An 84,507-nucleotide genomic window follows, 5' to 3' on the forward strand; every position below is an offset into this window, starting at 1 on the left:
GTTGAAATGTTGTGGTTGCCAGACCAACTTCATTTTACCACTAGGAGGTTCTTTCCTTTTCTCTAAGAATTTTTTACCGACCCCCAGTTTAACTGGGGGTTTAGTCATGCCTATTCGGCGTACAAAAAGAATGGCACCAACCATACATATGATTGGTGCCAAAGAAGGCTCGTAGGGTGAACACCCCAACATTTGACAGAGAGCCATTATTTAATTTAACATGTAGCATATCGCAACGACCCTGAACTTCATCAAAAATAGATTCCGTCCCCATCAGGGGATTATTTAATTTAACTTACCAGAGTTTTTACAACACTTAAAATGTTTCGATGGCTGAAAGATTCCGTCCCCATCAGGGGATTATTTAATTTAACAGTTCCCTGAACGATTTCGATTCGTATTTAGGGGTTGCCCAGAGATTCCGTCCCCATCAGGAGATTATTTAATTTAACAATATGGATTTGAGCGAAGACTACAGCTCCTGCCGTTGTGCAATTCCGTCCCCATCAGGAGATTATTTAATTTAACAACCATTTCAAAAGATTATAGATATTATTGAGTATTAGTATTTCCGTCCCCATCAGGGGATTATTTAATTTAACAGTAGTTAAAAAAGATTATGAAGAGATTTTCCATGTTCCACAATTTCCGTCCCCATCAGGGGATTATTTAATTTAACCACAAGAAGAGTGAAATAGTAACCTAAACTGAGCAAGCTTGGGATTTCCGTCCCCATCAGGGGATTATTTAATTTAACTAGGCGAAAAAAACCCCCGCTTAGTATTCGCATCTGTATATTTCCGTCCCCATCAGGGGATTATTTAATTTAACACCACAAGCCGTTTTATTTTCTTTGTTTCTTATGAAACATTTAATTTCCGTCCCCATCAGGGGATTATTTAATTTAACATTCTTCATCATACAAACATTTATAAATACTGTCAATATCTTATTTCCGTCCCCATCAGGGGATTATTTAATTTAACATTGTTGTATGATGACTACGATATATGTTTATTTGTATTAAACTTATTTCCGTCCCCATCAGGGGATTATTTAATTTAACTTATTTTAGTATTGGTATTTAGGAGATAATATGAAAAATCTATTTCCGTCCCCATCAGGGGATTATTTAATTTAACTGTAAGCGGTCTAAAGAATTAAACGAAAGGAACATAAAAAATAATTTCCGTCCCCATCAGGGGATTATTTAATTTAACTACACGAGGGAACAAAATAGCTAACCAATTCAAACTATATTATATTTCCGTCCCCATCAGGGGATTATTTAATTTAACAAACCGCCAAAATGTCAGATGTTGCACTAGCCATTGATGAAATATTTCCGTCCCCATCAGGGGATTATTTAATTTAACGCTCTGATGAAATTGAAATGATGATAAGTCTACTTGATATATCATTTCCGTCCCCATCAGGGGATTATTTAATTTAACCATACGGCGTATCTGTTGACAAACAAACAGGCGATATTACGCCATTTCCGTCCCCATCAGGGGATTATTTAATTTAACGGAATAGCACCAGCTTGTTGTTGCTGTTGTTGATACCAAGCAATTTCCGTCCCCATCAGGGGATTATTTAATTTAACCTGTTTGTTCCTATGTGGCATTGGATCGCTCTGGTGGCACCAATTTCCGTCCCCATCAGGGGATTATTTAATTTAACAAAACATCAGCCAAAAGAATAGCTGTTCAATATCACAGCTAATTTCCGTCCCCATCAGGGGATTATTTAATTTAACAGGCTCTAATTTTGTAATTCCTATTGCAAATGCTACATCTGTAATTTCCGTCCCCATCAGGGGATTATTTAATTTAACTATTGAATTGGGGAACGATTTTATAAAGGTATCTGACAATGAATTTCCGTCCCCATCAGGGGATTATTTAATTTAACTAGAGATGAATACGGAACAAACGAACAAAAAGAAAAACAAAGATTTCCGTCCCCATCAGGGGATTATTTAATTTAACTTAATTATGGATGTTCTACATATACCTTGACTGACATTTTCATTTCCGTCCCCATCAGGGGATTATTTAATTTAACAAAACAGGCAAAACAAGATATGTATAGACAGCAAGATTTAGAATTTCCGTCCCCATCAGGGGATTATTTAATTTAACTCTATAAAAGCCTAAATCATGATAGATTGGCAAAATATGTATGGATTTCCGTCCCCATCAGGGGATTATTTAATTTAACACTATGGAACAGATAGACATAGTTATTTGAAAGGGGCAATAAATTTCCGTCCCCATCAGGGGATTATTTAATTTAACATTTTTAATCATGTTTAAAATATCAGGGATGACATAAGATATAAATTTCCGTCCCCATCAGGGGATTATTTAATTTAACGAATAAAAACAATGATTTTTATGATGTTAACAAACAAAATAAATTTCCGTCCCCATCAGGGGATTATTTAATTTAACCCTGTATCTGAAACAACCGATGTTATCTAGCCATAAATCACCATTAACGGCGGAGATCATAAATCGACCTCAAACAGTACTTTAGCACACTAAAATAACACCTATAAACCGCACCATTATCACAACGGCGGAGATTTTATTTCACAAGGTTATAATCTAGATATATTATAGCATAAAAAAACAAAGAAATTGCAATAGTAGAATCATCAAGGATATCAAATTAAAGATAGATAACTAATAAAAACAGATGATTCTACCATTGCTCAGTAAATAACAGCGCTAATAAATACATTAATTTTCATTACAATATAATACAATCTTGCTCTTTTCGTTCTCCAATTCCCCATGTATAGATATTAATTATATCGTCAAGTATATATACACGTAGAGAATCTTCTACGGGATTGATAATTCGACTGGCATGACGCATCATAGCATCATATTGCTTTCTATTTAGTAGTGCCTCAAATGCTGATTTTTGAACACGCACGCCATAACGTTCTAAGCATTTTACTAGATGGTTACGTGTTTTATTATCTACTACATCATAGATGACTAATACTATAAACTTTTTCATATCAGTGAATCTCCAAAGGTGTATACAAATCTACGTCTTCGTGCATAATGGCACTAGCAAATTGCTTACACTGCTTATAGATTGATTCCCTATAGCTTTTACGATCCTCAATATATTGATTTTCAGAACGAATTTTCTTATTATACGCGGTCAAAAGTCCTTTTCTACCTTCTGGAGTCATATAACAACCTTTATCTGAGTTATCAAAATCAGATAGGCCCACCATGTTACGACTCACCATAGAAAGAACTAAAGAATCTATAATGGGAGCTCTCCATTCCTCGATCAAATCTGATGCAAGTGCAGGGTGCCCCTTGCCAAGGCTATGCATAACACCAACAAAAGGATGTAAGCCCGCATTAATTAAACCTGCTAGAATTTCATTAAATAACATGCTATATCCTAAGCCTAGCATGGCGTTAAATTCATCTCGCGGAGGTTGTTTAGATCGCTTAGTAAAAGAAAATGTAGACGGAACAATTTTTCCGAGAGCCTCAAAGTATAGTCGACTAATTATACCTTCATAACCCATGAGTTCAGAAATACGAACACACTCACCAATATGACTACGAACGGATTTAATATTATCAATCTGTGTATCTATATTTATGTCTACATCTAAATTGCGAGCATACCGACGCAATATAGTTAGCTGATTACGAACCTTTGCACGAATAATTTTACGTGACATTGCCAGTCTAAACTCATGATTATCTAATAAATCAAATTGTTTCTTGTGTTTATTAATATCAATAGTATTGGTATTAATTAAGGTACCAAAATACTTACCATATCCAGATAACCAAGTTATAGGTACACCACGTTCAATAAAATCAGTAATGAGTGAACTAGATATAGATACTGTATCAAAAACTGTAATATCTTCAATACGTTCTAATGGAACTTCAAATAGAATTTCATTATTACGGCCTACTATAACATGACCGCCTTGTCGTTTAATAAATGAACCTGCTTCTGTAACATATAAGGATGACATAATGTCGCCTCCTTTACGCTAGTATATCTATTGTATTTGTTCTAACACATATTGATTAATAACATCATATATAAGTTTATTCTGTTTTGCTTGTCCAGTAATAATAAAGAATACTCCTTTAATCTGATGTAAGAAAGATTGTAATGATTGAATTTCTGCAGCCTTACAGATATCTTGTTCAGTAAAGACAACAACCTCATGAGCCATTTTATTACGAATTTTTTGCTCAATTCTACGTATCTCTTTTAACTGCTTCAGCAATAAGCTATCAACTATATCCTGCTCTTCTAGCATATGTAACATGTGATAAAAGGATAGCTGAAGTTCTTGTAGAAAAGGAGTATGAGTGTTAGCCTTCCATGATTTATATAGTTTAGGATATTGCTTTTCAAATGCTACCATATCAAGGCGTATTCCCTTGGATGTTTTTTTCTCAATTTGACGCCAGTTTACATGGAGCTCTTTAGTAAAATAATAACGCATTAACTCATACATAAATGGAGTGGTTTTTAAAATAAAGTCCTCAATTTGCCCTTGTTTTAACCGCACTTCCATAAGCATTAAAAACTCATGTAATTTGCGCACTTCCTTATCAGCAAATAAAGAGGACAAGGATATAGATCCCACTTTACGAGACTTTTGTAAAGCACCATCATAGTCTAAGCCCAAACGTAATTGAGCATGTTCTAATAATGGTAATACATCATTAGCAACACCATCTTCAAAGCTTCTTTTATAACTATGATAAGCGCTTATAGCCTCTTTATATTTATAGCTAGCGATAAGAGTATGAAGGGATTGCTTAATATTATTCCGTTTAATATATCCCATTTGAGGCTCATGGCATCGGTTTTCACTGTCGTCTTGATCATCAAAGTTATTTTCAATAACAATTTCAATATTTTCGTCATCGTTTACGGCAGGCTCAGAGCGATTAGAGCCACGTTGAGGACTATCAACTTGAATGCCTCGCACCGCATCATGTTCTACACTAAGATAAGACATAATCAACTTCATTTGAGGTGTTCCAGAGCTTAAGTTAATTAATATCTCTGCATCAGGGTAGTTTGAAAGCATTTCATAGAAATGGTCAACAAACGGTTGTAAAGTGTCGATACGGTGTACGTCTTCAAGGCCTGTATGTATGAGCGTAATATCTAAGTCAGCTTTCACATGTTTTAAAGCTTTGGTAAATCTATGATTAGCAGCTTCCTTTTTCTCCATATCCTTACTTAATACTAGAATTGCTATATCAGGATTGTAATGCCTCACAATATGAAGCATGCCCCCATCATAGCACCCGCGAATAGGATCTGTATCCCCTACAGGGGTATAAAGAATTCTCATTGTACTACCTCACTTTGTACGCCACCCATACCTAATGCAGTCTTAATACCGAGCCCTGTGAATTGGCTATAGTAGGTTAATAAAGATAGGATACGTTGCATCACTAGGTTCCGCTTAAATTGCATAACAATCTCTCCACGGAAACCACGAATTTTAACCCCTTCTAATCCATACATGCTCATACGCAAATTATAGTCGCGAATAAAAGTTGCTGATTCAAGAGCAGCTAATAAATCATCAGAGTCCATCATTTCAAACGTTGTAAATTGGTTCCATTGACGTAGCAAGTATCGATAAATACGGAACGCTTCAGGGAAAATCGTATACTGTTGATCTACCTTAAAGCTTGTTGTTGTCACACACCGCAATTTAGCCTGCGTGTATTCCGCTTCACCACTCCAGAACTTAGCCATTAAATCTTCATAGGAGGTTTCCTGCAAAATAGTTCTATCTTTGATATAAATATGTCCTCGCTTTTGTTTCAAAAAAATCTTTTCGGGCATATCTAATGCAGGTCGTAATATACGCTCAACAGCCTCTGCGGTTACAGCAGAAAGACGCCAAATATATTGATCTTTTTCTTTATCAAAATAGATATATTGGCTATAAGGGCGCAGGCCTGTTTCATGCAACTGACCTGCGTATTCTGTCCCTACTAACTCCATTAGCACACCATGCAATAAGCTGCCTATAGACTGCACAATTTTAATCGATGGATCTGCTTTTATTTCTAACTCTATGGCCATAATTTCTACATTATCTGCCAATATGAATGCCCCCCATCTCATAATAATGACCATTCCACTTTACTAATTTGATTGCACGAGGTGCCATAAAATGATCCTTGCTAGCATGCTTAGCCTTTTGGAAATTAACATCTAAAATAGCTCTAATAATATCAATTCCTGTTTCTTCATTATCCGTGAAAGCAGCCATAATAATAGTCTTCTGAACAAATCCAGTATTACTGCCAATATAGGCATTAGCTGGTTCTAAAACTTTAAAGATAGACGGACTAACTTTCTTAAATTTAGAAGATAATAACTCATGAGTAGCATCAAAATCCTCTTGTAAGATTTCTAATACTTGATTAACACTAGTAATCCCGATTTCCTTTGTTATTGCCGTATCAAGAGTTAATGTAAAGAAGAACTTCTGATTTGGTAAAATGCACTCACGATGTACTGAAATTTCATGCGTTCCATCTTCATCCACACAAGAATCTTCTTTCTTTAATACCTCTGTTTGAATCGCACTCACAGGCAAAGCATCAGAAACAGAAATACCTCGAAAAGTACTTGCTAAAATACCTTTTAATGGTTTGCCTTCATTGTTCGTAAGGACATGAATATGCTTAATAATAGCTTGATTAACCATCTTAAATATATCTTTAAAAAGGCTTCTAGCATTCTTTCTTTTATATACATCTAAAACTTTTCTTAACTCTCTTTGGACATTACTTCTAAATGCTTTATTATTACGAAGCATATGTGAAATAATAGCACTGTCAATAACACCTTTAATAGAGCTACCAGGAATATAAACTTCTCCATTTGCCCCACGAATCTGAGGTGTAATATCATTTAATGAGTTTTTACGTCCTTCATTATATATCGATGATTTCATAATTGAGCCAATAGCAGGGCCTAATACATCTTTTGTTAGCTGAGATGCTCCAATAGTATTTTTAGCCCAATCATACATAGTTCGACCATTTGGTCTTACCATCTCATTCTGCATATATATTTCAAACTCTGCTAATTTATTATGACGAGCTAAAAAGCGAAACCATTCATAGTTATTAAGGAGATATACTTCACCGGCATCATAATTGTACATATAGTCTTTAGTTGTTAGTTTCTCAGGGCCACCAATATTGGTAGGACTCACAATAGTGAGTGATAATTGTGCATGATCAATACGATTACTCATAATCCACCCCAATCCATAAGCCCATACCATTACGATATACAGGGTGAGGCAAAGTATCCCCGGTAATGGTAAGCATTTGTCCTTCTAACGCTTTTGGACAAACAGAGCCTTCTTTAACAACATAATAGGAATTACGCTTTACTTGAGTCTCACTTCCAGTAGAGCCTACAAAGCCACCACGCTTTTGCAATTTATAAGAACCTTGTTTTAAAGTAGCAACTTCCTCACTAGTCGGAACACAAGCACTAATACACATCATCTTTCCGTGCTTATTATGAAGCAATGCATATAAAGCAGAATCATCTTCATAAACACCTTCAGATTCCAATTCAATTGGATCATCGGCTAATTCAAATTTCCCATAGCCACCACTACGCTTACCACCAATCCCAGAAAGACCTAACAGTTCAAGAATGGATTCAAATAAATCACGACTAGAATCATCACTAAAACCAGCAATAATATATAGCCCTGTATGTGACATGAATTGATAGTTTCCCACATAATATGGTCGACTCTTCTCTCCACGCATATTTACTTGTGTCACAGCTTGCTTAGTTCCAAATATAGGCATATGCTTCTGTGAAACATCAGATTGAATATATTGTTTATAGTTCTGTAACTGAGATGTACGAATATATTCGATTTTTTTAATTTTCTTTTGTTCCGTAGCCACCCGTTTTGTTTCCTCAAAACTTGTAATTGGCATCTCTTTTGAATCGATTTGCATAATAGGTGAAGGTACATATAATTGATACTCACCATTATCTATGCAGTACGGGAACAAACTAGATAATACAATATGCTGTTCTTTTACAGAGTCGATAAAAGATTGTAATAAACCTGTATCATGACTGATTTCATGACAGCATGCGCCAAATAATGCATCAGAGCCGAGTGTAAGGGAAATAGTTTCTAAATTACCGCCTTCTGAGGTATCTCCAAAGTGCACCGGTGTAAGAAAACGCAGTGGATATAGATAGTAGTTCATAGTAACAACCTACTTTCTTAATATATCTAATAAATCCTGCGTATTAATAGCACTATTACCTACTGACTTTACCTCATCAATAGAAATGTTCACACGACCATAGCCGCGAGAACCATGACCTCCAAGATAATCTATACCTAATAAATCAAGACCATCTTTTAATATATTCATATCCTCAGCCACTTCAGCTTCGCTTTCAATATTATAGGCTACTTTAAATGTAAATACGGTACCTGCTGGAACACGTTCAATTTGACGAGGATTAGCACTGCCATCAACACGATTAATAGTGTTTTCAAACTTGATTTCACCCATATACGTATCAGTCTCTATATTAGCAAACAATTGACGAGTTTCATCTGTGATAAATAAATCATAAAACTGTAACCGAGCTGGCTTTACAGGATTTACGGAACCAAATAAACGTTTAATTTCTTCTTTATCATCTTTAATATCACTCATTATATAAGCGTCACAATGACTTTTAGCTAGTAAGGTACGCAATTTACCTTTAATAGAACTACCTGGGATAATCGGCTCTTGAGTAACTACATCGCGAATGAATGGTGTATCAACGGATCCAATAGGAGCAAAATCATTACTAGCACCAATATGCATACCAGTTTCTAGTTTAATAGTACCTGTAATTAGTAATTTACCACGTAAGGATTTTAATTTATCATTGTTCTCCATCTTGTGCCCCTCCTATCGACGGTTTCCATTTACTTGATTGTAATTTTGATAACTAGACTGTTTATTTTTGTTCCACGCTTCATTAGATGCGGCTATAACACTAACCGCTCTATATTTATAAAAAGCTACTAATGCTTCTACATATTTACAGAACATTTCAAATTTATTAACATCAGTACCAATGCAATCAACCATCTCTACCAATTGACTATCTTCAATAAAGTTTTTTACTGGATATTTATTATCTTTATCTCGACCAGCTTGATATAAGAATGTAGTTTTTAAAAAACGAACCTCTAACGCTATATTTTCAGGTAGCTTATCAAAGGATTTGCTTTTACGTTGTTCTACACCCAATTTATTTTTAATAGCCACTACGCTAGATAAAATTTTACGTACTTGTGCATACTTTACGTCAAATACTTCATCTGTTTTTCTGCATTTTGGATTATATCTTAAACGACCGATAGTTTCTTCTGCCTTAGTGACAATATCTATATCCCAATTAAATTTACCTTGTGTCATATACTATTCCTCACTTTGTATCACGCATATAGTAAACAATGAGGTTGCAAGCTGTTAACAAAGCTTTGCAATCTTCTTCTGATTGAATCCATCTATGAATAGCTGTAACAAAGTTTTTATATGATTCATAGGTAGGATTATTTTTCTTAGGTTCTAATCTGGCTAATAAATAGAGTATACGAGCCACATTAATATGTTTACCTAAAGCTCTATCATTTAATATACCTTGTAACAATTCTATCAACTTATAAATTAGGCCTTTACCTAATTTCATTTTTGAGTCTTGCACCTCATTAATGCCTGGAATAACAAATAATTGATCCAGTGTATAGAGCTTATCTTCAATAATATTATTAATGAGGTCATCCCATTTATATACATGTCGGCATATACGCTCTTCACCGTTTGAGTTTGTTTCAAATCCAAATAAAGCGATACTATCTTTGCCGTCATTATCTTTAGCTACACTTTCAAGTAAGCCTGTAATCGTTGCCATTTGACTAATTGGATAGGATGGAGAGAATAAAGCTAAGCCAGCAGACATAGTGATTTTATTATCTGTAACCTCAGCTAATTTCTCACGAATATCGATGGCTAATTCTAATAATTCATCCCATGCACCAACAAGGAATACATCATCACCACCAGAATAAATAACGTGTATTTTTCTAGTTGTAACTTGTTTATTGGCCCAAATAGTAAATGGCATAACAGATGTACCAAAACCTTGTACATCACCTTGAGCCATCTTATTAACAGCAACCTTAAAGAACATAGCTAAATCACGAGATAGATCAGCATAACGTGATAGAGTGCCGTATTTAAATCGATCTGATCCTTCAGAAATAAAACCCCCAATAAATGCTGCCCCAAGGTTATCCACGTCAGCGCGTAATACACCAAGACGTTTAATCCCCTTGTTCTCACCTAAACCACTTGATGTAGCTAGCTCTTCAAACTCATAGACTTGACCATTGTCCTTACGTGCTACATAATCTGCTAACCAGATACGATTGAATACATTATGTCCCGTTTTAGCTGTATTCTTAGAATAAATTCTTAGAATCTCATGATTAGCTTCAAACTTTTGTAGTGATGCTTCAGTAACTACATAGAGATAGAGTCTCAAATTATCTACATCATCATTCCAGTTGTTAACATATACTTCAACCTTTGGAATACTTTCACAAGTATCACTATTATTTGGTCGAGCTAATACAAAAACAGTATCTCGACTATCAACAATCTGTTCCCCTAGTCGATACAAGCCATTACATATAGGACATGCCTCCGCCTCTGTATCCTTACCATAAGGAGACAGTGTTGCTGTTGATGTGTGGCAAATGGAACATTCACGTTCACCATGAAGAACCGTATTATACAAACTATTTGGATTAAATAAAGCTGTTAAGTGCTGTTTAGAATATCGTTTAGACTTAGCCTCACCAACAGATTGGCTTACCTTGCGGAATAATGTACGTTGCGATTGAATTAACTCATCGGCTGTTGCTGTTGCGGAGCCAAGAGCTAAATACAATTTAGTACCAAATACGGTTAAGAACCATTCATTTATAGATTTCTCCATGGAGTCAATAGCAGTACTAGTTTTAGTGGTATTAGGCGCCAATACATAAAAATGACCGCCACCATTGTAAATAAGATTTGCCCGAGTTAACTGCAATGCATCTAACAACTCATCTACAATTTGTTCCATCAAAATTTCTAAATAGAATGAACGACCACGCAATGATTTCAATGCACCTTTAGACGGAATCGTATAAATAAAATTCTGGATACCAGAAATATCTCCAGATATGAGTCTAAAAGCTGGCATGTTACGGAACTTTTTGGAATTCTGATAACAGTATTCTTTATAATCAGCAATTCCCTGCTCCTCAAAATAATGCACCATACTATGTGCCACCGCAGCTGTTATCTTTGAGTGCATGTACAAAGAAATATCATTAGTCTGATCTGTTGCCGTACTAGATGGCATATAAGAAACAGTATCTTCATAAACTCTCAACAACTCATTAACGGACATCTTATCTATTGGTTGTTGCTGAAAGTTTTGCACTAATACATCATATAGTGCCTTATATTTATCACTTGATGCACATATCGTTTTATCACTTTCAGGATAATTAAAGTGGTCAGATACATCAATGCCACGCAAATAATACTGTAAGGGTTGAGTGCTAGTTTTACCACCAAATACACGGAAGATTGATTGGAGTGGTAACTCTTTATCAAATTTCTGTGTAGGAGATATATCACCTTCATCAAGATTTCGACGGTCTACAGCAGCCGCAATATTATCTGCTTCATACACAATGTATGCATAATCATCATTTTTTAGTTGAGCTGCACTAAGCTCTTTCCCATGATGATACTTCAAACAATGCGTAATACTTTGCTTCAATTCCTTATCAAAAAAATAAGGATCAATGAAATCAGCGCCACGCTTAGAATGTGCATCGGTTCCCTGATTAGCCCGATACACAACTTTGCCGATATCATGCAGCAATGCACCCTTTACCAGTGCATCCCATTTACCCATCACATCGCCTCCAAACTCTAATTAAGGAATGTAAATTCGATTAACTTCATTATATATTCATTTGTGATTAAAACCAATAAAAAATCCTTGGTATTTATACAAAAAGGCCAGTACATTCACAAAAAGAATATACTGGCTATATTTTTGTCCTTATATGAGTTTTTGAGATAGATAACCGCCCCCATCAGGGGATTATTTAATTTAACCGTTACGCCCTAAGAATACGCCAAACGCAAAGCACAGAATGTTTCCGTCCCCATCAGGGGATTATTTAATTTAACACTATGAAACAAATTAAAATGTATGAAGAAATTATTGAAGTAAATGTTTCCGTCCCCATTAGGGGATTATTTAATTTAACAGACCTAATGAACGTATCATGTTAGGCTTTGGTGCTACTTTGGGGTTTCAGTCCCCATTAGGGGATTATTTAATTTAACATACGAGATTGTTGAGGTCAATGGTGAGCTTAAAGCTCTTAGGTTTCCGTCCCCATCTGGGGATTATTTAATTTAACCCCTTTATTTTTAGTTAATTAAGGAGGAGCAAATGGCTCAATTGTTTCCGTCCCCATCAGGGGATTATTTAATTTAACTTGAAGAAATTGATCGTATTGTTAAAGGTGTTGCTCGTAAATACGTTTCCGTCCCCATCAGGGGATTATTTAATTTAACAGGTATATCATGGAATTACAAGTATGGAATAATGTTTTAGTAAGTTTCCGTCCCCATTAGGGGATTATTTAATTTAACTGGTACAGGAACTCAAGTAAATCGGATACAAGAGAGCTTAGAGTTTCCGTCCCCATCAGAGGATTATTTAATTTAACAATGGTAAATGTATTTAAACCAACTGAAGAAGAATGGAATATGGGGTTTCCGTCCCCATCAGGGGATTATTTAATTTAACGTATATTATCATGTTACAAAAACAATTTATGTCTTGGCTGTTTCCGTCCCCATCTGGGGATTATTTAATTTAACTATTCACCACCTTGTATTATATAGGTGAAGAGTAGTCTAGTTATTTCCGTCCCCATCAGGGGATTATTTAATTTAACATTTCAGTGAGTTAATATGTATGTATATTATAACACAAATTATATAAAAGAAATGTCACTATTTATCTAACAGAAATATAGATACTATAAAAATAGATGCCACAGCATTAATTAAAAGATGTGGCATCATTTAAAATGTCTAATAAACTAATTTTATTTATGTACCTTCAACCACTGTACAGCATATTCTGCATACACCGCTGATGCAGCAGATAGTACGCTATCGTCCATGGTGAATCGATTGTTATGGTGATCAAAGGTAGCGCCTACCTCTGAATTTTGGATACCTATAAAGGCGAAGCATCCTGGCTTTTCTTGCAAATACCACGCAAAGTCTTCGCCCGGCATTACTTGACGCATCTTGGATAGCTTCTCTTTACCAAGGGTATCAATCACAACCCGTTCTGCTAATTCACTAGCTGCTGCATCATTAATCGTAGCTGGCACTTTTCGTTCGTAAATTAATTCAGCAGTAGCACCATAGGCCAAGGCCGTATGTTCCACCACACGACGTATAGATTCTACATAGTATTCTTCTTGTTCAGGATTAAAAAAGCGAATGGTACCACCCATTTGGGCTTCTCCAGGAATAACATTCCACTCGGACCCAGAGTGGATATTACCAATGGTAATCACAAGAGAATCAAGAGCACTAATATTGCGAGAGACTACGGTTTGCAGGTTCATCACGATGGCACTGGCTACTACAATGGCATCAACCGCTTGATGCGGTTGTGCACCGTGGCCTTGTTTACCTTTCACATTGATCGTAATTTTACTACTAGCCGCCATGCGAGGACCAGCCTCAACGGAAACGAGACCTGCTGGTAAATCAATCCACACATGACCTCCAAAGATAGCATCCACCTTTTCAAACCAATCACCAAACTTCATAAATGCAGGTGCACCTGCGCCTGTTTCTTCGGCCGGTTGAAATGCAAGATATACATCGCCTTCAATGCGGTCTTTCATAGAGGTAAGCATCTTAGCTGCACCCAGCAAAATAGCCATGTGACCATCATGTCCGCACGCATGCATCTTGCCATCTACATCAGATTTAAAATCGAATGTATTGTGTTCCTGTACAGGTAATGCATCAATATCCGCACGAAGTGCAATGGCTTTGCCGGTTTTCTCGCCATGGATAATGCCGATGAGACCAGTTCCACGTTCTTCGTCTACATGAACCTCTACGCCCATGGACTCTAATTCTTTGGCTAGTGTTTTTGTTGTTTCAAATTCTTCATTACTGAGTTCTGGATGTTTATGAAAATACCTACGCCAATCTTGTACATAGGTTTTATATTGTTCTATTAAATCGCGGCTATGCATTGTGTCGCCTCCTTAGCTGTAAACACAGGGTAATCAAACAAATGGAAATCCCCATATTTTAGGGAATAACAGGGTAAATGTAAAAGAAAACGACAGGCAACGCCATGTCGTTTTCTTTATGTTTCTTATCGATTGCGCAAGAATGCTTGTACCCCTAAGGATACAACAGCTGTTACTACTGCTACAGCTGCTGTAATTTTTGCAGTTGTGCAGAGTTCATCTTTTGTCGGTTTAGCCTTTGCTGCAATGTCTAATGTTTTAGCAACTGCTGGCACCAATACATCATTACGTAAGGATTCTGTATTCATAATTACTCCTCCAATATAGACTATTTATTCTAGGTTATCACGAATAAAGTATAAAGTCTATATATTCATCGGACTTTTTCTATATATTTACAAATTTTCATGGTTGACTAAATTGATTTTATATATTGTAAAATCGATAGCTACTAACCGCTTTATTCACTAGCTAATTCCCCAATCACATCCGCCAAGATGGTAATTGCTTTTTCTAGTTGTTCTTGTGGAATATTAAGGGCTGGCAATAAACGAACCTTGTTTTTAGCAGATAAGCATACTACGCCTTTTTCTAAACATTTAGCGATAACCTCTTTTGGATCAACTGTCGTTTCAATACCAATCATGAGGCCCATACCGCTCACACTAACTACGCCTGTTTTACCTTCTAAGGCATGTTTTACATAATCACCTTTAGCTTTCACAGTCGCCAAGAATTCTGGTGTCAACCGTTCGATGATAGTACATCCTGCAGCAGCACAGATTGGGTTCCCACCGAATGTGGTCGCATGAGCACCAGCAGTTAGAACGTATTGTGTTTTTTCATTGAACAAGGTTGCCCCCATAGGTAAACCACCAGCTAAGCCCTTAGCGGTAGATACGATATCTGGTTCGATACCAAATTGTTCGTATGCATACAGGCTACCAGTCCGGCCATTACCTGTTTGTACTTCGTCAATAAGCACGAGTTGATCGTGTTCATGTGCATATTTGGTAACGGCTTGAACGAATTCCTTATCTAGAGGCATAACGCCACCTTCACCTTGGATGGGTTCCATCATGATAGCGCATACCGCAGGATTAGCAAGGACTTTCAAAGCCGCATCAATATCATTAGCAGGCGTGTGAATAAAGCCTTCTGTGAACGGGAAGAAATGTTGATGGAATACGTCCTGCCCCGTAGCGGACAAGGTTGTTACCGTACGGCCATGAAAGCTGTTAACAAGGGTCACGATGACATTACGGCCCTCGCCATATTTGTCATGGCTATACTTCCGCGCTGCCTTGATAGAGCATTCGTTAGATTCTGCACCAGAATTACAGAAAAACACCTTTTTCATGCCTGTTTTTTTACATAATAATTCTGCCAATTTAATTTGTGGTACCGAATAATAGAGATTAGAAATATGGTTCAACGCATGGGTTTGTTCGATAACCGCTTTGGACCATTCATCGTCATCTACACCAAAGGCAGTAACGCCAATACCAGAACCAAGGTCAATATATTCCTTGCCCTCTACATCCCACAATAAGGAGCCTTTACCTTTTTCAAAGCAAACATTAAAACGGCCATACGTATTGGCTATATATTCTTTATCTTGTTTTTCAAAATCTTGTGTCTTACTCATCATATCCTCCAAACGTACGGCCTATTGCCGTATATATATCTACAATATAACGATAGGAATTGATGATTACATCATTATATTCACTATATTACTTTACAAACATTGTGCCCAGGCCTTCATCGGTTAATAATTCGATAAGGATTGCATGAGGTATTTCACCATTGATGATAAATACCTTTTGAGCCCCTGCGTTGATTGCCTCTAAACAACAATCTACCTTTGGTATCATACCACCGGCGATGATACCCTCAGCCTTTAATTGCTCTGCTTCAGCCATGGTGATTTTAGGAATCAGAGAATTTGGATCATGTACATCTCGCAATACGCCATCTATATTAGTCATAGTTACCATCGTTTCAGCCTGGAGAGCACCCGCAATTTTAGCGGCTGCCGTATCGGCATTGACATTATATACATTGCCCTCCGCATCACAACCGATGGATGAAATAACCGGAATATAGCCTTTGCTGATGACATCATCAATTACCTTTGGATCGATTGTATCCACTTCACCAACATAGCCAAGTTCCTCATTTTTCTTGTGTACTTGAATCATTTCACCGTCAACGCCACATAGGCCAACGGCACGGCCACCAAAGCCGATGAGGTCTGCCACAAGGCCTTTATTGACCTTACCAGCTAGCACCATTTGTACTACATTCATCGTTTCTTTATCAGTAACGCGCAATCCATTGTTGAATTTCGATTCAATGTTCATGGCCGCCAAGGTGCTATTAATATCTGGGCCGCCACCGTGGACAAGGACTACTTTCACCCCTACTAATTGTAATAGAAGCAAATCGTTCATAACGGATTTTTTGAGTTCCGGATCCGTCATAGCATTACCGCCATATTTTACGACTACATATTTATCTGTATATTGTTTGATATACGGTACGGCCGCCGTTAAAATATGCGCCCGCATCGCATTTGTTACAGTATTCATAGTGAAAGCCCCGTTTCTTCTGGCAATCCAAGTGCAATATTCATACATTGTACAGCTGCACCAGAAGCGCCTTTACCTAAATTATCAAAAATGGCGTGAACCACCATGCGTTCATTATTGCCAGTAACAGATATGACCATGCCATCCGTATTGCTAAGTTTGTTAGCATTTAAAAATGCTGCATTATCTTCTTTTACATTAAGAGGTGCTACCGTAACGACAGTGCTATCCTTGTAAAACTCTACTAAGGCCGCATGTACATCTTCGATGGTAACTGGTTTAGATAATAAACGTGTATGTAATCCAACGCTCACCTCCATGCCGCTATAGTAATCATCTACGATAGGCATGAATATTGGCGCTTCTGTAAGGCCACATACATGGGTTACTTCTGGCAAATGTTTATGCTGTTGACTAAGGCCATATTGACGTGGTGCGTAAAGGAAATAATCCTTTGGCTCCGATTCGTATTGACCGATCATCTTTTTACCACCTCCGCTATAACCGGTAAGGGATGTAATGGTAAAAGGATAATCTACTGGAGTAATGCCAGCTTTCACAAGAGGGGCAATACAAGCAATCATACCGCTTGCATGACAGCCAGGATTTGCGATATGTTGTTTCGTTTTAATATCGTTTTTATAGCTTTCACCAAGCTCAGGAAATCCATAAGCCCAATCATCAGCCGTTCTAAATGCTGTGGATGTATCGATGATTTTGCAAGGATAATTACCGATGGCAGCAACCACCTCTTTGGATGCCGCATCAGGCAAGCACAAGAACACGATATCCGCGTCCTTTGCGATGCTAGCGATAACATCTATATTCTTACGGTCCTCATCGGAAATGGATAATAATGTAATATCCTTCCTATCCAACAGCCGTTCGTGAATTCTAAGCCCCGTAGTGCCCTCATGGCCTACGATAAATACTTTATAGGGATTCATATTATACCTTCTTTACTTCTAACTGATGCAACCATTCATCGTGCATCATGATTTATCATTTTAGTCTCATCTGTTAGCAAATATGGTTCACTATAGATTACAGCCTATTACTCCATTGGATAGTCGCCAAAGGTAGCAACCATAACTGCTTTTATAGTATGCAAACGATTTTCTGCTTCCTCAAATGCTAAGGAATTAGGACCTTCAAATACGTCCTCTGTTACTTCGATACCATTCATGCCAAACCGTTCAAAAATATCTTTACCAACTTGTGTTTCTGTATTGTGGAATGCTGGTAAGCAGTGGCAGAATTTAGTATTCGGATTGCCTGTTAAAGCTATCATGTCCGCATTCACTTGGAAAGGTTTAAATGTATTAATCCGTTCCTCCCACATATCGTAGGTATCACCCATCGTTACCCATACGCCGGTGTAAATTACATCAAGACCTTTCACACCGTCTGCTACATTATCTGTGCATGCAATGGTAGCGCCTGTTTCCTTCGCTACCTTTAAACATTCTTCGTAGAATGGACCTGCTGGCCAGTATTGTTTAGGACCAATGAGACGGAAATCCATGCCCATTTTTACGGCACCACTCATTAAGGCATTACACATATTGGATTGACCATGGCCTACATAGGCATAGGAAATTTCGTTCAATGGTTTGTCGATATTTTCTTGTAATGTAAGGAAGTTTGCCAATGTTTGTGTAGGATGATCCATATCTGTTAGGCCGTTCCATACAGGCACGCCGGAATATTGTTCCAATGTGTCCACATCTTCTTGGTCAAAGCCACGGAATTCGATGGCATCATACATGGAACCAAGAACACGAGCTGTGTCCTTTAAGGATTCTTTTTTATTCATTTGAGAACCTGTAGGACCAAGGTATGTTGTATGAGCCCCTTGGTCGGCCGCACCGACTTCAAAGGCACAACGCGTTCTCGTAGAATCCTTTTCAAAGATAAGCACAAAATTTTTGCCTAACATGGTCTTAATTTCTTTACCAGCTTTCTTATCCGCTTTTAATTTGGCTGCTAACTCTAAGTAGTATTTAATTTCTTCTGGTGTATAATCTAGCATGGTTTTAAATGATTTATTATGTAAACTTTTCATGATAACTCCTTCAATCTATACGGTGTATACGTAGGTATTTCTAATTTTAGTGATAATTTCTATATGTATTGCTATTTCAAATTTTATTATTCTCTGTGAAAGTTATTATTTCGGTTGTAAATATTCGGCAGCAATGGCAGCCATCATGGTAATACCTGATTCTAAGATACTTTCATCGATGGTAAAGCATGCATTATGAAGTGCAGGATTCCCCTCAAAGCCAGTGCCCAACCAAAGGAATGCACCTTTTATATGTTGTAGGTATGCAGAAAAATCTTCTGCCGCCATAGACGGATGTTCTGGATGTACTACTGCGTCTTTACCGAGATATTTTTCTACAATAGATGTGGCATAATCGATAGCCTCTGGATTATTTGTAGTTGCCCCATGACCACGTTTATAGTCTAAGGAACTCTTTGTTTTAAACATTAGGTCTAAGGCTTGTAAGCTTTCACCTAAACGGCGTTCAATATAATCCCGTTTTTCTGGTTCATAGGTACGGCAAGTCCCCTCTAGGTACACGTCGCCACAGCCCACATTGTATCGGTCGCCACCGTTGATAACACCGATGGTGCACACGAGGTTTTCCATCGGATTCGTTTCACGAGCCACCATAGATTCTACATTTACAATCCAATTAGCAGCTGCCACGATGGCATCGATACCATTGTGAGGCTCTGCGCCATGGGTAGATTTGCCTTGAATATGAACAAGAAAATGATCTGATGCCGCCATGAGATGACCTTTTTTGAGTCCTACCGTTCCTACAGGTAGTTGTGGCCATACATGGAGTCCATAGATTTCATCAACATCATTGAGGATACCACTATCTACAATGCCTTGAGCACCGGGAAATAAAGCCTCCTCTTCAGAGGGTTGAAATACGAGCTTTACTGTGCCGTGCAATTGGTCCTTTATTGATTGCAAAATAGCAGCAGTACCAAGTAAAATCGCTATATGACTATCATGACCACAGGCGTGCATAACACCTTCATTTTGAGAGGCGAATGGTAAGCCCGTAGCTTCATGGATTGGCAATGCATCAATATCGGCCCGTAACGCAATAACAGGGCCTGTATGAGCGCCCTGTATTTCACCGATAACTGCATAATCTGAAACATCATTCACATAGGGAATTCCCAATTCTCCAAGAATCTTTTGAATGTATAAAGATGTTTCTTGTTCCTCTCCTGATAATTCTGGATGACTATGAATATGTCGACGCCATGCCACAACTTGTTCTAAATATTGTGAAGCATATTGTTTTATTAAGCTTTCTAATGTGTGCATGGCCATATCTCCTTTATGCTTTATGCATTTTATATGCATGTTTTGTGTATATTTATAATCTATGTGCGTATTATAATACTATCTACCATTATATTCAAGTATTTATACATATTATTTGTATTTTTATTTATCATGTTAAGCATTATTTTTTATCATACAAAAAAGACACCTCTAAATTATCTCTATCCAAGAAATTCTTGGCAGATTAATCAAAGGTGTCTTTTCTTTATTTTTCTAACACAGACTCATCTAATTGTGTACCATCCGATTGCCACATAATGGTACGACTCGTACTGTTATCTTGTGCTACAATTTATCGTATATAGCGGCTTTATATACATAGCCCCCTGTAACTAATGCAGCCAAAGCTACAATAGCTACAGTTGTTTTTAATAGTTTACTTTTATTCATATAGTTCCTTTATGTAAATATGTATTAAGTACTAATATGAATATATTATAAAACTTAAACTTAACTTTAAGTCAAATCAGAGTTTTCTATACTTCTTGAATATCTACTTTTCTATATCTAGCAGAAATACATCCCAACATATTTAATTGCGGTATGTTCCATTCATTAGGTAAATAGATATCACAAGTAATCTCATCACCTATAGAATTATTTGCTATAAATCGATAGCGCCCTAATTCCTCATTGCTATATACTCTTTCAAGCTGATTTAAAGTAGTAGCACCCCAGAATCGACTAAATTCCGTCCAAATAGTTTCTGCATCAACTTGAGATAGCTCAACCTGTAGTCTATATGCTACCCCAACTTTGCAGCGTTTCTTCAAACCCTTTTCATCAGCACTACAAACCTTAGTAGAACCTTTATCAAAAGACCATTCTAGACCATCTAAGGATTGAACTTGGGTGGAAATGAGATTTTTAAAATTTGAAAAGTCTCCGAGAAAATGCTTACATGCTACTTCAAACGTATCTAATTTATCTATATGGCTCAATTCACAATACCTCTATTAAAGAATTTACCTACTATTTTTCGTAATATTGTTTCATTTGTGTATAGCCGTTAACGATGACTTCGATTTCACCTGTTCTAGGGTGGAAAATAAGGCCATGAACAGGCACGTCTTTTGGAATCAACGGATTCATACGCAATTCGTCCACGGTTTCCTCTACATTTTCAGCAGGATGTGTAAAACCATCTGCCCAGCGTTCCATTTCTTTTCTCACCATGTGAATCGCTTCTGGTGCAATACCACGAGCTAACATTTTTTCTGTTAAATTTTTAGCCGTTGTTTTCGCCATGCCACATTCGTGGTGACCAATGATAAAGATTTCATTAACCCCTAGTTCATAAATACATACGAGCAAACTACGTACGATACCATCAAAAGGACCTGTAATACAGTTACCTGCAGTCTTAACAATTTTCGCCTCACCGCGGCCAATATCCATAGAGTCTTCTAAGAAATTAACAAGACGCGTATCCATACATGTAACGATAGCCATCTCACGACTCGGCATCTTACTGCATTTAGTATCCGTCTCTACATAACCCGTATTCTGATCCTCTACATACTCACGATTGTGGGCTAAAATGTCATCTAATAAACTCATAGTTCCTCCTATTAGCTATTTTCTACGTTGCCAAAAGAGAGTACATACTTGCTCGCTCCAGCTAGCTTAACGGTCTTCGGCCTAGGTCCTCGACCTACTAAAGTCGCTGTGCTAGTATGTACTCTCTTTTTACATCTACTAAAACTATCTATCCGGAGTCGCCAATGCCTCAATTGCGACACTGCCACCACGGACAACTTCGATGCGATTAACGAACATATCTTTAAATAAAGCAATCATGTCATTGTTCTTAGATACTGTTTTTACGCATTGCACGAGTACGGATTTACGATTGTAATCAATCACTTCAAGATTAAAGGTTTCCGCAATGCGAAAGATTTCTTGTTTATCTGCTTCTTTGCAGCTATTAATCTTGATGAATAGTAATTCTTTTTTTTGTAATGGGCATATCTGTAAAGTCGATAACCTTAATGACCTCAACACTACGGTTAAGTTGCTTGATGATTTGCTCGTATGTTAAATCATCGCAGGTAAGTTCAATGGTCATACGCGACATGGTAGGGTCTTCTGTTTCCCCTACAGTTAAGGTGTCAAGGTTATAGTTTTTACCAGCGAAGAGGCCGGAAATCTTTGCCAATACGCCGATTTGGTTTTCTACATATGCTGAAATACAACGTTTTTCTAAATGTAATTCCATAGCCCCTCCTATTTTTTATCCTTTAATAACATATCGCTCAATGATTTGCCTGTCGGTACCATCGGCAAAACATTTACCTCAGTTGGAATGATACATTCAATGAGTGTAGGGCCTTTTTTGAAAGCATCTGCTTTTGTAAAGGCAGCTCTTAATTCTTCGTCCTTTGTAACACGAACACCTTGTGCACCATAAGCTTCTGCTAATTTTACAAAATCTGGTACATATTCAAATTCGCCCTTGTCAATCAAATCACGTGTGACGATGGCGCTTTCATCCATCAACAGATTCGTACATGCATAGCGTTTGTCATAAAAGAGTTGTTGCCACTGACGGACATTGCCAAGATAGCCATTATTAATGACAACCAAGGTCACCGGCAAGTGATAGTGCATAGCTGTTGCAAATTCTTGAATATTCATTTGCACCCCACCATCGCCACAGATAGCAAAAACAGGCGTATGAGGATTGCCAAATTTAGCACCAATAGCGGCTGGGAATCCATAGCCCATCGTACCCAATCCTCCAGAGGTCAACAATTGATGGTTACCTTCAATTTCTAAGAATTGTGTGGTCCACAATTGGTTTTGCCCCACATCGGTTGTCACGATAGGTCGCTCATAGTGGTCATTGATATATTGAATGATGGCTTCTGGTGTTAAACCATCTTCATCAGCTTGCGTAATAGGATGATCGACTTTCAATTGTTGCAATTGAGTAGGCCATTCTCCTAAATCATGAGGCTCCATGTATTCTAATAAAGCCTCAATTGCCAACTTTGCATCTGCTACGATTGGAATATCTACCTTAATATTTTTAGAAATAGATGCTGCATCTACATCGATATGTACAATTTTACAGTTTTGTGCAAAGGTGCTCAGTTTACCGGTAATGCGGTCATTAAAACGAGTGCCGATAGAAATCATAACATCGCAATCGGTAAGCGCTACATTTGGAGCATAGCCACCATGAATGCCTACATTGCCTAAGTACAATGGATGACACGAGCTAATGGCGCCTTTACCCATCAAGGTGGTTACCACGGGAATCCCCGTTTTATCCACCAGTTGAGTCATAAGATCATTGGCACCACTAATGCTAATGCCCCCACCAAGTAAAAACAAAGGTCGTTTTGCCTTAGAAATAATAGAGCACGCCTTTTTGACTTGCCCAATATGTACGGTTGTGTTTGGCTTATATCCGCGAATATTTACCTCTGTTGGATATACCTCTATGCCCATCGCTTTTTGAATATTCTTTGGAATATCTACTATAACAGGACCTGGACGGCCTGTGCGAGCAATGTAAAAGGCTTCTTTCAGAATTCGTCCTAAATCCTTGCGATCACGAACGGTAATGGCATATTTACAAACGTTGCGAACGATACCAACAGTGTCCACCTCTTGAAACGCATCATTGCCCATCAAAGATAAATCCACTTGTCCTGTAATACACACCATAGGCACACTATCTGAATAAGCCGTAGCAATACCTGTAACAAGATTCGTCGCACCTGGTCCAGACGTAACCATGCAAACACCGACCTTGCCTGTACTACGTGCATATCCATCGGCAGCATGTGCCAATGCTTGTTCGTGACGAGGCAAAATAACCTTCACCTGATCTTGTTTATATAACTCATCCATAATATCGATGGTAGCTGCCCCTGGATAGTTGAATAAAAACTCAACCTTCTCCTCTTGCAATGCTTTCACCACATATGCGGCACCTGAAATCATAGTCAACCTCCTATATACGTCTATAACAACCTAACGATAATATAATAGGTCTTATATCTAAAAAATTGAATATTATTATTGTTTGTGATATACTTTTAAATATATCATATCTTACATAATGTGAGTATGAAATAATACCATAAATTACTAAGTTTATACATATTTCTGAAAGGACTGAATACTATGAAAGAAATTTTAGGTTTCCATTTAAATGGCTGCCCATACTGCCACAATGCATTCCGTGCTATTGAAGAATTACAAGCTGAAAACCCAGCTTACGCGGATATCAAAATCAACTGGGTTGAGGATCAAGATGCGGCTGAATTATTCAAAACACATCCATATGAATATTATCCAAATCTTTGGTTCGACCTTGATAAACAATATGAGGCTCAACCTGGTGAAAGCTACGACCAAACAAAAGCATACATCAAAGCTGTATTTGACAAAGCAATTGCATAAAAGTAGGCACGCAGAGATATTTTTATCTCTGCGTGCCTTTTTTAGCTCTACAAAAACAATTTTATTGTATAAAATTCAGGGGATAATTTTATGGAAACTTCAGTCGAAAAAATCAAATATTATGATAGTTCTGATTTAGCATATGGATACATGATTGAAAGAGCTATAAAGTTCGTTGAACAGTATGGAGAAAGCCCTAACTTTAACAATATAAATTTAGTATTAGCAGCATATAATGTATATTTACTCTTAACAAAAGCAAAACTCAAAGCACCATATCATCACTATTCCTATATTGCCAAAACATATATTAAACTTTGTAATATATACTTTTCAAATTTAACTAATGATAATATTATATGCTCTCATAACATTCCACTGCAAGAATACCAAGAGGACTTTTGGCAACTTTTTAATAATACAAAATTATATTACTCAATCAATAATAAAATAATAAAGCTCCTTTTGAATAAGCTTACACCAAGTTTAATAACAATTTTAAAGCATCCACAAATAGTAAGTACATATTCGAGAGAGATTACATGCTATATTGTAAAAAATAATTATAGTATTTTATTTATTTTAGATTACTACTTTACCTATAATAAAGAATCAACTAAAAAATTTAGTTTACCAAAAGAGCTTACAGCAAAAATGATATTATGGTTTATTAATAAACAGTTATCGAGCAATAATATCAGTCCACAATATCTAAGGCTAATAGAAAATTCAACTAATAACAATCTTATAATTCCAGATAAAATGAAAGTAAAAGCAAAAAGGTGTCGAAAACAAATCGAGTCAAAAATATTATCCATAAACTCCTCAATAATTAGTAATATGAAAATAGTATTTAAAAATACAAACAAACTAATTGAAATAAATTTTCAGCCGCCTAATCTAACAATTATACTCGACAAAAGTTGGATTGATGAAAACAATCAGAATAATTACTTATTTGCAAACTTATTTATTTTTCACTTTATATGTGATATAAACTATCGAGCTAAATTTATAGCACATAAAACTCACGCTACAACACTTGAAGAAATTTTTGAGAAACCTTTAGGTATCAATGATTATTTTCAATCTTTAAATTCAAGAATTCAAGAAGACCTTGTACATCTATTTATAACTAATTATAATCGAGCCCTCCTAGTACAAAATAAGAGAATTGAAGATTTATTAGAATGGTTTTATACAAAATATCTTGCAGAAGAATTCAATATTTATAATTTTACCTTTAATTCTAGTACAAATAATAGTACTTTTTTAGAAAAATGTAGAAATCTCTGTAGTGAAATTGACAGCATTCTAAAACAGTACAAATTATATTTTGAAAACAATGAAATTGATAGAGATTTATTAGAAATTAACTCTAAACCCTTACTTTTTTCAGAACTTAAATCATATGATAAAAACAAATATGCTTATATAACAGATACAAAGTATTGCAATTCTATGCATTGGCTCTTTTCTGATCAAAGTGAATTAAACCTAATCCCCAAATTAATAAATATTAATGAAACCTTTATAATAAAACTTCTCGATAAAAACTCGGACTTATTTTTATCAGATTTTGATGACATACAACAAAATATAATAAAAAAATTACATCATCAACAAATAATAATATTAAATTCAAAAAATCAACTTATACCAAATAGATTAATTATAAAAGCATTAAATGACTTTTATGAAAACGATTGTATTTGTAATAAAGTTTATCAAAAGTATCTTAATAGTCTTAATGTACATCTTGATTATAAAAATAGTTTATTTTCCGATTCTGAAGTTGATTACTTAAACTTCATAATGAATAAAAAACAATTCTCTAATGGCTATGACTTAAGAAATAAATACATCCATGGAACACAATCTATAAATAAGGACATGCACTCATATGATTATTACTTATTATTAATGATTCATTGTTTTATCGCATTAAAAATATATGATGAATTTGCAAATAAAAAATCATACCATACTACTAATTAGTTTCCTAGATTTTTTATAAGTAATTTATAGCTTTATAAATAAAAAGGACTCTACGGAGTCCCTTTTTTATCTTTCCATTCTAAATACATATGACGAATAACCTGAATTGGAGAATGTAGTAGCATCCGCGGACCACCATAGCGCATGATTTCTCGAACTTTTTCACGGTATATAGGTGCATAGCAATGCGTTTTGCACACACTACAAAATGTCTTATGCGCCATATGTGGGCATACATCGATGCGATGTTGCGCATACTGCCATACCTGTTCACAATCTTCACAGAGTTTTCCTTTGGGCGTATGATGCTTGTCATGACAATAGATGCCAACAATTTGGTACATAGTTTTTAATTCTAACTTGCGCTTTTCATCAACTGTCATATATGTCTCCTATTGTACACACCACGTAACCCAAGCTACTTTATCTACCGTACAATTTGTAATTTCACCATTCACAGCTAATGGCTCAATTAGGTTTCTAATTTCTTCTTTCATCGCATCCATAGTACCCCATCCATTATTATGGAGACGCATTGTAAAGTACTCAACAGCCTTATCGAGGCTCATCACCTCAGTTTCAGGCACTATTTTATAAGTGACTTTCACATTATGCCCCATCTCGTGAATAGCGGCTAAGGATTCCTCCATTTTATCATGCCAAGGGAATGCATCTCGACCAAAAAAATGATCTGACAGCATATCAACGATTTCATCGTGTCGCTCGCTGAAAGCTACCCACAAACAAGTATTTCGACTCGTGTCATGCATAGCACGAATATTGTCTACATCATACATGACAGGGCAGAAAAAGCTATATGCAAAATCAAAGGTTTTATCCCATTTTAGTTTGATTCTTGTTTCATCAGACCAAGGAGCAATATATAGGCTCACATCTAGCCCTTCTCTATCAGCTAATTGTTTAGCTCCTCGAATCATGCCATCAGACAAATCAATGCCTGTCGCCTTATAACCCTCTCGTGCTAAACCAAGCGCATAATCACATACGCCACAGCCCACATCAAGGACACTAGCCCCTGCGAGTGGTAATAGATTTTCTTCCTTTACAAATGAAATAAAATTAGTTACTTGGGCCTTACGATCCTCGCGGTTATGTAATTCCACAAAAAATGTAGACCGATTGTTCCACGCATCCTGTTCATCACGCCAATCCTCGAGATCAACAGATACTTCTCGTATTGTATTGTTCATTATATATCCTCTACTATGATAATTTGTATACTAAAATAAATATAGTTAACACAATATCCATATAGCCTCATTATTTCAAAATGGGCCGGTTTAGATTATGATATGGATACTATATATTTTTATTGTATATTATTCTCAATAAATTTTGTGTTACTATAGTCACATTTACATATATTATCTAAAGTATCGAATATCCTATTCTATATATTTACATTATATCTGATAAAATATATCGTATAGAACGTCCCTTGCCAATCTGTTTAAGTCGCCCCTTCTCCACTAATCGTCGTAATACTCTACCGCTCGTGGCCTGTGCTACTTTTAATTCTGTATCAACATCACTCCGTTTGATGCTTCCACAATCACGAACTAGATTAATGATCTGCTCTTCTTGCTGATAGCTAATTTTAGGTACATTATGTTCAGATATAGGCTCATCGATATTGCAATTTGGTAATATTAATTTAAATGCATTAGTAGTCACAATAATTTGAGGTTTAACTGTTTTATTTTTATAGGCATCCATAATTTTTTGTAAGCCTGTCCCATAGGCTTCAATTAATTCTAACCGATAAAATACATTAGCTAATTTGGGATTCCGGCACAATGAAAACCCATCTAATAAAATATCGTCTAAACTAGTTCTAGGTGGCAAACCACCAAGCGATGTAAACTCAATACGATTATCATATATGCCTATGGTTGGACTAGCCATATACGAATAATCTCTATGAACTAGCATATTTAATAATGCTTCACGAATAGCAATCTGTGGATAGTCTCGTTTATCCTTTCTATGAAGCCCTTCAATAGTGGCTTTAACTGCATTTCGATTATCTATATACTCGTACGCTTCATATAATTGATCTAATAAGGCCCCTCTGATTTCACGCCTATCTCTAAAAATATATCCATCGGCTCCCTGAAATACTGCAATTTTCAACTCATGAGGACATTGATCAGACAATAGTAACCCCAGATTGGTATAAATATCATCAAATTCAGTAATGCCTAAGGTTCTTTTTTGCGGATCATTAAAAGCTATTGATTTACCATCAAATTCACGTTTTAACCGTTTAAATGTTAATTTTTGTTGTAAGGATCTAATGCTTTCGTAACTATCTCCGTCAGTATCGCGAATCATATCCTTAATTAACATGTCACTAGCTGGCACAGAAGCGAAACCTTGTCGCACATATACACCACTAGGCTTTAAACCCTTACTATGAATGTAATACGGTCTTAATGTACCACGTTGAACTGTAATTTTTAATATATTTCTATCATGTTCTACTAAATTGTCATAGTGAATAAACGCAGTAATATCTGGCTTAATAGAGTCTCGTAGTGAATTACCTATTTTTAACATAAGTGCATCACAATCCTCTACGCCTATAACATCGCCATTATCATCAACACCTACATAAATAGTACCGCCATTAGTATTGGCAAAGGCGATGATTTCCTTTCGAATATCCTCTGTATATTCTCTTTTCAACTCTATTATTTCCGATTCTTTATACATATAAACCTCCTTTCTAATCTAATCTAATCTAATCTAATCTAATCTAATCTAATCTAATCTAATCATATTATACTATTTTAATGATTAGAAAACAATATATTTCATTATTTTCCAATAATCATTAAAAGGGACTATACCCACATGCAATATATTTGCATAAGGTATAGTCCCTTATAGTTAGATAATTTATTTTTTATCATCTTGCTTAGTTTCTTCTGTATCTACAGATTTACTAAGCTCATTTTGTTTTAAAACTTGTTGTTCTAATTCTTCCACGCTAGCTGGTTTTTCTGGTTGTTCAGCTGGTTCTTGTTGTTTAGGAGCGTTAGTTTTCTTATCAAATGTATCTCTAAGTTTATCAGTACCTTCTTTCGCTAAATTTTTAATAGCTTCTGGATCTGCACCGCTGAATTCAGCAAGGGCTGCTTCATTCTTAGGATCAAAGAAAGGAGCTTGTTTAAAGCCTAACATAGCTGCTACAAACACCATTGGAATTTGAGCGATAGCACTATTGTACTCTTTAACTTGGAAGTTATAGATTTCCCGTTTATTAGAAATGAAAGTTTCATTTTCACTAATCGCTTCTAAAAATTTACCATATTGAGTATCTGCTTTTAACTCTGGGAATTGATTGGCTAAAGCCGTAATGTTCTGAACTGCTTTTGCTGTTTCACGAGCCATTTCCACGAAATTATCAGATACTTTCAATTGAATATTTTTTTCATAATCACCGTATTTATCAACTAAACCGGCAAATTGATTTACAATGGCTACCTTTTTCTCGTAAGCTACGATAATATTGGCGCGTGCTTCTTTAATTTCCACAGTTAAGCTTTGTAAAGAATTATATTGCTTAATAAAGAACACTGCGAGGGCCAATATTAGTATAAATATTAATGAACTCATTTAATACTCTCTCCATTCTTATAAAACTATAATGAATAAATTTTACAATATTATACCACATCAAATATATGACTGATATGAAGTTTCATTCATGAAGTGCAAACTATAGAATACATTTTATGAACCTGTCATAAGCCGATATACTAAAGTTCCGCCATCAGTATCAACATATTCTAAGCCCTCAAAAGATTCATTATTACCTAAATCTTTATAAGCGAGTTGATTGTGAATCTTCCTTAATAACTCTACATTGGTAAAGTATTTTCCATTATCTGCAGTTAGATACGCTTTAATATCAGTTTGAAATACACCATCAATACGGTTTTCTTCATCTAAATCAGTTATATCAACAATATGCTCATTACTTCGTACCTGTTCAGAACCTGTAATAAAAGCTTCATAAACGATGCATACCTTACGACTATTAATAGCGATGCCCTTCGGATTCCAATTAGCTTTATTATCCTCGATATAATTAATGATATCCAAGGTGAAAGCATCATTACTCACATACTCTTGATTAGAAAAAGCCCAATACACCGAGGTCAGTACATCATAAGTACTAGGAGTATCCGCTAATTTCTTTTCTACTAATTTTCTGGTTTCCCTTTTAAGCAAAGGCTTTTTAATAATATAGAACACCACCATTGTAGGGATCAACATAGCCGCTAATACTGGTATCATGCGGGGCAAACTAGCCATTGTACCACCTGCTCGCCCTGCTTGCGAATGAGCAGTACTTAGATTTTGATTTATTGTATTCGCCGTATCCGTCATATAATCTAAAAGCCATGGACTTTCAAACATACCAGCTATAATAGCAATCAGTATTAAAGTAACTACAGTAACACAGATAGCGAATAATTGTTTAGCCACCTTATTACAAACCATTTCCTGCTCCGCCAAGGACAATACATCCATCTCAGGTATGCCTTTGCTCCATTTTGCGGTTCGTGCATGTGTGTCCATTTATATCTCTCCTATTAATAAATGTAAATAATACATCAACGTTGACTTACTATAATAATTATTTCATACATTACTTATATTTATTATAATATAGAGAAGGAGGACTTAAAAGTATGGAAAAATATATGATAATCCTAATGTTTGTATTAGTCGCTATTGCTGTCACATTTGCGACTTATAATCTATCTATTATTAGAGCTATGCCTCCTGAAGAACGTTATAAACTTCTTTATTTTACAGATGATCAAGTCTCTATAGGCATTGGATTAGTAAGAAGAACCTATAAATTAAAAGATATTCGAGAGGTGCGTTTCTCTAAAGGGAAAAAATTCCGCAGCATGGGTAGCTGGGCCGGAAGAATGAAGATTTGCAAAATAAATGGTAAAACAAGTCGTTGGATAGAATTTGATGGTACTGTCTATTACAAAAAAATGGTATATATAACTAATGAAGAAACCATTGATAAATCAATAGACCTACTCATGAAGGAATTTAGATCTAGAGGAATTCAATGTAATAAATATAGATAGTAACATATAAAAACGGCTTCTCAAAATTTCGAGAAGCCGTTTTCTATTGGTGCGCCTAGCAGGATTCGAACCTGCGCACCCGGTTCCGGAGACCGGCGCTCTATCCCCTGAGCTATAGGCGCATGTGTACTAAAGAATTATACCATATTACAGCATGCTTCGATAGTACAAAGTATATAAGCATATAGAATGCGCCTCTAGTATTAGCTAATCATAAACTAATACTAGAGGCGTATTATACTATATATTCTTTTGAATGACCTGTAGGAGTGCATCACAGCTACGACTGACATCATCATAGGTTTCGTCAAAGTTTCCCGTATACCAAGGATCCTTTACATCTCGGCTTTCACCAACAAAGGTCATAGCCTTATGCACCTTATGATCCACATCATCACCGATAATACGACGTAAGTTTCGTGCATTATTTTCATCCATGATGATGAGGTAATCAAATGTATGGTAATCATCTACAGTCACTTGGCGAGCCTTACGACGAGTATAAGGAATACCCATTTCATCTAATTTTTGTTTAGTCCCATAATGGGTATCATTTCCTATCTCCTCACGAGATGTAGCAGCAGATTCGATATAAATAGAATCAGTCAAACCTGCCTCGTTAACGATATGCTTCATATAAAACTCTGCCATCGTAGAACGACAAATATTACCATGACAAATGAATAAAATTTTAACCATCATAACTCCTATAGTATCTAACCAATCACTGAGGTATTAACGTACAAAGTTCGTAGATACGTTTTTCTCTGTGTCTGGATATGGTACACCTTGCTCTTTAGCTACAGCAAAGCTACGCATCATCCAAATCATATTTCTTGCCAAGTTACGCATGGTTTGCATGCCTTCTTCATCTTGCTTCGCATCCTCTGCTACTAGGCCGTGGCTAATATTCCAATACGTAGAGCCTGCAATTGGCATTTGAGAAATACCAAAATATTTATTAAGCACATCAAAGGATGCGGTTGTACCACCACGACGAGCTACAGCAATAGATGCACCAGGTTTAAAGGCAAATGGATTTGGCTTTACGCTTTCTGCACTATAGAATACGCGATCTAAGAAGGATAAAACACGTCCACTAGGATGTGCATAGTATACAGGTGTGGCAAAGATAAAACCATCTGCATCTTTCGCTTTTTCTACGAAGGCATTTACATCATCATCCTTAAATACACATTCGCCATGCTCAAAACAATAGCCACATTGAATACAGTCTCGAATTGGCTTATTACCAAGTTGAATGACCTCTGTATCTACATTAGCATCACTAAATACCTTTTGTACCTCTTGTATAGCTTGCATTGTTGTACCGTTTACATGGCTACTACCATTTACAATCAAAACTTTCATATTCTATTCTCCTCATTCTTACTTAAGAAGTTGTATAAGCTCTAGTTTTTATATATTAGCATAGAAAAATGAATTTGTTAAATTAATAGATTTTCTTGCTGTAACATACTAATTATGACATAATAACGGAAAAGATGCCCGAACCCTCTTTTCAGAATTAAAGAAGGAATAACAAAAGCTATTAGTTAATGATATAAAATCAACTGATAGCTTTTTAGTATTAAGAGGCTGTTTTGTTACAGCCTCTGGCTTTAAACTACAAAATAATTAAGTAATGTATTATTCAATTAGAAATTATGTCGTACCCCCGCATCGATACGCCATGTATTATCTATAGTAGCACCAAAGTTTTTAGTGAATGTACCATATAAATATGTGCTAGGACGAACGCTCCAGGAACCGCCAATTTCGGCATCTAGCCAAGTATCTTTCAAATCTAGTTCAGTTTTTACTGTTGGATTACCTGGTGCAGAATAGGTTGTATTCATCTTACCAGAGAATTCATGAGCCAATGCAAGTTTTGCAAAGATATTGGATTTTTCTGTTTCTTTACCAATGCCAAAGCCTAATCGACCAACGGCGGAGTTAATGCCGTCTGCATTCACATGCATAGAGCCACCTCCAGCAATATTGGCATCATAGGATACGCCATTCAAACGACCTACGATGAATTCTACGCTAGGGTCGATGTAGAAGCCATTTTGTTTCTTAATGCGCTTACCGTATTCGGCGCTCAAGGATGTACCAAATGTGTGGTAATCACCGTTCACACGTTGACCGCCTACCGAATAAAGTTTGTAATTATTGGACAAACGGTTTCCACGAGCGATGATGTCTAGATAGCGACCATCATCATGTTGTTTTGTGCCATATAACGCAAGGCCTCCAATTTTACCATCACCACTGCCAACGGCGTAAGAATTGCTAGATGTACTGTAATCTAGAGCACCACCAAAGATCCAGCCATTCGATACCTTATGGTCATAACCAACTTGAACGCCATTATAGGTCATACGAGCATCAGCACCATCTGTAATCTTTGATTTACCACCAATATATTTAGCCCATACACCTTGATCTGTATTAGCTAAACGAAGGTCGCCTAAGCGGCGTTGTAAATCATTTGTATTATTACGCCAAGCCATGGCAGTAGATGCTAGCGCGGATTTTGTACCACTTACCAACGAAGATTCACCATTATGTTTAACAATCGCTGTATTACCTACAACAAGATTACCTTGTGCATCAAATGCATCTGTACCAAGTTCTGCAACAGCTGCAGGGCGTGTCACGCCTTCATTGATTTGAACTGCGGTGGCTAGTTTCTTATCATTGCCAGTATATTGTAATTTGTTGGCCAATGATTGCATTTCAGCGCGGTAACTTGCATCATCAGTCAAGTTCTTAGCACTATCCCCTTGTACAGTTACATGGCTGTTATCTGCCGCGTGTTGTATAATGATTTGCCCCTTGCCTTCTTCACTAGCTGGCACACCAGCCTTGTAGTCCGCTTTCACAAAACCGCTATAATTTTGAATCGTAATAGGACGTGCATCAATAGGATGGATAATACCTGCCGCAGTTGGATTTGCACCACCTACGAGATTACGCACCTTACTCCCCTTATATAGATACGCCGCATTATCCCCAGAAGGACGTTCTTTTTTAGGAGTAGGTCGTTCCATGCCAAGCCATTCATTATTCCAAGTAGCCCCATTTTGTAGGTAAATATCAGCACCGGAATTATGCGGATTTTTATTACTTTCAGCATATTCATTCAAAATAGCACCACTAAGGCTAGAGTTAGATGTTGTGAAAGCTAACGCTATATTAGTAGGGCTTTCATTATGATTTGGATCGCGCCCATAATCCTTGTCGATTAAGCCCACATTACCAACGGCAACTAAGTCCTTAGAACCAGGCTGTTTACCATCAGAACCTGCATTCACGTATACATCACCTTCTTCGGCTACTACAGAATAGGTATCAGATGTTTCTACAGGATGAGTGATAATCTTACCGCCTCCATCAACAAGGATATGACCTCGTTGATTGACTTGTAAACCAGAGCCGATAGCATCGATATCTACATTACCTTTAACGTGAATATTGGTATCCCCAAAATCTCGATCAGGATTATCCTTGCTAAGACGTGGCACCTTACCGCCGTAACCAGCATAAACAGCACTCATATAATAGTGACCAAGATCTCTTTTGGCTGCTGGTGCATCATTCTTTAACCGTACAACAAGATCTTTATCTACCGTTAGTTGTGAACCAAATCCATTATAGATACCTGTTACATTTTTACTTTTACCTGCATCGGTTAAGCTTTTTCCATGTACATTAACCGTTAACGTATCCGTAATATGTTTAACTTCAGGTGTTGTTTGTACAGGTGAGCCCATTGTTAAACCGAGCAGTTCTTCTGCTTTATCACTAGACACATTGATTTCAGTAGCCGATGCAGAATAGGACATTCCAGTTAATACTAATACAGCCATCACTGCAGCTATATGACGTGGTAGTTTCATAAAAATCTCTCTTCTTTCTTATCTATAAACACGGTTCTCTCACGAAACGCGTTCAAACCATTATACACAAAAACCTAGAAAGACCCCCTAAGTCCAACTTAGGAGGTCTTTTTTATTCACATACACTGTGAATTTATAAATCAATGATTATTCAGGATCAATAATAAAGGACAATGCGCTGAAGTATTTATTTTGTTCACCTTTAGTTTGAGTTGGGAAGCCTACTTCAACACCTACTACGTTAAGGCCATTAGCACTTACTGTAACAGTTGCTTTACCGTTTGCATCAGCTTGGCTTTCATTAGTAAGATCGTTGATTACGTCCTTAATAAGTGGAGCATTAGCATATGGTTTGCCTTCTTTTAATACTTGGATTTCATAAGTATCACCTTTTCTGAGGGTCAACGGATTAACAGAAGGGATGATTTGAATAAAAGCTTCTTTATTGTTTAATGGTTTTGCATCAGCGTTCCAGTAGTGAACATCGTATTTGATAGCATGTGTACTTTTTGTAGCGCCTGGAACTTCTGTAATTGGTTTATGTACAGTTTTGCCATCTTTATCTTTGGTCCAATAACCATAGTCAAAGTCAGTTACTGTAATACCCAATTTATCATTTGGTACAACTACTACATTTTTTTCATGTTTAATAACTTGTACAGGAATTACCATGCCATTGTTATCTAAACCAATGATGCTTTTTACCATTTCTGGGCTATAAGCATCATCTACAGGGCCTTCGCCAAGTACTAGCGCTTTTTCATCTAAACGGTTAGCAAAGAACACGCCATGTGCATCAACAGAAGAGCATACACAGCCTGCAGCTAAACCTACAGCAAATAAGGATGCTAATAATTTCTTATTCATAAGAACCTCCATAATCAATAATTTATATCAACAAACTTGACATTATTATACAGCGTTCTAGATGATTCGTATATACCGATACCCCTATAACCACGAGTATTATGCGAATTTTATATATTCGGCTATTACTATATCAATCATACATAACTGATAATTTTATCATCTTATTTTCATATGGATATAATAAATAGGAATATCTTATGTAGAATTTATATGTATATATACATAACAAAAACGACGCCCTACTTAAGAGCGTCGTCATATTTATCTTGTATACATATTATTTTTTATTTTTTGCAGCTTTCGCACGTGCAGTACGATCAAGGATTGTTTTACGCATACGAATGCTTTCAGGTGTTACTTCAACAAGTTCGTCATCGTTGATCCACTCAAGAGCTTGTTCCAAGGAGAAGATACGAGGTGGCGTCAAGCGAACTGCTTCATCAGAGGAGCTAGAACGCATGTTAGTAACATGTTTTTTCTTACATGGGTTAACATCCATATCAAGTTCACGAGTATTTTCACCGATAACTTGACCTGCATACACATCTTGGTTAGGACCAACGAACAATGTACCACGGTCTTGCACAGAGTTCAAACCATATGGAGTAGTTTCGCCATTTTCAAAGGCTACCAAGGCACCGCGCGTACGGGAAGGAATTTCTCCTTTGTATGGTGCATAGCCATGGAATACATGGTTCATAATACCATTACCTTTTGTAGCTGTTAAGAATTGTGCGCGGAAACCGATCAAACCACGTGCAGGAATTACGAATTCCATACGAAGGTAACCAGCTAATTCAACCATGTTAGTCAATTCAGCTTTACGTTGACCAAGGTTTTCCATTACTGTACCCATGAATTCTTGTGGTACGTCGATAGTCAATGCTTCTAATGGTTCACACAATTTATCGTTAATAGTTTTAAAGATTACGCGAGGTTTACCTACTTGTAATTCATAACCTTCACGACGCATTGTTTCAATCAACACCGCCAAGTGCAATTCGCCACGACCAGATACTTTGAAAGCATCTGCAGAATCAGTTTCTTCTACCTTCATAGAAACGTTAGTTTCAACTTCGCGGAACAAACGATCACGTAAGTGACGGGATGTAACGAATTCACCTTCGCGACCTGCGAATGGAGAGTTGTTTACAGAGAATACCATGGACAATGTTGGTTCGTCGATGGAGATGGATGGTAATGCTTCAGGATTTTCAGCATCTGCTACAGTTTCGCCGATATTGATATCGTCGATACCAGCGAACGCAATGATATCACCCATTTCAGCTTCCTCAGTTTCAACACGGTTCAAGCCATTGTATGTATATACACGACCGATTTTCGCTTTACGAGTGCTTTCACCAGTCATGATAGCTACTTGTTGGTTAGGTTTCATTTTACCGCGAACGATACGGCCTACTGCGATTTTACCTATGAAGTTATCGTAATCAAGTGTAGTGATCATGAATTGAAGAGGACCTTCCATATCACCTTGTGGTGCAGGAATTTCGTCAATCAATGTTTGGAACAATGGTTCCATGTTCACCGCTTCGTCATCCCAGTTAGTTTTAGCCACACCAGCACGAGCAGATGCGTATACTACAGGGAAATCGAGTTGGTCATCATCAGCTTCAAGTTCCATGAACAATTCAAGAACTTCGTCTTCAACCTCTTTAACACGTTGGTCAGGACGGTCAATTTTGTTGATAACAACGATTGGTTTCAATTTTTGTTCTAATGCTTTACGCAAAACATATTTAGTTTGAGGCATTGGACCTTCGTAAGCGTCTACGAGAAGCAATACGCCGTCAACCATGTTAAGTACACGTTCTACTTCACCGCCGAAGTCAGCATGGCCTGGTGTATCAACGATGTTGATTTTGATGCCATCATGCATAACTGCAGTGTTTTTAGACAAGATAGTAATACCACGTTCACGTTCCAAATCATTGGAGTCCATTACGCGTTCTGCTACCTTTTCATTTTCACGAAACACATGGCTTTGTTTTAATAATGCGTCCACCAAAGTAGTTTTACCATGGTCAACGTGGGCGATAATCGCTACATTACGAAGATTTTCGCGAATCATAAGATCCTCCCTTTAATTCCTTTAGTATATTCTATATCATATAACGCTTGTGAAAGTCGCTATATAGGTATATTCCCAAAATTGGCAACACTTAATTATAACGTAACTAATTCAATCATGTCAAAGAAAACACTATAAAAAAAGATTTCTTATGAATTCATCATACCTAAAAAAGGATAATGGTTCATAAGAAATCTTGTATGAGTATTTAGTTTGTATTAATCTTCGCCAATCATACGTACTTCTGGTTCAAGATGCACACCATGTTGGTCATACACGCGACGTTGTACTTCAGCAATTAAATCGAGTACATCCTTCGCACTAGCACTGCCTGTATTGATAACAAATCCCGCATGCTTATGGGATACTTGCGCATCTCCTACGGATAAGCCCTTAAGGCCTGTTTGTTCAATCAAGGTTCCTGCAAAATACCCTGGTGGGCGTTTAAAGGTGGATCCTGCACTAGCAAATTCTAAAGGTTGTTTGGACTCGCGTTTCTCTGTAAGCTCATCCATTCTAGCCTTGATAACATTTTTATCGCCTGGTTTAAGCGTCATAATCACTTCGCCAATAACCTCATGATTATCATGGAATACACTATGACGATACCCAAAATCTAAATGCGATGCATCGTATTCTTTGATATTGCCTTGAAAATCTACAGCTCGAACAGCTGTAACGACATGGCTCATTTCCCCATCATAAGCACCGGCATTCATAAATACGGCACCCCCTAATGTGCCTGGAATACCAATGGCAAACTCTAGGCCAGTCAAGCCATTTTCCCATGCAAATTCAGATGCATCCTTTAACATATACCCAGAACCGATACACAATGTATTATCATTGCAATCCATAACTTGAGTCATATGTCGAACCGATACAACAGCACCACGAATACCACCATCTTTTACTAAAATGTTAGAACCGCAGCCGATTATGGTAACAGGCACTTGAAATTCATGGATGGTGCAAAGTACAAAGCTCAACTCAGCCATCGTGGTCGGTTCAATAAATAAATCGGCAGGCCCGCCAATTTTAAATGTCGTATGATGACATAAACGTTCCTGTTCACGTACACGTGTACTTGGTAAGATTTCTAATAAAGCAGTTTGTAATGCCTTAATGTTGTGGTTGTTGTTTGTCCCCATGATCTAAAACTTTCATCCCCTCAGTGATTGGCTCGCTAATGATTTTGTAAATATCATTAGACACTTGGCTCCAACGCATTTGTGCTTGCAAATAAGTAGCTGCTGCTGTATTTGCTTGAATTTGAGGCATCAACTCCTCTTGTTTTTTTTGCAATTCATCAGCTTCTGGTGCACCGGACAATCTAGCATATTCCCATTGCATTTGTTGCGCCATAAATGTGCGCACCAACGCAGTTGCTTCCGCGTCAGCTTTCACAGCCTCTTGCGCTTGCATCAACTCTTTATACTCTTCAGATTCACGCATTGCCTTTGCCAAATCATGGGCTTTATCGTAATTCATATTCATTCCTCCTCTTTCTTATACCAATTTTTGTGAAAGCCAGTTCAGCTTTCATAAACATACATAATTATTTTATTTGTGGCGTAATCCAATTGCCCACTTCTTTCAAATCTGGATAATCCAATTGACGCATAGCCTCATAGGCAATAATAGCCACAGAATTAGAAAGGTTTAAAGACCGCGCCTCTTCCACCATAGGAATGCGAATGCACGTTTCTTCATTACCTTCTAATAAACTTTCAGGTAAACCTCTAGTTTCGGGACCAAACACGAGCATATCACCGATTTCAAACTTCACATCAGAATGCACATGTTTTGCCTTCGTTGTGGCATAAAAATAACGACGATCAGGATATTTCGCATATAGTTCTTCTATATTTTCATGAACCTGCACATCTACCAAATGCCAATAATCAAGGCCTGCCCGTTTAACGTGCTTATCGTCAATGGAAAAGCCCAATGGTTTGATTAAATGCAAGGTCATATGGTTTGCCGCACAAAGGCGTGCAATATTACCGGTATTACCAGGAATCTCCGGTTCGTATAATACAATTTCCATACTATTCCCTCTATTCTTATGTCTATATTATTCTACCTAATCTATAGTGTGTATTCAAGTAGTGAATTCTATTTTTCCTAGGTGGGACAAAAATAGTGCCACCCTAACGTTCTCATTTACTGCTACTACGAATAAAATGACCGCTCTTACCACCATCTTTTTCGACAAGATAGGTAGGTCCTATAATCATGCCCTTATCGATAGCTTTACACATATCGTACACCGTGAGAAGTCCCACTTGAACCGCCATAAGAGCCTCCATTTCGACACCCGTTTGCCCTGTGGTTTTAACAGTAGCCGTAATCTTTACCGCTTTATTATGTGTATCTGTTGTAAAAGCTAAACTTTCACCATCAACGAGATGACAATGCACCTCTACCTTGGTGAGCATCAAAGGATGACATAGAGGGATGAGATTACTCGTTTGTTTTGCCCCCATAATAGCAGCCAGTTGAGCCACGGACAAAACATCACCCTTTTTCATCGTTCCACTTTGGATACGATCAAAAATAGCATCATTAATGGCGATAAAACCTTCCGCCACCGCGATACGGTGCGTATGGTCCTTTTCAGATACATCCACCATCCACGCATTACCTTGTTCATCAAAATGTGTTAAATCCATATTATCCCCTTATTTCATGTATAAATGTACATCAATAGTTTTACTTTTTTCATTTCTATTATACAATATAATTAAATTAGTATATATGAGGAAGGAAGTGTCCCTATGAAAACAAAATTAACTTATTTCGGTCATGCTTGCTTTATGCTAACAAACGGTGATGTATCCATGATTTTTGACCCATTCTTAACGGGTAATACATGGGACGTAGCAAAAAAAGAAGATATTAAATGCCAATATATCTTTGTTAGTCACGGTCATGATGATCACTATGGAGATACTGATTTCATCGCCAAAGCTAACGATGCACTTGTAATCTCTACTGCAGAGGTAGCAGGCAAAGCAGCCGAAGCAGGTTGCCGCACACACGCAATGCACCTTGGGGGCAAATATGATTTTGAATTTGGCTCCATCCGTTTAGTGCCTGCATTCCACGGCGCGGGCGTACCAGGTGGTCACGCAGCAGGTTGCCTCATTAATTTCTTTGGTGACATCCTTTACTTTGCTGGCGATACAGCACTCTTTAGCGACATGAAACTATTGAGCCGCTTTGGTGATATCGACTATGCACTTCTCCCTATCGGTGACAATTACACAATGGGCGTTGAAGATGCAGCCCTTGCAGCTAGCTATGTAAAAGCTCGTATCTCTATCCCAATCCACTACAAAACATGGCCTGTCATCGACCGCGAACCAGCTGTATTCACAAGCCTAGTAGAAGGCAAATACAACCAAACTGCAGTTATTATCGATCCAGGTTCTTCTATTGAATTAAATAGCTAATCAAGCATAATTAACCGAGGAGACACCAACTTCCGAGATCTTTCACCGGCTTTTGCTTCGCCCCTTCAGGGCTCAGGCCAAAGTCAGATTTCGAAAGTTGGTGTCTCCTTTCTGCTTATCACTATAGAACAAAAAAGAATGGCACCAACCATACATATGATTGGTGCCAAAGAAGACTCGTAGGATGAACGCCCATATATTAATTGTAAATAATCTTGTTGCTGACTAAATATATCGTTTATACGTACTTCCTTTCAGATTATAAACCTAATTTTTCCATAACCATTGCCAATTTAGCTTTAGTTTCTTCATTTTCTTGTTTAATTCTTGCATTTTCTTCTTTCAATGCAGTAATTTCATCATTCATTACGTATATAGAGCTGATTGGACCACCTTTATAACGTTCAGGAATTTCTTTTTTAGCGGTGGAGGAACCCACTTTTTTAGTTACTCCAACATTGAACATGTTATTTTCATCATCAAGAGTTACACCAGCGTGGAACATAGTGCTTTCATCAGTGAAGTGAGCCACACCAACTGCTACAGCAGATTTATTATGATAATGACCATATGCAGCCATGATTTGAGTTGGTTCCAATGGATCGTATTGAAGTGGTTTCAAACCAGCCAATGCTGCCGCATTTGCACCAGTTGTATTTATTTTGCTATCCAAACCATTAAATGCACTATTTACACCACTCAAAGTAGCTTGTACTTGACCTACAGTTGCTGCATCAGTAGCAGATGTACCAGGTGCTACATTATGGATTTGGTTACCTCCATTATTCAAGCCATCCGTAGTCAAGGATACAATCTTACCAGGGTTTGTAGGACTAGAAGCACCAGTGATAGTTATACCATTACCATTAGTTACAGTTGTGTTACCAGCTGCATCTGTAGTTGTTACATTTGTAACAGAGATTGAATCTTTAAGTGCAACATTAAATACTTTACCATTTGTAGCTGTATCTAATGATTCCGTAACTTTAATATTATTACCTGCGGTAACTTTACTATGTGCACCACCACCGATACCAGAGATCATATTTCGTACTTGAGTCAAGTTAACTGCATCAGTACCATTAACGGCTGTAGCTACATTGCTAATCGTTTTATTACCAGCATTGATACCGTCTTTTGTAATGCTAGGACCAGTAGCAGCACCCGTGCTATCGGTGAAAGATAGACCAGAACCATTTACTACAGTTGTATTACCAGCTGCATCTTTAGATGTGAGACCAGCATTGCTGATTTTAGTCTTACCAGTTGTAACAGAACCATTAGTGCCTAGATCAATATTTTCAGCTAATTTAACAGTTAATGTATCTGTACCATTTGCAGTTACCACAACATTGTTAGTTGTGCCATTACCAGTTGTACCACCAACTACATTAACAGTCGTACCTAATGCACGGTTGAATTGTGTGCCAGTATCTCCTTTAAAAGTCAATCCACCATTAACAGTATTAGTCAAATTAGTAATATTTTGCTTTACATCAAATAATTGACCACCATTGACTGCATCTTTACTATTAGCAGCAACTGTGCCATCAGCAACGTTAGTTAGTTTAGTTGTAGCACCAGTCGTTGTACCATCTGGATTTACAAGGCTGGCTACTGGGTTAGTTACAGCCGTTGCACCTACTACAGTTGTGCCGTCTGCATTTACCTCAGCCGCTTTGTAGTATTTCCCATCATTGGCTTTTACTAAACGCTCACCAGCATCATTCGTGTACACGATAATACCAGCTTCGCCATTACGAATAGCATTTGTTTTATCCGTTAAATCTTTACCATTTAATCCATCTTTGCCTGTTGGTCCAGTGATAGAGGCTCCAGCTGTACCATTAGAACCATCTCGACCATCTTTACCATTGCCAGCTACAGTAGCGGCTGTATTAATTTTATCTTTGATAGATTGTGCTAAATCAACGGTAATGGCATTACCATTTGCAGTCGTTGTTACATAATTAGCAGTACCATTAACAGCAAGAGATTGGGTTGCTAATGCTACGGTTCCTGTCGTACTGTTATCTGCTGCAGTCTTAAGTGTAGTCGCTCCTCCCGTTGTAGGGATTGCTGCAATAGCCGCGTCTAATTGCGCTTTATTAACTGCATCTGTACCATTAACGGCTGTGGCTACATTGCTAATCCTTTTATTCCCCGCATTGATACCGTCTTTTGTAATGCTAGGACCCGTTGCAGCATCAGTACTATCTTTGAAAGATACACCAGAACTATTTACAATTGTTGTATTGCCTGCAGCGTCTTTTGAGGTTACACCAGCGTTACTAATGGCAGTATTGCCCATTGTAACAGAACCAGCTGTACCAAGATTAATCTTTTGTGCTAATTTTACTAACAATGTATCTGTACCATCAGAAACTACACCAATGTTACCATCTGTTAATACAGCACTAGTTGCTGTATTCCCTTTAATATTTAGTGTTTCATCTAGTTTGCGAGTGATAGTTGTACCTGTATCACCATCGAATTTGATCCCTTTTGTAGTAACTGCAGTATTGGCAGCGTCTGCTGTTGTTTTTACGTCAAATAATTGACCACCATTGACTGCATCTTTACTATTAGCAGCAACTGTGCCATTAGCAACGTTAGTTAGTTTAGTTGTAGCACCAGTCGTTGTACCATCTGGATTTACGAGGCTGGCTACTGGGTTAGTTACAGCCGTTGCACCTGCTACAGTTGTGCCGTCTGCATTTACCTCAGCCGCTTTGTAGTATTTCCCATCATTGGCTTTTACTAAACGCTCACCAGCATCATTCGTGTACACGATAATGCCAGCTTCACCATTACGAATAGCATTCGTTTTATCCGTTAAATCTTTACCATTTAATCCATCTTTACCTGTTGGCCCAGTGATAGAGGCTCCTGCTGTACCATTAGAACCATCTCGACCATCTTTACCATTGCCAGCTACAGTAGCAGCTGTATTAATTTTATCTTTTATAGATTGTGCTAAATCAACGGTAATGGCATTACCATTTGCAGTTGTTGTTACATAATTAGCAGTACCATTAACAGCAAGAGATTGAGTTGCTAATGCTACGGTTCCTGTCGTACTGTTATCTGCAGCTGTCTTAAGTGTAGTCGCTCCTCCAGTTGTAGGGATTGCTGCAATCGCCGCATCTAATTGCGCTTTATTAACGGCCTCTGTACCATTAACGGCTGTAGCTACATTACTAATTGTTTTATTACCCGCATTGATACCGTCTTTTGTAATGCTAGGACCCGTTGCAGCATCAGTACTATCTTTGAAAGATACACCAGAACTATTTACAATTGTTGTATTGCCTGCAGCGTCTTTTGAGGTTACACCAGCGTTACTAATGGCAGTATTGCCCATTGTAACAGAACCAGCTGTACCAAGATTAATCTTTTGTGCTAATTTTACTAACAATGTATCTGTACCATCAGAAACTACACCAATGTTACCATCTGTTAATACAGCACTAGTTGCTGTATTCCCTTTGATATTTAATGTTTCGTCTAGTTTGCGAGTGATAGTTGTACCTGTATCACCATCGAATTTGATCCCTTTGGTAGTAACTGCAGTATTGGCAGCTTCTGCTGTCGTTTTCACATCAAATAATTGACCACCATTGACTGCATCTTTACTATTAGCAGCAACTGTGCCATTAGCAACGTTAGTTAGTTTAGTTGTAGCACCAGTCGTTGTACCATCTGGATTTACGAGGCTGGCTACTGGGTTAGTTACAGCCGTTGCACCTGCTACAGTTGTGCCGTCTGCATTTACCTCAGCCGCTTTGTAGTATTTCCCATCATTGGCTTTTACTAAACGCTCACCAGCATCATTCGTGTACACGATAATGCCAGCTTCGCCATTACGAATAGCATTCGTTTTATCCGTTAAATCTTTACCATTTAATCCATCTTTACCTGTTGGCCCAGTGGTAGAGGCTCCAGTTGTACCATTAGAACCATCTCGACCATCTTTACCATTGCCAGCTACAGTAGCGGCTGTATTAATTTTATCTTTGATAGATTGTGCTAAATCAACGGTAATGGCATTACCATTTGCAGTCGTTGTTACATAATTAGCAGTACCATTAACAGCAAGAGATTGAGTTGCTAATGCTACAGTTCCTGTCGTACTGTTATCTGCTGCAGTCTTAAGTGTAGTCGCTCCTCCAGTTGTAGGGATTGCTGCAATCGCCGCATCTAATTGCGCTTTATTAACGGCCTCTGTACCATTAACGGCTGTAGCTACATTGCTAATTGTTTTATTACCCGCATTGATACCGTCTTTTGTAATGCTAGGACCCATTGCAGTATCAGTACTATCTTTGAAAGATACACCAGAACCATTGACAATTGTTGTATTGCCTGCAGCGTCTTTTGAGGTTACACCAGCATTACTAATGGCAGTATTACCCATTGTAACAGAACCAGCTGTACCAAGATTAATCTTTTGTGCTAATTTAACTAACAGTGTATCTGTACCATCAGAAACTACACCAATATTACCATCTGTTAATACAGCACTAGTTGCTGTATTCCCTTTGATATTTAATGTTTCGTCTAGTTTGCGAGTGATAGTTGTACCTGTATCACCATCGAATTTGATCCCTTTTGTAGTAACTGCAGTATTGGCAGCTTCTGCTGTTGTTTTCACATCAAATAATTGACCACCATTGACTGCATCTTTACTATTAGCAGCAACTGTGCCATCAGCAACGTTACTCAATTTTGTAGGAGTAGTCGTAGATCCAGATGCATCTAATAGACTTACATGAATATCGGAGTGAGCAACTGTACTGGCACCAACTTTAGCCTTGCCTGTAGTGGAATCAATATCACTTTCTAAATAATACCCCTCTGTTGTACCAGTAGAGTCCGTTGTTTTTACAACTTTATTACCATTAGCATCTACAAAAGCTGTTTGCTTATCATTTTGAGCATCTACTGCAAGCTCTGTTAAAGTGTTGATGGCTTTTGCATGTTCATTTAATGCAGCTTGCGTGATATCATCAAGCATTAAATCATAAGATGCCATAGTACTTGCACCAGCTTCAGCAAGGCCTCCAATATTTGCAAATGCTAAATTGTCTGACAATTTACTAATAGTTACAGTTTTACCCGTAGTCGTAGTAGTTTTGGTGCCAAGGACTTCTGTCTTGATTGTACCTTTCTGGGCTTTACCAGGTGAGGAAATTACGGTTTGTTTAGTTTCTACTGGAGAAATTTGAGCAGCTTTTTTAACTGGACTTGTAGCATGAATATAGTTTCCATTACTATCAACAGTGCCACTATCATTCCACATTTTAGTAATATTACGAGTAGATGTTGCTTGCTCTGTACCATTTGCCACAAAGGATGTTTCTGGAATTAACTGACCATTTGCATATATATAAGCAGTCGTATTCGTATTCCCATTAAATGCCATACTTGTAGGATTTGCAATTTTACCAGAAATTGAATATGTACTAGAATCCATAGCTGTTAAACTTGTACCAGGCAGTAAAATACCACCGACATATGTAAGATTATTTGAGGTCTTAACTTCAATTGTACCAACTGTAGTAGTCGCCCCTTCTGCACTAGCTGTATTCACACCACTAGTGATTACAGTTAACCCTAATATAGCCATTGCCGCTAATCTAGCAGATCCTCGAAAACGACATGTACTTTTCCCCTTCTCAGATGTAACTACATTGCATCCTTTTTTTTCATTCCAAACCACTTTAAAAATTTTGTTCATAACATTCCCCTAAATAAACTTAAAATAATCCATTAAAAACACTTATAGTTAATACATGCATCAATCTTATCAATTCTGAATATCAAAATCAAGAACAACATCTACTAAATAAAGGAAACTCATCGCAATTTTGAGTAAAATGTTAAGATTACATTATATTATAATTTTGATAAGATTTACTTATACTTTTATTATAAAATCCTCTTCGTAAATCAGCTGCTTAACAATCCTAATGGAGCAAATATCATCTACATTCAAAAGGGAGGTGTGGGTGTCTAAAATCTGACTTTGGCCCGTTCTCTTTTTACCCGATGTAATCAATGACTTACCAATCTTAATAAGCTTGGTAGCATCTACGTCCAGAAAGGGGACGAGGGTGACTAAAATCTGACTTTGGCCTCAATCCATAAAAAGGACGCAATCGCGTCCTTTTTCTTCTCCCTATATAACACGGGAGAAAGGAATCAATAGCCTCTATCAGCCGACTTTGGCCCTTTCTTTACTATACCCCCAATAATCAGCTGCTTAACAATCTTAATGGAGCAAATATCATCTACATTCAAAAGGGAGGTGTGGGTGTCTAAAATCTGACTTTGGCCTGAGCCCTTTAGGGCGAAGAAAAAGCCGGTGGAAGATTTTAGACACCCACACCTCCCTCTGCCGTAAATAATATGGTCTAGTTAAGATTGTTAAGCAATGATTACTCCTGATTCGCCATGGAAAACCCCGACCTACTGCTCATTCTCACGAATTCGTCGATATCTTGTGTTTCATCAACACCAACATAGCCCATTTCTCGAACTATACCATGTGGGTTAAGCAAGGATAGTTGAGGTTCTGGTCCGGTGAGAACCCATAGCACCTTATACCCTTTTGGTATATCACGTAGACGTTCTTCCCCTTTACCATCCGTAAAGTATACTAATAAATCTACATGTTGTTGATTGGCTAAGGCAAATACTGGTGAAAAAGCAGTAGCCCCTCGTACATCAAGGCGCGGTTTCACATCCTTTACAGATTCCATTGTATAGGTGCGGCGTACCTCATTATCACATTCTATAATAGTAATGCGATGGTTATACGCATGTACTATTTGTAGCACTTGCTCTAGTGCATTGGTAAATTCCACATCCGTAATACTACCACTCATATCGAGGGCTACCCACACATTCGCCTTATGTTCGCGCAATGTACCAGACAATTCCAAACGCTCAGGCTGACGACGATTGCGACGCACTGTCGTTTTTTTATGTCCACTAGCCACCTTGCCCATCAATTTTTTTAGATAAAAATACCAAGGCAATGAACGCCGCGTCTTTTGGAATGTATCGATTAAGCTTTTTATGTACCCCTCCATAGTACCTTTAGAGGCTTCATTAATATAGCGTTCTGTAATCTTATCCATTGTTTCTGTATCGATAGAGTCGGACTCGTCCCAGATGTCATGACTCGTATCCGCATTATACTCCATAGCCACGACTTGATCCGAATCCTCAACGGCGATAAAAAGGTCTGGTTTTTCTTGCAATGCTTTATCGATAGCCTTTGCATAATATTCTAATGTGCGGAATCGCTTTAATAATAGTCCAAACCGTGCATTTACATTAGCCACCGTAATAGCATCACGGTCTACATATTCTAAATAGTCATTTACAACCATATCCATCGCCATATGGACGGCTTTTTTGTGAAAGCGTTGCCCCAATTCTTTCACACGCATCAAATGGGCCGAGATAACATGTAATATTTCTCGTTTAATGCCATCTTTCATTACATCTGGCGGCTGACGCAGCATGATGAATGGATTTACATATAACACATAGCCACCACGCTTGAGATTAATACCAAAAGCGCTCGTCATATCTAAACGTATACGATGTGTCATTTGCAAATAAAAGTATCCAAAAAACTGGTCTTCATCAAGAAGCAAACTGTTTACAGTATGTAGTATATGCCACAAACGTTGCTCAAAACCATCTGACAACACATGTTGCGTCAATACAGCTAAATCAGTTCCCGCTGCATCATAAAGATCAGTAAGTCCCCGACCAATTGTACCAATATGGCTATCTGACATATTGTGATTTACCATATCAACAGCCACAGATTCTGCGCTCTGCTCATGTAGCGGATGTGCATCAACATAGGATTGGTAACGAGCGTAAAGTTGTTCATACAAAGCATCTGCATCACGAGCGATTTGATTGCGCTTTCTATGCCATCGATTTAGCTCCTCGATAGCCTCTTCATCATAACGCCCTGTCTTTTCCCATCCATCTATATGAGTGAGCAGGTCTGACGCATCGCGGATGTCGTCTTTATCTAAATTTCGATTCATAGTTCCTACCTATCATACACTCTTTTATGAATTAACGATTTGCTTCAAAAAAAGTGTCAATAAATAACTCATCTTCGATAGCATAGTTATAAACATGTTCATAGGTGTTGCGTAGATCCTTCATAACAGCAATGCGCAAATCCCCTGGGTAAAGTGTGAGGAACTCAATAAAATGATGTACTTCTTCGGCATTACTATTGCGGTTCAATCGATATAGCATATTTTTCGCCGATACGTATAGGCGAGTGGGACTTTCACCATTCACAGTTTCCTGTAAGGACATAACAGCACCTGGTTTATGGACAGCTGCTAAAATATCATCAAACGATAACAATGGTTGTTGCTCAGTTTCAACGAAATTAACAAAAGCTTCTGCAATGAGTTTTCCCACATTGCCTCGAATGACATTTTGGAATACGTCACGACTATAATTTCCTTGTTTATAGATACCATAAATTTGAGACACCCGTTCAAAAGAACGCGGCGTTGCATCAATATCGTCTTCGTGGCGTTGGTTCAAATAATCTGGATAGGAGGAAATAAATTCAACCACCTTATCTTCAATGTCCGCAGAGATAGCCCAGTCAATCCATTGCATGTAATCTGCTTCCATATAAAGCCATACGAAACGATTTTGTTGAGCTGGATCCATATCAATCGTTTGGTAGTCAAAGGAATCCTCTGGGTTCATAGCCGCAATGATGCGCACATCATCGCTCAAAGCAAATCCATTGATTTCTCGGTTCAAAATCAAATTCATTAATTCTTGTTGTACCGCATGCTCTGCACGATTAATCTCATCGATAAATAGCAATACATGACGACCTGCATTAACAGCTCGTGACACATGTTCCAAGGTATGATGCACGGCATACACGGTTGTTTTAATCTCTTTAACTGTACCGTCACTATCTTTATGTGAAACCGTTTCTACCGTTGGCAATCCCCCTATTTCCCCTTCTTTTAAAAGATTGCCATCAATGGTGACGAGTTCCCAATCATGAACCTCTGCTACACGCGCTGCTAGCGATGTTTTACCAATCCCCGTTTCACCAACGAGCAAAGGTACTTGATTAGCAGCTAGCACTAATTCCACACTAGCCATTGTATCTGTAAAATTCATTATGACTCCTTCTTAATTAATATAGTAAATACTGGTCGATAGCAATTTTCTTTGCCTCTATAGATCCGTATACATCAACTAATGACAATATATCGATGGGCCATGTTGATTGACGTCCGCCTATTGCCGGATTAGTTACGAGTTCTCGCACATAGCGATCTTCTACAGCAGGATTTGCAATCATTTCAGTTATAATTTGTCGAACCATGTCGACAGTTAAGCCTAGTTGTTTTGGCACATACCCAAGTATCAATGTAGAAACCTTCAATAACTCTACCACTGTTTCTAAATCTAGATTCGTAATTTGACGCATAGCCTGCGGGTCTTGTAACACGGCGGCTTTCAAAATGTCCAATGTAGGATTCTGGATATAACGCAATGCTAAATAATTAGATTTTACAGCTGCCATTTGAACCTGTTCTGATGGATTGGCAATATATTGCAATGCATCATATTGTGTTTCTACAGCCCTTAACTGTAATTCCTCTGATGGATTTGTAATATATCGAATGGCCCAGCCCGATTGGTCTAAGGCAATGCGAACCACTTCATCTGACGGATGTTGAATATACTCAAGTACCGCCCAATCTTGTTTGACTAATGAAATCAATAATTCGTCACTTGGATTGTCCACATATTGAATGGCCCGTGGCGACTGTGCTAACGCAGTTTCAATCACTCGATCAGTAGGATTTTTAATGTACTGTAATAACATCCCATTCTGTTCCACACAGACTAACTGCATTTCCTCTGTAGGATTAGGGATATTGCGTACGCCATGGGGATTGTTTTTGAGAGCCGTTATATATTGTTCCTCTGTCATACTATCCTTCTTTTCTATCTAAAAAGGCCATACGAATACGTACGGCCTATACTGAATTCTATTCCTATTGTATCATAATTTTTCGATATAATTATATCTGTTTCGTATACTTACTACACTGTTAATGCATCTAAATCAGAATTATTCCCAATAACTAATAATTTATCATCTTCACCGAGGATGGTAATTGGGTTTGGTGGAACTTCTAAATCCTCACCGCGTCTTATGCCTACTGCATTAAGATTATATTTCTCACGCAAATTGGAATCTTTCAAACATGTGCCAACCATAAATGAAGGCATTTTTATTTCTATAAGACTGATATTTTTGGATAGTTGTAAATAATCCATCACATGGTCTCTAGTTAAAAATTGTACAAGACGTAATGCCATATCATATTCAGGGTAAATCACTTGATCTACACCTATTTTATGAAGCATTTTACCTTGTATATTATTTTCAGCCTTGGCCACAATTTTAGGTGCGTCTAACTCTTTAAGAAGCATAGCTGTCATTAGATTGGCTTGAAGATTTCCACCTATAGCCACAATAACCATATCAAACTGGCTTAGCGCCAATGCTTTGATTGCCTCTTCATCGGTTGTATCTGCAACTATAGCATGTGTTATAAATGGTGAAATTTTCTGTACAACTTCTGGATCAATATCTACACCTAATACCTCATGATCCATGGAAGCTAACATCTTGGCAACAGTGCCACCAAATTGACCAAGACCTATTACTGCTATCGTTTTATGTTTCATATATGCCCCCTTTTATATTCAATCTAATCTGTTTTTATAACAATACACGCTCTTCTGCATAGCTAATTGGTTTAGTCGGTGCCGTTCTTAACGCCCAAGTACCAATAACAGTCATAACCCCAACACGGCCCGTAAACATGACAAGCATCAACACCCATTTACTACTTTCAGATAAATCAGGTGTAATCCCCGTCGAAAGACCTACGGTCCCAAAGGCAGAGGTTACCTCAAAAAGTATTCGAATAAAGTTATACGGCTCATCCCAAGCTAAATAGCAAGTAGCAAGCAAAACAAGAAGGATGGATAAAAAGATTATCCCATTTGCCTTAAGGACAGTAACCAACGAAATACGACGTTCAAAAACCTCTGTATCAGAACGATTATTAAATAATGTATGCGATGCTAGAAAAGCGACAGCAATAGTACTAATTTTAACACCGCCTCCTGTGGAGTTAGGACCTGCCCCGATAAACATAAAAATGATGGTAATAAACAGAGTTATGGGATGTAAATCATTATAATCTACAGTTGCAAGACCTGCCGTACGAGGGGTAATCGATTGAAATAGAGCAGCCATGACCTTATTCCATATAGGTAAAGGACCAAAAGTTTTGGGATTCGCCCACTCAACTCCCAAGAAAATAATAGTCCCTAAAAGGATGAGCACCGTTGTGCCAACTAACATTATTTTTGTGTGTAGTTTTAAATCTACAAAACGTCGTAGCTTGCGATGCGACCAAATATCAAAGGTTGCGAGATATCCGAAACCACCTATTACAATAAGGGCCATTGTATTTATATTAAATAATACATCGCCCACCATGGCATAAGGTAGATCATTATCAAAGAATATAAACCCTGCATTACAAAAGGTCGAGATGGATTGCATGATTCCCGTATATAATGCAGCATCACCAATATAAGGATATAGCTGAATGGTATAGAGAATACCACCAATAATTTCGGCACAAAAGGTATAAATAGTTAGCTTTTTCGTAATGTGTAAAAGCCCTTTCATTCCATCTTGCCCTACATCCTCAGATAAAAGCACGCGATTTTTTAGACCTACCCGTCGCCCTAATACTAGAGCGATAATAGTGGTAAAGGAAACAATCCCCAAACCACCTAATTGGATAAGGATTACCATGACGATTTTGCCAAACAAGGACCAATGATAATAGGTATCTACTGTCGCCAATCCTGTTACAGAAACGCAAGATACTGCGGTAAAAGCTGCATCTACAAGCGCTGTACTATGGCCTTGAGCATTTGATAGGGGCAACATGAGCAATATCGTCCCTATAGTCATAACAGCCAAAAAGCTAAGAGCTAATAGACGATAAGGATTATGTTGCATATATTGCTGAACTTGATTTTTTGAAGTATTTTTCCACATAACCATAATCCTATCCTATAAGCGCCTTGATATCTTCTAAACTCGGCAATGGACTGCGGCCGCCAATTCCTTGCGTATTAAGAGCTGCTACAGCAGAAGCAAAAGTAGCCGCTTTTTCTAAGTCCTCGTGCGCACAACTATGGAGTAAATCGATAGCATTTAAGGACTGGCTCGTTTCATTCATAGTTGATGTGTTAGTACCATCTGCTATTTTGCAAAGTGTTTTTGTAAGCATATACAAAAAAGCACCATGGAAGCTATCTCCAGCCCCCGTTGTATCTACTACAGTAGCTTGAGAAAATGGTTCACATCGATAAGATGTTCCATCAGGCCATACAAAATAACTACCATTAGCACCATCGGTAACACCTGCTATGAAGGCTCCTCGTTCATGAATGATACGACAAGCATCTTCTAAATTAGTTGTGCCTGTATATTTTTCAGCATAGTCTCGAGCTACGATAACGATGTGACTGGCTTCTGTAATAGGCTTCATATCTTCATCGTAGCGTTGAGCACCACCATCTAAAGAAATAATAGTGCCTACCTCTTTTGCAACGGCCATAGCAGAGCGCATGAGTTTGCGATGTCTACCATTGATATGCAAAATATAGGCAGATTCTATGAGTTGTTTATGAGCCTCTAAGAACTCAGGCTCAGTTGCAGTAGCTCGTTCAAAAAATACAGCTCGCTCCCCTGTCTTCTGTTTCACAAGAATCGTTGCAGTTCCACTCTTAGCATCCGCATCAACTTGGATGCCCTCTGTATTGACATTATATTTATGAAAGTCTTCTAGAATATAGCGTCCAACCATATCATCCCCAATACGGTCAATCATAATAGTACAAGATCCATATTTACCAGCCGTGGCTAGTGCAGTCGCTACCGGCCCGCCGCCATCTGTAGTAGACGAGATGGCCTGTTGCACCTCACGCCCCGTTGGAAAATGATCAACCACGATGAATCGATCTAAGGTACTAGCCCCAATACCAACTATATCTATCACTTCGTTAGGAAATGCATTCATACTAACCTCCTAATACCTTGTATAACTATATGTACAGAATACATTCCGAAACATAAAAAGTAAACCCTAGACCACGATATATTCTCGTTAAACTGAATAGTCCAGTTTAAAGAATAGATTGTAATCTAGGGTTTTAATACTAAGATAAAACGTACCTGTCAATGTTTGTAGTTATTTATATGAGAGGTTGTTAGTGATAATTAGGACATCATACGTTCCATCATGTATTCAATTTCATCAGCGCTCAAATTCGACATAGCTTGAACCATGCGATTTGCTGCTTCACCAGAGGCACCACTCTTAGCGATTTCTTCTTTTGCTTTTGCCATGAGTGCTTCTTTACGTTGCGCTTCTGTCTGTTCATCGGTTGGTACCGAAATATTCGCCTTTCCTTGGCCGATACCACGTACCTCTTGATTAGGATTTTCTTTAGATGTGGTCTTCGTATCTTGAGCCGCTACGGATTCTAAGGCAAAGGAATTTTTACCAGTTAAAATATATTCCATAGCCTCCAATGTACTTTGCGTGATATTAACAGTCCAGAATTCACCGGCTGCTGTTAATTTATAGAGCAAGCCATTGTAGGAGACTAAACCACGTTCTTCCCAAAGTTTATACAACCAATTCAATTCGCCTAGCTGCGGATCCATATCTATTAAAGTATTGATATTTAAGTAACCTTGTTCAAGTTGGCTCACAACTTGATTAACAAATGGTTGCAAATCACTTTGCTTCATAAGTGCCATAAATGGTTTTTCACCACGGCTTACCATATCTTCATACGGTTTTAGTGCGCGATGTAGCATCATGCCATATCCATCAACATTACCCCCTGCACCACTGCCGAATGGGAACATTGGTACACCTGCTTTAGCTAAGATATTGTACAAGCTACGTTCACGGTTATTAGCACTCCAATGAGCAGCGCTTAATCTACGGTACGCACGGGCATCTAAGTATTTACGACCAAATTCGAACATATCACCTTGCATAGCTGTTGTTGCAGCTGGTGGTACCTTACCGCTCGCAATATCCCGGTTTAGATCACTTCCATCGAATACATTCAATTGATATAGGTCAGCACCATCTACACCAGAACTTACTAAGTCGGCTAAGTCTTGTTCCCAAACCTCCATTGTTTGACCAGGCAATCCGTAAATCAAGTCGATAACAACAGAACATTGACCATACGCCTTTAGGGCCGCTAGCCGTTCTAGTACGGTTTCTTTTGTATCCAAACGACCTACCATTTGGCGCACTTCAGTATTAAAGGATTGGATGCCAATAGACATACGGTTAACGCCATTATTCATCCATACTTCAAGATTTTCAGGAATCAAATCATGAATGCGACCTTCTAGGGTAAGCTCATAATCATTAGCTAGTGGTAAGTATTCTTTAATCGCTTTTAACAAGCGCTCAGAGTTTGCTGGAGATAAGGATGTCGGTGTGCCACCGCCAATGAATACAGCGTGGATAAGACCATCCTTTAAGCGCGGGCTTTCACTAGCCAGCTTAAGTTCCCCAATAAGGCCATCAATATATTGGTCTTCAATACTTTGGCTCGTACCATTTTGAAAGAAACCACAGTATGTACATTTCGTTTTACAAAACGGAATGTGAATATAGGCACATTGCATTTGACCTTTTTTAGGGGCCCCCTTCATAACAGCATCCCATACATTTTGTGATTCCTTAGGTGAAATCAAAGTCCCATTAAGCCCTGCATGAACAACGCGTTTATGAGGAAAAGCGCCGCTCATAGGATTATCACAGGCTAAACCGAGTTGCAGATTCCGTTGTTTCTCCGGAATGGATTCAAAAAAGCTTGCTAAACTCATACGTTTCCCCTTTCACTCGTTAGCCTTGCAACTTTGCAAGCACAGATTTAGCAAATTCTTTCGCATTTGCAAAATCTTGTTCATCAGGATGCGTTTCTGCCGCCTTATGCAATGCATCACGTTCAGGGCTTTGTCCATGAGCAGATCCTGGTGGGAACATTTTGTACATCATCTCGATTACTTTAGGATCAATTTTACCTTGACATACAAAACCATCCACCAAAGATTCTTTATTAGGCAATAATGTAGATGCTTTTTCAATACTTTCACGAGCATGATCAGAATCAGCATACATCCCCAATGTAGCAAAGAATACGACATGTTTATTGTTCAATGTTTCAATCAATTTAGCAGCTTCTTTATTCGCTGTGCCGCGGTCTACCCAAAACCCTACAAATACGGTATCGTAATCTGCAAGGTTTGCAGGCGCTTCTTTAACAGGCACACAAGGTGTACCTTCTGGCATTACAGAAGCCATCGCTTCTGCTACACTTTTTGTATTTCCCGTGAGTGATGAATATAAAATAATAGTACTCATTAATATCTCCTTTTATAAATTATAATTAATCTTCGTCATCTGTACCTTCTGCCATGTCAAATCGTACAGGAACATGGACCGGTTGTACATCACCTGAGTTATTTGGGTATGGTAAGGAGCGATACACAGCGTCCATAGCCGATTCTTTCAATAGTGGATCATCACCAGATTCCACATATTGCTCTATGCCATTACCATTTGTATCAATACGTACAAAGACTACGATTGTTTCATGAACTTCTTTATGTTGTCGAATGTATTGCTGTGGCATTACTTTTCGACTATTAACAGTGTTATAAAAACCTTGTGTATTAAAGGCTGCACGTGCTGTACCATGACCATCACCACTACCTGGTCCATCACCTGTACCTGTGCCAGAGCCTCTACCATCGCCAACACCTGTACCTTCGCCGGTACCATGACCGCCGCCTTTGCCGCCGCCAGAACCGGCACCTTCACCACCACTTTCACCAGCAGTTCCAGTAGATTTACTATCACTATTCTTAGATGGAACATCGACAGCATCTGGAATATCTGTTGCTGGAGAAGGATCCATATTTGCTACAACAGCCTGCGTTCTTGCCGCCACTTCATCTGCAGACAATGGTTTTGGGAATAGAGATGATCTATCACCGCCACCACCGCCAGCATGACCACTACCGCCATCATCGAGCACACTTTGGGTGAGATCAATTTCATAGGTTTCCATTTCTTGAATAGCTGGAACGACTACAAAAAAGATAACGGCAATAAAGAGAGCAACTAGATGAACTACGGCGGATATAATGGCTGCTTTTTTCCATGATATGCCTAGACCCATAGTTATCCTTTCTGTTCTGCTGCAATAGCTAAGCGTTTAACGCCAGATTGTTTGAGCATATCCATGATGGCTACTACTTGGCCATGAGCTGCTCGTTTATCTGCTTGTAAAATAACGCTAGCATTAGGATTTTCTTGAATACGTTGTTTAATCATAACTTCTGCTTGATCAATACTCATTGGGTTATTATCAATTGTAATATGCCCTTCTGCATCTAATGTAAATACAACTGGCAACTGAGCAGGTGCAGAAGCACTTGTCGCTTGTGGTAATTGTACAGATAATGCTTTTTGAGCAACTGTTTGTAAGCTGTTCATCATGAAGAATACCAACAAGAAGAAGATGATATCAATCATTGGAATGATCATGAATTCCGGCTTAGTTTTCATGCGAAAGCTTTGCAAGTTCATAATTATTTCCACCCTTCTCGTTTAGCTGTAACAATGTTTACACACATATTTTCAATTTGGTTAATAATGGAATCCAAACGATGGCTAAAAACTGTGTACACTATAAAGGCCATAATCGCAACGCATAAACCAGATGCTGTGGCGATGAGGGCTTCGCCTACACCACCTGTAATGGCGGAAGCACCGGCACCAGAGTCAAGGATACTAAAGGAACCAATCATACCTGTTACAGTACCAAGCAAACCTAACAATGGGGAGATTGTAACCGTTGCACTGAGGTAATCCATATATTTACGGAAACCTACTGCATCAACGCCCATTTGATCAGCAAAGGCTGTCTTCATCGCTTCTTCGCTAGAAGCATTATGTAAACCTGCTTGAGCAATACGACTTGCAATGGACGGGTTTTCTTGAATTACTTTATCAATTTCATCCCATTTTTGCAGTTTTGCTAATTCATTAACTGCATGAGTCACCACATAGGTTTTACCTGCATATTTACGGTAAAAGAAAGCACGTTCTACAGCGATAGCGATAACCATAAAGGACAAAAGTAATAATGGATACATTACATACCCGCCACTATGAAACAAGTGAATGACATAATTTAGATTTTCCATACTAATAAACCTTTCTGTCTATTTACAGACTGCATACTAGAACCTGTAGGTTCCTTGAATTCTTGCATAATCGCCTAACTTAAAGCTTTCATTACCATATAAGGTATCTCGTTTATTTGTGCCCTTTGCATCGAATGTATAGAATGCTTCAAGGAGTAAATCCTTGCGTGGAACATAGCCTGCACCAAATGTGAAGCTGCGAATACCATCGAGATAACGATCAGGAACAGCACCTGTGCCATTACCACCGAGGAATGAACCATGAGCAAAGTATTTATAGTCGATGAACGCATTCCAAGATTTTGGAATATCTAGATCAGAACGGCCAATATCGAGTCGTGCCATCCAGAAGTGCGGTGTACCACCCATTTGATGTCCCTTAATAGTGAAGTCCGCTGTACCACGTTCATGATCATATACGGTGTTACCATTCATATAGCGACCAAATTTTGAGCGGTTTTGACCATAATCTACAGTAATTGCTGTGCTTTCACCGATTTGATATTTAGCACCGATGCCAAATACATTTGCAATATTGGAGAAGCTTTGTTCATCATTACCGTTGCCATTGGCATTTAAGAAGGTACGTTTGCTACCATTAAAGGATCGTAAATACCATGCTTGTAAGCCAAGACGATCGCCAATTTGTTTCTTAACTTGAACAAAGGCCGCTGTTTCAATTGGTGGAATTGTATCTTTTTCAAGAACAACACCTTCTGTTTGAATGATGTTACCAATGATTTTACCAATTGCTTCACGTGGTAATTTGTTTTCAGACTCTGCATCATGTACAACCTTTTCAAGATTATACATATAGTTGAACAATGCATTTGGCATGCCCCAACCATAGTCAGAACTACCTTCACCCCAATCATTGGAGGACATTGTAAAGTTCTTTTTGTAAATCGCATCTTTAGCATCATAATCACTAAATACATAACTACCACTATCGTATTTATATGTTTTAGCACCTAAGTAACCAGTGAACTCATAATCACTAGCTGGTTGTCCATAGTAATCATAAGATTGTTTGAACGTGCCATCTGGCTGTTTAACCCAAACCACATCAAGCTCACTATTGTTATAATTCTTCCAGTTATCTGTAGCATTATATTTAGCAATTTCTGCTACGGATTGATTAATTTCGTCACCATGTTTTTCAACATAGGCTTTAGGATTTACTAAAGCCTCCTTATTATCAGTAGATACGATAAGACCTTTAGCCTTTTCTTTTAAGTATTCAGGGTATAAAGAAGAGTTCACATTATACATAATGTCCCCGGTCTTATAGAGTTTTTCCCCTGTATTCTTATTAGTGATTTCATACATTGTATAACCACCAGATGGAATATCGAGAGAGAATTTCTTCTCAGCCATATCTGTAGGGTATGCCTTTGTAAGAATATCTTGTAAGCGGCTCATGATTTGAGCTTGTTTTTGTTGAGTCTCTGCTAATTTAGCATTAGCTTTTTCAATTTCTTGATCCTTATTTGGGTTGCTCCAACTTAGATTCAACGTAGCTTTATACGCATCATATTCATCTTGTAATCCTTTTAGCTGTTGATAGAAGTAAATCGTATCTACCTTACCTTTATAAGTAGATTCATAAATACCTGTTGGGCTATCTGGTGCTGGTGCATCCTCAGTGGATTTGCTTTCACCATCAGACCCCGTTTTTGTAGCATTATTAATATCATAAGGATAATCATCACGATTAATACCAATCAACTCTGCTGCTGTTGGAGGTCTAGTAATCACTTCATGTACCACATGGGTATACGCAGAATCACTAATACCCGTGCTATGTTTAAAGTTACCTACACCAACGCGAACTTGTGTATCGTTACCGGTCCATACGCCGCGAATCCCATCATAGGACTGACCAAACCAATAGCCACTTGCTCCCATAGGTTCAGTTAAACGACCTACGGAAACATCCCATTTCTTAACGCGTCTTGTCAAATCAACAGTATCGAGACGTTGGTGGTTAAAGCCTTTTGAATCTGATTGAGTCCAGCTTGTATCTACGCCACTCATGCCGGACATGCTACCGATAACCGATAGGTTTGTAAACGGATTAAGACGTGCATCAAATCCAAGACGAATGCGTTGTTCAAAGCTATGTCGACTCGCATCATACATATTAGCCTTCGCAGAGCCAACATAAGAATTGGCTCTATATGGAGATTGTGGACGATTCGAACCATCGTGAGCCATCCAGCGAGCACGATAGTCACCAACAAAGGTAACGCCGCGTTCTTTAGTTGTATCAAAATCAGAACGGATAAAATCAGTTAATTTAACAACTTCGGATAGGTTTTGTACTGTAGACGCTGTACCATTAGTAGATACGCCATTTACTACATCACCAGCTGCATTAGCTGATTTATTAACATCTTTACCGATTGGCGTAGTCTTAGAATCACCACCGCCAAACTTGAGGTTTACACCAATGCGATATACACGTTCTTGTGTAGCACGGTCATCATCACGATGATTAAAGATATTATTGATACCAAAATACATCATGGCGTTCTTATTGAATCGTTTTTGAACCATTAGGTTCCAAATACCAAATGTTTTCTTTTGGTAAACTTGCTTTTTATATACCCCGGCATCACCAGATAAAATATCTGGCCAGTAGTTACCACCATTATTTAATGTATTACTATCGAGCATATCAATGTAGTAATCACCCCAAATGGAACCGTTCCAACCTGTTTTTGGATTATCATAGGATACGCCAATATCAATTTTATGCACAGGTTTATCGAGCAATTGCTTTGGCATTGAAGGATCACTCTTATTGATGGCATGTAAATAAGTGTATCCTAATTTACCGGACCAGTATCTGCCGAATTTTTGTTGCACTTCCGCTTGAAGGCCTGTGATTTCAGCCATACCGATGTTTTTAAAGCTGTAAATCATATCTGGGGCACGTTGGTATTTTGCATCCCCTTTCAAATATGGTGCAAAATCTTGGAATTCTCCCGTAAAGTATACAGACATGTAGTTCTTAATACGGTTGTGGAATACGCCAACACGGGCATAGGTGTTTTTATTTTCACCTTCTAAACTCATATCAAAGTTCAGAGATTTTTCAGGCTTCAAATTGGGATTACCAGCCCAATACCAACCGAGTTTAGCTACACCAATACCTACTGGATTAGATGCATACATTTCCCAGTTATACCACAATTCGCCCATACCTGGTTCTGTATAACCAGTGCCAATATTAGCTTTAAATCGGCGTTGAGGATTACCATTCACATTGTAGGTCATCCCCATGGATGCCGATAAATTTGAACCAAACAAGCTGCTATTATCAAGGCGAATAATTGGTACAAAGGTTAAATTTTTATTCACCTGCCAAGTGTCAGAAATATAAGCATTCATCTTGCGAATCGTGCCTTGACCTGTAGTCAATCGTTGGTCCCGATTACGATACTCTTCTAAGAAGGCTTTGCCATTCAACTTAGGCGCTTTTTTACGCATTTCTGGATCACTGGACTCACCATATTTAAAGTAATCGCCTACGATATTAGAACGCGTAGCTGCCATTGATGGATTTTCAGCCTCTAGTCGAGATTTTAATGCATTATAACGTGATCTAAATTCATCTGATATTGGCTGATTATTAGGTGATGTACTGGACCAAGAACTGATAGCACCTTCAGATAATCCATAATTTACGTAATCATCATAGGTGATACCCGGTTTTTGAGCATCTGTTTCAGCACCATAATATTCATAGTCCATATCCCATTGTGGCATGCCGCTACTGGATTTAATGAACTTATAATCATGAATATGGGAATATACCTTAACGCTGTTATCACCTTTACGTCTTACAAGACGGTCTAATTTATCTACGAGGAGACTCTTATCATATTCCCAAGGGTCAATGTACATTGTACTTGTATTAGGAGAGCTCTTTAATCGGCTACCAGAGCCTTCTTCACGAGCATAGCTGACACCATAGCTAAGGCGATGCTTGTTATTAAGTTGAGTATTCGCATTAAGACGAACATCTAGTTGTTTATGGTCGATATTATCGATATAACGAAGTTCGTTGGAGCCTTCATAAGAGGAACGCCCTGTGTAATTGATTAGAGCCACATCATCCTCTTTAATACGAGAATAGTTTGTCTCTACCGTCCAATCACTTTTACCAGCTTTTGAATTCCACGCTAAATTGATAGTATTACGACCAGCTGTACGTTTAAAGTGTTGTTGTGGTTCTAAATCGGAATCAGAGTGTTTAATATCTCGCACAAGATCCTCTGTATATCGGTTGAGACGCATCTCAATTTTATTATTCTTGTTAGCTTCATATGTTGCTACGAGACCAATATCCGAAGCATCCCCGTAGTAGCGAAGCACATTCGGCTTAAAGTTATGTTTTGAGTAATCAAAGGCCATGCCAGATGCGCGACGTTTAACAGATGCTAGAACCGGCATTAAATCACGTTTACTACCAGATAGGCCAACCTTTAATTTCCCCATCTGACCAGAATCGGCACGAATGTAAAAATTTTGGAATGGGAATACATCTCCATCACTTTTACGACGCATACCTTCTGCGTTCAATTGCAATGTTGGTTTTTAAGCGCTTTTTTAGTGATGATATTAACAACACCACCAATGGCATCGGAACCATACTTAGCACTGGCAGCACCTTGAATAACCTCGATACGCTCAACGTTTTCCGCACCTAATCGTTGCACCTCATCAGCAGCACCTGAATATTTATCAAAATCCCCCAATACTGGTTGTCCATCTACAAGAATCAGTGTATGACGTGCTTCTGCACCGCGAATGGATACACCGACACGCCCCATGGCATCAACGGTTCTGGATACACCCGTTTGGGTAAAAATAATATCTTCGACTGACTTCGCCTGCTTCTTCTCAATTTCTTTCTTAGTAATGATTTGCACTTGCTGTGGATTTAATTTCGCTTCTTCCTCTGCCCATGTACCTCGTACATGTACCACATCAGTTGTGACAGATGCATTATCTGCCATAACCATGAGAGGTGCATTTAGCCATAGTGCAACCGCACTAGATAGGACTAAATAGCGTTTCGTGCGTTCCCATCGGTTCACTGTTGCCTCCTAAAATACTCTTTCTTTCTCAACTATAGTTTAATTACACAACCATATATCTCTTATTTTTATAAAATAAAAAATACACTTTACTAACAATATAATGACATTGAAAATCATTTACATTTTATATGTTAGCAAAGTGTATTCTGCATATCTACTCCGAAAAGACCAAAACTATACGTTTTTGGTATTTTTAGTGAGATATGTAGTATGTAATTATATCTTGCGGAAGTCACTAGGAGTCATTCCAATGGAGTCTTTAAACGTACTTGTAAATTTACTACCATTTTCATAGCCTACAGCATTGGCAATTTGCAAAATAGAGTCATCTGTATCTTGAAGCAATCGTTTTGCCTCATTCATACGACATTCTTTTATAAATTGATGAATCGTTACCCCATATACCCCTTTAAAGCAACGCTTCAAGGTAGAGGCTGGAACATCAAAATCATTTGATAGATCATCAAGGGTAATGCGTTTTGCAAAATTCTTAGATAAATATTTACTTACCTTCTTTACAGTATCTACCTGGTGTTTTCTGTAACTAACGCGCCTTTCATGGGACTCGGTAGAAATCACTGAGAGTAATAAGAAGATTTCAATAACCTTCAATTTAAAATAATGTGCCTTAATTTGATCTGGCACCGCATATAAGCTAGAAAAAATGTGGCGAACCGAGTCAGTTTCTTCCATCATCATACCAAAATCTGCATTTTCACAAAATCGATTAGCGAGCTCTGCTAAATCAATATGAGTATCTGTTACAAGGGTATCCAAAACCGGTTGCGCTCGTTCTACATCTACTAATAACACAATTCCTTTAAAGGATTTAGTAGGAAAATAATTTTCATGTTGATAATCGGACCGTATATGCCAACCTAATGACATATCGCCTGGTCCCATATATAAATACTCTCCAGATGAGAATTTACATTCTATGCGACCTTCTTCACAGTGATTGATGGCAAAGGTCTTTGTATGTGATTGGGCATAAAATTGAATCGTTTCACGCTTTACATCAAGGAATATCAAGTCGATACCATCAAACACGGTATATCTCAACATGGACATCCCTGACTGAGATTTCATATGTGCATGTGGATTCATAGTATCACCATCTATATAAATATTATAAATAATATATTAATAATAATCATTTTGAGATTAATTGTCAAATTTATTTTTGTTATTATTCATGTAATATTTATTAAAATCCATTTTATGCATTCATTTTCTATATGATTATTTTATGATTATTCTGTCTAGTAAAAAAATTCCTCCCATAAAAAAAGTTTTAATAGGAGGAATTTCATATGATTATTTATTTTTTGGTTTTAACTATAAAGGCTAATGCTATTATATGAGCAATCCATACGATTGACATGATAATAAGTGCTATTGGAATATTTCTTGAAAAATAGGCCCCTATCATCATAATGGCCGTAACAGAAGTTAAGATAGACAACTTTGTCCGTAACGTTAACGCTTTATCACGTTCATAAGCACCAACAGTCTTTTGATATAAACTGGATTCCAAAAACATTCTATGAAAACGTTCAGAACCTCGTGCTAAACAAAATAATGTAAGCATATAAAAGGGAACTGTTGGCAATACGGGTAATACGATACCTGCTGTACCAAGACAAAAACTGATAGCACCAATGGTCAGGAATATATATCGAACTACTACATTACTATGTTGCTCAGTTGTTTTCATCAATCCTCTTCTACGTAATTAATAACTTTGCCCTTTGTTTTGATAAAGTTAGGAATAATAAGTACCAATGCTGCAATAACAACGATACCATAAATGCCAGCCATACCAATCCATTCAAATGCGTTACCTAGTACAAGGCCCATTACAGCAAAGTCCGCATCACCGAAGGTTGTATTTTGGAAACCAAGTTGACCAAGAACTGGTAGTGCCAATGCTGGTAAGAATGTGATAGCCAAACCATTAAGGAATGCACCAACAGCAGCACCGCGACGACCGCCAGTAGCATTACCATAAATACCTGCTGTAGCACCACAGAAGAAATGAGGTACAAGGCCAGGAATGATAAGTACGCCACCTACAGCACCGAGGATAAGCATACCGATGATACCACCGATAAAGGAGCTAATAAAGCCTAATACTACCGCTGTTGGAGCATATGTAAAGAACACCGCACAGTCTACTGCTGGAATTGCATTAGGAATAATTTTTGTAGCAATCCCTTGGAATGCAGGAATCAAATCGCCTAAGATCATACGTACACCGGAGTATACGATTGCTACGCCAACAGCAAAGTTCATAGCACTCATGATAGCAAATAAATATGGACTCATAGAACCAGACAAGGTAGCTACAAATTCAGAACCGGCTGCAATGGCAGCGATCAAATAGAATACAATCATAGTCAATGCAGTAGATAGTGTAGAGTCACGCAAGAAGCCCCATTTTTCAGGAATTTCAATATCTTCTGTGCTTTCTTCTGCCTTACCTATATATTTAGCAACCCAAGCAGATAAATAATAACCAAGGCTACCAAAATGGCCTAACGCAATTTCATCACCATCAGTAACTTTAGATGTATAACTTTGACCAATTGCTGGAGAAATAGCAGACCAAGCGCCCATCAAGAAACCACCAACAAGAATGAGTTCAATACCAGATAATCCAGCTGTGCCAAGTACGGCAGACATCAAGCAGGCCATAAACAAGCTGTGATGACCTGTAAGGAATACATATTTAAACTTAGTAAAACGAGCAATACATAAGTTCATCAATAAGCCTACAACGAGAATAGACATCGTTTCAACACCAAGTACCTTTTGTGCAACCGCCACAATAGCTTCGTTATTTGGTACTACGCCAGTAATATGGAAACCGTGTTCAATCATCTTGCCCAATGGATCTAGATTACTAACGATAACACCAGCACCAGCTGCGAGCATTAAATAACCGAGAATAGGTTTTAATGTACCGGTCATCACCTTGTGAAATGGTCTTTTTAAAGCGATTAGACCTACACAGGACATAATACCAATCAATAATGCTGGTTGACTCAATACATCTCGTAAGAATTCTAATATCATTTCCATAGAATTATCTCCCTAGCGAATTACTTAGCGATTTGTTGTAATCGTTCTAAAATATCTTCTTTAATTTTCTTTTTATTAATATAGCTGCGAACAATAGCTACTTCTTTGCCTTCAAATTGCTCTGCTAATTCTTTTACAGTCACAATCAAATCAGCCTTACGGCCTTGAGCCGCATTAAAATCAATAGATTCTACTTGCGCTTCAATATTATTTTCAGCACAGATTTCTTCGATTTTCATTTTTAACATCAAACTAGACCCGATGCCATTACCGCATACAGTTAAGATGGAAATCATAGTCTACCTCCTCAATTACGCATCTTCTAAATGTTCAGATAAAAATTCTTGTACATCTTCAATACTTTCAAAATTAGCAGCCGCATCAAGGAATTCTTCGTCTTCAAATAATGTTGCAATATCTGAAAGCAATTGAATATGTTCATCCTTATTGGGGGCACATAGAAAAAGAGCTACTGAAACAGGATCATTTTCAGGACTACCAAAATCGACAGGTTTTTCTAATGTAACAAGTGCAGTACCGACCTGTTTAACGCCCATTTCAGGGCGTGCATGTGGCATCGCCAGACCTGGTGCCAAAACAATGTACGGCCCCATTTCTCGAACAACTTCAACCATGGCCTCTATATATGTAGGTTCTGTAAAACCAGCATCGACCATGAGTTGACCACCATGACAAATCACATCTTCCCAGGTCTCTGCAGGATAATGAAATGACACATTATCCTCGGATAGCAAATCTTGTAACAAGCTAACACCTCCTATACTACTTGTATATTCATATTATAACGAGGGAACACTAAAATGCCTATACCCCAATGTATTTTATTACAAAAAAATTAGACCCCGAAGGGTCTAATTTCACTTATTCACATAGCATATATTAAATTGAAGATTTGCTATTATTAGATGAGTACAAAAGAATGTTCTTAAAATGTACATATATATGCCATGTCAATATTTAACTTTTCTAATCCACTAGATGCGCCGTTTTGTTATTTAAATCAGTGCGCATTCTAATAGCCTCTATTAATGGTTTCAGTACTTGATATTCCTCATCGGTTAAACGGAATGAACGACATACACGTTTATACACACGAGGTCTACGACCAGAACCAGCTCTCTGTCCGCCCCATGTCATTTACATATACCTCTCTCAACAGACCATTATCTATTACAGTTATTAGTATATGCTATTTTATGCGGAATTTCAAGATTTTTATTCAAATTTATTTTTAATTTAATTATCGGCTTCTGCCGCCGCTTTAGCTGCTTCTGCTGCTTTTTTCAAATTAGGCACAGATGTTGGGCATGTAGCCGGTGTACATGCACCATTAGGGCCCAAGTCTTCAGAGCGATTTACAAATGTTGTATGTAACATATGATGTGCTTTGTGGCTCATAGGTTTACCATCAAAGAACTCAGCATATAGTTTTTGGATATCTGGATTATCGCAAGCTGCTTTCACTTGTACCTCTGCATCGCGAGTATACAAGGACGCAATACGAGCTTCACGAGCTTTATCAGCCATCGGTAATTTAACGCGTGGTTGACCACCACCACCGATACAGCCGCCACGGCAAGCCATTACTTCAATGAAATCATAATGGATATTTTCTGCACGCATGCGTTCGATAAACTTACGCAAGTTACCTGTACCATGAACAGCCGCTACATGTAATGTTTTATCCCCAATGACTACATCTGCTTCACGAGCACCATCCATACCGCGAATGGCTTCGAATGGGATCAATGTTTGAGGTGCATCTTCACCAGTTGCTAATTTGTAAGCCGCACGCATAGCCGCTTCCATAACACCACCAGTGTTACCGAAGATGATACCACCACCAGAAGCTTCACCCATCAACGGATCGAATGCGGAATCTTCAAGGTCATCAAAGTTGATTTCTTCTGCACGTAACCATTTTGCAAGTTCACGTGTAGTAATACAGTAGTCTGTATCTCGCATTTCTGGTACGTCCCAGTATTCAGCAGAAGAATTCATTTCGTCACGACGAATCTCGAATTTCTTAGCTGTACAAGGTGTTACTGCAACAGCAACAATTTGTTTTGCATCAAGGCCCATTTTTTCAGCAAAATATGTTTTTTGCGTAGGCGCTTGCATTGCAATTGGACTCTTAGCAGTAGACAAGTTTGGCAAGAATTCTGGATAGAATGTTTCAGCAAACTTAACCCAAGCAGGACAGCAAGATGTGAACTGAGGCAATACCGCATCACTATTGATAACGCGTTCCAACAATTCAGATGCTTCCTCCATGATAGTCATGTCAGCACCGAAGTTTGTATCTAAAATATAGTCGCCACCCAATTTACGAAGAGCCGCTACCATTTTACCTTCTACGAATGTACCTGCATCAAGACCGAACTCTTCACCTAAGCCAACGCGAACAGCAGGTGCAGTTTGGAAAACGACGATTTTATTAGGGTCAGCAATAGCTGCTTTTACTTCATCAATTTCAGAGCGTTCATTGATGGAGTCGAATGGACAAATCGATGCACATTGACCACAATGAATACAAATTGGATGATCTCCATTAGTTGTTAAATCATAATAATCAAATACACCCATATCTACAGCACAAGCTTTACGACATAAGGAGCAGTTTTTACATTTGGATAAATCCTGTACTAACGCAATGTTGCCGTCTTCAATCGGTACACGGCGATCTAAAAATTCGTACTTACTCATAGTTCCTCCTACTTAGGTAACGTTGTTATCGTTAATCTCTGAAATTATACTACAAATCGTAATTTTTATCAATGATTATGAAAGTAATTCCTATGCATAACAGGTATTAGAAAACTGCATAAAATACAGGTTTACAAGCGTTCCTCTAATTCCATCCACCGCTCGGTTAGCGTATCGATTTGAGATTGTGCACCCTCTCGTTCAGCCATTAATGTTTGCATTTTTTCATAATCCGTAGCCGCTTGGCTAATCATAACATCTAAGCCTTTTATAAGATGTTCTAATTTTGGTAGCTCCTCCATGATAGACGCATATTCCGCCTCTTCCGCCTTATTGAGACCTTTTTTTGTGGGCAAATCAACAGGTGTAGATTTATCAGCAGACCCCTTAACCGCTGTATTTGTATTTGTATTTGTATTTGTATTTGCATTTGTATCTGTATCTGCGTCACTAACCTCAACGGGACCTACTGTTGATGCCGAACTCTTATTCGTTACAGTAGATGACTGATGTTCTGGTATATAAAATGGAGAATTAGTGCTTTCACCATGTTCTTCCTTATAATCCGAATAGGATCCATGCACAATATCAATATGCCCATTACCGGTAAAGACAAATAATTTATCTACAACACGATCAAGGAAATATCGATCATGGCAAACAGTGATAATAACCCCACTGAAAGAATCAAGAAAATCTTCCAATACCTCTAATGTAGGGATATCCAAATCATTGGTCGGTTCATCAAGCAATAAAACATTAGGTGCACTCATAAGTAATTTTAAAAGATATAGTCTACGACGCTCACCACCAGAGAGTTTGCGGATAGGCACGCCATGTAATTCTGGGGTAAACAAAAAACGTTCCAGAATTTGTCCTGCACTCAATGTAGTACCATCACCAAGGGCCATATAGGAATGGTCTTCTTTGATATAGTCGAGAACGCGCATATCCTCATCAAATTCAGGCAATTCCTGTTTAAAATGAGCGATACGAACGGTTTCCCCTTTACCAATAGTACCCGTCGTTGGCTCATAGGTGCCATCTAGAATATTCATGAACGTGGATTTGCCAACTCCATTAGGACCTACAATACCAATGCGATCATGACGCACCACATGATATGTAAAATCATCTATCATAGGGCGCCCATCAAAATCAAATGATAAATGCTCTATGTCAAAAATAGTTTTTCCTAAACGCGTTTTTAAGGCAATAGGATCCATTTGATCAGGACGGCGCGTCTTTTCCATATTTTTAAGTGTTTCATACCGTTGTAAACGGGCCTTTTGCTTTGTAGTACGAGCAAGCGCACCACGGCGAACCCATTCAATTTCACGCTTTAAAAATTGACGACGTTTTTCCTCTGTAGCGGCCTGACGAGCCTCACGATTGGCTTTCAACTCAATAAATTTTTCGTAATTTCCTTCGTATTCATACATATGGCGATTCGACAACTCTAAAATACCATTACATACAGAGTCTAGAAAATAGCGATCATGAGTACTAATCAATAAACCACCTTGTCGATTACTCAAGTACGTTTCAAGCCATTCAATGCTATCTTCATCTAAATGGTTTGTCGGTTCATCTAATAAAAGCAAGTCACAAGGGTATAACAAAGCCTGACCAAGGGCCAATCGACGCTTTTGCCCCCCTGATAATAGGCTAACAGACATATTTACATCGTAAAAACCAAGCTTACTTAGAATAATGCGAGCCTCTTGCTCTACTTGCCAACCGTCTTGTCTATCCATTTCTTCTAAACATTGCATATAGCGACGCTCAATACGATCATCGCTTACACCTTGCTCTTGTATGTAGTGATAGTCACGACTAGCTTTGTCAAAGCGCTTTACCAATTGCAATCGTGGGTGATCACCATCCAGAATCGCCTCTAGTAAGGTATCCCCTTCATCAAAGTTTGGGGACTGTGCTAAATAATGGATGCTGGCTTTACCATTCCGTTCTATACTTCCCTTATCGGCCTCCATCTGCCCCGTTAGGATTTTTAAAAAGGTAGACTTGCCCGTTCCATTAATACCTACAAGCCCTAGACGCTTTTGATTTGTAAATGTAATAGACACATCTGTAAATAGCAGGCGTGTTCCATAGGATTTCTCTATATTTTGTAAACTAATTACGTTCATTACCGTACTCCTCTGATTTCTTATGTTATTTATTATACTACAGATTTCCATTGACAGGCATACACCGCATCAGTAGAATACAGGTATATACGAAGATAATTTATAACATGATGATAGGTACATTCTATTAGGAGGTTCTCATGGCAACAGATGCAGTATTAGACTTTTATGACTCCCTCGACTTTGAAATTATCGACTTTGACGGATATGATACACTCCTTATCGAGTTATTAGACGACGGTACCTATGCAACTGTGTCCGATGATGATGGTCATATGCCAGATACACTAGATACTCCAATCGTATTCAATGTATATGATGATACCGATTCCTTCCAATGGAGTGTAAGCCTTGATGACTCGCATCAACTGCAAGCATTACTAGAGGAAAACAGCAATACAGAAGATTTTTTAGACGCTTTACAAGCAATCCGTACTAAAAATATTGAACATTACCAATAATAAGAAATTTTAACATAAAAGGTCATCTAAAAATCAACCTAGCTTCGACAGATATGTCATTATAAGCGAGGAAGGTTTTTAGATGACCTTTTATATTTATAAAGTTTCCAACTCACACGTAGGTGCAATTGTTTCCGATTTTGCATCAAGAATATGTATGAGTTCATTTACGATATTAGCTGCACCATCTACATGCCATGCACGAGCTTGTTCAGACATTTGTTGTAATCGTGGCGGATTAATCAATAATGCCGCTACTACGTCTTCTAGATTATGTATATCTCTAGCCCAACGAGCACAGCCACGTTCTTCTAATAACTCCGCATTCGCTTCTTCTTGGCCTGGAATAGCATTAAAGAATACCATTGGCAGTCCAATCGTTACAGCCTCCATACAGGTTAAGGCCCCAGGCTTTGTAACCAACATAGTAGCAGAACTCATTAACTCTGAAATATTAGATGTATATCCATATACAGTAGTTTTTGTTTTCATCCGTACACTAAGACTTACTAACGACTCATAGAGCGATGTATTTTGACCTGCTACAACGGTAATTTCATCTATACCACTAACTGCATCTAAATGTTGCAATGCAATCTCTAATGAGCCTAAACCGAGACCGCCCCCCATGACGAGAACCTTCACCGGTGATTTCAGTTCATAATGATCAATGGCATCCTTAAAAAATGATCTTCGCACAGGAATACCAGATACATAAATCTTATCTCGTTCAATGCCAACGGACGTCATTTCCCCTACCATATCTTCAGTAGCAACAAAATAGGTATCCACTTGGGGATAAATCCAAAATTGATGACTGCTAAAGTCTGTTAGAATTGCCACTAATGGAACATCAATAAGACCTTGGCGTTTCAATATGCTTGCAGCCCCACAAGGAAATGGATGGGTAAACACGATCACGTCCGGTTCTTCTTGTTGGATTAACTTCAACATACGACTCTTCAATATATAAGAGAGCACCGTCTGTAGAATAGTTCCTTTCTTTTCCCCTTTTGATACACGATAAATCATATCATATAGCATGGGAAATACGTCAATCATCTTAATATAAGTGCCCTTAATCAGATGCTCTACGGATAGTGTTTCCGTATCAAGAAAGTCCACATGAGAAATTACTGCTTGTGGTTCTTTTAATTGCCAATATTCTTCTATAGCCCGTGCGGCCTGCATGTGCCCTGTACCAATAGAGGCAGACACAATGAGGACCTTGCGTGATTGTTCTGTAGTCATAATCTATCCTTTCCATGTGATTATACCACATAAGCACGCAAAAATAATATAAATGCAAAAAGAGACCTCTTAGAGGTCTCTTTTAATCTTATTCAAATTTAGATTATTTTTTGCGTTTTTTTGCAGGAGCTGCGTTAACTTTTTCTTTCAAACCTTTACCAGCTTTGAATGCAGGAGATTTGGAAGCTTTGATTGTGATAGTTTTACCGTTTTGAGGGTTGCGGCCTTCACGAGCAGCGCGTTCACGAACTTCGAAAGTACCGAAGCCGATAACTTGAACTTTACCACCAGCAGCTAATTCTTCAGCAACTGTGTCGAATACAGCTTTAACAGCTTTTTCAGCGTCTTTTTTAGTTAATTCAGTTTTGAGTGCAACACTTGCGATTAATTCTGTTTTGTTCATGACAGAACCTCCTTAAAAATACAATACCCGAGGTTACTAACACACCTCTAGGTTACTTTTCCTGCACCTTAGCCTCCTCCCAAAAAGCATCCAGCTCAGCTAATGAAAAGTCTTCCCATGAGCGATCGCTTTGGTTAACACAAGCCTCTACATGTGAAAAACGCTGTCGGAACTTCGTGTTTGTGCGATTCAGTGCATTTTCACCGCTTATTTTATACCATCTAAATAGATTAATCAAGGAAAAAAGCACATCTCCCGCCTCTTTTTCCATATTTTCTCTATCTTTTTTGGCAACAGCCTCCTTAAATTCACCTATTTCCTCACTTACTTTGGCCCAAACTGGCTCCAGTTCATCCCAGTCAAAACCTACCTTTCCAGCCTTTTCTTGTAGCTTTTGAGCAGCCACCAATGCAGGTAAACCCTTGGATATTCCATCTAATACATTTTTTCGTATATTTCCCTTTTCTTGTGCTTTTAATTCATCCCAGGTGTATATTTTCCCTTCCTTCTCAGGATTATCTTGAGGAAATACATTAGGATGTCGGTGAATCATCTTTTCCGTTACATCATTTATTACATCCTGTAATGAAAATGAACCAGATTCTTCAGCTAAACTACTATGAAAAACAACTTGTAATAATACATCCCCTAGCTCTTCTCTGAGATTATGCATATCCTTGTTATCTATGGCATCTACTACTTCATAGGTTTCTTCAATAAAATATCGACGTAGCGATTCATGCGTTTGCACCTTATCCCAAGGGCAGCCATCAGGGGCACGTAATTTAGCCACTACATCTACGAGCGGTTGTATATCAATATTCTTCTTCATAGATCCTATTCTCCTCTGCTTGTCGTTTCCGTAATCGCTTACCGATAACAGGCATTTGATAGATATCATCCTTTACAATAGCCTTTGTGATCCATAGTGAAAGTACATAAACGGCTAAGGCAACGATAATAGCAACTGCTACAGATGCACCATTACCAATCATATCAATAAGGAACATATACGTAACTTGTGTAGCCCCACCCATGGCCATCGCGGAAATGATGATTTTTAATAGGTTCATACAGCAAATCACGCTGCCCACATGACGTTTTACAAATATAATATTAATCAATGCAGCAATGGCAAAGTTTAAATTGGTTGCCCAAGCAGCCCCGTTAATACCAAGCTCACTTGTACCAGTTAATTGATAGTCTAAAACGGCTTTCACCAAAAGCCCTACAAAAATCGACATCATAGGAATTACTGTACGCCCTAAACCTTGCAAAATACCTGCTGTAATTTGTTGCCATCCTAAAAAGATGATACTAAGACTGATAACGGCAATAACAGGCCCCGCATTTGGTGTTGCATAAATCAACTGAGAAATAGGCGTAGCCAGCACACACAGACCAATACAGGCAGGTATAGCAAAGAGATTTGCGATTTTCATGGCTGTACTAGCACGCTCGATAATACGTCTATTATTTCCCATCGCATAGGCTTCGGATACGGCTGGTACAAGACTAGATGCCAGTGCAGTCGTCAAAATAATAGGTAATCCAATGAGTGAAGTAGCCATCCCCGTTAAATATCCAAATTGTGTAGTCGCCTCATGTAAGTAATAACCGATATCCATCAAACGTTTAGGAACGATGAATGTATCTATTAAGGATACCATCGGCAACATAATATTTGCCATGGATACTGGTATGGCTAATGCAAATAACCGTTTAATGACAGTACCATTCGTCTCTATAGGAGCTGTTTCGTTTTGTTCAGTCAACATCTGCTGACGCAAATTACGTTGAGAGCGATAGAAATAAATGAGTACGATTAAGCCAGCTAGAACACCTGGGAATGTGGCAAATGTAGCCCCGCCTGCAGCGAGGTGCAATCCAGAATCAATGAAATAATAAGCTAGCCCCACCATGGAGCCTACTCGGAATATTTGCTCAAACACCTGGCTTGTTCCGGTTGGCACCATGTATTGAAAGCCTTGGAAATAGCCTCTAAAGCAGCTTAAAATCGTTACGACGATAATGGCTGGTGACAATAATTGGATGGGAATTAGAGCCCGTGGGTCCGTAATAATATGCCACTTAATAAGCCATTCCGCGCTAGCATAAAGGCCTACGCTAAATACAATGCCCACGAGTGTAAGTACACGCAAGGATACATTAAATACTTGTTGCACGCCGCGTATATCGCGATTGGCTAGTTTTTCGGCAATCATAATAGAAATGGCAACGGGAATTCCTGCAGCTGAGATACTAACGATAATTTGATAGATTGGATAGGCCATCATATAGAGACCTATGCCCTCGCCACCGAGAATACGAGCGATGAGTACTTTACTGAAAGCACCAATAATCTTAACGATAATACCGGCTATCGTTAAAATCATGGCACCCTTTAAAAATCGATTCATAGGCCCCCCTTAGACTTTTTCGACAATTCTTTCATCACCGCTTCTGTAATGGTTAAAATAGAACCCTTTAATCCATTCAAACTGATGTATAATGACGCTGGTTTTGTATCCATGAATTTAATCTTTTTCCATAAATCTTCACGAACACTCCCCATATCCCAATCCGCCATTTTAGAATCGTCATACCAATGGATAATAAGCTTATTATCGCGACGGGCTATACTCTTAATGCCGAGAAGGCGCGCTTGTTCCTTAATTTGAGCTACTCGCAATAAACGATCTACTGGGTCTGTTGGCGTACCAAAACGATCGATTAACTCATCAGTCATATCATCAAGCTGTTCCTTATTCTTGATGTGTAACATCCGTTGATATACAGAAATCTTACGAGCACTATCCTTGATGTACGCATCATCAATAAAAGCATCAATTTCAAGATCTATAGCAGGGTCTGGTATAACCTCTTTTACGACCTCTCTATTCTGCGCTTTTGCAATGGCCTCCTCTAACATGGTTACATACATACCAAAACCTACGGAAGCGATATTGCCATGTTGTTGTGATCCTAATAAGTTGCCTGCTCCACGAATTTCTAAGTCACGCATAGCCAATTTAAAACCTGCCCCTAACTCGGTAAACTCTTCAATGGCTTTTAATCGTTTTTCTGCCGCTTCTGAAAGCATCTTATCAGGCCGATACATGAAATATGCATAGGCACGACGTCTAGAACGCCCTACGCGACCACGCATTTGATATAACTGAGATAAGCCTAAACGATCTGCATCATAAATAATAATCGTATTAGCATTTGGTATATCAAGGCCCGTTTCAATGATACTCGTACTGAGTAGTACATCATACTGACCTTCATAGAAATCAGTCATAATTTCTTCGATTTGACGACCCGTCATTTGCCCATGAGCAATAGCATATCGCAATTCAGGCAGAGCAGCCTCTAACAATTCCCCCATATGTTTAATGGAGGCTACTCGGTTATATACGAAATACACTTGGCCCCCTCGTGCCAATTCACGCTTAATTGCATCCGCAATGAGGTTCATGTCGTATTCCACCACATAGGTTTGAACAGGCAATCTATCTTCTGGTGGTGTATTAATAACAGACATTTCACGTACCCCAACGAGAGACATGTGAAGTGTTCGTGGAATAGGTGTGGCACTCAATGTTAGCACGTCAATATTATTGGCCCATTCCTTCCACTTTTCCTTTTGTGCCACACCAAACCGTTGCTCCTCATCCACAACGAGAAATCCTAAATCTTTAAATTTCACCTTTTTATTTAAAAGTGAATGAGTTCCGATTAGTACATCAATAGAACCATTTTCTACGCCCTTTAAGATTTCCCTCTTCTCCGCTGTAGAACGGAATCGGTTGAGTACATCCACCTTAACACCAAATGGATTAAATCGATTTAAAAAGGTTTGGTAATGTTGTTGTGCTAACACAGTGGTCGGAACCAATACAGCTACTTGTTTACCGCTTATAACAGCCTTAAAAATAGCACGCATAGCGACTTCGGTTTTACCAAAGCCAACATCACCAGCTAACAATCGATCCATTGGAGTAGGTCGTTCCATTGACTCCTTGATTTCTCGCGTAGCTTGTAATTGGTCTTCCGTTTCCTCATAGGGAAATGCATCTTCAAATTCAACCTGCCAAGGTTGATCTGGTAAAAAGGCAAAGCCTTCTGTTATCTCACGTTTCGCATAGAGCTCAACCAACTTATCAGCTAAGTCATCGATAGATTTTTGAGCCTTAGTAACGGCCTTACGCCAATCACTACCACCCATCTTATGAATCCGTGGTACATCGCCTTCATTCCCGATGTATTTTTGCAATTGGTCTAAATTACTAGCCGGCAAGAATAGTCGATCGGTACCAGCATAAGCAATTTCAATATAATCACGATGAATGCCTTCTGTTTCAATCGTTTTTAAGCCAATATACTTACCGATACCATGCATATTATGAACTACATAATCACCGATGGATAAGTCTGTAAAGTAGTTAATTTCTTGGCCTTTTTTAGGCTTATTGCGCAGCTTCCGTTTTTGTTGACCGTAAATATTGCCTTCTACAACAACGACTAAGCGGCTATGAGGTAATTCAAAACCGTCGGTCAACAAACCTTGCATAATATGAACAGTAGTAGGCTCAAAATCCCAGCTTTCACAGTAACGATACGAAATACCATCACCATATAAAGCCTTTTCAATACCCTCTCGACGTTGCTGATTGTTAATAATTAACACAACCTGGTTGCCTAACTTTTGCCACTGTTTAATTTCATCCATCAAAAGCGGAATTTGGCGCTCAAAGCTCGTCATGGTCTTACCTTGAATACCAATAGGATTAACTCCAGGCAAGCCAATAGAGCGTTGTTGCATAAACGTAAAGGCCACTTGTATCTTAGCCTCTACAGTACGCTGTAATTCAGACCAATCGCAGTGTTGCTTACGATGGGTTGCATCTTCTTTTAAATACTTCTTTAACGCCTCTTGAATACGCCCTGGCTCATCATAGATAATGAGACCTTCTTTAGCATAGGATAACAATGTGCTATCAGCATCATCACTAGTCAAATAGAATGGTGTGACTGTATAGGCATCAACATTTTCAATAGACCGTTGTGTATCTACAGAGAAATGACGCATCGTATCAATTTCATCGCCAAAGAATTCCATCCGAATCGGATCATCACTATTCACAGGGAATATATCAAAAATATCTCCGCGCACAGAAAAATGACCACGTTGTTCCACCTGGTCTACGCGTTCATATCCAATTGTAACTAATTTTTCTAATAGCTCATCACGCTCTATCGATTGTGAAACCTCTAGATGCACACTTTGAGAAACCACATATTGAGGACTCACCACATATTGAGTGACCTCTTCTACTGTGGCCAGAACCACAATAGGCTGATTCCAGGCCAGCATGCTGAGCGCACGCATTTGTGCCCCTTGTCCTTCTAAACTACGAGCTACAGTAGTAAATTCTACTCGTTCTGTAATGGGAAATGGCAACACCTGTACATTAGGCCAGAAAAATGCCAAATCTCGTTCCCATAATTCTTTATGTTCTTTATCGTGTACTACGATAATAATTGATTGTACTTGTTCCTCTGGAACAGCACGGCTTAAAAGGAATGACTTTTGTGATCCACTTAAACCATATATAACTGACTTTCCCTTTTGGCTAAACGCCTTTAGCCCATCTGCCATAGATGGGTTCTGTGAAAGCAGCGTATCAATTGAAGTATCCATATACTGCTCCATATATAATTAATTAGCTGTAACAAAGTTACTAATAATTTATTATAGCATATTTACTAATATACAAAAAAACATCTGTTCCATAGAACAGATGCAAATAGGTATAAAAAAAGCACCCTATAGGTGCAATATAGTTGGTGCGGGAGAAGGGACTTGAACCCCCACGCCGTAAGGCGCCAGATCCTAAGTCTGGTGCGTCTGCCAATTCCGCCACTCCCGCGTACCGACTGAAACTATAATACCACTTATTATATATGACGTCAATCATTTTTTATAATTTTTATGAGACTTCATCATCCCCATATAATCTTAACCCCTTTTAGGTATTTAAATTTCTCAGAGACAGCAGTATCCCGCCGGCGAAAAATCTCGTGAAAGTAAAAAAAGAGATGGTCCAAACACCTAACCTAGGTGCTAGGACCATCTCTCTTTTTAGGATGATGATGAATAAATGCATGCCCTACATTTACCAATAAATATATTAACAGACATAACAAAAGCCATGCTGATAATACCAAACGGTATATTCACCACGACTACACTTTCAATCAAGAGATTCCTAGTTTTGTGTAAAATTAGAATGCTTTTACACAAAAAAATCCTTTTTACGGGTACGTAAAAAGGGAGTCTCTAACTTCTCCTCCCTATCACTCGTAGGTCAAATGGTGAATGTTGAATAGGCAGTTCTCCTGACTCGGCGTCATCGCTCGTCTAGCCTTCCCAGTTTCCCAGTGACTTAATTTAGACTCGCTCAACCATACAGTGGCGGGACCGTGCTGGCATTTAACCAGCTTCTCTATTATGCTTTTCAGCACCTATTCCCAAATATGATGTTTTCTATGTGTTTATAGTATCACTATATATGATATTCGTCAAACCTTTTTTTACGATTTTATAAATAAATATTTAGAATACACTAATAAAAAAAGACTATATTTCAATGCACCTATTATCTCATTAAGCTTTCATGTATAATAGTAGAGTAATTAACTATATGGAGGTCACTATGTATATTGGCGATATAATCAAAACATTCCGTGAGAAACATCAACTTTCACAAGAAGCATTTGCAACAAAAGCAGGTTTAACAGTTGAGGAAATCAATACACTCGAATCTAACTTTCAAAATAGCTCATCTACACCTGTACCGGTTGCCATTCGTCAAATCAAAGGTATTGCACAAGCTATGGAACAACCAATGCCTCTTATTATGAGTCAATTACCATCTGACCAACAAGTGATGGTAAATGTCGTGGCTGAATCTGATCAACCACACGCTAAATAAGGAGTATAACCACATCATGAAAAAGTTAGCAATCCTAACCCTTACCTTCGTTACCTTAATGAGTAGTGCTCAAGCAGTCAATATTGGTGACCTAGAAAACGCTAGAGGCTATTCTTACATGTATCGAATGAATGGACAACAGTATTACGCAGATAACCACGTAATCGTCCGTGCAGGCGAAGGTAATAACTATGAAATTATCGCCAAAACATATAGCCATCAAGGCGCTATGTATTACATGACAGAATATATTAATCATTACTATTTTAATCAAGACGAAGATACGATTTATTGGACACAGGATGAAATTAATCTCATTGATGCACGTACTGGCCAAATCTTACGTCGAAACATCAAAAAAAATCCTAAGCTAAAAGAATTAAAACTAGATACCTATGGCTATATGCAAGCTATCTACTCTAAGAATATGGCTATTGCTGCAGGACAATTAAAAGAAGTATCCCACTAATACACTGAGTAGCCACTAGGGACTTAAGCGTCTTATAGAGTATAAGGCAAAAGGAGCTGTTAATATAAAACAGCTCCTCTTTTTATGTCCAAATAGTAGACAATATATACGGGCATCTAAACATTAGTACAGGCCTGTAGCATCTGAGAAGCGGCTCATCTATATATAAATCCCTATGAATTAGTACAGGCCTGTAATAATTTAAAAGAGACCATTATAATAGTTCCTATGATCAGTATCGGCCTAACAGAATCCATATAACCTTATTTAGATAAATAAAAAAACTCACACATTCGTGTGAGTTTTAGTTTGGTGACCCAGAAGGGATTCGAACCCCTGGCCTTTTGATTCGTAGTCAAACGCTCTATCCAGCTGAGCTACTGAGTCATGTACTTGGTACTTGATTATATTAACATAATGGCTAATTATTTGCAAGCATTATATTAATATTTTTCGAGTAATTTTACGGACATGCAGTCCAAAGACCGCAACCCATAAATTTGGCAGGGGCAGTAGGACTTGAACCCACAACCAACGGTTTTGGAGACCGCTACTCTACCAATTGAGCTATACCCCTATGCACATCAAGTATTCCTGATACTTCAATATAATACCAAGAATGAGCTCTTATGTCAAGGTAATTCTCTCTTAATTAGCAACTTCATTTTTCTTATATAAACTAAAAAAGATCATAATTAAAACGTTTCACTTAAATGTATATTTTCATATTTCTCTATAGATAATTATACGTTATACGTCTTATTTATACACACACTTTTATTGCCAAAAGGAAAAGAGCCCTTTCGGGCTCTTTTGTCTACCTAACTTTTACCTTTATATATACGGGAGATGGTATATATAATTAGAGAGTTTTGTATATGTATTGTTTTTTATACACAGGGAGAGTATTGTTGTGTATTTAAGTGTTGTTTTATGTGTTGTATTGTTTTGTGTTGTGTTGTTTGTATTATTTGTAAAAGGGACAGGTAAAAGTTATTAGTAGTAGACCTCCATTTCCTTAGTTGATCTCAATCAACTATTGTTAGTATAAAGATTCTATATGAATTATGAGTGAATAGAAATTAAACAGAGTATAAAATGAGTAGTTTTTTGTGCATATTATAATCAAATATATTGATAATTACTATATTATAACCTATTTTATATGTGTAAAAAATGCCACATATGAAATATAGTTATGTAATGATAGATGGAATTTTAACGTAGTAAATATAGTTCTATTACCTCTACTGAAGACGAATCTAACAGATTTAGCTTAATCAGCGACTTCCTATCACTCCTCACTGTGGATTTCCCATCGCAGCTCCGTCTAACACGGACACCTAGATAGATAGTACCTCTACAACCTTGGCTGGAGACGGCTCTAGTAGGTATGAAAGCTGTTTTACATAAATCTAAATTTCTCAGCTGCTATACGGTTCGATACCATAGGTGCTACGCACCGCGGTATCGTTTAGATGTAGTTGGCCTCCTACCATTAGACGCGGCTTCCTATCACACTCGCCCATGGCGACATATAATACAATGTTTTAATGTACAGCACATCCTTTAGGGCTTCGTCGAACCTGATGCAATGGACGTATGCGTCGCTGCGCTCCTTTACGCCCTATTGCCCTAGGTTTCCCATGTCCCCTGGTCGGATAGGAAGTCGCACATGCAAAAAAAAAGACACACCCTCAGGTGTGCCTTTAGCTTAATCAGCGACTTCCTATCCTCCCAGGCCGTCTCCAGCCAAGTACTTTCGGCGTTTATGAGCTTAACTACTGTGTTCGAGATGGGAACAGGTGGACCCTCATAGCTATCGCCACTGAATCTGTCAGAGTTTGTACTCTGAAAACCACATAGAAGTTATATATATTTGTTTGCACATTTCTGCTTAATGTTTTATTGTATGTTGCGTCCCATACTCAAGTTGCATTGCTCCTTCAAGTTGGTTACGCTGCTTAAGTAAAGCCCTCGATCTATTAGTACCAGTCAGCTCCAAACCTCACGGCTCTTCCACACCTGGCCTATCAACCATGTCGTCTACATGGGATCTTACTAGCTTATGCTATGAGAAACCTCATCTC

Annotated in this window: 65 protein-coding genes, 4 tRNA genes, 2 rRNA genes, 2 pseudogenes, 1 CRISPR repeat array and 1 riboswitch; of the genes and pseudogenes, 7 read left to right on the plus strand and 66 right to left on the minus strand. The window is 38.1% G+C overall.

Going from position 1 to position 84,507, the window contains the following annotated elements:
* The first annotated feature begins 260 nt into the window (after positions 1-260).
* A CRISPR array of direct repeats spans positions 261-2,459; the repeat unit is 35 nt; unit sequence ATTTCCGTCCCCATCAGGGGATTATTTAATTTAAC.
* Between the two features lie 301 nt (positions 2,460-2,760).
* The 20 genes and pseudogenes from cas2 to ilvB all read right to left on the minus strand — a co-directional run bounded on the left by cas2 (position 2,761) and on the right by ilvB (position 24,397).
* A complete protein-coding gene (gene cas2, locus VTHSUH11_RS00835) occupies positions 2,761-3,036 on the minus strand; it encodes a CRISPR-associated endonuclease Cas2 (RefSeq protein WP_105092295.1) in 276 nt (91 codons plus the stop codon).
* Between the two features lies 1 nt (position 3,037).
* The gene (gene cas1, locus VTHSUH11_RS00840; RefSeq protein WP_105092296.1) at positions 3,038-4,033 is read right to left on the minus strand and encodes a CRISPR-associated endonuclease Cas1; all 996 of its coding nucleotides are present in this window, start codon (positions 4,031-4,033) and stop codon (positions 3,038-3,040) included.
* 27 nt (positions 4,034-4,060) lie between these two features.
* Positions 4,061-5,380 (minus strand): type III-A CRISPR-associated CARF protein Csm6, encoded by a 1,320-nt coding sequence (gene csm6 / locus VTHSUH11_RS00845; RefSeq protein ID WP_105092297.1) that lies wholly within the window; start codon positions 5,378-5,380, stop codon positions 4,061-4,063.
* Positions 5,377-6,147 carry a CRISPR system precrRNA processing endoribonuclease RAMP protein Cas6 gene (cas6, locus tag VTHSUH11_RS00850; RefSeq protein WP_105092298.1) on the minus strand — a complete coding sequence of 257 codons (771 nt, stop codon included), beginning with the start codon at positions 6,145-6,147 and terminating at the stop codon, positions 5,377-5,379. Before cas6 ends, csm6 begins: the two co-directional genes overlap by 4 nt.
* Positions 6,137-7,312, minus strand: coding sequence for a type III-A CRISPR-associated RAMP protein Csm5 (gene csm5, locus VTHSUH11_RS00855; protein WP_105092299.1), 1,176 nt, complete (start codon positions 7,310-7,312; stop codon positions 6,137-6,139). The genes cas6 and csm5 overlap by 11 nt, the downstream gene beginning before the upstream one ends.
* Positions 7,305-8,303, minus strand: a complete 999-nt coding sequence (csm4, locus tag VTHSUH11_RS00860; protein WP_105092300.1) for a type III-A CRISPR-associated RAMP protein Csm4 — start codon at positions 8,301-8,303, stop codon at positions 7,305-7,307. The genes csm5 and csm4 overlap by 8 nt, the downstream gene beginning before the upstream one ends.
* Positions 8,304-8,312: 9 nt before the next feature.
* Positions 8,313-8,996, minus strand: a complete 684-nt coding sequence (gene csm3 / locus VTHSUH11_RS00865; protein WP_105092301.1) for a type III-A CRISPR-associated RAMP protein Csm3 — start codon at positions 8,994-8,996, stop codon at positions 8,313-8,315.
* Positions 8,997-9,008: 12 nt separating this feature from the next.
* Complete coding sequence (gene csm2 / locus VTHSUH11_RS00870; RefSeq protein WP_105092302.1) at positions 9,009-9,521, minus strand: type III-A CRISPR-associated protein Csm2; 513 nt, start codon at positions 9,519-9,521, stop codon at positions 9,009-9,011.
* 10 nt (positions 9,522-9,531) lie between these two features.
* Positions 9,532-12,081 carry a type III-A CRISPR-associated protein Cas10/Csm1 gene (gene cas10, locus VTHSUH11_RS00875; protein WP_105092303.1) on the minus strand — a complete coding sequence of 850 codons (2,550 nt, stop codon included), beginning with the start codon at positions 12,079-12,081 and terminating at the stop codon, positions 9,532-9,534.
* 1,213 nt (positions 12,082-13,294) lie between these two features.
* Entirely contained in the window at positions 13,295-14,473 is a 1,179-nt protein-coding gene (locus VTHSUH11_RS00880; protein ID WP_105092304.1) for a M20 metallopeptidase family protein, read from the minus strand.
* Positions 14,474-14,598: 125 nt separating this feature from the next.
* A complete protein-coding gene (locus tag VTHSUH11_RS00885) occupies positions 14,599-14,781 on the minus strand; it encodes a hypothetical protein (RefSeq protein ID WP_105092305.1) in 183 nt (60 codons plus the stop codon).
* A gap of 152 nt (positions 14,782-14,933) precedes the next feature.
* The gene (locus tag VTHSUH11_RS00890; protein WP_105092306.1) at positions 14,934-16,121 is read right to left on the minus strand and encodes an aspartate aminotransferase family protein; all 1,188 of its coding nucleotides are present in this window, start codon (positions 16,119-16,121) and stop codon (positions 14,934-14,936) included.
* Between the two features lie 88 nt (positions 16,122-16,209).
* Complete coding sequence (gene argB / locus VTHSUH11_RS00895) at positions 16,210-17,067, minus strand: acetylglutamate kinase (protein ID WP_105092307.1); 858 nt, start codon at positions 17,065-17,067, stop codon at positions 16,210-16,212.
* Positions 17,064-18,014: an N-acetyl-gamma-glutamyl-phosphate reductase gene (argC, locus tag VTHSUH11_RS00900; RefSeq protein WP_105092308.1), complete on the minus strand. Its 951-nt coding sequence runs from the start codon at positions 18,012-18,014 to the stop codon at positions 17,064-17,066. The genes argB and argC overlap by 4 nt, the downstream gene beginning before the upstream one ends.
* Positions 18,015-18,121: 107 nt before the next feature.
* Positions 18,122-19,132, minus strand: a complete 1,011-nt coding sequence (gene argF, locus VTHSUH11_RS00905) for an ornithine carbamoyltransferase (protein ID WP_105092309.1) — start codon at positions 19,130-19,132, stop codon at positions 18,122-18,124.
* A 105-nt stretch (positions 19,133-19,237) separates the two neighbouring features.
* The gene (locus tag VTHSUH11_RS00910; protein WP_105092310.1) at positions 19,238-20,422 is read right to left on the minus strand and encodes a M20 metallopeptidase family protein; all 1,185 of its coding nucleotides are present in this window, start codon (positions 20,420-20,422) and stop codon (positions 19,238-19,240) included.
* Positions 20,423-20,919: 497 nt separating this feature from the next.
* Complete coding sequence (locus VTHSUH11_RS00920) at positions 20,920-21,384, minus strand: hypothetical protein (protein ID WP_105092311.1); 465 nt, start codon at positions 21,382-21,384, stop codon at positions 20,920-20,922.
* A gap of 31 nt (positions 21,385-21,415) precedes the next feature.
* Entirely contained in the window at positions 21,416-22,003 is a 588-nt protein-coding gene (locus VTHSUH11_RS00925; RefSeq protein ID WP_105092312.1) for a beta-class carbonic anhydrase, read from the minus strand.
* Between the two features lie 144 nt (positions 22,004-22,147).
* A pseudogene (gene ilvN, locus VTHSUH11_RS09660) lies at positions 22,148-22,661 on the minus strand (acetolactate synthase small subunit).
* 8 nt (positions 22,662-22,669) lie between these two features.
* Positions 22,670-24,397 (minus strand): biosynthetic-type acetolactate synthase large subunit, encoded by a 1,728-nt coding sequence (gene ilvB, locus VTHSUH11_RS00935; protein ID WP_105092313.1) that lies wholly within the window; start codon positions 24,395-24,397, stop codon positions 22,670-22,672.
* 183 nt (positions 24,398-24,580) lie between these two features.
* Between ilvB and VTHSUH11_RS00940 the strand changes: the two genes are divergently transcribed.
* A complete protein-coding gene (locus tag VTHSUH11_RS00940) occupies positions 24,581-24,859 on the plus strand; it encodes a thioredoxin domain-containing protein (protein WP_059363669.1) in 279 nt (92 codons plus the stop codon).
* Between the two features lie 90 nt (positions 24,860-24,949).
* The gene (locus VTHSUH11_RS00945; protein ID WP_105092314.1) at positions 24,950-26,857 is read left to right on the plus strand and encodes a hypothetical protein; all 1,908 of its coding nucleotides are present in this window, start codon (positions 24,950-24,952) and stop codon (positions 26,855-26,857) included.
* A 50-nt stretch (positions 26,858-26,907) separates the two neighbouring features.
* Here the strand turns inward: VTHSUH11_RS00945 and VTHSUH11_RS00950 are convergent, their stop codons facing one another.
* The 5 genes from VTHSUH11_RS00950 to VTHSUH11_RS00970 form a co-directional block, all read right to left on the minus strand.
* The gene (locus tag VTHSUH11_RS00950; protein ID WP_105092315.1) at positions 26,908-27,240 is read right to left on the minus strand and encodes a nitrous oxide-stimulated promoter family protein; all 333 of its coding nucleotides are present in this window, start codon (positions 27,238-27,240) and stop codon (positions 26,908-26,910) included.
* A gap of 9 nt (positions 27,241-27,249) precedes the next feature.
* Positions 27,250-28,068: a class I SAM-dependent methyltransferase gene (locus VTHSUH11_RS00955; protein WP_105092316.1), complete on the minus strand. Its 819-nt coding sequence runs from the start codon at positions 28,066-28,068 to the stop codon at positions 27,250-27,252.
* Between the two features lie 208 nt (positions 28,069-28,276).
* Positions 28,277-29,593, minus strand: a complete 1,317-nt coding sequence (locus VTHSUH11_RS00960; protein ID WP_105092317.1) for an RNA-binding domain-containing protein — start codon at positions 29,591-29,593, stop codon at positions 28,277-28,279.
* Between the two features lie 186 nt (positions 29,594-29,779).
* Positions 29,780-30,499, minus strand: coding sequence for a LemA family protein (locus VTHSUH11_RS00965; protein WP_105092318.1), 720 nt, complete (start codon positions 30,497-30,499; stop codon positions 29,780-29,782).
* A gap of 117 nt (positions 30,500-30,616) precedes the next feature.
* Positions 30,617-31,468 carry a hypothetical protein gene (locus tag VTHSUH11_RS00970; protein WP_105092319.1) on the minus strand — a complete coding sequence of 284 codons (852 nt, stop codon included), beginning with the start codon at positions 31,466-31,468 and terminating at the stop codon, positions 30,617-30,619.
* Between the two features lie 113 nt (positions 31,469-31,581).
* Between VTHSUH11_RS00970 and VTHSUH11_RS00975 the strand changes: the two genes are divergently transcribed.
* Positions 31,582-31,998 (plus strand): hypothetical protein, encoded by a 417-nt coding sequence (locus VTHSUH11_RS00975; protein WP_105092320.1) that lies wholly within the window; start codon positions 31,582-31,584, stop codon positions 31,996-31,998.
* A gap of 47 nt (positions 31,999-32,045) precedes the next feature.
* Here VTHSUH11_RS00975 and VTHSUH11_RS00980 read toward each other — a convergent pair.
* From VTHSUH11_RS00980 to moaC, 10 genes are all read right to left on the minus strand, one after another.
* A tRNA-Arg gene (locus VTHSUH11_RS00980) sits at positions 32,046-32,120 on the minus strand.
* A 118-nt stretch (positions 32,121-32,238) separates the two neighbouring features.
* Positions 32,239-32,697, minus strand: a complete 459-nt coding sequence (locus VTHSUH11_RS00985) for a low molecular weight protein-tyrosine-phosphatase (protein WP_105092321.1) — start codon at positions 32,695-32,697, stop codon at positions 32,239-32,241.
* Positions 32,698-32,733: 36 nt separating this feature from the next.
* Positions 32,734-33,369 (minus strand): flavodoxin family protein, encoded by a 636-nt coding sequence (locus tag VTHSUH11_RS00990; RefSeq protein ID WP_105092322.1) that lies wholly within the window; start codon positions 33,367-33,369, stop codon positions 32,734-32,736.
* 287 nt (positions 33,370-33,656) lie between these two features.
* The gene (locus tag VTHSUH11_RS00995; protein WP_105092323.1) at positions 33,657-35,903 is read right to left on the minus strand and encodes an autotransporter family protein; all 2,247 of its coding nucleotides are present in this window, start codon (positions 35,901-35,903) and stop codon (positions 33,657-33,659) included.
* Between the two features lie 147 nt (positions 35,904-36,050).
* On the minus strand, positions 36,051-36,770 hold the full coding sequence (locus VTHSUH11_RS01000; RefSeq protein ID WP_105092324.1) for a DUF4198 domain-containing protein: 720 nt from the start codon (positions 36,768-36,770) through the stop codon (positions 36,051-36,053).
* Positions 36,771-37,050: 280 nt separating this feature from the next.
* On the minus strand, positions 37,051-38,862 hold the full coding sequence (gene typA / locus VTHSUH11_RS01005; protein WP_105092325.1) for a translational GTPase TypA: 1,812 nt from the start codon (positions 38,860-38,862) through the stop codon (positions 37,051-37,053).
* Between the two features lie 218 nt (positions 38,863-39,080).
* Positions 39,081-40,013, minus strand: coding sequence for a UDP-N-acetylmuramate dehydrogenase (murB, locus tag VTHSUH11_RS01010; protein ID WP_105092326.1), 933 nt, complete (start codon positions 40,011-40,013; stop codon positions 39,081-39,083).
* The gene (locus tag VTHSUH11_RS01015; RefSeq protein ID WP_105092327.1) at positions 39,985-40,353 is read right to left on the minus strand and encodes a YlbF/YmcA family competence regulator; all 369 of its coding nucleotides are present in this window, start codon (positions 40,351-40,353) and stop codon (positions 39,985-39,987) included. Before VTHSUH11_RS01015 ends, murB begins: the two co-directional genes overlap by 29 nt.
* A gap of 67 nt (positions 40,354-40,420) precedes the next feature.
* A complete protein-coding gene (gene trmL / locus VTHSUH11_RS01020; RefSeq protein WP_105092328.1) occupies positions 40,421-40,912 on the minus strand; it encodes a tRNA (uridine(34)/cytosine(34)/5-carboxymethylaminomethyluridine(34)-2'-O)-methyltransferase TrmL in 492 nt (163 codons plus the stop codon).
* 112 nt (positions 40,913-41,024) lie between these two features.
* The gene (moaC, locus tag VTHSUH11_RS01025; RefSeq protein WP_105092329.1) at positions 41,025-41,537 is read right to left on the minus strand and encodes a cyclic pyranopterin monophosphate synthase MoaC; all 513 of its coding nucleotides are present in this window, start codon (positions 41,535-41,537) and stop codon (positions 41,025-41,027) included.
* A 105-nt stretch (positions 41,538-41,642) separates the two neighbouring features.
* On the opposite strand from moaC, the gene VTHSUH11_RS01030 reads away from it, so the two are divergent.
* Entirely contained in the window at positions 41,643-42,320 is a 678-nt protein-coding gene (locus tag VTHSUH11_RS01030) for a metal-dependent hydrolase (RefSeq protein ID WP_059363718.1), read from the plus strand.
* Between the two features lie 259 nt (positions 42,321-42,579).
* On the opposite strand, the gene VTHSUH11_RS01035 is transcribed toward VTHSUH11_RS01030, so the two are convergent.
* The 21 genes and pseudogenes from VTHSUH11_RS01035 to VTHSUH11_RS01130 form a co-directional block, all read right to left on the minus strand.
* Complete coding sequence (locus VTHSUH11_RS01035) at positions 42,580-48,060, minus strand: ESPR-type extended signal peptide-containing protein (RefSeq protein WP_105092330.1); 5,481 nt, start codon at positions 48,058-48,060, stop codon at positions 42,580-42,582.
* A gap of 700 nt (positions 48,061-48,760) precedes the next feature.
* Complete coding sequence (locus VTHSUH11_RS01040; RefSeq protein ID WP_105092331.1) at positions 48,761-50,398, minus strand: vWA domain-containing protein; 1,638 nt, start codon at positions 50,396-50,398, stop codon at positions 48,761-48,763.
* A 31-nt stretch (positions 50,399-50,429) separates the two neighbouring features.
* The gene (locus VTHSUH11_RS01045; protein WP_105092332.1) at positions 50,430-51,521 is read right to left on the minus strand and encodes an AAA family ATPase; all 1,092 of its coding nucleotides are present in this window, start codon (positions 51,519-51,521) and stop codon (positions 50,430-50,432) included.
* A 16-nt stretch (positions 51,522-51,537) separates the two neighbouring features.
* Positions 51,538-52,344, minus strand: coding sequence for a hypothetical protein (locus VTHSUH11_RS01050; protein ID WP_059363728.1), 807 nt, complete (start codon positions 52,342-52,344; stop codon positions 51,538-51,540).
* A 113-nt stretch (positions 52,345-52,457) separates the two neighbouring features.
* Entirely contained in the window at positions 52,458-53,108 is a 651-nt protein-coding gene (locus VTHSUH11_RS01055) for a potassium channel family protein (RefSeq protein WP_059363730.1), read from the minus strand.
* A 34-nt stretch (positions 53,109-53,142) separates the two neighbouring features.
* Positions 53,143-54,504 carry a TrkH family potassium uptake protein gene (locus tag VTHSUH11_RS01060; protein ID WP_105092349.1) on the minus strand — a complete coding sequence of 454 codons (1,362 nt, stop codon included), beginning with the start codon at positions 54,502-54,504 and terminating at the stop codon, positions 53,143-53,145.
* 10 nt (positions 54,505-54,514) lie between these two features.
* Positions 54,515-55,531 carry a carbohydrate kinase family protein gene (locus VTHSUH11_RS01065; protein WP_059363732.1) on the minus strand — a complete coding sequence of 339 codons (1,017 nt, stop codon included), beginning with the start codon at positions 55,529-55,531 and terminating at the stop codon, positions 54,515-54,517.
* Between the two features lie 200 nt (positions 55,532-55,731).
* Positions 55,732-57,372: a heme anaerobic degradation radical SAM methyltransferase ChuW/HutW gene (hutW, locus tag VTHSUH11_RS01070; protein WP_105092333.1), complete on the minus strand. Its 1,641-nt coding sequence runs from the start codon at positions 57,370-57,372 to the stop codon at positions 55,732-55,734.
* Between the two features lie 19 nt (positions 57,373-57,391).
* Complete coding sequence (locus VTHSUH11_RS01075; protein ID WP_059363736.1) at positions 57,392-57,910, minus strand: flavodoxin family protein; 519 nt, start codon at positions 57,908-57,910, stop codon at positions 57,392-57,394.
* Between the two features lie 25 nt (positions 57,911-57,935).
* On the minus strand, positions 57,936-58,730 hold the full coding sequence (locus tag VTHSUH11_RS01080) for an energy transducer TonB (protein WP_105092334.1): 795 nt from the start codon (positions 58,728-58,730) through the stop codon (positions 57,936-57,938).
* Positions 58,731-58,732: 2 nt separating this feature from the next.
* Complete coding sequence (locus VTHSUH11_RS01085) at positions 58,733-59,140, minus strand: ExbD/TolR family protein (RefSeq protein ID WP_059363741.1); 408 nt, start codon at positions 59,138-59,140, stop codon at positions 58,733-58,735.
* A gap of 2 nt (positions 59,141-59,142) precedes the next feature.
* Positions 59,143-59,760 carry a MotA/TolQ/ExbB proton channel family protein gene (locus VTHSUH11_RS01090; protein WP_105092335.1) on the minus strand — a complete coding sequence of 206 codons (618 nt, stop codon included), beginning with the start codon at positions 59,758-59,760 and terminating at the stop codon, positions 59,143-59,145.
* A 36-nt stretch (positions 59,761-59,796) separates the two neighbouring features.
* Positions 59,797-64,868 (minus strand): annotated as a pseudogene (locus tag VTHSUH11_RS01095) (TonB-dependent receptor plug domain-containing protein).
* Between the two features lie 219 nt (positions 64,869-65,087).
* A complete protein-coding gene (locus tag VTHSUH11_RS01100) occupies positions 65,088-65,978 on the minus strand; it encodes a helix-turn-helix transcriptional regulator (RefSeq protein ID WP_105092336.1) in 891 nt (296 codons plus the stop codon).
* A 214-nt stretch (positions 65,979-66,192) separates the two neighbouring features.
* Entirely contained in the window at positions 66,193-66,588 is a 396-nt protein-coding gene (locus VTHSUH11_RS01105) for a YbaN family protein (RefSeq protein WP_105092337.1), read from the minus strand.
* Positions 66,588-67,955, minus strand: a complete 1,368-nt coding sequence (locus tag VTHSUH11_RS01110; RefSeq protein ID WP_105092338.1) for a PTS ascorbate transporter subunit IIC — start codon at positions 67,953-67,955, stop codon at positions 66,588-66,590. The genes VTHSUH11_RS01105 and VTHSUH11_RS01110 overlap by 1 nt, the downstream gene beginning before the upstream one ends.
* A 20-nt stretch (positions 67,956-67,975) precedes the next feature.
* A complete protein-coding gene (locus tag VTHSUH11_RS01115; protein WP_059363760.1) occupies positions 67,976-68,251 on the minus strand; it encodes a PTS sugar transporter subunit IIB in 276 nt (91 codons plus the stop codon).
* A gap of 15 nt (positions 68,252-68,266) precedes the next feature.
* Positions 68,267-68,722, minus strand: a complete 456-nt coding sequence (locus VTHSUH11_RS01120; RefSeq protein WP_105092339.1) for a PTS sugar transporter subunit IIA — start codon at positions 68,720-68,722, stop codon at positions 68,267-68,269.
* A 220-nt stretch (positions 68,723-68,942) separates the two neighbouring features.
* A complete protein-coding gene (locus VTHSUH11_RS09540) occupies positions 68,943-69,113 on the minus strand; it encodes a hypothetical protein (RefSeq protein ID WP_181143905.1) in 171 nt (56 codons plus the stop codon).
* Positions 69,114-69,212: 99 nt separating this feature from the next.
* A complete protein-coding gene (locus tag VTHSUH11_RS01125) occupies positions 69,213-70,682 on the minus strand; it encodes a [FeFe] hydrogenase, group A (RefSeq protein WP_105092340.1) in 1,470 nt (489 codons plus the stop codon).
* A gap of 131 nt (positions 70,683-70,813) precedes the next feature.
* Positions 70,814-72,832, minus strand: a complete 2,019-nt coding sequence (locus tag VTHSUH11_RS01130) for an ABC-F family ATP-binding cassette domain-containing protein (RefSeq protein ID WP_105092341.1) — start codon at positions 72,830-72,832, stop codon at positions 70,814-70,816.
* Between the two features lie 140 nt (positions 72,833-72,972).
* On the opposite strand from VTHSUH11_RS01130, the gene VTHSUH11_RS01135 reads away from it, so the two are divergent.
* Entirely contained in the window at positions 72,973-73,293 is a 321-nt protein-coding gene (locus tag VTHSUH11_RS01135; RefSeq protein WP_105092342.1) for a hypothetical protein, read from the plus strand.
* Between the two features lie 96 nt (positions 73,294-73,389).
* On the opposite strand, the gene VTHSUH11_RS01140 is transcribed toward VTHSUH11_RS01135, so the two are convergent.
* The 6 genes from VTHSUH11_RS01140 to VTHSUH11_RS01165 all read right to left on the minus strand — a co-directional run bounded on the left by VTHSUH11_RS01140 (position 73,390) and on the right by VTHSUH11_RS01165 (position 80,883).
* A complete protein-coding gene (locus VTHSUH11_RS01140; RefSeq protein WP_105092343.1) occupies positions 73,390-74,544 on the minus strand; it encodes an MGDG synthase family glycosyltransferase in 1,155 nt (384 codons plus the stop codon).
* A 103-nt stretch (positions 74,545-74,647) separates the two neighbouring features.
* Entirely contained in the window at positions 74,648-74,947 is a 300-nt protein-coding gene (locus VTHSUH11_RS01145; RefSeq protein WP_059363776.1) for an HU family DNA-binding protein, read from the minus strand.
* Between the two features lie 52 nt (positions 74,948-74,999).
* The gene (gene mazG, locus VTHSUH11_RS01150) at positions 75,000-75,779 is read right to left on the minus strand and encodes a nucleoside triphosphate pyrophosphohydrolase (protein WP_105092344.1); all 780 of its coding nucleotides are present in this window, start codon (positions 75,777-75,779) and stop codon (positions 75,000-75,002) included.
* Positions 75,763-77,367 carry a putative polysaccharide biosynthesis protein gene (locus VTHSUH11_RS01155; protein ID WP_105092345.1) on the minus strand — a complete coding sequence of 535 codons (1,605 nt, stop codon included), beginning with the start codon at positions 77,365-77,367 and terminating at the stop codon, positions 75,763-75,765. The genes mazG and VTHSUH11_RS01155 overlap by 17 nt, the downstream gene beginning before the upstream one ends.
* Positions 77,364-80,654 carry a transcription-repair coupling factor gene (gene mfd / locus VTHSUH11_RS01160; RefSeq protein ID WP_105092346.1) on the minus strand — a complete coding sequence of 1,097 codons (3,291 nt, stop codon included), beginning with the start codon at positions 80,652-80,654 and terminating at the stop codon, positions 77,364-77,366. Before mfd ends, VTHSUH11_RS01155 begins: the two co-directional genes overlap by 4 nt.
* Before the next feature lie 144 nt (positions 80,655-80,798).
* Positions 80,799-80,883, minus strand: a tRNA-Leu gene (locus VTHSUH11_RS01165).
* Positions 80,884-81,325: 442 nt separating this feature from the next.
* A riboswitch (cobalamin riboswitch) is annotated at positions 81,326-81,497 on the minus strand.
* Between the two features lie 172 nt (positions 81,498-81,669).
* Here VTHSUH11_RS01165 and VTHSUH11_RS01170 point away from each other — a divergent pair.
* Together VTHSUH11_RS01170 and VTHSUH11_RS01175 are read left to right on the plus strand one after the other, a co-directional pair.
* Complete coding sequence (locus VTHSUH11_RS01170) at positions 81,670-81,948, plus strand: helix-turn-helix domain-containing protein (protein WP_105092347.1); 279 nt, start codon at positions 81,670-81,672, stop codon at positions 81,946-81,948.
* Between the two features lie 16 nt (positions 81,949-81,964).
* Positions 81,965-82,417 (plus strand): hypothetical protein, encoded by a 453-nt coding sequence (locus VTHSUH11_RS01175; RefSeq protein ID WP_105092348.1) that lies wholly within the window; start codon positions 81,965-81,967, stop codon positions 82,415-82,417.
* Positions 82,418-82,727: 310 nt separating this feature from the next.
* On the opposite strand, the gene VTHSUH11_RS01180 is transcribed toward VTHSUH11_RS01175, so the two are convergent.
* The 4 genes from VTHSUH11_RS01180 to VTHSUH11_RS01195 all read right to left on the minus strand — a co-directional run.
* Positions 82,728-82,804, minus strand: a tRNA-Arg gene (locus VTHSUH11_RS01180).
* A gap of 114 nt (positions 82,805-82,918) precedes the next feature.
* A tRNA-Trp gene (locus VTHSUH11_RS01185) sits at positions 82,919-82,994 on the minus strand.
* Between the two features lie 1,139 nt (positions 82,995-84,133).
* Positions 84,134-84,250 (minus strand): 5S ribosomal RNA (gene rrf / locus VTHSUH11_RS01190).
* Between the two features lie 131 nt (positions 84,251-84,381).
* A 23S ribosomal RNA gene (locus tag VTHSUH11_RS01195) occupies positions 84,382-84,507 on the minus strand; the annotation flags it as partial.

It is taken from the genome of Veillonella tobetsuensis (assembly GCF_002959935.1).
Classification (GTDB): Bacteria; Bacillota; Negativicutes; order Veillonellales; family Veillonellaceae; genus Veillonella; species Veillonella tobetsuensis.

Coding starts and splice junctions, on each gene's coding strand:
- VTHSUH11_RS01170 (WP_105092347.1), top strand. CDS start 81,670: ATGTATATTGGCGATATAATCAAAACATTCCGTGAGAAACATCAACTT.
- VTHSUH11_RS01045 (WP_105092332.1), bottom strand. CDS start 51,521: ATGAATTTTACAGATACAATGGCTAGTGTGGAATTAGTGCTAGCTGCT.
- mazG (WP_105092344.1), bottom strand. CDS start 75,779: ATGAAGAAGAATATTGATATACAACCGCTCGTAGATGTAGTGGCTAAA.
- VTHSUH11_RS01030 (WP_059363718.1), top strand. CDS start 41,643: ATGAAAACAAAATTAACTTATTTCGGTCATGCTTGCTTTATGCTAACA.
- VTHSUH11_RS01050 (WP_059363728.1), bottom strand. CDS start 52,344: ATGACAGAGGAACAATATATAACGGCTCTCAAAAACAATCCCCATGGC.
- VTHSUH11_RS01155 (WP_105092345.1), bottom strand. CDS start 77,367: ATGAATCGATTTTTAAAGGGTGCCATGATTTTAACGATAGCCGGTATT.
- VTHSUH11_RS01075 (WP_059363736.1), bottom strand. CDS start 57,910: ATGAGTACTATTATTTTATATTCATCACTCACGGGAAATACAAAAAGT.
- VTHSUH11_RS00955 (WP_105092316.1), bottom strand. CDS start 28,068: ATGAACAATACAATACGAGAAGTATCTGTTGATCTCGAGGATTGGCGT.
- cas1 (WP_105092296.1), bottom strand. CDS start 4,033: ATGTCATCCTTATATGTTACAGAAGCAGGTTCATTTATTAAACGACAA.
- VTHSUH11_RS01015 (WP_105092327.1), bottom strand. CDS start 40,353: ATGAATTACGATAAAGCCCATGATTTGGCAAAGGCAATGCGTGAATCT.
- VTHSUH11_RS00880 (WP_105092304.1), bottom strand. CDS start 14,473: ATGCATAGCCGCGATTTAATAGAACAATATAAAACCTATGTACAAGAT.
- VTHSUH11_RS00995 (WP_105092323.1), bottom strand. CDS start 35,903: ATGAAACTACCACGTCATATAGCTGCAGTGATGGCTGTATTAGTATTA.
- VTHSUH11_RS00890 (WP_105092306.1), bottom strand. CDS start 16,121: ATGAGTAAGACACAAGATTTTGAAAAACAAGATAAAGAATATATAGCC.
- argB (WP_105092307.1), bottom strand. CDS start 17,067: ATGAATACTGTAACAAATGCGATGCGGGCGCATATTTTAACGGCGGCC.
- argF (WP_105092309.1), bottom strand. CDS start 19,132: ATGAAAAGTTTACATAATAAATCATTTAAAACCATGCTAGATTATACA.
- VTHSUH11_RS00970 (WP_105092319.1), bottom strand. CDS start 31,468: ATGGACACACATGCACGAACCGCAAAATGGAGCAAAGGCATACCTGAG.
- VTHSUH11_RS01115 (WP_059363760.1), bottom strand. CDS start 68,251: ATGATTTCCATCTTAACTGTATGCGGTAATGGCATCGGGTCTAGTTTG.
- ilvB (WP_105092313.1), bottom strand. CDS start 24,397: ATGATTTCAGGTGCCGCATATGTGGTGAAAGCATTGCAAGAGGAGAAG.
- VTHSUH11_RS01125 (WP_105092340.1), bottom strand. CDS start 70,682: ATGAGTAAGTACGAATTTTTAGATCGCCGTGTACCGATTGAAGACGGC.
- VTHSUH11_RS00885 (WP_105092305.1), bottom strand. CDS start 14,781: ATGAATACAGAATCCTTACGTAATGATGTATTGGTGCCAGCAGTTGCT.
- mfd (WP_105092346.1), bottom strand. CDS start 80,654: ATGGATACTTCAATTGATACGCTGCTTTCACAGAACCCATCTATGGCA.
- VTHSUH11_RS01040 (WP_105092331.1), bottom strand. CDS start 50,398: ATGAATCGAAATTTAGATAAAGACGACATCCGCGATGCGTCAGACCTG.
- VTHSUH11_RS00975 (WP_105092320.1), top strand. CDS start 31,582: ATGGAAAAATATATGATAATCCTAATGTTTGTATTAGTCGCTATTGCT.
- trmL (WP_105092328.1), bottom strand. CDS start 40,912: ATGGAAATTGTATTATACGAACCGGAGATTCCTGGTAATACCGGTAAT.
- VTHSUH11_RS00945 (WP_105092314.1), top strand. CDS start 24,950: ATGGAAACTTCAGTCGAAAAAATCAAATATTATGATAGTTCTGATTTA.
- csm4 (WP_105092300.1), bottom strand. CDS start 8,303: ATGAACTACTATCTATATCCACTGCGTTTTCTTACACCGGTGCACTTT.
- VTHSUH11_RS00910 (WP_105092310.1), bottom strand. CDS start 20,422: ATGCACACATTAGAAAGCTTAATAAAACAATATGCTTCACAATATTTA.
- VTHSUH11_RS01175 (WP_105092348.1), top strand. CDS start 81,965: ATGAAAAAGTTAGCAATCCTAACCCTTACCTTCGTTACCTTAATGAGT.
- VTHSUH11_RS01055 (WP_059363730.1), bottom strand. CDS start 53,108: ATGAAACATAAAACGATAGCAGTAATAGGTCTTGGTCAATTTGGTGGC.
- VTHSUH11_RS09540 (WP_181143905.1), bottom strand. CDS start 69,113: ATGACATGGGGCGGACAGAGAGCTGGTTCTGGTCGTAGACCTCGTGTG.
- typA (WP_105092325.1), bottom strand. CDS start 38,862: ATGATTCGCGAAAATCTTCGTAATGTAGCGATTATCGCCCACGTTGAC.
- murB (WP_105092326.1), bottom strand. CDS start 40,013: ATGGGGACAAACAACAACCACAACATTAAGGCATTACAAACTGCTTTA.
- VTHSUH11_RS00925 (WP_105092312.1), bottom strand. CDS start 22,003: ATGAGTTTATTAGATGACATTTTAGCCCACAATCGTGAGTATGTAGAG.
- csm2 (WP_105092302.1), bottom strand. CDS start 9,521: ATGACACAAGGTAAATTTAATTGGGATATAGATATTGTCACTAAGGCA.
- hutW (WP_105092333.1), bottom strand. CDS start 57,372: ATGAGTTTAGCAAGCTTTTTTGAATCCATTCCGGAGAAACAACGGAAT.
- VTHSUH11_RS00940 (WP_059363669.1), top strand. CDS start 24,581: ATGAAAGAAATTTTAGGTTTCCATTTAAATGGCTGCCCATACTGCCAC.
- VTHSUH11_RS00960 (WP_105092317.1), bottom strand. CDS start 29,593: ATGTATAAAGAATCGGAAATAATAGAGTTGAAAAGAGAATATACAGAG.
- VTHSUH11_RS01145 (WP_059363776.1), bottom strand. CDS start 74,947: ATGAACAAAACAGAATTAATCGCAAGTGTTGCACTCAAAACTGAATTA.
- VTHSUH11_RS01080 (WP_105092334.1), bottom strand. CDS start 58,730: ATGGGTCTAGGCATATCATGGAAAAAAGCAGCCATTATATCCGCCGTA.
- VTHSUH11_RS01065 (WP_059363732.1), bottom strand. CDS start 55,531: ATGAATGCATTTCCTAACGAAGTGATAGATATAGTTGGTATTGGGGCT.
- VTHSUH11_RS01060 (WP_105092349.1), bottom strand. CDS start 54,504: ATGTGGAAAAATACTTCAAAAAATCAAGTTCAGCAATATATGCAACAT.
- VTHSUH11_RS01000 (WP_105092324.1), bottom strand. CDS start 36,770: ATGAATAAGAAATTATTAGCATCCTTATTTGCTGTAGGTTTAGCTGCA.
- VTHSUH11_RS00950 (WP_105092315.1), bottom strand. CDS start 27,240: ATGACAGTTGATGAAAAGCGCAAGTTAGAATTAAAAACTATGTACCAA.
- VTHSUH11_RS01085 (WP_059363741.1), bottom strand. CDS start 59,140: ATGAACTTGCAAAGCTTTCGCATGAAAACTAAGCCGGAATTCATGATC.
- csm3 (WP_105092301.1), bottom strand. CDS start 8,996: ATGGAGAACAATGATAAATTAAAATCCTTACGTGGTAAATTACTAATT.
- moaC (WP_105092329.1), bottom strand. CDS start 41,537: ATGGATTTAACACATTTTGATGAACAAGGTAATGCGTGGATGGTGGAT.
- VTHSUH11_RS01130 (WP_105092341.1), bottom strand. CDS start 72,832: ATGAACGTAATTAGTTTACAAAATATAGAGAAATCCTATGGAACACGC.
- VTHSUH11_RS01135 (WP_105092342.1), top strand. CDS start 72,973: ATGGCAACAGATGCAGTATTAGACTTTTATGACTCCCTCGACTTTGAA.
- VTHSUH11_RS01100 (WP_105092336.1), bottom strand. CDS start 65,978: ATGAATCCACATGCACATATGAAATCTCAGTCAGGGATGTCCATGTTG.
- argC (WP_105092308.1), bottom strand. CDS start 18,014: ATGAATCCCTATAAAGTATTTATCGTAGGCCATGAGGGCACTACGGGG.
- VTHSUH11_RS01035 (WP_105092330.1), bottom strand. CDS start 48,060: ATGAACAAAATTTTTAAAGTGGTTTGGAATGAAAAAAAAGGATGCAAT.
- VTHSUH11_RS00990 (WP_105092322.1), bottom strand. CDS start 33,369: ATGAAAGTTTTGATTGTAAATGGTAGTAGCCATGTAAACGGTACAACA.
- VTHSUH11_RS01140 (WP_105092343.1), bottom strand. CDS start 74,544: ATGACTACAGAACAATCACGCAAGGTCCTCATTGTGTCTGCCTCTATT.
- csm5 (WP_105092299.1), bottom strand. CDS start 7,312: ATGAGTAATCGTATTGATCATGCACAATTATCACTCACTATTGTGAGT.
- VTHSUH11_RS01090 (WP_105092335.1), bottom strand. CDS start 59,760: ATGGAAAATCTAAATTATGTCATTCACTTGTTTCATAGTGGCGGGTAT.
- cas2 (WP_105092295.1), bottom strand. CDS start 3,036: ATGAAAAAGTTTATAGTATTAGTCATCTATGATGTAGTAGATAATAAA.
- VTHSUH11_RS01105 (WP_105092337.1), bottom strand. CDS start 66,588: ATGAAAACAACTGAGCAACATAGTAATGTAGTAGTTCGATATATATTC.
- VTHSUH11_RS00985 (WP_105092321.1), bottom strand. CDS start 32,697: ATGGTTAAAATTTTATTCATTTGTCATGGTAATATTTGTCGTTCTACG.
- csm6 (WP_105092297.1), bottom strand. CDS start 5,380: ATGAGAATTCTTTATACCCCTGTAGGGGATACAGATCCTATTCGCGGG.
- VTHSUH11_RS00965 (WP_105092318.1), bottom strand. CDS start 30,499: ATGAGTTCATTAATATTTATACTAATATTGGCCCTCGCAGTGTTCTTT.
- VTHSUH11_RS01110 (WP_105092338.1), bottom strand. CDS start 67,955: ATGGAAATGATATTAGAATTCTTACGAGATGTATTGAGTCAACCAGCA.
- cas10 (WP_105092303.1), bottom strand. CDS start 12,081: ATGGGTAAATGGGATGCACTGGTAAAGGGTGCATTGCTGCATGATATC.